The following is a 93,546-nucleotide window of genomic DNA, read 5'->3' as shown; positions in this document are numbered from 1 at the left end:
ACCTAACACCTAACACCTAACACCTAACACCTAACACCTAACACCTAACACCTAACACCTAACACCTAACACCTAACACCTAACACCTAACACCTAACACCTAACACCTAACACCTAACACCTAACACCTAACACTCGTAGATCTGATTTTTTCTGAAGGCCGATATCTTTCACTGGCTCACAAGGAAATATCCTGTAATGTCAGGCAGATATAAGTGGCTTGTTGATCCGGATGGGAGAGTAGTAAATGGATAAGCGACTCTATGAGATCGATCTCTATCGTTTTGTCGCCTCAGTGATGGTGTTGGTATTTCACTATACTTTTGTGGGGTATATGCTGGGCTACGCACCCGATATTCGCTTTGATAGCATAGGCGAGTACAGCCGCTATTTTTACCTGGGTATCAACTTCTTCTTTATTATCAGCGGTTTTGTGATCCTGATGAGTGCCAAAGATGGTGAACCAGGTAAGTTTTTTGTCTCTCGCTTTATCCGACTCTATCCAGCCTATTGGATTGGGGTGCTCCTAACAGGTAGCTGTATTTTATACTTCAATCAAAGCCAGTTTCAGGCATCGAGTGCTGAACTTGCCGCCAATGCCACTATGTTCCAGGCCGCTATAGGAATTAAACATATAGAATCTGCCTATTGGACCTTGTGGATAGAGATGCAGTTTTATCTGATTATGTTTGCCCTGGCTTGGTTCGGCTGGTTGCGTTTTATTCTGCCGTTGATTGGCGTGTCGCTGGTGTTGTGTACGGTTTCCCTTTTCACCAGTTGGGGGCAAGAATTCGATCTCTGGACTAACGCTTTTCCTCATTGGTGGGGATACTTCGCGACAGGTTGCCTGCTCTATCTCATTCACAGAGATGGGTTGAGTCTATTGAAGTCATTCATGTTAGTGCTGGCGTTAGTTTTTGTAGTCTGTCAAAACTGGCTATTTACCAGCATGATGGAAGGTTGGTATGGCACAGCGTTCAATGAATTTATTATCCTTGGGCTGAATCTATTCTTTCTTAGTCTGATGTTATTCAGCGCGCTGGCAAATAAGCATCCATTAAGAAAAGTCCGGTTTGTCGCTTGGGGCGCCTTAACCTATCCCCTGTATCTGATTCATCAAAACATAGGCTATATGTTGTTTAACGCCTATGGTCAGCATATAAACAAGTACCTGATGTTGTTTGCAGCGGCGTTACTGATGCTGGTATCCGCTTACGCTATTCACCGCTTTGTGGAACGTCCATTAGCCCCTTGGCTTAAGAAGCACTTAACGGCTTGGCTACAGAGAAGAAAAAGCAGGGAGAGCCCAGCCAAAGAAGCTTTGGAGTCGTAAAGACACCAAACATGCACTTTGATAAGACGGCATTCAATCTAATCTCAATGAGGCGATCATCTCTGACTTTTATCTGAATTATCTTGGTCAGGGTGTTACGCATGTTGACTTTGTCTGATGGAAAAGTATGTTGCGCATCTACAGGTGTTAAAAGGTTCCTCGGCTGTGGAAAGGCAAGTATTCAGCATGGACGGTTTGGATGTCGAGAACTGGCAATTTGCTCAGTTTCAGTTTATCTGCGGTCAGGATCTCTTGGTAGATACCCAAAGCGGTGAGCAACACAAGCTTGAGCCTCAGGTCAGTCGTTTGTTGCTGTTGTTCTGTCAGTCGCAAGGGCATTTGCTGACCCGTGAAGCGCTGGAAAAGTCACTTTGGCCTAGCACTATCGTTGACAACAACAGCCTTTATCAGTTGCTTACCAAGCTGAGGCGCTTGCTTAATGACTCGCCTCGTCAGCCCGTCTTTATAAAAACTATCCCCAAGCGGGGGTATCGTTTTTTGCCCAATGCAACCCTGATGGGTGCAAGGGTTGCGCCTGTTATTACTGCGCTGCCCAGATCTTCTTCCTTCTCCTGGGCCAAATGGCTGGGCTGGGGCGCCGTCAGTGTGGCTGGGTTCGCAGCTGTAGCAAGTTTAGGCAGCAGGTATGACGCGCCACCTCCTGTACAGTATGAATTGACGGATGTCAGCTATGCACTTGGATTGGAAGCTGAAGTCAGTGCCCATCGAAGCCAGGATTTAATTGCCTATGTGAAGGATATTAACCAACTTCAGGTAACCGACAAGAGTGGCAATTTGCTGCAAAGTCGGCAAGTGGATACCCGGATTAGTCTTCCCCAGTGGCATCCAGAGCGCTCGCTACTGGCATACTGGCAATATCAACAAGGTCAGTGTTTGCTGAATTTATCAGACGATAAATTGGACAGTATTCATGTTAGTCGTCCCTTACCTTGTACTTATGCAAAGCGTCCGGTCTGGAATAGCCAGGACGAACTGGTGGTGATCTTAAAACGAAACCACCAGAACTTACCTTATTTGTATCGGGTTAGTACAGGTCAGCTTATTCTCCTGCCATTGCATCTAGAGGCAGATGAAACGATACGGGGGGCAGTTCGGGCCTGGAATGACGAGATCTTTTACCTGATCAACCGATTAGGTCAGGGCAGCCGCTTAGTATCGCTCGCGGGTAAGACCATGATGGAATGGGAGCATCCGGTGTGGTTGTTATCCTATAATCCTAAACGCGAGACCCTGATAATTAACCATCCTAGCCAGATGGGTGGGGTGCTTGAGCAAGCCCTAGGCCATGAGCCGGTTGTCGTGGCCAATACGGCGCAGGGCGTGTTTACCTCTGTGTCCGCCGACCAGCATGGCCAGTTGTTTGTGGCCAGTGAGTCCTGGCAGGTAAATATTCGCAACAAGTTGAATATGCCATTGTTTTCTTCTTCATCCATCGATTATCTGCCAGCCACTAACCCATTGGGAGAAACGGCCTTTATGTCAAGGCGCAGTGGTGTGTGTGAGGTTTATTTACAGGCAGGCAGCAAGCTGACGAGGTTGTCCCAGTATAGCGGTAATGCTTATGCTGATTTTTTGCAGTGGAGCCCGGACAATAGTGCGTTATTGTCTAACCGGGATAAGCAAATTGTCTTATATGGTCGTCAGGGAGAAATTGCTGAGTTCAACGCAAAGCTTAGTGGTCCCTTGTTAAGTCTGGGCTGGGTGGATGAAGATCGGCTTTTTGCGTTCGATGGTAACAACCTGAGTTTGTACAATCGGCAAGGGGTTATCCTGCAACAATGGGCGATTGAGGCACTGACTGTGCATTACGACTGGCATGAAAAACGCTGGTTAGTATTTACACCGAGTGCACTGCAAAGCAAAAAATCTTTAGATGAGGCTGGCGAACAGATAGCAGGGTTGGATGGCCAGCATACCAATCAGTTAATCAATATTAAGCTGGTTAACGGTCGTCTTTACTGGCAATCAAAATGGGACAATGGGATCCAGATCTGGCAGTTAGCGTTAAATGAGCAAAGCGCCCCTTCGTTAATAACCTCAGGGCACTTTATCTGGCATTTTGATGTTGATCCAACCGGCGAACTGATGGTGGCGGCCAGGGAGAGGGTCGAGGGCGATATTAAAGTGCTTCGTCCAGTGCCACAATAACCCAGTCTCTTAGTTGCTCAGATAATTGACGTTTACCAGCCACATTATATTCGGCACAAATCGATGCGATACTCCATCCTTGCAACACATAGCGACAAGCGAGCTCTGCGCCAGGATGCACTTTGCATTTGGGTTGGCTAAGCAGTTTTCGCATGGCCAAGTGCAAGTTTTCAAGTGGTTGTGTGCCTGATGAAAAGGCTATCAACAAGCGACGATCATTGTGGCCAAGTATTTGTGGCTGACAAAGTATGCCGAATAGTTGTAAGAGCAAGGGAGCATGCAGCTGCGCAAAGGTACTGGGCAATAGATATTGAAATTCCTGACTGAAGTACGAGGTTAATTGTTGCTGGGCCTGTTTGGCCGGCTCGCTTAACGCTTGCAGCATCAGCAAGCTGTGTTCGCCACTGGCGGCATCTTGCTTGTGGCCAAGGCGGACGGGCATGAACCCGGCCTTTTGCCAGAATCTCAGTAGCTCATTAGATAATCCATAGCTGGTTCCCAAAGCATCAATGCCATTGGTCTTAGCCGCTGTTGCAAGCTCGTTTAACATCCACAGCCCTAAACCTTGCCGGCGCGAATTAGCCTGTAAGGCTATCCGCACAATGCGCCAGTAACTAAGGGCTGCCAGCGCCGGTTCGCCCAGGTAAGCACTGAGATTTTGTGCCAATAAATGGCCCTGAACCCGCCGTTGGCCTAGGCTGATGGCATCGACCAGAGAAGAGAGTGGGGAGCCGCCCTCAACCATGACCAGCATGGCTCCGAGCAATTGCCCCTGCTTTTGCAGGGAATAGATGTGCATATCCGGCGCATCCAGCATGCGCTGCAAATCGTCCGGGCTGGTTTGATAATGCGCATTGACCAATAATTCAAATATCTGATGTAGCAATACTGGGTTTGCCGCCAGTTGCGCTTTGCTATGTTGTTGCAAACACAAAGGCTGATCAGACATTGATGGGCGTGCAGGGGCATCCTGCATAAGCAAGGTATCAAACCAGAATTGTTCCAGCGGGTCGTCCTGATACCAGCGCAATGGTTCACTGATATGCAGGCTTTGCCACTGTGGACGATGCGCCTCTAAATAAGGTTTAAAGCGAATTTCAAAGCCGCGTCCACTGCCTTCATAGCCATGCACGGTGGAAGAAAACACCACGCGGCTGTATTGGTTCAGCAAGCTTTTCAACAGCGGTGCAGGGATAGCTGCGGCTTCATCGACTAGCAGCAAATCAGTGCGTGGTTTCTCCCGTATCAGCACATCCACCGGCACAAACTTCAGACATCCTTGTTGTGCCTTGAGATAACCTTTCTCCCGCTGTACATCGGTTAATTGTTGTTGGGCGTGGTTGAAGGCTTGGTCTGTGGCGTCCAAATGCGGCGCAGTGATTAGGATCTGTTTGTCTTGTGCCATCAACTGGGCGGCGGCAATGCCAAGCGCCGAGGTTTTTCCGCGGCCCCGGTCTGCGGTAAGCACCAATGGCCGGTGCCGGTGTCCGCTTGCCACCTTATGGATGGCCTGCACTGCCATGGCTTGTTCATGACTGGCATAAGGCGTGGGAACATCCTTAGGCCGAGTTAATACCGGCATATTCTCGCCACGAAAGCTTTGTTGGTTATATATCACCACACCAGAGGCGCTTTGCAGTTTCTCTAACAGCCATTGATTGAAAACGCCGGTACATTTTTCAGTGCCGAAGGACTGTTTGCCTGGTAACGATGGCAGGTCTTGTTGCCAATGCTCGATGGGGGGGGCTAAAAGCACCATCAATCCGCCGCGACGCACTGTGCCAGAGAGGGCCACTAATGCGTTGGCACTGACGCCAGAGCGCAAATCATAGACTAAACAATCCCACTCCCTGCCGAGCTGCTGTCGGTATGCCTTGCAAGGGACTTGCTCCTCACTAATCCATAGCGTCTCACTGCCGTGGGTTAGTGTTTGTGCCTGCTGGCAAACCCAGTCTGGTGTCCCCTGAATCAGCAGTAGCTGACGGTGGAATTGTCCTTGCTGGCGCTCATTTAGCCAGGATTGAAAAGCGTTTTGCACGACGGCCTTATGCTCAGATAACTGGTATACTTAGCCACTAGTTTATCCTATAGCTGTAGAGGAATTCGAATGCGCTTTTTATCTCGTCGTCTGGTTATGCCTAATGATCTTAACTATGCCAATGCTCTGTTTGGTGGCCGTGCGTTGGAATGGATTGATGAAGAGGCGGCGATTTATGCCATTTGTCAGTTGGAAAGCAATCATCTGGTGACCAAACACATTGGCGAAATCAGCTTTGAGTCTCCCGCGCTGCAAGGCGACGTAGTGGAATTTGGTCTGGCGACCAAAAAAGTCGGTCGCACCTCTATCACGGTTTCCTGCCTGGTGCGTAACAAAGCCACCAAGAAGACCATCTGCTTTGCCGATGATATTGTCTTCGTGCGGGTTGACCCCGATACTCGCTTGCCGGTTCCCCATGGTAAAACCATGGAAGAGCTGGAAGCGCAAACCAATCAGGAACTGAAAAGTCTGAATATGTTGGCCTAGCCCACCTGATGCGTTGCACCGGTATTAACTTCAGCGAGCTTATCAATATCCAGTTTATGGCTGATATTGAGATTGCTTGGGCGTAAGTGGCTAGCCAGGATAACGATTCTGTCCGTTGCTGCCAGGTTGATACTGTCGGCCATCAGCTTCTGCTGATGGCTGTCCAATCCCTCAAAAGGTTCATCCAGACACCAAAGCGGTGCATCGCTTAGCCAGGCTCTGGCCAGATTCAGACGTTTCAACTCGCCGCCGCTTAATCTACGTCCCGTGTCTCCTAACCACTCATCCAAAGCCCGCTCCAGGTGACTTAAGTTAGCTTTTTGTAATGCGTCACGTAATGCCGTATCTGTCGCGTCTGGTCTGGCAATCTGTAGATTGTCCCTGAGGCTACCTGCCAAGCAAGTCGGCTGTTGCTCGGCAAAATACCAGCTATCAACCAAGCCCTGGCTAAGTACCTGGTTATTGACCACACGTTCTCCCTGATAGGGAATAAACCCATATATGGCTTGCAGTAAACTGGTTTTTCCTGAGCCGGAACTACCTTGCAGCAGCAATAACTGGCCTTGTTTCATACTCAGGCTTACTGGTGGTAGTGGCCGGTTGTCCACTTTCAAGCGGCGGATATGCAGTTCTGTCAGCGGTATATCTAAGACCTGGCGCGTCAGCTTATGGATGGCGAGGTTAGCTAACTGTGACTTTCCATTCAGGCAATCCGCCAGGACGGGTTGAGAGCGTAAGGGGCTTGCTAACCAGTCCCGTGCGCTTAACAGCAGCATAATAGGGATGAGTATGGTGGCCTGGCCAAACAGCGCTTGGGGTACTTGTAGCAGTATGGTGGTGAGTAGAACCAGACTTAACAGATGTAAACGCCTTACGGCATTATCGCCCCGGGCCTGAACGGTCTGCTGTGCCTGCCACATTGCCGATGCATCTGCTAGCGCAAGGTTAGTTTGTAAATGCCATAAAGAACAACTCGTTAGCTGGCCATTGCTGTACTGCCTGAATGCTTGCTTTTGTTTTAATAGTTCCTCACTGTCGCGCAGCGCCTTTATGCATACCCAGCCAAAACTCAGCGCTCCGCCGATAAGTAACGCCCAGCCATACACTGCCATTGTGGGGAGGAGCCACAGCAGAGTGAGCTGACTAATCAGCATCATCAAGATCACACCGGCATGTTGTCCTATCCAGGCAACCCACAACGCTGCCACGGCTTCGGTATGCTGAACCAAGGCTTCGGTACTGGCATCTTGTTGCGGTAAACGACTGTCCTGCAGACGTTGGAATAAAGCTAAGCGTGTAACAGCCAGTCGGGTTAGGAGTTGTTTATGGCCAAGCCACATTTGGCCGTAGCCTGAGGCAATGCGGATCAACGCCAGTGCGCGGATAACCACTGCAGGTAACATGTAGTTAAAGCCGGGCGCCGCGATGGCACAGGCGGCGATAAACCAACTGGAGAAAATCAGTAAGATAAGGCCGGCAGAGACATGGACGGCCGCCAACAGCGTGGCCAGCAGGTTAGATTTCATCGGCTGACCACCTCGAGGTTATCCGTCTGCCAATGACGATTAAACCATGCTTCTGGCAAGGGTTTATGAGATGCCCACACCAGTGTGCGTTCGGCCAGTTGTTGCCTGAGCAGCAGGCAGAGTCGCTGATGTTGCTCGTCGGTCAGGTGGGCGGTGGGTTCATCCAATAAAACCAGTGAGGCGTCAGACAATAAAACCCGTGCTAAAGCGACGCGCTGAGCCTGGCCCCCGGATAATGGCGGGTGTTCCCCCATCAGTGTCTCCAGGCCCTGGGGGAGATTGCTGGCCCAATCATGCAGCTCAACTTGCGAGAGGATGTCCCAAAGCTTCTGGTCGTTGTGCGCATGCCCCAGGCACAGATTATCGCGCAGACTCTGCGGGGTAATAATAGCCTGTTGGGTTAACAATACTGCTTGCCCCTGCATTTTGTGGCTGCATGGCCGCTGTCCAAGTAAACATTCCAGCAACAGGGTTTTTCCACTACCTGAGGGACCTGAGAGTTGCACCCAATCTTTGCGGTGTAAGACCAGTCTTTTAGCATGTAGCCGAGGATGCTCCGATTGCACCGATAGCCAGTCCAGCCCCGTAAAATATCCCTGTGGAGAAGGGGGCAGCGGCATGTCTAAAATGGGTTTTAGTTCGGCGGCGCCGGCTTCGGCGGCGGCCTTTTGATGATAAAGACGGCCCAGCGTTTTCAGTTCACTGAAGCAAAGGGGAGCGACGAGTAATATAAACAGCCCTTGTTGCAGGCTCAGCACCGGACCAATTTGCACTTCGCCTAATAGATTGAAACCCACAAACACCGCCACCAAAGCCACGGCTAGGGTGGCAAAAAAATCCAGTACGCTGGAAGATAAAAACGCCAGGCTAACCACGTTCATGGTGCGCTGGTTTAAATCATCGCTGGCGTTTTTCAGCAGTTGTTGTTGGCTGGTATGTGCCTGATGCACCAGGAGCAGGTCGGCAGCTTTTAGACGGTCGGCAAATAAGCTGCCTAAGCGTGTCAGTGCAGCGAAATGTCGGCGATGCCGAGCCGCAGCGCCACTACCTACCAGATACATAAATAAAGGAACGACAGGTAAGGTAACGAACATTAGCAGGGCTATCAGCCAACTTGTTGGCCACAGGCACACAAGGGCCAGTAAAGGGGCTAAAACCGCCAGTTGCTTTTGCACTTGATAACGGGTGAGAAAATCTGCCGTGGCAGGAATATGCAGCGACCATAATTGCTGCCAGTAAAAATTAGGCTTTTGACGCACTAAGGCCAGTTGTCCTCGCAGGAGTTGCGTATGCAACTGCGCTTGTAAACGCTGGCATAGCTGTAAGTGTGTGCGTTGGGTAAGTTGCTGTTTCAGATAATCGAACACTAGCCATAAGGCGGCCGTCAGTACTACGCCCTGCATTGTAGTGGAGGCTGGCGGCTGTTGATTGACGATGAGATCGTCAACCGCAAGGCTAACAAACCAAAATAAACCGAGCTGGCAGGTGAAACCGGCCAAACCCAGAAGTGTCAGTAGATGCAGGGCGCCGCGCGAGGCGGCCCCCTGCTGATAAAGCCACTTCGACAAGCTGAGTCCGGCGGTATGCTCAGTCATTTCTGTCCATGTCTTCGGTGGACTCCAGCCACATGGCATTGATAATGCCAAAGGCACAGGCCAGCAATACGCCAAGTATCCAAGTGAAATACCACATATCAGGTCCTCCTAGTAAATCGCATGACTTTGGTTAAGTTCGGATTGCTTGATGCGCCCACGCATTACCCAGAAACCGTAGGCGGTATATGCCAATACTATTGGTACGAAAATGCAGGCAACCGCAAACATAATCTTCAGGGTCAGCAGACTGGATGTAGCGTCCCACATGGTTAGACTGGCATTAGGCATAGTGGAACTTGGCATCAAAAACGGGAACATGGAGAAACCCGCAGTAAGGATAATGCCGGTCATGCAAAGTGCACTGCTGACAAAAGCCCAGCCACCGCGCTTTTTCAGCGAGAACAAGGCACATGCCAGACCGGCTGCAATACCTAACAGCGGTGCGGCTATCATCCAGGGGTAATGAGCATAATTACTTAGCCAGGCACCACTTTGCTGTTCAACGGTTTTAGTTAATGGGTTAGAAGTGGCGTAAGGGTCAATGGCTGAGGTCACCACAAATCCGTCTACTCCATATGCAATCCAGATTCCAGCCAGAATAAACAGCACAACTGACGCAACTGACAACACGACTGAGACAGCTCGAGCGCGCGCCAGTAACTGGTCGGTAGTCTTTAACTGCAACCAGGTGGCACCATGGTTGAGCAACATGGCTACAGACACCAGACCACAGAGGATTGCAAAGGGGCTTAGCAGACCAAAGAAACTGCCGCTGTAAGTCGCGCGCAGGTTGTTGTCCAGCTCAAAGGGGACGCCTAGCAACAGATTCCCGAACGCCACGCCGAATATCAGTGCGGGAATAAGGCCGCCGGCAAACAAGGCCCAGTCCCAGGCTTTTCGCCAGGTTGTGTTGGGCAGTTTACTGCGGTAATCAAAACCAATGGGGCGCATCCATAAGGCGATCAGCGTTAAGGCCAGGGCCAGATAGAAGCCTGAAAAGGCGGTAGCATAAATCATCGGCCAGGCTGCAAAAATGGCGCCGCCGGCAGTAATAAACCAGACCTGATTGCCATCCCAATGTGGGCCAATGGTATTGATCATTACGCGTCTGTCCTGGTCGGTTTTTCCTACCAGGGTCAACAGTGCACCAACACCTAAGTCAAAGCCGTCGGTGATGGCGAAGCCAATTAGTAGTACGCCGACCAGCACCCACCAGATAACACGTAGTACTTCATAATCGATCATGCTTGTGCTCCTTTGATGCCGAGGTTTAATTTATCCTGCTCAGCTTGCTGGGCCAGAGCGCTTGGGCCTTGCTTGGCAAACTTTTGCATCAGGTAGAAACCAATAATAAACATCACCAGGTAGAAACTGCTGTATGCCACCAAGGTGATAATGACGTCGCTGACAGACAAGTTAGATACCGAAGCATGAACGGGCAGTACTTCAGCGATGGACCAGGGCTGGCGACCAAACTCTGCGACAAACCAACCCGCTTCGCAGGCAATCCAGGGCAAAGGTAAGCTGAAAAGCGAGGCCTTAAGTAACCAACGAGGCTTGGTGATCTGGTGCTTGGTGCTGTACCAGAAGGCTGCGCAAAACAAAGCCAGCATTAAAAAGCCGCACGCAACCATCAAACGGAAACTCCAGAACAGCGGGGCTACTGGCGGAATGCTGTAGTCAACCGCCCTTTGTATGGCTTCTTCGCTGGGATTGGCCACATCTTTGGTGAATGGCTCTAGCAGCATGGCATACCCGAGATTGGCTTTGTTTTGTTCAAAGATGGCCAACTCAGCCTTGCTCGCTTGTCCAGCTTTGACTTTCTCCAGCAGACCATAAGCTTTGGTGCCAGCAACGATCTTGTGTCTGTGCTCTTCCTTAAGCTCTCGGAGCCCCATCACTTCTTCATCCAATGACCGGGTGGCAATTAGTCCCATCAACCAGGGGATTTTTACCGCGTACTCGGTTTTCTCCAATTCGTCATTGGGAATACCAAACAGGGTAAATGAGGCTGGAGCGGGTTGGGTTTCATATTCTGCTTCAACAGCGGCCAGTTTAACTTTTTGCACATCGCCCAATTCATAACCGCTCTCATCCCCCAGTACAATGACTGACAATATTGAAGCCAAGCCAAAACTGGCAGCGATGGCGAATGAGCGTCGGGCAAAGGCAATCTCGCGACCCTTAAGCAGGTAGTAGCTGGAAATGGCCAGGATAAACATAGCGCCAGTTACATAACCGGCGGACACAGTGTGTACAAACTTTACCTGCGCAACGGGATTAAAGATAACCTCGGCAAAGCTGGTCATTTCCATACGCATAGATTCAATGTTGAATTCAGCGCCCACCGGGTATTGCATCCAGCCATTGGCGATCAGGATCCACAAGGCAGAGAAATTGGAACCAAGCGCAACCAACCAGGTGGTGGTTAAGTGCTTGACCTTGGACATTTTGTCCCAACCAAAGAAAAACAACCCTACAAAGGTGGATTCCAGAAAGAACGCCATTAAGCCTTCAATGGCTAGCGGTGCGCCAAAAATATCCCCTACATAGTGTGAGTAGTAGGCCCAGTTCATGCCAAACTGGAATTCCATGGTCAAACCGGTTGCCACACCCAGAGCGAAGTTAATGCCAAATAGCTTGCCCCAGAACTTGGTCATCTGTTTGTAAATCTCCTTGCCTGTCATCACATAAACTGACTCCATAATGGCAAGCAAAAAGCTTAACCCCAGTGTCAGTGGCACGAAGATAAAGTGGAACATGGCCGTTAGGGCAAATTGCCAACGGGATAGTTCGATGAGTGTCTCATTCATAGCCGAACCCTCATAGCTGCACTCCTTGTGAAGGTGTTAATTGATTTTTGGGAAATGACTCTCTCATTGTGGGTATCAGCAAGTTTTGAACCATATCGCTAACTAGGTAGCAAATTGCTGTGAGAGCGTCTTGTTTTGGCGGGTGATGGTCGGGGCGGCGGTGAGTAGAGATTCGAAAGAAAAGCGCGTAACTGACAAATTTGTCAGTTACGCGCTAGGATCTAATGAACAAAACGTATGTTCAGGGTTCCAAGCGCTCAATGCCCAGTGCTTTCAGTACATACTTTTCATAAATTGGCTCACTGGTACCGGTTTTCATCTTACGCATAAAGTATTTTTCAAAGGCAATCTTGGCTAAATGCACCCACTTACCTTTTTTAAACCAGGTTACATTGCGAGGCGGTATTTGCGGCATGGCCACAAAAGCGGCTCCGGTATCCCCCATGTCCGCGAGGCAGATGGCGTGCCAGGTGCCTTTATAGTGCGGGGGATGGTTGTCTACTACTATGGCTTTTAGGTTGTGTGCGATGGCTGTCATCATGGTCTCAATCATATAACCGGTTTTGGGTGTACCGGTGGGCACAGGTGTAGATTCTACCGGCGGAATAGCCACGCACACACCGCCTGAGAAAATATTTGGGTACTTGGGACTGCGTTGGAACTCATCGGTGATAACAAAGCCTTTGGGATTACACAATCCCTCAACGTCAGCCACAGCTTTAACACCAGAGAAAGGGGGGATAAGCATGGCGTGCTGGAAAGGCAGTTGATGGCTAATATCCAATTCGCCCTTGCGGTTGAGTTCACTGACCTGCATTTGCCCGTCACTCACCTCATCAACCTGGGCATTGCAGATCCACTTAATGTCTCGCTGGCGTAACTCCGACTCCAATAAAGACTTGGAATCGCCAACGCCGCCTAAGCCTAGATGGCCAATATAAGGCTCACTGGTGACATATGTTATGGGCACCTTATGCCTGACTTTGGCATCACGCAACGCCTTGTCCAGAATAAAGGCATATTCATAGGCAGGACCAAAACAACTGGCTCCCTGAAATGCGCCTACAACTGCAGGGCCTGGTGTGGCGATCAATTTCTCGACATCCTTGTGACAGTTGATTGCGTGATCTAAGGTGCATATTGACTGGGTAAAATGTGCAGGGCCGGCCCCCGGAATGCTTTCAAAAGCCAGCTTAGGGCCAGTGGCAATCACCAGATAATCATAGTCGATGAGTTCGCCGTCGCGGCCTATCAGTTGCTGCTGCTCAGGATCAATTCTCTCTATACTGGCACAGACAAAATCAATGTGTTTTTTATTCAGATATTTTTCTATGGGGAAAGTGATGGCATTGGGCTCTCGCCACCCCACCGCCACCCAGGGATTGGAAGGGACAAAACGAAACACCGGATATTCATTTACTACCACGACCTGATGTTCGGCTCCCAGAGCCTGTTTAATCTCATAGGCCGCGGGCATGCCTCCGGTTCCTGCACCTAGTACTACTACTTTTGCCATTTTCTGCCTCTTTTTGCTGTGCATTAACTTGTGTAAATAAATTGTTAGCAAAAGGTTTGCCAGGTGTGTTTATTTCTTGCGCAGCCCTAAAAATAAGGGCTTCACACAACTGTGCAATTGGCAGCAGAAGATTCACTAGGCTCTTTTTGTCAAATGTGGCAGTATTTTCTCAGTCTTTCTGACAAAAGTGGCAATTATGAACTTGTCTGTTATCCAATCCATGATTGATGCGCTGGAGAAGCCTGCAATTTTTATTCGCCCGGATTATTCCATCCAGGCGGTAAATCGTGCCTATCTGGATACCTACAAACAACCGGTGAAGCTCGGACGCAGTCGCTGCCATGAAATATCTCATCACGCCGCAGAACCTTGTGATCGGCACGGCGAAGAGTGCCCGCTGCTTTATTGCCAGCAGCATGGCCGCAGCACCAGCGTGGTACATGTTCACCACACTCAGACAGGCCTACAGCACTGCGACATTCTTATGCGCCCGGTTCGTGATGAAGATGGCATGACCCTTGGATATCTGGAAATTTTAAACAAGGTAACGTTCGCAGCAGCAGGGACAGATGTGAATAAGATGGTTGGTGTGTCAGCCCCTTTTAATCGAATGCTGAATCTGCTCAATAGGGCGGCGTCGGCTGATATTAGTGTGTTGTTACAGGGGGAAACTGGCACCGGCAAAGAGCTGGCGGCCAGGGCGGTACACGATGCTAGTCTTCGACACGACAAACCCTTTGTGATAATTGAATGCACCGGACTGAGTGAAGCGCTGTTTGAAAGCGAACTTTTTGGTCATGAGAAGGGAGCCTTTACTGGTGCCTCTCAGGCTAAAAAAGGTTTAGTCGAGCTAGCTAATGGCGGCACATTATTTTTTGACGAGATTGGTGACGTACCCTTAAATATGCAGGTGAAGTTGCTGCGTCTTCTTGAGACCCGCAGTTTCAGAGCGGTGGGTGGATTGCACCCGAAGCGCAGTGACTTTCGCCTGGTCTGCGCCTCACATAAAGATTTACTGGCTATGGTGGAGGCTGGAGAGTTCCGGCAGGATCTTTACTACCGAATAGCCGGTTTCCCTATTCAGCTTCCGGCACTGCGTGAGCGACCTGTCGACATTCCCTTGCTGGTGGAACAATTTTTATTGGCATCAACTGAAGGTAAACACTTTTCTAATGCTGCTATGCAGAAGCTATGCACCTACAGCTATCCAGGTAATATACGCGAGCTTAAAAGCATTGTTGAGCAGGCCAGTCTGATTGCCAATGATAGTCAAATTCAAATTGAAGACCTACCGCAAGTGCTACAGAATCATAGTCAGGAGCAAGGGGCGTCGGGTCATGAGATCCGCAGTTTAGAAGCGCTCGAAGGTGATTACCTGGCACAACTTTGCCAGACGTTCCCCGGAAGCTTTGAGGCGCTGGCTGATGCTCTGGGGGTCAGTGACAGGACCCTATATCGAAAGCTGCACAAGTTCGGTTTACGCTTTCGCTAATGCGCAGATCAGGCTGGTAATTCCGGGCAGAACTTATCTTTGAGCAGTTGCATAAAACGTAAGGTATCGGGATCCTTAATACTGTAAAAGATGGTTTGCGCTTCTTTTCGGCATTGCACCAAACCTTGCTCCCGCAGGACCGCCAGGTGCTGGGAAAAAGCTGAGGCACTGAGGCTGAAAGTTTTATGTAATTCGCCAACGTTTAACTCACCGGTGGCGAGCCGACATAAGATCTGCAACCGATGCTCATTGCCCAGAGAGCGAAGGAAAGCTGCTGCCTTACTTGCTTCATCTTGATGCATTTCAATGTTGGTCATGGATACCCCTTTAAAACAAAATGCGGCACTTGCAGGTGCCGCACAATAGATTATTTACCAGCCCTGGCCAGTTCTGCTTCGGTTTTAAAACCGAATACTTTACGCAGTACTATGGTTGCCGGACAAAAACCGGTAAAAGACTGCTGAAATAAGTTGGCACCGATAAACACGGTAAACCAGACAAAGTTGGGATGTACCCAGACCGTCAGGGCCACGGATAATAACACCATAAAGCCAGCAAAGGCAGTCAGGGCTCGCTCAGCACTCATATTACGTCTCCTCATATTGAGCTAGCAGTGGTTGTCTATCAGTTGCCGATGCACTGCTACATGGCAACTGCTTTACTCAGAAACCGTACCTGACTCGCAGCCAGGCATTATTGTTGTCTTTAAACTGGCCAAAGAAGGTATGTTGCGTGTCGGCGAAAAACAGATTCAATCCCGCCGCCCAGGACCAGTTGTCATCCAGTCTATGATTCAAGCTGGGGCGCAGATAACCGTCCTGATCCGTCGGGGAATAAAAGCTGAACAGAGACAGGGTTAGGTCATCCGCAGCATTACGCCAGGTCAGCCGATTGGTCAGAACCAGGCGGTTCTGCTCTTTTTCCCATTGTGGAAAAGGTGAATGAGCGAGTAAGGCGCTATGGTCCAAAGTGTGTTCCAGATAAAACTGAAAGCCGCCGGTTAAGCGAGTGACCAACTCCTGCTCATAGCCTAGTAACACGCGCCACTGGCTGTTTGGCACTGTGGGGTTGCTGCCATCCTGGTCCTGGCGGCTGTCGTGGTAGGCCAATTCCGCGTTGAATAGACCCGCCCCCAGAGTTTGGCGAATGGATGCGCCTACTACCCGCAGGCGACTGAAAGTAGGGATGCCTTCAGGGCTCAGGCTTTCTGGACTTTTGCTATAGCCATCATAGGCATAGAAAGCCATCTCGCGACCATCTAAATTTTTAAACAGCCGTAAGGCCCATTCGTCAGAGCTGGGTGTGAGGGCATCAAAGCCAGGGGCGATGATGCCGCCTGCCCAAGGGTTAAAGAACGAAAAGTAGTCGCCGTTGATATAGTTGTCCGGGTCAAACTTTGGGGTCCACACCAAGTCAACATTAGCCAGATCAAAATAGCCCGATACCTTTACCGCGTCCGACGGGGCTTTGAGGTATTCATCATGGCGTCCGGCAAAGAAAGACTGCCAGTCTTTAGGAAATAGATCGTTTAGAAACAGATAGTCACCGGTTCCCCAGGTAAGAATCTGCCGTCCCGCTTTGACATCCAGATGCTGGCCTAAGCTAAAGCCTGCCGATAACTCGCGAAACTGACCACGCCATTGTTGTTGCACACCGTCATACCAGCCGTCTGCCTTAGCCGTTACAGAAACTTGCTGCCATTGGCTGCTTTTTTCCAGTCTGAGCCGGGCATCGGCCAGGCTCACCCGCGGATTCCATTGGCTGGAAGTCAGCCTGCTGCCAAGCGCCAATTCGGCAAAGCCTTGTACCGGCAGGGTGGTGCTTTCCTCCTGCCAGTCCACATCCCAGTCGTCTTCTGGCGGCTCTTGTGCCGCCACGCTGAGACTGACCATCAGGGTAAGTAGCGATATACGCGTCATAATTAGTCCTTCAGATTCAACCAATCCCTGGGGGGATTGCGCAGACTGCGCTCAGAGAAGATGTCCTCTGGCAGACCAAGATCATACTTGATGAAGCGAAATTGCATTTCGGTCTGACCGCCACTGAGCAAATCCTGCACTCTGGAATGGGTTACGGTAGGGTGCCCATCGATGTTTTCAACTTTCAAAGTTTCAACTTTGCGGTATTCACGATCCTGGTTGTCAAAAAAACGGATTTCCACCGGCAGCATGCTGGTCTTGTCTATTTTTACCTGGTAGCGGCTGAACTCCACTGAGGCCGGATCTTTGGGTTTACCTTCCAACAGATAGTGATCAGTGTTTTGTTCCAGCAGGGTGAAGTCGTCCAGTTCGGTGTTGCGGCCTGAAACATCTTCATAAAAGAAATGTGAACCGACAAAGGAAGTGCGTTTGTCACCGGCCGATATCCGCTTAACCAGATCCAGACCCGGCAGGTACAACCAACGGTCATCGTCACTGTCGGTGTGCTTGACTACTCTGAATACTGTATCGCGAACATCGGCAGGCTGGGAAAAGAACACCATCATGTCTTGCGAACCGCCATCGGCCTGGTCGCGGCGTAAAATGGTGAACTGGCGCATCTGTTTGCGTCCCTGATTGTCGGTGATGATCATGCGCGCCGCGCTACGGCCGTCATCACCAGCATAGTAAGCGGCCAGCTCGGCTTGTTTGACAATATCGCGAGCTTCCTGGGCGTGCAGGGGGCTGGTCAGTGATAGACCAGTCAGAAGTAAAAATACCGCGTTTTTCATGATCATTTCTCCTTATCAGGATTTAAACAGCCAGGGGCGTACCAGGCTGATCAGTGAGGGCAGCATAATCAAAGTGACCAGTGCCGAGATGGCCATAATGCTGGCCAGAAAGACACCCACTGTGATGTAAGGTACCAGCGGTGCAAACAGCAGCGGCGTGAATCCCATGGCAATAACAATAGCATTGCGACTGATGGCACGGGCGGGTTCCTCAAACATCAGTGACAGGGTGGTTGGCCAATCTTTATGTTCTGCCCAGGTGGCACGGAAGCGTTCGATAAAGTGAATGGCAAAGTCCACTGACAAACCCAGGGTTAGTGACGATAGCACGGCAATGGGCATGTCATAGTCTTTACCAATCCAGCCGATCAAGCCGTAGATCAGGCTGATAGTTAAGGTCAGCGGCAGCATGGCCAGAATGCCAAATGCCAGGGAGCGGAACAGCACCACCATCATCACCAGTACCATCACAAAGGCACCCAGCAGGCTGTCGAGCATGCCGGCGACCATTTCCTGTTGCCATACGACGTTAAGGTAAGCCTTTCCGGCCCAGTCCAGTTTCATATCGGACGGTAGTGGGTGGCTTTGTATATAGTCATTTACCAGCTGCACAACGGCGGTCATATCCTGATTGTCGCCACTGGTCAGTTGCAGCCAAATCAGGCTTTGGCGGTAATCAGGGGTGACGAAGTGCCACAAATCCTGTGGACGGTGTGAAGACTGATACTGCAAGAGTGTTTGTGCCACACCGTTGGCAGAGGAGGGCAGAACAAAGTCTGTCTCGGTGCCAGAGCGTAATTCACGGTTCACCGTTTTAACCACATCCGACAGGCTGTTGGATTTACCCACCAAGCCGCTGGCCTGCAGGTGCAACTGTAACTGGCTCATATAATCCAAAACAGAGGGGGATAAAAAGCGCTTGGACTGGCTGGACAGGTTCTCTAACTGCGATTGCAATGCAAATAGCAGGTCAGTTTCTGTAGCGTCGCTTAGTTCAAAAGATTTGTCATCCATGGCCATCAGTAGCGCCGGGAGGTTGTTGCTCTGTTCTAGAGCTTCTGCCTGTTTGCGCAGCCAGACCCGCAGGGCGTCAGACATCTGCTTGTCACCTGCGGCAGTGGCAATGGCCTGAATTGCTTCGTGATTGGTGTTGCTGGTGTCGGTCAGGACTAAGAAAGCATCGTAGGTACCGGCAAAATGTTCATTCAGTACCCGGTCGGCAACGCGCAGCTCATGCTCAGACTTAAACCAGCGAACCGGGTTGTCGTTGATATTGATTAGACTGATACCGTAAACAGATATTGCAAACAGCCCAGCAAAGCCCAGTAGCCAAAGCTTAGCGTGGCTGCCCGCCAGTTTGCCTAAAGTACGAAGCGCTGGTGTCAGTTTTGAATCGGCTTCTTTAGGCAACTTAGCAATCAGCTTGGCCAGAGATTTGTCACTTAGCCCTGACAGATAGGCAGGCACGAAAATCACAGTGAGTAAGAACGCCAGCATAATACCGCTGCCGACAAAGGCACCAAAGACCTGTACCGGTGGAATGGGGGTCAGCATCAGTGACAGGAAACCCACTGTTGAGGTGACTGAGGTAAATAACATAGGGGTAAACAGATGCCCCATCACCTGGCGAATGGTGTGACTGGCTGCTTGTCCGGGTTTATGCCGGTCGGCAAACTCAGAGAGTATATGTACTGAGTCCACTACGGCGATGGGCATCAGGAAAATGGCAATCATCGAGGACATGATATGTACAGTGAAACCCATGCCAATCAAGGCACCCATGGTGATCAGTACGGTGGCCATGGCCACTATCATGGCGGGCAGAATAAAGGGCACATTGCGGAAGAATACCCACAGCAGAATAAAGATGGTTAGCCCGGCTAAAGGCGCTGAAATGCCCATCTGCACAAACATTTCGTAGCCAAATCTGTCTTCTGCCACAGGCAGACCCGTGATGTGCCATTCATCCTGGCTGCCCAAGGTAGCAATATGGGCTTTCAGATCCCGGGCTATGGCGTAGCTTTGGTTTTTATCAACGATAGGCACGTACAACGCCGCCGCCTTACCGTCACCAGATACTAAGGTGTTACGCAGCAGTGGTAATCTCTCGGCTTGCTCGCGAATACGCTGTGCACCTGCTATATCGCTTGGGGCGGACTTCATCATCCACTCAAAGCGTATGGTACCTGGCTCTGCCTGGGTAATATTGTCCACATTAGCCAAAGACATCAGATCGGCCTGAACCACACCCTCTATGCCTGTTGCATACTCGGTCAGATCCACCAGAGCTGAGAGTGTTTGAGGATTGTAAATGCTCTGCGCATTGACGACCCCGACCACAATAGTGTCGTGCATGGCAAAAGTGGTTTTCGCCTGGTTGTGGAATAACCGCTCGGGATTGCTGGCATTGAGCATATTTTCCGGATCAGTATCAATCTGGATTTTGGGCAGCTGTGCAACAAACAGCAGCGTGAGTAGCAGCAAGCCCCAATATACCCACTTACGATAATGGATGGAGAAGTTCAAAAGTACGTTGACCATCTGGGCCTCAAATAACAGAATTTTCTAATTTAGAATAATGCGAAATATAGCGAACAAAAAAACATCTGTCATTATTTATTTCGCTTTTTGCTAAATTAAGCTTTGCGAGATGCGAGATGCGAGATGCGAGATGCGAGATGCGAGATGCGAGATGCGAGATGCGAGATGCGAGATGCGAGATGCGAGATGCGAGATAGGCGTTGCGCGTCCCTGGAATAGGGACACGCTTAGATTAATGGCTGAATGTATAGAGTAGCTATATTTGCACCCTAGGGCAGTTCGATACGCAAATCGGCTTTTTTCCAGGCTTCAAAGCCACCTTCAACCGAATAAACCTTAGTAAAGCCCATGCGCATCAGCGATTCGGCGGCCAATGCAGAGCGTGCGCCACTGCGGCAATAGAGGTAAATATCCTGTTCGGCCAGCTCTTCCAGCGGTGCTTCCGCACCTTTAGCCTGCGGTAGGTTAGTTAAACTGGTTTCTAAGATCCCTCTTGGCACATTGATGGCACCGGGCACAAAACCCTGGTGGTATTCATCTGGCTCTCGCACATCCAGCACAATGATAGGATGCGCCAACTGTTGTTCCAATGTGCTGATTGGTACTTCCTTGATTCGTTGTTTTGCTTCTGCAACCAACTGTGGGGCGGTTTTAATCATATGACCTCCAATAGACTATGTCCGACGATAAACAAAGCGATAATCAGTAATAACAGGGCAAAACCGCGACGCAGACGCTGTTGCGGCCAGTTTGCCGACCAGTAGCGACCAGTCAAACTACCGGCAATTCCCAGAGCGCTGATGGCCAGTAAGAGCGGCCAATCCAATTGCCAATCCGTTTGCATGGACAGGTTAGCCATCAGGGCAAGCGCTGCATTGCTGAAAATCAGCAGTAAGCTGGTGGCCCGGGCATGGAAAAAATCCAGTCCGGCAAAGCGAATCAGAATGGGCAGTAGCATAAAGCCGCCGCCGGCGCCGGTAAAGCTGGTTAGGGCACCAGCAAGCGTACCGGCAACCAGAGTAATGTAAGGGTTTGACTTAGGTGTCGTGACATCTTTGTGTCGCCACATTGCCCTGGCTGCAATGAGCATAAGCGTAGCGAAGATAATTAATTGCAGCATCGGATGGGCGAATTTGGCCGCTAGGGCACCAAGATACCCACCCAGGGCGCCGCTTATGCCAAGTTGCAACGCGGCGCGCCAGTTTATTTGCTGCTTGGCTGGGCTAAGCAGCAAAGTGGCAAGACTGATCAGCGCCACAATAAATAGTGAACCGGCAATGGCCTGCTTAACGTCCTGACCGGCAAGATAGACAAGCAGAGGTAACGCTAGCACAGAGCCCCCGGAACCTAATATTCCCAGGCTCAGACCAATTCCAGCGGCGGCAAGAAGGGCTAACTGCATCGTTATCTCTCTTTGGAATAAGTTTATAACATTGTGTTGTATGTTATTTCGTATTTTGCTAAAGTTCAAGGCGAAATCTTCATCGGGAGTGATATTTTATGGCACTGCATGTCGAGACCTTTTTTCATCAGGACAGCTCAACCTTAAGCTATGTGATTTACGATCCACATAGCGGCGAGGCGGCTATCATCGATCCTGCCCTGGACTTTGACTATGCGTCCGGACGCAGCCACACCGCCTTTGCCGACAGCCTAATCAGCTACGTTGAAACGCAAGGCTTACAGCTGAAGTGGATTTTGGAAACCCATGCCCATGCGGATCATTTAACCGCCGCCCAGTATCTGAAGAGCAAGTTGGGTGGGGTGATTGCCATAGGTAAGGGCATTGCCAAAGTACAACATACCTTTCAGGGCATCTTTAACCTGCACGACAGTTTGCAAACCGACGGTAGCGATTTTGATCATCTGTTTGATGAAGGTGATAACTTTTGCCTTGGGGATATTCAGGGAAAGGTATTGGCTACCCCCGGTCATACCAATGACAGCCTGAGTTACGTCATTGACGGCAACGCCTTTGTTGGCGACAGCCTGTTTATGCCGGACGCCGGCACCGCGCGTTGTGATTTTCCGGGCGGAAGTGCCGCGCTACTTTATCAATCGGTGCAAAAACTCTATGCACTGGGGGATGATATGCGTATTTATGTTGGACATGACTATCAGCCCGAAGGTCGGGCTCTGGCCTACATGGCCACGGTCGCTGAGCATAAGGCGCACAATGTCCATATCAGTAGCGATACCAGTGAAGCGACCTTTGTTCACAGGCGCCAGTCTCGTGACGCCACGCTGGCCGTGCCTCGCCTGATTGTGCCCAGTATTCAGGTCAATATCCGGGCTGGAAAATGGCCTGAGGCGGAGGACAATGGGCAGGTTTACCTGAAAGTGCCGGTGAATCTACTGGGTCATTCATGAACCTGAATTCTATGTAGAACAAAGCCTCTCCGCTTTTGCACAGTCAGTGCTGCGCAGCCAATGTCAAAGCATGCTGCATAGCTTGGTCTGCATTGATTTTGATATCCGGCTCTATACCTCGACCTTCTATACGCCCAAAGTTGCTGCTGAAGTAATCGGCGATTGGGAGGAAAAGTTGTGAGTCGTCATTTAGGTCAAACAGGGTTTGTGACAGCATCTCGCCCGCGGTGTTTTCTCCAACTAAGGTAACATTGGGTAATGTGGCCAAGGCTGTGGCTGCCAATTCTGCGGCACTGGCGGTTTTTCCGCTTACCAGTAGATATACCGGACCCGCATAATAGGGTGCTTCTGGACTAAATTCGATCTTAGTCAGGGGCTGCGCTTGTACATCCTGCCAGAACGAACGAATTGACCAACCGTGCCATGGGGGCAACGCTTGCCAGTCCGAAGAGATTGGTCGACGGTGATGAGCGTTAAACCACAGACGGCTGGCAAAAGCTCCTGCTGTCAGAGGATGGTTCAGTAAATGAGCAACCAGCGGACGCACTGCAAAGGCCCCACCTTCATTAAGGCGTAAGTCGATGACTAACGCCTTGGCATTGGTCAATTGTTGATAAGCCGAATTTATCTGTTCGATGGTGTCCAGGCCCATCATGGTAGTTACTGTTAATACTGCAATCCGGCCCTGCCAGGTAAGGGTTGCGCCTTGTTCACCGACATTCATTGTATCCAGATAAGCTGCTATTTCTTCCACACTTTGCTGACGTTTAGCCAATCTAACATGGGAAAACGGACCGTCTTGCCAAAGAGTATTAAAGGCCTTGGCAAATTCTGCCGGGTCGGGGGTGCTGGCATCCAGTAACTCGATTTGTTGCTTGATGGATTGATAAGCGCTGTGGTTTAGCTCGGCAGGATGGTAGTGATACTGTTGCAATAATTGATGAATTTTCTGTGCCCTTTGTATATCAGGTTGGGGCAAGTCGGTGTTGGCACTAAGTGTGCCTGTAAATAAGCAGAGAATAAGGCTTAGCTGGAAGCGTGATAGCATGTTGTTCTCCATAAAAGCGCATGAGATGGCTCATCTGCTTATGCATAGCGTAGGCCAAAATAATTTTTATAAAAATCAATAGAATGGTTACATGTGGGGTGGGTATTTTCACCAAAATACGGTGTAATTCGTCATCCTTTGACGCATAGCTAAAGTGTAATCAGCCTTTGTATTGAAGCGCCAATTTGCAAGCACGTGAAACTTGGCGGCAGAAAATCGTTCTGCTGTTTGATGTCCTTTTGCTCATTTACAGAAGGGATTCGATGGGTAATACACCAGCCAGCCAGGCGCCAAAGCGACGAAATATCGAGGCGTCGGGTTCACTGCTAAAGCATTGATTATTGGCATGATCGATCCAAATCAGTTGTTCCTTTTCGGTTAGTTGTACCTGATAAGCCAATGCGGGTAACAGAGGGCCAATGTTGTGTCCGACCAGTGCGGCAAGTGTCGGCTGGTGAATAAAGATGCCCATTTCAGAATTGAGGCGGGCAGAGCGGGGATCGAAATTAAACGAGCCGACAAAGACTTCCTGGTTGTCTATGACAAAGGTTTTAGCGTGTAAGCTGGTACGACTGCTACCAGATAAACGGGCTTTGGGTTTAGCGATAGGATTCACACGGGTTTCCCACAAGGTTACTCCTGCCTTGAGGAGGGCTTTTCGATAATGTGCATACCAGCCATGTACGGCAAATACATCGGTAGAGGCGAGGGAATTGGTGACTATAGTGATATCAATGCCTTGCTGTGCCGCTTTGATCAGAGCCTGGGTTCCGCCTTTTGAGGGAATAAAATAGGGCGATACAATTAGCAAGCTGTTACGGGTTTTGCTGATAACCGCGCCAATCTGATGAAGCATCTGAGAAGCTGGTGAATCCCGGTTAATTTTGCCGGGTTGGTCAAAGAATAATTCTGCCTCACCAAAGTGCCAGGCTGATGTGTCTTGCAACAGCTTTCCCCACTCGGCTTCAAAGGGAGCATCAGGCTGGTCAAGGCTTTGCTGCAACATGCCCTGCCAGCCAAGTAGGGTTTGGGTATGACGAGCGTGGCGACTGGCCAAGGCGGCAATATTGACGCTAAGTGGGGAGTTCCAATACATGTCGAATTGCTGACTGATTTGTTGCACTACAGGGCCGATGGCAGTCAAATCTAAGTCACCAAAAGTAACAGCTGCGCTATTAAGCAAATATTCGTCGCCGATATTTCTTCCCCCAACAATGGAAATAAGGCCATCGACCGTAAGGGATTTGTTGTGCATGCGCCGGTTTTGCTGGTCCAGGTTGAACAAAATGGCCAGGTTACGAAAGGCTCGGTTTCGAATCGGATTGAATAGCCTGACATGAATATTAGGGTGGCTGTCCAGGCTAAGCAGGTTATGGTCACTGCGTTTTTGCCAGTCATCCAGCAACATGCGTACTCGTACCCCTCGCTCGGCGGCTTTTAGCAGTGCCGCTGCAATCATTTTACTGGTCTTGTCATCGCGGAAAATGTAGTACTGCAAGTCGATGCTGACTGTTGCTTTATTTATAATCGCTAACCTCTCGTCCAAGGCGCTCTGGCTGGTGCTTAGCGGTGCTACGCCTGTTAAACTGGGTGACGGATGCCTGAGGTTTTTTATGGCGTCAACTAATGGCCCTTCGCTGGCTGTCATGCTGGTACTTGGTGGTGATGGGGGATGTATGGGCGGAGACTGGCACGCTGCCAGGGGAGTCATACAAATCAACAACATCAGTCTGTTCATCAATTAAAACCGGCTATGCGGGTCACTGTTATCTGGTCTAACAGTTAAATGCTTCAGGGTCAATGTCTGGTCATCAGCGATGGCTATAAGGGCGCTTTGCAGATGGATTTGTTACCCGGCCTGTTGATTTGTCACAGACCAGTGTTACATTGCCTGCCTTTGGCCTTGCATTGGGTTGTTTATGAAGTCGTCTCTGTCTCAGATCTTTGCCCGGGGTATGTTGTTCAGCTTACCGCTAGTGATTACCTTTGGTGCCCTGTATTGGTTCTTTAATTGGTCAGAGTCTTTACTAAGCGTCCCCTTGAGTTACTTGCTGCCACAAGGCTGGTATGTGCCAGGTATGGGGGTGGTGTCGGGCCTGGTGATTATTTTCCTGCTGGGGATCCTGGTTCAGCTTTATCTGGTTAAGCATCTGTTTCACTGGTTTGAGTCGGTGCTTGAACGCATTCCTTTGGTCAAGACCTTGTACGGAAGTGCCAAGGACATTATGAAATTGTTTTCCGGCTCCAGTCAGGATGAACTGCAAAAAGTCGTGTTGGTGACCATGCACGAAGATATTCGCATGATTGGCTTTGTCACCAATGAACAAATCGACTTTGCTGGCGATGACGACATTATTGCCGTGTATGTGCCCTTAAGCTATCAGGTTGGCGGGCATCTATTGTATTTGCCTCGTAGTCGTTGTGAGCCGCTGGATATGCCAGTACAAAAAGCCATGCAACAGGTGCTGACGGCACACATCAGTCAGGCTAAAAGCAAGAAGCCATAACCAAAATGCTATAGGCGCGGGCGCTTTCTTGCCTAGGCAAAGGTCCGCCCGCCCTGTTACAATTCACTCTGGTTCCGCTTAAGAACCAAAGCCAAGGGGTGCCCACCTCCATATCTGGAGAGACGGCTGAGATGCCGCTGAATATCAGCGCAAACCCTTACACCTGATCCGGATAATACCGGCGTAGGAATGGTTACGAGGTTTTCCTCCAGATTTTGTCCCATTGACCTGCCGTTACCCCGGATCTTTTCCAGCTGTGATGAGAAGATCCAATGCAAACTAAATACCGTTATCTTTCTGTTGCCGTGGCGCTAGCATGTCAGCCTGTATGGGCTGACGAAACCAATGCCGAGCTGCAGGCCGTTGAACATATTGTGGTGACCTCGGATTTTGCCGTGCGCAATCTGCAAAATGTACCGGCCAGTATTTCGGTGGTGGGCCAGAATGAAATTATTGCTCGTCAGGCACAGCACTTAGAGCAAATCCTGAATGTCGCCCCTAATGTCAACTTTGCCAGTGGCGCGTCCCGTGGCCGCTTTGTGCAGATCCGCGGTATCGGCGAGCGCAGCCAGTTTGCCGAGCCGATTAATCCATCGGTGGGCTTTGTCATTGATGATATGGATTTTTCCGGCATTGCCGCAGTAGGCACACTGTTTGACGTTCAGCAGGTTGAAGTGCTCAAAGGCCCTCAAGCCACTGAGTTCGGTGCCGCAGCCCTGGCCGGCGTGGTGAAAATTCAAACCGTGGAAGCAGGTAATGACAGTCCCAGCCGCGTCAGTCTGAGCCTGGCGGAGAACAACAGCTGGTCGGCCGGATTTGCCCATGGCGGTGAACTGAGCGACAAGCTGTTGTACCGTGTGGCCGCCCAGCAATACCAAAGTGATGGTTTTATTGAAAACCAATACCTGGGGCGGGACGATACCGGTAATCGCGATGAGCTAACCAGCAGACTTAAGCTCAAATATCTGGCCAGTGACAACCTGACTCTGGCCCTTAATTATCAGTATTTTGATATCGACAACGGCTACGACGCCTTTACCCAGACTAACGACGGTAAAACCCGCTCAGACCAGCCAGGTTATGACCGCCAGCAAACCCATGCACTGAGCCTCAAAGCGGACTGGCGTCATGACTGGGCAACCTTAAGTGCCATTGGTAGTTGGTCTGACTCCGAGATGCAATACGGCTACGACGATGACTGGTTGTATGACGGCTATCCTGGTGGCTACACCGCGTTTGATGCTTACGCACGTGAGCGCGATACACACAGCTTGGAACTGCGTCTGGCATCTTCTGCGACATCCAAGTGGTTCAATGACAGCACCGAATGGGTGGTGGGTGCCTACAGTAAGAAAGTGGACGAAGTACTAACCCGTGAATATGACTATCTGGATGGCATCTTCCGCAGCGATTATCAGCCGGATAATCAGGCAGTGTATGGTCAAACCATCAGCCAACTGAATGATAAAATCCGCCTGACGGTAGGGCTGAGATACGACCATTTTGACATCGACTATCTCGACTCGGACGGTTTTGTCGCCAATGTCAGCGACGACATGCTGGGCGGTAAGTTGGTACTTGACCATCAGGTTAACGAGCAGACCATGGTGTACGGTGGCATCAGCCGCGGCTACAAAGCCGGTGGATTTAATATTGACGATCAGGTGAGCAATTCTCGTCGTAACTATGCACCTGAGTACAACTGGAACTACGAGCTGGGGGTGAAAGGCGCCAATGCCGAGGGCGATCTGACTTTGCGTGTAGCGGGCTTCTATATGCAGCGTAAAGATACCCAGGTCAGTGACTATGAGTTAGTGGCCTCCAGTGGCCAGGCCGCTGACTTTATCGACATTATCGCTAATGCGGATATTGGTACTAACTATGGCCTGGAAGTAGAAAGTCGCTGGCAGGTGAATAACAGCCTGGGGCTTTATGCCAACCTGGGGTGGCTGCGTGCCAGCTTCAAGGAATATACCAATGCCAAAGGGGAGTTTGTTGATAAGCGAGATCAGGCACAATCCCCACGTTACACCTTTAATGTCGGTATGGACTGGCAACTGGCGGATGATTGGCACTGGCATGTGGAAGCCGACGGCAAGGACGGCTTCTACTTCTCGGACGGACATAATCAACAAGCCCATTCCGAAGTGCTGGTGCATAGCCGTTTGAGTTGGCAGCAGGGGGATTGGAGTTTGTCCTTGTGGGGGCAGAACCTGTTTGACCGTGAATATCATGTGCGTGGTTTCTACTTTAACAATGAACCCGAAGATGGCTATGACCAGAATAAATCCAAGCTTTATACCCAGTTGGGCGATGGCCGCATGCTGGGCATAAGCCTCGATTACTTGTTTTAATCTAACGTGCCCGGCAGGGAAGCCGGGATGTTGCCAAGCTGGCGTTCAGGAGGTCTAAACCCCTCCTTTTATTGGAGTGATTCTATGAAACTGGTTGCTGAAATTTCCCTGTATCCTCTGGCCGATAAATACATTGCGCCAATTCAGACCTTTATTGACCGTATTAACCAATACCCTGAGCTGGAAATTGATACCAGTGCCACCAGCACCCGTATTTGTGGTGACTACCTGCCGACCATGGAGATCCTGGCTAAAGAAATGCAGCGCAGCCATCAGGAAATCGGTCAGGCTATTTTTGTGTGTAAGTTTCTAAACGGCGATGCCATGGGCAGCGGCCGTTAATGGACTTGTTGCAAACTCTGTCAGAGCAATGGGCGGCTCAGTCTTACTGGGAGTTGCTGGCAGTGGTGCTGGCCATTGGTTATGTGTGGCTGGCGGCCCGGCAAAATATCTGGTGCTGGCCTTGTGCCTTGGTCAGCACCGGTATTTACAGCTGGCTGTTTTGGGCCCATACGCTGCCACTGCAAACTCTGCTAAATGTGTATTATCTGGGTATGGCGGTATATGGCTGGTGGCACTGGCGAGCCATGGCTGACCACGAACCGGGCAGGGTGCAAACCCGCAGTAATACTTATCATCTATTGGCGGTGCTGCTGTTGTTGCCGTTGTCTTTGGTGATTGGCTGGAGCCTGCAGAGCTATTTCAACAATGAGCATCTGTATGTGGATGCGCTGGTGACGGTATTCAGCTTGTTTACCACTTATCTGGTGACGCAAAAGGTACTGGAAAACTGGCTGTACTGGCTGGCGATCAACAGCCTTGCCGCATGGCTATACTGGCAGACGGGTTTGTACCTTACCGCACTGTTGTTTGTCGGCTATCTGGGTTTTGCCTTGTATGGCTATCTGAAGTGGCGCAGCAGCTACCTGGCGCAGGATGCCCATGCTATCGGCTAAGCAGCACCAGGAGCTACAAGAACTCGCGTTTATTGGCGCAGACTTTGAACTGGACGCCTTGTCCGGCGGTACGGTAAATCAAAGCTATTGTTTGCGTAGTGTGTCGGGCCGCTACTTTCTAAAACTCTTTTGCCAAAACGGTGGGGATCGTCAGGATCGCCACCGCCAGTTCACATTGCAGCAACAGATCGCCGGTTTTGGCATGGCGCCAGCGCCTTTGTATTTGTCTGCCGCGGGCGATTTTATGCTGGAAACCTGGCTGGATATTCAAGATCTCGCCACCAGTAAATTAGTGATGCAGGACAAGCTTATCTGCCTGGCACAGCGCCTGGCCGCTATTCATGCATTGCCTATTCAATGCGCCGATTTACCTCTGGTTGAGGACTGGCAGCACTATATCAAGGTGGGCAATATTCAAACGCCAGCCTTGCTTGACGATGTCGCAAGGGCAAGTCGACTCTGGCAGGCATTGCCTAAGCCGGTATTCAGTCATCATGATCTTAGTTTTGCCCATGTCTGCCTGAGTCCGGATGCTATGTGCTTGGATTGGGAGTATGCGGCTATGTCGACACCGGCTTATGACCTGGCGTCCAGTATCCTGGCCCAAGGGCTGAACGATGCGCAGAGCAGGGTACTGTGCGACGAATATGCCAGAATTTGCGCGCTGTCTGTCGAGCTACTTTGGCAGGATATTCAGCGAATGTTACCTATCGCCAGATTGACCAATCAGCTCTGGCATTTGGCACAAAATCCCGTTAAGCAAAGTCCTGTCGCTTAACATTTGTGCAAACAGTTCAAATGTGACAGAAATTTGCTTTACCTTTAAAGGTCGATGGGTATAATTCTGCCTCCATTGCAGGGGCGTAGTTCCAATTGGTAGAACAGCGGTCTCCAAAACCGATGGTTGGGGGTTCGAGTCCCTCCGCCCCTGCCAGCATTCAAAAAAGCCTGTCCTAGTGACGGGCTTTTTGCTTTTCTGCATCGAAGAAACGTGGCGGTGGGGCGAGAACCCCCATTGGGGTTTGACTTCTTTGCCGAGTATGACCTCCGATAACACCAGACGATGAGATACGGTATTTGCCTGGAATTTCCGCTGTCACCCGACTTTTAAGGCAAACAAGCCAATCCACCAAAGCACCAGCGTGGCCAGTAAAGCAATCAGTAACAGGATATCGAGGCGCTTGGCACTGCGGCTTTTACTGTGCCTGAGGCCCATGCCGTATTGTGGACTTTTCAGGTCACGGAAGCTTTCTTCAATCTGCATGCGCTTGGCGTACAGGTTAACGACTTGTTTGGCGCTGAAATAAGAAGGCGGCAAATTAGTCGCCAGCAACCAAGGCTCTTTGCTACCGGATTGGTAACTAAGCTGGGCGGTGTGAGAGCGACCTGCCTTAGATGAACGCCGGTCTTTTCGCCCCTTAGGCTTGGCTCTATATAAGTGCAGTTACCAGTGAATAGGGCTTTTGCGTCCAAGGCGCACCGGGCCAATATATTCAGCATGGTGGCAAGCTTGGGGATAGAGGGATTTATTGCTGTACCACAGGGATTCGCCCACTGGTTCGAATCGTTACCCGATGCTAAATTGAAAATCGAAGCTTGGCGGGATGACTATAACAAGAGTCGACCTCACCGGGCTTTAAATAACCTGCCACCCTCTCTGTTTGTGGCATCCATCGAAAATTGAACAGCTCGATTCATTCTCTAAGTGGTTCTAATAATGGGGAAAGGTCAAAAGTAAGATTATCAGGAAATTCGTTAGTTACTAGCGCTATAAAGTGGAAAGGCCGCAGACTTTAACGATGAAAATCATATTGTTATATATCTAAAAAAGAAAAACACTGACCATTACGATCAGTGTTTTCGTTAAATATGAGTATTGAGATTATGCTTTTTTTATTAAATTTCGATAAGCAAATCCCATTAAACTTATTAGAAATATTGCTAATGTTGATGGCTCAGGTATAGAAGTGGAAACATTGGTACTAGATGCCGTGAGTAAAACACTTTCATACTCACCTTCAATATGCGAAGGAATAAAACCATTGCCAATACTGTAACCGTAACCCAAACCAAAATGAGTCATGACTCCGCTACCATTATTATTCGGATTTGTATGCCAACTTAGTCCTTTTTTTCCGATTGTCCAATTGACATCTGCGGAAGTTTGATTAATTAATGTGCCAATGTCTGCAAACCCCCATGAACTAGCATTTGAATACCACGAAACACCATTTTCAATATTAGTTGATGCTGCGTTTTGCAATAAAGAAGTATTCATTGTAACTATATCAAAAGAAGCCGCTGCTAAAATTGAAAACGTGTCGCTACCAGTTAACCTTGTTGCCATCATCAAAAGATCTCCATCGCAACTTGATAGCGCTGAACTCGCCATATGCCACGAGCGGCTATTACCACTGAAGCACTCTGTCCACCCCCACGTGTTTTTTACAGTACTTTCATTAATGCTAGTCTGAATACCCTCAGGAATAATTAATCCAGCATTAGCAATTCCACTAACAGTCAAAGCAAAGCTAGCGACTAAGCCTTGTAGAAATTTATTCTTCATTTGAGTTTTCCTTTTAATCCCTTTCCATCAAGGTTGGAAGGTATTTAATTAAGCTAATAGTAAATACTTATTGGGCGAAATGCAGGAACCACGCCAGTTTAATTTCTCTTAAAAAACAATGCCATAGCGTGCGCCGGGGTTTCAGATTTGCATGTTTGTAAAATAACTTGACACAGAAAGTCGGGGGAAGGTCAGTACACTTCGTCAATTTGCACTTTATCTCGGCTAAATGACAATAATTTTATCGCGGTGCAAGGCTTCTTGTTAATCCAAGTCGCATGACTTTTCTGCACCGAAGAAACGCGGCGGTGAGGCGAGAGTCGCCATTATATTTCTAATAATTCCCTTTAAACTTAAGATCACGCTCTCACTGGCGGTCTTTCATCGTGCATCAAGTGTCGACGCTGCTTTGACTCTGATGGTAAGCTTGCACTCCTATGACGACACTGACTCCTTATCAACAAGCGGTACTCACTGAACTGGGCATTATTCAGTGGCAACTGCGTGACAAGTCTGCATCTGATCAGGCCGCAGACGTTACGCCTAGTACTGCTGCAATGATTCCGCCCGCAGATTCTGCACCAAGAGCTAACGCCCAGTCTGCCATTGCCAGATTGAAACTGGCTATGCAGGACAGTACCGCCATACAAAGTCAGCCCGAGCCTGCGCAGGCAAGCGGGGAAGGGCCAGTGTCTGCGCTCGGTACAGAGCCCGCGCCCAAGACTGAGGCTTTGTGGGTGGCTGATAGTGAGCCAATGCTCAGCGATGTGCTGCTGGCACTAAATTGGCCCGATGGGCAACAGTCACTTCGCTGGCAACAAGCCGATGAGTTAAAGCTGGCGGATGGGATTCTTTATTGTCCTGAGCCAGCCGCTCTAGCCGCCGATAGCCGTCTTAAACGCCGCTTATGGCTGCTTTTGCAAGCATGCTGAACTTCCTCTCATTAAACTGCGAAAACTACCTACCGGCCTTTGCTTTGCAAGTGGCCTGCCATAGCCATCCCTGGTCTGAAGCGACCTTCGCCAGTTGCCTGGATGGTCAGTATTTTGCCTGGCAAATGGAACAGAGCGGTGAGCTGGCCGGTTTTTATGTGGGCCTGCAGGTCTTGCAGGAAGCTACATTGATGGATATCGGCATTGCCAGTTCATATCGCGGAAAAGGCTTGTCTAAGCCTTTGCTGGAACATTTTTTCAGCCAATGTCGCCACAAAGGCATTAATGAGGTGTGGCTGGAGGTACGAGCTTCCAATCAAGCGGCTATTGGTTTGTACGAACACTATGGTTTTGTGCTGATTGAGCGGCGTAAAAACTATTATCCCACCCATGAAGGGCGTGAAGACGCCCTGATCATGAAACTTAGCTGGGAAAATAGCTGATGACGACAGTGGCCAGTCATTTCTGCGACTGATACCCATTGGCTTAAATTCCTCTCTCTCATGGGCGACTTTACAAGCGCTTTAGGCTACAATCCGCGCCTTGTTTTTAAACTGTTTCTGTCCGGCTACAACGCGCTGCCGGTAACAGAAAACGGTCTGATATCAGCCAAACAGCAGCAGAGAGTCCCGTGGCCAGCAAAGCTTATCTAGAACAACTGAACAAACGACGCACCTTTGCGATCATTTCGCACCCGGATGCCGGTAAAACCACTATCACCGAAAAGGTCCTCTTGTTCGGAAACGCCATTCAAAAAGCCGGTACTGTGAAAGGGCGTGGCTCTAACCAGCATGCCAAATCTGACTGGATGGAAATGGAAAAAGAGCGGGGCATCTCGGTTACCACCTCGGTGATGCAGTTCCCTTATGCTGATTGCCTGGTAAACCTGCTGGATACCCCAGGACACGAAGACTTCTCAGAAGATACCTATCGTACCCTTACCGCAGTGGATGCTTGTCTGATGGTGATCGATGCGGCCAAAGGTGTAGAAGACCGGACCCGCAAACTGATGGAAGTTACCCGTCTGCGTGATACGCCTATCCTTACCTTTATGAACAAGCTGGATCGCGATATCCGTGACCCCATGGAATTGCTGGATGAAGTGGAAACCGAACTGAAGATCGCCTGTGCGCCTATTACCTGGCCCATTGGTTGTGGTAAGGAGTTTAAAGGGGTTTACCATATCCACCGTGATGAAAGCATTCTGTATCAAACCGGTCAGGGTCATACCATTCAGGCCGTGCGCGTTGTAAAAGGTCTGGATAACCCCGAGCTGGACAGTGCCGTGGGCAGCTCACTGGCCGGGCAGTTGCGCGATGAACTGGAATTGGTGGTGGGAGCCTCCCATGAATTTGATCAGGAGGCCTTCCTGGCCGGTGAACTGACCCCAGTCTTTTTCGGTACGGCGTTAGGTAACTTTGGCGTAGATCATATGTTGGATGGTCTGGTGAAGTGGGCACCACGTCCGCAAAGCCGTCAAACCGATGTGCGCGAAGTGAGCGTGGAAGAAGAAAAATTCAGCGGTTTTGTGTTTAAGATCCAGGCCAATATGGATCCTAAACACCGCGACCGTATTGCTTTTTGCCGTATTGTGTCGGGCCGCTATGAAAAAGGCATGAAGTTGCATCAGACCCGTATAGGTAAAGATGTTCGTATTTCCGATGCACTGACCTTTATGGCCGGTGACCGTGAAGCAGTAGAAGAGGCCTTTGCCGGCGATATTATAGGCTTACACAACCACGGTTCGATTCAAATTGGTGATACCTTCACGGAAGGTGAAAAGCTTAAATTCAGCGGTATCCCGAACTTCGCTCCGGAACTGTTTAAACGTATCCGCTTAAGAGATCCGCTTAAGCAAAAGCAATTGCAGAAAGGTTTGATCCAGTTGTCTGAAGAAGGTGCGGTGCAGGTCTTCAGGCCGCTAATCAATAACGATCTTATCGTTGGTGCTGTTGGGGTACTGCAGTTTGATGTGGTGGTTGCCAGGTTGAAAGCCGAATACAACGTGGATGCCATTTATGAGCCGGTCAATGTGTCAACGGCGCGCTGGGTATATTGTGATGATGCCAAAAAGCTGGACGAGTTTCGTCGTAAGGCCGAGGTGAATCTGGCCTTGGATGGCGGCGATAACCTGACTTATATCGCACCGACTATGGTGAATCTGTCGCTGGCGCAAGAGCGTCATCCGGATATTAAGTTCCATAAAACCCGTGAACACTCTTAAGCCGCCGCGATACAGGATGATAAAGACGATGAACATATACGAACTACTACTGGACAAATTCAAGCAAGCGCTGGCAAAAGTAGGCGCACCAGAAGGTGCTCAGGCGCCATTGACGCGCAGTACCCGTCCTGAATTTGGTGACTATCAGTTTAACGGTGCCATGGCGCTAGCAAAAGTTCTGGGCCAAAAGCCACGGGATATCGCTGACAAAATTATTCAAGCGGTGGAACTGGATGGCATTGCCAGCAAACTTGAAGTGGCGGGCCCGGGCTTTATTAATATTCACCTTTGCAGCCAGTGGCTGGCGGCTCAATTGGATAGTGCCGCCCAGGACCCGCGTTTGGGCATTGAAAAGGAATCCGCCAAAACTGTGGTGGTGGACTACTCCTCGCCCAATTTGGCCAAAGAGATGCATGTTGGCCACTTAAGAACCACCATCATCGGTGATGCCGTGGTGCGTATTCTGGAATTTATGGGCCATAAGGTGATCCGCCAGAACCATATGGGGGATTGGGGAACACAGTTCGGTATGTTGCTGGCCCACTTTAGTGACCAGCTTCAGGATCAAGTCGCCGAGACGGCCTTGTCGGATCTGGAAGAATTCTACCGTGCCGCCAAAGTACGTTTCGATGAAGAACAGGGCTTTGCTGACCGTGCCAGAGACTATGTGGTTAAACTGCAAGGCGGCGACAGCCAGTGTCTGAAACTCTGGCAACAGTTTGTGGATATCTCCATCGCCCATTCAGAAGAGGTTTACCAGAAGTTGAATGTGACCCTCAAGCGCGAAGATATTATGGGTGAAAGTGCCTATAACGCGCGCTTGCCCGGCATTGTCAGTGCCTTAAAAGAGCAGGGGCTGGCCGTAGAAGATCAGGGTGCGCAGGTGGTCTTTATCCAGGAACTGGCGGACAAGGAAGGCAACCCGGCGGTGTATATCGTGCAAAAATCCGGTGGTGGCTATTTGTACTCCACAACCGATTTGGCCGCCATGCAATACCGTTCTTTTGAACTGGGGGCTGATCGTATCCTGATCCTAACCGATGCACGTCAGGCGCTGCACTTTAAACAGACTGAAATTGTTGGCCGTAAAGCGGGTTTTATCCGCGAGCAGACCAGCTATGAACATTGCCCTTTCGGCATGATGTTGGGCAGTGACGGTAAACCTTTTAAAACCCGTACCGGCGGCACAGTAAAACTCGCAGAACTGCTGGATGAAGCGGTGGAACGTGCCTGTGCGCTGATTACCGCCAGAGACAGCGATCTTAGTGCTGACGAGGTAAACCAGGTTGCCCAAACGGTCGGGATTGGTGCGGTGAAGTACGCTGATCTCAGCAAGAACCGTACGACAGACTATATGTTCAATTGGGATAGTATGCTGGCCTTTGAAGGTAACACTGCCCCTTACTTGCAGTACGCCTACACCCGAGTGCAGAGCGTTTTTCGCAAAGCCGGCGTGGATGCAGCAAGTCTGACGGCAAAGATTCAGCTACTGGAACCTCAGGAGCGCGCACTGGCTTTGCAACTTAGTCAGTTTGTAGAAGCCATAGTGCAGGTGGAACGCGATGCCACGCCTCATGTATTGTGTGCTTACTTATATGACCTTGCCAGCCAGTTTATGAGCTTCTATGAAGCCTGCCCAATCCTTAAAGAGGGCGTGGCAGAGGATGTGCGTAACAGCCGCCTGCAACTGGCAGCCCTGACTGCCAAAACCTTGCACACAGGCTTGGACCTGCTGGGTATTGATACCCTGGAAAAAATGTAAAAGACCTTTTCACTGTGTAAAACGCCGGCTTTAGCCGGCGTTTTTGTTTATTTTCCTTGGTTATATTTATTTGGCCAGAAGCCACTGCCTGTTTGTACTGAGTGAGCCTTATTTGCAAATCCTCCACTATTGACTATTTCTTTATAACTCAAGGGATTAACTGGAGGGCTTTTGTGGTTTCAACGCAGCCATGCTGACGATATTGTTCGTGCTATTCACCAAACTCAGGCAGTCATCGAGTTTTCCTTGGATGGAACCATTGAGACGGCCAATCAAAACTTTCTGACCCTAATGGGTTATCAGTTACGTGAAGTGCAGGGCAAACACCATCAGATATTTGTGGATAGCCAAGAAGCCAACAGTCAGGCATATCAACGTTTTTGGGATGAATTACGCGCAGGTCAGCCGCAAACAGCCCAGTTCAGGCGTATTACCAAATCCGGGCAAGCTGTTTGGATCCAGGCGTCTTACACCCCCATCCTTAGAAAAGGCAAGGTAGAACGCATCATCAAGTTTGCTTCCGATGTGACGGCACAGGTGCTGGAGCGGGCGAGCTATGAGTCGCAGATACAGGCTATTCAGCGTGCCCAGGCAGTTATCGAGTTTGACCTGGAGGGCCATATTCTTACCGCAAATGACAATTTCCTGAACCTGATGGGCTACCAATTAGAAGAAGTAAAGGGTAAGCATCACGCGATTTTCGTTGAACCTGGAGAAGCATCATCCAGCGCTTATCGGCAGTTCTGGCAAAGTTTGCGAAACGGTACTTACCAGACCGCTGAATATAAGAGAATCACTAAAGAGGGGCGGGCTGTATGGATCCACGCGACCTACAATCCGGTTTATGGACCCGATAAATCCCTGCAGAAAATAGTGAAGTTCGCCAGTGATATCACTGCTGAAGTGGAAAAGCGAGATGAGTTCAAGCTGTTGTCATTAGTGGCCAATGAGACCGACAATGCGGTAATTATTACCGATGTTGAACGTCGTATTAAATACGTTAATAACGGTTTTTGTCGCATGACTGGCTACCGTCAAAGCGAAGCGGTAGGCGAGCTTACCCGGGACATTCTGGTGGGCCCAAGAACCGATGAGCAAACGCGCCAGCGTATCGTGGATGAGTTGTCCAAGCCGGCGGCATTCTATGATGAACTTGAGATACATAAGCGCGACGGTTGTTCATTGTGGGTATCGGTAACCAGTAACCCGGTCACCGATGAGATTGGGCAACACGCCGGCTTTATTGCCATTTTGGCCGATATCAGTGTGGTGAAAACAGCCGCCTTGGAATATCAGACAAGATTTCAGGTGATAAGTCGCTCCAACTTGCTGGTGGAATGGGATAACGCGGGTAACTTGCTGGAGGTTAACAACTATCCCAGCAGCCACTTTAATATTGATAACCAGATATTTGCCAAGACGATACAGCCCTGGAGCGAGTATCTGAGTATGGAGCAACGTCAATACTTCGCTGAAAAAGATAATATATCTGCCGATGTGGTTATTCATGTCGCCGGACGTAGCTTTGTGATTGCTGCTACGTTTGGCCAAATAAGGACAGTGACCGGAGAACCACACAAGGTCATTATGTTTGGTACGGATGTGAGTGAGCATCAAACTGTGGTACAAAACAGTGACACAGTAATGGAACAACTGATTCAATCTGGCCAGCGTATCAACCATATGGTGGCAAGCATCAATGCCATTGCCGATCAGACTAACTTGCTGGCACTCAATGCCGCTATTGAGGCTGCCAGGGCGGGTGATGCCGGGCGAGGATTTTCTGTGGTGGCTGATGAGGTGCGTAACCTGGCCGCCAAGGCAGGTGAGTCTGCCAGTGAAATTAATCAGGTGGTCAGTACCAATCAAAGCTTGCTTAATAGCTTGTCAGATACCCTGAAAGTGTTAAATCGAAGAGAATAGTCAGGTGATAAGGGTTGTTACAGCTAAGTTACTGGTGAAAATTAAGCAACACGGGGGAGGGTAAACCTCCCCTTGTTTATTCTGCCCCGCTATTGATAAGCTGCAGTAGTTCCTTGGTTTTTTCTTCCATCAGAGCAATGTTACGCCTGGACTCAACATTTAGGCGAATAACTGGCTCGGTATTAGACTTACGCAGGTTAAAGCGCCACCCGGGAAACTCAAGGCCGACACCATCCGTGTGATCCAGCGCGACGGCATCAGCCTGATAATGGCTCAGCACCTTTTGCAAGGTTGCATCGGCATCTTTCACCACGCTGTTGATTTCACCGGATGAAGGAAAAGCCTGGATCCGCTCTTCCACCAATTGCGATAAGGGTTTTCCACTAGTACAGATAAGCTCTGCCACTAGTAGCCAGGGCAGCATACCTGAGTCGCAGTAAGCAAAATCACGGAAATAGTGATGCGCACTCATTTCACCGCCATATACCGCATCTTCCTTACGCATTCTCTCTTTGATAAAGGCATGCCCGGTTTTACTTTTTACCGGCCGCCCCCCAGCCTGCTTGATAATGTCTTCGGTATTCCAATACACCCTGGGGTCAAAAATAATCGCGGCGCCAGGGTCTTTGTCTAAAAAGGCTTGGGCCAACAGTCCAACAATGTAATAGCCCTCGATAAATTGGCCTTTTTCATCAAACAAAAAACAGCGGTCAAAATCACCATCCCAGGCTATCCCCATATCTGCTTGATGTTGGGTAACGGCATAGGCCGTTTGTTGTCGACACTCTGGTAGCAAAGGATTAGGGATACCGTGAGGAAAGGTACCATCCGGCTGATGGTTAATTTTAATAAACTCAATCTGGCATCCGGTCTGCTGTAGTGCTTTTTCCAAATAATCCAGAGTTGGGCCTGCTGCACCATTACCAGCGTTGACCACCAATTTCAGTGGTCGCAGTTTGTTGGCATCAATATAGCCCAGTACATGCGCGGTAAAGTTGGCTTTATTAGATTGCTGGCTGTAGTGGCCGCTGGCGGCCAGCTTTGCCGGATCTATCCGGCCTTGGCCTGCTTCAAAGTCGTAAGTTTGAGTCTGCTTAGCATAGTGTATAAGAGCTCTCTCAACCCTGCTGTTATCGTATTGTTCCGCCATGGCTTGAATGGTAAATAAACCGGTATCGCCACTGATGGGGCGAGAGCCTTCTTTGACCAGCTTCATGCCATTGTAATCAATGGGGTTATGGCTGGCGGTAACGACTATGCCGCCATCCTGGTCAAGGTCGCTGGTGGCAAAATAGATTTCCTCAGTACCCACCATACCAATATCCGTGACCGCGGCCCCTCCATCAATCAAACCTGCACTTAGTGCCAACTTGAGTGGCTCAGAGGTGAGACGTGCATCGCCACCCACCACTACAGTTTTTGCTTGCAGATGTTCGGCGAACGCGCGACCGATACGATAGGCAATGGCTTCATCCAATTGCTCACCCAGTTTGCCGCGGATATCGTAGGCCTTAAAACAACTTAATTGCATGGCTTACCCTTAGCTTTGCTTAGTGCGGCCGTAACGGTCTGAAAAGCGTACGATATCGTCTTCACCCACATAGGAGCCTGACTGTACCTCGATTAATTCCAACGGGATCTTGCCGGGATTCTCGAGACTATGTACAGCGCCAATGGGAATATAGGTGGATTCATTCTCCGTGAGCAGGAAGGTTTCATCGTCACAGGTCACCTGCGCGGTACCGGCCACCACAATCCAATGTTCGGCTCTGTGGTGATGCATTTGCACTGAGAGCTTTTCACCGGGTTTGACACAAATACGTTTAACCTGGAAGCGACTGCCTTGATCCAGAGAATCATAGCTACCCCAAGGGCGGAAAACCTCACGATGGAATTCGAATTCTGGTCGCTGCTGCGTTTTGAGGGTATCGACGACCTTTTTGATGTCTTGTACCTTGTCTTTGTGAGCGACCAAAATGGCGTCTTTAGTTTCTACCACCACCACATCGTCTATGCCCACCAATGCAATTAAGCGCTGCTCGGCGTTGACATAGCTATTATGCACATTCTCCAATATCGCATCGCCGCGCACGACATTGCCATTAGCATCTTTGGGCTGAACTTCCCACAGCGAAGACCAGCTACCCACATCGCTCCAGCCTGCATTCAGGGGAATGACAGCCGCGTCACTGGTTTTTTCCATCACTGCATAATCGATGGAATCAGAAGGACAGCCTGAGAAAATATCACTGTCTACCCGGACAAAGTCGAGATCCAGGCTCTCGCTGGCAATAGCCTGGCGGCAAATAGTCAAAATGTCTGGGGCGTGTTTTTCAAGTTCCTGCAGATAACGGCTGGCTTTAAACATAAACATACCGCTGTTCCACAGATAAGCGCCGGAGGAGATATATTTTTCTGCGGTACTGAGGTCAGGTTTTTCCACAAATTCGGCTACGTTAAAGCCGTGACTGTCCTTGATGGCATCGCCCTGGCGAATATAGCCATAGCCGATATGGGCGCAGGTAGGCACTATCCCAAAGGTGACCAATTTATCTTGCTTGGCCAGTGATTCCGCATGCTGGATAGCAGTATGAAAAGCTTCAATATTTTCGATCAGGTGATCGGCCGCTAGCACCAGCAGAATGGGATCTTCACCATTTTGAGTCGCATGTAGCGCAGCTAGAGCGATGGCCGGCGCGGTGTTTCTACCGACAGGTTCAAGTAATATGCCGTCATGGCGAATTCCAGCCTGAAGTAATTGCTCGGCAACAATAAAACGGTGTGCATCATTACAAACAAACACTGGTGCTTCATGCTCAATCCCTGTTAATCGAGCCAAGGTGTCTTGCAACATACTGTGTGTTGAAGTCAGGGTTAAAAACTGCTTTGGAAAGGCAGCCCTGGACTTGGGCCAAAGTCGGCTACCGGTGCCGCCTGCCATCACTATGGGTTTCATTCGCTATCTTCCGGATTGATTTTTTACAAGCATAACATCGGCTTGCGTGAAGGGGTATAAGGGAGAAGGCGATATACTTGTGTGCGCGGCACGTCCCTGTGCCTGACAACAGGGCCGTTACCTCACGCTGGCTTTTCCTGCCAGGGCCTTGACGGTTTGTTTGCCAATACCCTGGATCTTGGCGAGATCCTCTACGGATTGAAAGTTTCCATTGTCCTGACGGTACTTCACAATGGCTTCAGCTTTACTTTTGCCTATTCCTGGCAGTTTCATCAACTCCTTGGCCGAGGCGGTGTTAATGTTGATACTGGTAACACCTGCCTCTACCTGTTGCCCTTTTTCCTTATTTACATCCTTATCTGATGCCTGAGCAGGGGCACTAAGCCCGAGCATCATCGCTAGTAAAAGAGAGAGTTTTCTCATAGTCCTTCTCCTTATGCATCCTTGTCTTGACGCTGAGCGTCGAATAGAAGTGTAGACCTTAAACCGTCAGGTGCTAGGTCGGTATCCAGGGAAATTTAACATCGCCGATAAGGGCGGCCTGCAACATCGGTATACCGTCCTTCACTGGACATCGCCACTCGTTCGCTTCCATGCGATCGTGGCATACGCCCACCATGGATGGTGGAAGTACAGAAAATGTAAGGAACAGATTTTCTGCCCATTCATCCCTGGACATCGCCGATGAGTGCTCCCTGCAACATCGGCATACCGTCCATCCCTGGACATAAAAAAGCCGGTCAGGTGACCGGCTATTATTAGAAGTGCTTTTAAACTTTACAGGCGTTCAAGTACTGCCTGAGTGAAGTCGGTGGTACCGTGCGAGCCGCCTAAATCGCGAGTCGTGCGGTCACCGGATTCAATAACATCCTTCACGGCGTTACGGATCTTCTCGGCCTTATCGGCCATGCCCAGGTATTCCAGCATTTGAATAGAAGCCAGGATAACCGATGTGGGGTTAGCCAGGTTCTTTCCTGCGATATCAGGAGCAGAGCCGTGTACGGCTTCGAAAATGGCACAGTCTTTACCTATGTTGGCACCAGGTGCCATACCCAGACCACCTACCAGACCTGCACAAAGGTCAGACAGAATGTCACCGAACAGGTTAGTGGTGACAATGACGTCAAATTGGTGGGGATTCATCACCAACTGCATACAGCAGTTGTCCACAATCATCTCGGTGGACTCAATTTGCGGATAACGCTGCGCTACTTCACGAGCCACTTTAAGGAACAAGCCGCTGGTGGATTTCAGAATGTTGGCTTTGTGTACGGCTGTCACTTTTTTGCGACCTTCACGAACGGCCAGTTCGTAGGCGAAAGTAACGATACGTTCGGCCCCTTCACGGGTAATTTTGCTCATGGCTTCGGCTTCTGAACCATCGGCAGAAACTACCTGACCCAAGCCGGAATACATACCTTCGGTATTCTCACGTACAGTAATAATATCTATGTCTTCGTATCTGGCCTTGGTGCCTTTGAAAGACAATACCGGGCGAACGTTTGCGTATAGTTGGAACTTCTTGCGCAGGCTGACGTTAATGGAAGTAAAACCTTCACCGACCGGCGTTGTTAACGGGCCTTTCAGTGTCACTTTGTTCTTAGCGATCAGATCGAGGGTTTCCTGCGGCAGCAATTCACCGTGGTTCTCCAATGCAACCAAACCCGCATCGGCGTAATCATAGGCAAAATCGCATCCGACTTTATCCAGAATTTGAATAGCTGCGTCAACGATGTCCGGACCAATGCCGTCACCACGAATAACCGTAATACGTTGTTGAGTCATGAAGAATTCCTATGTCTGTCGTCAGGCTGGCCTATGGAAGATCTCCACAGGCAATATGCTCTGGTCGCAAAAGGCGCCAGATTTCTGGGCGCGTTTTATAGCACTTTAGCCGATGATTTTCTACCCGCTACCGATGAACCTTAGCTTATCTAGGACAATAACAGTGTGTTACTTCCACTGTCTGCCACTTGAGGTATTGCCAGCGCGCCGGAGATAGCCTCAGATAGGCCATCGCTTCCTGATAATAGTCCATTTCTGTCGTTTCGGACTCGCCAAACCAAATTTGTCGGGTCATAAGCAATCCCAGCCCCAGCAAGCATCCTAAGCGTCGCGCGGGACGAGGGATTTGAGTTACTGGTGATGCGTGATGCCTCAGAGCCTGAATGAGCTGTGAGTCTTGTTTCCATCCCTGAGCCAGCGCAATAGCGTGCTTGATTAATTCATCGGCCTGGGGTATCGCCAATAGGCCTGTCAGCGAATAATTTGGGGAGGCGCTTTGCGGCAGTTTTACTCTGCTTTTCAGCCAGGTGTTGGTAAATAAGCCTGCACAGGCAAAATAACCTAATGTCTTAACTTCGCCATGTTCTGAAGTACCGTTTTGATTGGCAAGAACCTCCATGCTATTTACCAGTATTTGTGTCATCTGTAATAGGCTTTCCTGCAATGGAAAGTAATGTTGGTTCACTCTGCTAAGCAGTGCTTGTTGGATCAGTAAGTGACGGGTACGTGCCAATCCTTGGAATAACAAGGCATGTTTTACCTCCACAAACTGGAGCTTCAGTCTCGTTCTGCGGCTGGCATCTTCACTAAGTTGATGGGCAAGGAAACCTTCGTCAGCAATGTGTCGGGCCAGCTTGTCGAGATCCGGTTCTGCATGTCCTAACAGATCCTGAATCACGATGAGTTTGGCCGGTGGCTGCGCAATGGGGTAGCTGGACTTGCTGCAGGCTGAAATAGCTTCAGTTTGCGATTGCATGTTATGCCACTGGGTATCCCAGCGTAGACCTAGCTCTTCTATATTCTCAACTACCTGAGTGGCGAGTACTTCTTGTACCTCGTCTTGTTGAAGTTGCCACACCGGACTGGTTTTGAGTTGCTCTTGCGAGGAAATATGCCTGACAAGGTAACCATCAGCTGTTAACGAAAGAATCAATGCTGATGTTTGATCTGGTAGCCTGACGGCGGTTCCTGGCGGAAGCAGTCCCGGAAAGGGAAACAGGCTATCCAATAGGGGAACAAAGCTGGTTGGAAGTTTTGGCGCCCAATATTTTAGCTGGCCCCTTAATCCATTTGGATGCGATTTATTTTCACTAAGCAGTGCAGCCAGGATCATTAAACGTTGCAGCGCTTGCAGTCTGCTAAGCGCTGATTGCACGCGCCGTTTGTGCATATGTGGAAGAATACGTGTCAGGGCAATCAGGGAACTGTACCACAGGGAATGATTACGTTGTTTTAACCAGTCCAATAGAGCCTGATGCTGTTGAACTGGGCAAAACACAGAGCAGACCGCTGCGCTCAGCAGGGTATGCGAAGTATGTTCGTTAACTGACATTCGCTGGCAAAGCAGCTGTGTGGCAACCAGATAGTTAAGGGCATGTTGTGCTTTGTCAGATAAACAATGCACTCGCAGTACTAGCAGGGCATAAAACGGCTCAGACTGTTTGCTGGCCGCCTTAGTTAGGCTGGCAATCTGTTGGCAGTGTTGCAAGAAGGTGGTGCTGAACCCTTCACGCTCGGCTAAAGATTCCGTTTGTGTTAGGGCCTGGGTTAACTCTACCAATACACTGAGCTCAAGGCTCACTGCCAATCCAGATACTGCTGATAAGCCCCTTCACCCCAAGCGACTAACTGATCATTTTTAAACAGAAGGGGGGTGCATTCATTCATAGTCGTGATGCCATCAGACTCCATATGCTGAGTGCGATAAAACATCACTTGTAGTTTGTCATCGTTACTGCGTTTGGCTTCGCTGATATCCGGGGAGCCCATTAATTCAATAATGGCTTGACGACCTGTGCCAAGCTCAAGTTTGCCTACTTGTACTTTGTTGTACTGCTCGCGATCCTTCCAATCCATGGAATTAGGATCATCAGGATAAAACAGCAATACCAAGGCGGCAAATAGCAGATAAATGACCAGACCCAGGCCAATTCGTTTTGCGATGGTTTTGTTCATAAATGCAAGAATTTAGTTTTTGTAATGGTGACAGCAAGAGTCTACACAAATTAGCGCGCCAGAACAGGGGGCTCTGGCGCTGATATTATTCTACTGAGCTTTATTTAAGCTCTAACGACCTTATAGCAAGGTAAATACTTGCTACCTGGCAGTTTCATGCGATGTTGTACCACAAAAGACTGCAATAATTCGTCCAACATGCTCATCAGGCTTTGGTCCCCATTTATTTCAAATGGCCCCTGCTCGCGAATCTGTTTTACACCTTCAGCTTTTACATTGCCAGCCACAATGCCAGAGAATGCACGTCGCAATGAGGCAGCCAGTTGTGCCTTAGGCTGATCAAAGTGCAAATTCAGGGCTTTCATGTTGGCGTGGGTTGGCATGAATGGCTGCTGGAACTCAGGATCGATTTTCAACGACCAATTAAACTGGTAGGCATCTCCGCGCATCTTGCGATACTCGGTGATATCAGACTGGTTTTGTTTTATTGTTTTGGCAACCAAAGCCGGATCATCAACGATAATAGTGTATAAGTTCTGTGCTTCCTTACCCAAGGTTGCTCCAACGAACTGATCAATACTGGCAAAATAATCTTCACACTCTTTGGGGCCCGTCAGCACAATGGGCACAACCTGATCGCGATTCTGCTCATGCAGCATGATGCCCAGTAAATACAGCAGCTCTTCTGCGGTACCCACGCCGCCGGGGAAGATAACTATGGCATGAGCAATCCGCACAAAGGCCTCAAGACGTTTCTCGATATCTGGCATGATCACCAGCTCGTTGACTATGGGGTTGGGGGGCTCTGCGGCGATAATACTCGGCTCGGTAATGCCCAGATAACGACCATGTCTGACTCGTTGTTTGGCATGACCAATGGTGGCGCCTTTCATAGGCCCTTTCATGGCGCCAGGGCCACAGCCGGTACAAATATTCAGCTCGCGCAGGCCAAGTTGGTAGCCAACTTCTTTAGTGTACTTATATTCGTGTTCGCTGATGGAGTGGCCACCCCAACATACCACCATATTCGCTTCGCCACTGGGTCGGATGACCTCTGCATTACGCAGCATATCAAAGACCATATGCGTGGTATGTACGGACTCGGGTGCATTCACACACAGGTTGTATTCATAACGAGCCCCCATATGCAGCAGGTCGCGCAGCACCGCAAAAAGGTGTTCATGCACGCCTTTTATCAGCTTGTCGTCAACAAATGCCAGGGCAGGGGGATTTATCAGTTCAATCTTCACGCCTCGTTCGCGGCGCAGCAGATTAATCTCAAAGTCTTCGTAGGGTGAGAAGATATTCTCAAAGTTATCTTCGTGGGCGCCACTATTTAAAACCGCCAGACTGCAGTTGCGAAAGAGTTGATACAGTTCACTGGAGGTTGAGCGTTTCAGACGGTCGACTTCCAGTTGGGAAAGCAGGCTCATTGCCCCAATAGGGTTAAGCTGTACGGTTCGTTTCATTATGATCCTTTATTGATAACGCAGCGATTCCGCCCTTGATTCTTAGCATCATATAATGCGCGGTCTGCCCGCTCAAAAACCGCCTCTACATCATCTTCACGGTTAAAACCTGCGGCGCCGATTGAGACGGTGATGGTGACTGCCTGTTCTTTGAATCTAAATGGGATTTTCTCAATCTGCAGACGAACTTTCTCCAATACCGCATCCAGTTCGTTGACAGCGGTTTGAGGGAACAGGATAACAAACTCTTCCCCTCCCCAGCGGGCAAGGAAATCGGTGGAACGCAGACATTTGCTAATATTCTGTGCAATGACCTGCAGGGTTTTATCGCCACCGGCATGACCATACCTGTCATTAATACTTTTAAAGTAGTCGACATCAACCAAGGCCATGCTCAGATTCGTGCCATAGCGGCGCCAACGCCTATACTCCAGCTCAACCCTGTCGTTGTAAGCGTAACGATTGGGAATTTGGGTCAGCGGATCGTGATGGCTATGGTACTTCTGTTGTAGCAATTTCTGCTTATACTCAGATGCTTCTTTTTCCAGAGCGCTTAGTTGGTCTTTCATTTCTCTGAGTAAGTTCATCAGGACAAGTTGTTCTTCCTTGTCCGCACGTTCCCGGCTATCCAATGTGGATGCCATCTTATTCAAATACTCACAGGCCTGTTGCTTGAGCAAAGCGATGTCCTGAGCTTCATCAACTGCCAGTTCAATGCCTTTAAGCTGCTGTCTGAGTTGTTGATTATTCTGTACTTTTAATTGGTACGCAGCCTGGCTATCTTTTAAAGAACGTCCCACCGCCTGACTGACATTGCCCAGAGTATTATGCAGGCTGGAAATAAAACGTTCAGCCTGCTTGCGGTCTTTTAGGACTTCTTTTGAAAGTGCGCGTACCAACAATAAACAGCACTCTAACAATTGGTTATGCGTCAGTCCTTGCTCTAGTCGTTGACGAATCTCATGCAGTTCTTGTTCTTTGCTGGCACTGGAAAGCTGCAGGACTAAATCCCTGAGCTCCCAAACCAATTGCTGATGAAAACTTTCCTCTTCTGCTTCAGGCTGCTCAGCTTGGTCTTTGGTAACGCTACTTTGCAAAGCGCGTTGGTAGAGAGAGAGCGCTTGGTCAAAGTATGGATAACTGGAAAAAAGCGACGTGTGACTTTGTTGCAGGGTTAGCAGAAACTGCTGGGTATCTTCCTTCAGCTCTTTGGGTAGCGATTTATTACGTTGCAATTCGCTGACGGCATTCTCAAGTAAACCATGTACTTTTGCATTTTGCTGTTTGCTGAAGTCGGCATTTTCTATCAGCAATCCGGTCAGTTTACTAATACAGACTTCGGCCATGGCAAAGTTCATTTTGCCAACCAAATGCCCTCTTAGCGCATGTAACTCTCTATCCAGTAAGGGATTGAAACCATCGTAAAATTTGCTGAGTCGGAGAATAAACTGCGACAGAGTATCAATTTGATGTTTGAAATTGCGCAGCACTTTCTGCTGATTCTGGGGAGACATATCTGCTCGCAGAGTATTGGATTGTGACTCATTATCCATGCCGATGGGTCCTTTAAAGCGGCTCAGGGTCAGATAGACTTGCTCGGTGCCTGCTTGTTCAAGCGCTTATGCTTGTCAGTATAATGGGAATTTGTCTGGATATAATCAATTTTTTCAAGAATGGCGGGGAGTTGCAGTACTTTCGTTGACTGTTAACTGTGAAAATTGCGCTTATCTCGCTTCTGGAACCTGAAAAACAAAGGGATGGCAATGCCATCCCTTTGTTTCAGTCGTCGTTCAATGGACGTTTGACCAGATAGTAGGGTAACCGGTCGTTTTTATTATTGTTAAGAGGCATGTGTGTTCCAGTCCTGTATTCAACAACTGCGGATATTCTACTCAGCCAATCTTAAAATGAAAGTCTTTTTGTAATTAATCTTTTTCGATTACAGCTTTACTGTCTGACTAAGCGGTGGTTTGGATAGTTCGTCTCAAAGTTACTTCTGAATGGATTGATGTCTAAACCCCCGCGGCGCGTGTATCTGGCGTAGACTGTCAGCTTTTTAGGTTGGCATTGATGCAGAATGTCACAGAAAATTCGTTCCACACACTGTTCATGAAATTCGTTATGTTGTCTGAATGATATCAAGTAACGCAACAAACTCTCTGGGCAGATCTCATTACCCTGATAACGAATGATCACGCTAGCCCAATCCGGCTGACTGGTGATCAAGCAGTTGGACTTAAGTAAATGGCTGATGTGTGTCCGCTGTACCTGCGTGTCTGTGCATTTGAGTACATTAGGTGTAGGTTGGTAGTGATCAACCTCAATATCCAAATCATCTAGTGACTCTGCGTCGTATTGATGAATGGCAAAATCGCTAGCGGCATTCAAATCAAATAACTTTACGTCAACCTCTGCACCTGCGCATACAGACAAATCACGGCGTAAGACATCGGTCAGCGCTTGTGAATTGGTCAGACGCCACTGATTAAAGCTATTCAGATATAGTTTGAATGATTTTGACTCGATAAGGTTCGGACTGTCGGCGGGCACGGTCACCTGTAGTAGTGCCACACAAGGCTTCCCTTTTTTGTTCAACCAGGATAATTCATAGCCGTTCCATATATCGCACCCGTGGAAAGGTTGCTGTTCCACAATGCCGAGATCCTCGCGGTTGAGGCTGCGTGGCACAGCCTGTAAGAGGTTCGGACTATAGTGGTCAATATACTCAGACACTTTACCCAGGCTGAGGTGCGCCAGGGGATTGCTCGGCTTCTTCTCTGTCATCGTTTTTCTAAGCAGGTTAAACTGCCGCTATTCTATCTTCTTTAGCGGTGAAGCCATAGTTATGGACGTGATTACCAGCATGCAGGCCTTTGTTCAGCGATATCTGGAGCACCATCAAAATGCACAGTCCCCTTTAATTACGCAGTGGGATGCCGATTGGTTGTCACCTTGCCAACAAAGTGAGCCGGATGCGCAAGGGATGATTCGTTGGTTGCCGGTTGCCAGACATGAAATCAGTGACTTCAGGGACACGGAGCGGGCGCTGGAAATCGATTTTCACCCAGATATCAAAGCATTTTTTAGCGCCTATTGGAGTGAAAACCTCACTGCCATGACACCGCGTGGTCAGTTGCAATTACTTTTGCCATGGAATGAGGATGACTTTGCCCGCTTACAGCAAAATCTCATTGGCCATGTGTTAATGAAGAAGCGTTTGAAGCAACCGATCACCTTGTTTTTTGCCGTAACCGATGATGACGACTTTATCCTGAGCATAGACAATCAAAACGGTCAGGTGATGTTGGAGCGGGTGGGGTTGCCTGCCAAGGAAGTGCTGGCTGAAAATCTCGCCAGTTTCCTTGAAAGTTTGACGCCTCAATAGATTCGGGTCACTTTTCCAGTAAATGCTTATTCAGCTGTTTTACCAGGCTGGTTAGTTCGGCGAGCTGCTTTTCCAGTTTGTCGACCCGTTGCTCAAGTGACGGAACCAGCACTTCCGTTGCCTTACTGGGAAGTGCCTGCGCAGCCATTTGTGCTGGTGCCTGTTTCCATTTTTGCAGCACAGACAAAATATCAGCCAGAGGTATGGGTTTTTGCGCTTTAGCTTTAACTAAGGCCACTGAGGGGGCCTTTCCTGCTGCTGCCAACTCCTGGCAAAGGGACAGAATGTAGTCTGCATTATTCATAAATGTGGTCAATCTAACTATCTATTAGCGAATCACGCATTCTATCATTGACCATCAATCATGTTGATGGTTAATAAATTTATATTTATCAATGTTTTATATTGTTGGCCTGTTGTTTGCTTTTCCATGAGCTGACACATATCAACCTTGGAGATAACTATATGAATAAACCCATTGCCGTCGTTTTGCTGAGCTTATCCTTGATGGGGCTATCCGGTTGCATTATTTCAGTTAAGCCCGATCAACATGGGCAAGCAGACTGGCAGCAAAGAGAAGATATGAACCGCAAAACCATTGCCAGCCTGGCACCAGGGATGTCAATTGAAGCGGTTACTGCACGTTTAGGTGTGCCTGATTTCAGTGAACTTTATCATCAGAATCAAGAAGACATTCAAGTACTGTTTTATCGTACGCACCGTAATCATGGTGATGGCACTACCAGTAAAGATGAATGCACCCCGCTGGTGTTTAAACAATCCCAACTGGTAGGTTGGGGAGAAACAGCCTATCTGCAAAGGTAAAGCATAGCTAAAATTCAGCGTAGCCTGGCGTTTAGTTGGTCGATGATTTCCGCCCACTCGGCGTCTTCCGCCAGCGCACGCTGAATAAATTGTGCCTGTGATGGGTTCCAAAATGGCGCATTTTCCAATTTTACTTTGTCGTTCAGCCCTTTGTGGCGTTCGATAAAGCCATTAATGCCATTGTCGGTATTTTCCAGTCCTAATTGTTCAAACAGATCGTGAATACTTGGCGTTAACGTCATGACATCCCCCGCAATGAATTCGATAACAAAGTGTTAACAAAGATCTCGTGCTGATGTATTGTCTACAACTATAGACAACTTTGTTGGGATCAACATGAGTCAGGCACAACTCACAAGAGATAGCGTTAAAGCCATTTATCTGTCCGCAGAAGATCTGAAAGTTGCAGCGTCTATTTTATATCTTGCCTACCACGATGACCCCTTGTTTATGAGTATCTTTCAATCAGAGAAAGAAGGGTATGAAGAGCGATTGCGGGCTGCAATCCGAGAAGAACTTAATTCCTTTTGGATGGCTAAGCAGCCAATGATAGGTTTGTTTGAAGATGAACGTTTGTTGGCCGTTGCTTGCCTGATACAGCCTGATGCCAGTATTGGACCCAACCGTTTCTGGCATTGGCGCTTGAAAATGCTGTTAACCGCGGGATTCCTCGGTACCAAGCAAATGATGGACAAGGAGCAAAAGGTCAAAGAGCAAGTGCCAGCCAAGCATTATCATATGTTGTCCTTTATTGGTGTGCATCCCGACCATCAGCATCGTGGACTTGGGCATGTATTGATGGGCGCCATTGATACGCTGATGCGTGAAAACGTGCAAAGCGAAGGCGTAGCGGTATTCGTTACTTTACCCAAGTGCCTTGGCTTTTTTGAAGATGGTGACTACGACTTAGTTAAAGAATTACAGGTAGGGAGATTGTCTGGACACCTAATGTTCCACTCAAAAACTATTTAGTCCAGATAGTTTTTAACAGCATTCACGCAGCTTCTTGTTAGCTAGCCAAAATCCTCTGTACGACAATGGCGATTCATTTTGTAAGACATTTCTCACAATGTTGTAGGAGAAACTGCTTTTATTAGCGTCTCTAAACTCCTACGAAAATTCACAAAGCATTGATATTTATAAGTTAATTGTTTAAAGCTGGTTGCGATTTCGACACTTAGTGCGTGTAGGACACTGGCGGGTAGATAGCAAATATTTGTCGATGCTATATCTTTATCCCTGTCACAAGGAAACACGATGGGTCAAGGAAGGAAGACGGACAACTTTCAGGATGAAAGTAAAGGACTGGCTTCAGGAAGAAGTGAAACGGATGCGCTTTAAGGATGAAGCATAAGGAACGCATCAAGATGATGCAAAAGGACAACTCCAGGATGGAGAATCGCGCCACAAGGGAGGCATTGTTGAAGGACTAAGGAGCGGGATCCACTCAGGATGAGTGTCTTACTCAGGGAGAGTAAGGGCAAATGGACTGGATTCCAGAAGGAGCTGGAACATGGATGGAAGTGGCAATGGTATGCCGTAAAGGGAATTAGTTATTGGTAGGGGCGTGGTCTTTTGACCACGCCTTTATTCTTTTTAATGCCGCTAAACTCGATAAGGCGGCAGGTTGGTCTCAGTAACTTGCATTCCTTGCATCACTAAACTTCCTTGGTAAGCATCTTCACCATTACCAGAAAATTCAAAATTAAATTCACAATACCAATCCAGTTTGCCCCGGTATGGCCGGATACGGGTTTTGTACCTCGATAATGACAATAACTGTAAGCCTTGCTTGTTGCAGTAATTATCCATATAGCGGTAAGCCTGTTCCGTCATAGCTCGAATGCGCCAGAACTGCCAACCCAGCGCAATAATTACCAGGATGAGGGTTAATTCTCCTAGGCTCATGCTTGCGTCTCGCTAAACAGTCGCCCTATGGCCTGGGTTAATGCATCACTTTTATCTGGGCTACGCAGCAAACTCAGCATGTCCGCTCTGAGTTCAGGCAATCTGACTAAATCGGCAAAAACCGGGGCAAACAGAGAGGGAGTTTGCATTGCCAAACGGTCCATAAAGGTGCCCAGCAAATCCTTGTGCATCAGTCTTTGCCAGTGACGCCCGGAGATGATGATCATTAGATTCGTATCGATTTCTGTTGGGGCCCTGAGTAACGCTGCTAATCTTTCGGTGACTAAGCCCTCTGCCTGACTCTGACTTAACGCCCGTAAACAAGCAATTTGCCAGGCTGGCTGTTGTCTATGGGTATCCATTTGCTGCAGCACAAACTCGCTAAGATTGACATCAATTTTGTGGTTTTCCAGTGAGTTCAACAAACTAAGCTGTACCGCTTCGTTTAACTGCTCAAATCGGCTTAAAAAAAGTGACCTTAGCTCATCCTCACCAAGTTTGACGACAATATCCGCCAGCCCCTGTAGGGGGATGTCCTGCCAGTTAAAATCTTCAGGCTTTTTTAGGTAAGCCAGGGCAACTTTCTGATACTCGGTTTCAGGTAGCTTAAGGGCATGTCTCACCAGGCTGTTAAAGTCAGCCATTTGTTGTGCACCTGGAACAAAACCATAGGGATGTTCGGGCAGTTCATCCGGTGATTTGTTGTCCATCTGCCGCCCCAGTGCTTCCAGCACTATACCCAAAAAATGGTTACGGGCCGCGCTAACCAGCATACCTTGTTCGTCCAACGGTAGCTTTAAAAACCAGATGTAATGTTGGCCGGAAAGCTGCTTGTTCCAAAACAGTACGGCCATCCAGGCAAAGCCTAAACGTGGGTATGGATGGGACTGTTTGTTGTTTTCGATATCCAGAAACTGCTGTGTACTGAGTTTGCGGATACCCCGGCCTAAATCATAGACCCGGTACTGACAGCCGGATTGCAGCAGGAATTCGCTAAGTGTGCTGATGCTGGTCATGTTACTCTTGCACGTCAGGTTGTCGGTGCCTAATGCTTGTGGCCCGACATTATTAAGATGAAATTGGCCGGCAAGTATAACCCGATAGAAATAGCATGTCAGACTTTGTAAAACGCAAGTTAAGTAACAAATTGCTAGGCAAACTTATTACTGCCTTGCAGCAAACCAATATGTGGCGTGCTGAGCCGCCGTCGACACAAGCACTGGCCAGCCAGGCTCCTTTCTGTGTCGATACCATGGCATTTGAGCAGTGGCTGCAGTTCGTTTTCCTACCCAGAATGACGACACTTATTGGTCAGGAGGTGCCATTGCCTCAGACCATGAGTTTGATGCCCATGGCTGAGCAAAGTTGGGGAGCTCGAGCTGAACTTGTCCCGTTGCTTGATGTATTAAAGGCCTTTGATGATTTGTATGCACCTATGCCAGTGTTACCTGTTCTTTATCAGGACGAGCACTTAGTTGCTGTGCACAAACCGGCAGGATTATTGGTTCATCGCAGTTTAATCGATAAATATGAAACCCGATTTGCCATGCAAGCGGTGCGTGATCAACTGGGAAAGACCGTATACACCATACATAGATTGGATAAGCCGACCTCAGGAGTTTTGTTATTCGCCCTCAGCCAGGATGTGGCGCGCAAAATGACCGAGCAATTTACCTTAGGGAAAGTGACGAAAACCTACCGGGCGATTGTACGGGGATTTACCCCGGCCGAAGGGCTGATCGATTATCCGCTGAAGGAAAAACTAGACAAGATTGCTGACAAACAAGCACGTATGGATAAACCTGCGCAGCCAGCTGTCACTGCCTATCGGACTTTGGCGCAATATGAGCTGCCTTATCCGGTAAGGCCATATAAGACGGCTCGCTATTCAGTGCTCGAATTGTACCCACAGACCGGCAGAAAGCATCAAATTCGCCGTCATATGGCTCACATCCGCCACCCTATTGTTGGTGATGTTAATCACGGTGATGGTAAGCACAATGCCTTGCTGCGAGAGCAGTTTGATTTTAAAGGCTTGGGGTTGTGTGCCTGGCGGGTTGACCTTATTCATCCGGTAAGTGAAAAAACCTTGAGCATTGAGGTTGAGACAGAGCCCCGCTTCGATGCACTATGGGAACAATGGCATTCTTATCAAATTAAAGGCTAGTTGAGGCGTTATGGCAGATATCAGTATTTTTTACGGCAGTGTTTACGGTAATGCACAGCAGTTGGCCGAAGATGCCAAACAGCAGTTAATTGCAGCCGGGCATAAAGCACAAGTGTTGGAAGAGCCCGGTATTGCGGACTTTCAGCAAGCCGAGCAGTTGCTGTTTATCAGTTCGACCACAGGACAAGGGGATATACCGCCTAATCTGGAAGGTTTTATTCTCGATCTGGAGTCCCGATTCCCACTGCTAAACGGTAAAGGTTTTGCCGTAGTGGGGTTGGGCGATAGTAGCTATGGCGACACATATTGTGGCGCTGGACGAAAAATTTTTGCTTTGCTTGAGGAATTAAGAGGGGAGGCGCTGGCGCCGCTATTTGAAGTGGACGCTTGTGAGACGCTGGATCCACAGGATGAGGTACTCCCCTGGCTTAAGCAGGTGTTTGGCTGAGTGTTCAAGGTATTTATACACCAGAGCCGTTAATAGAAAAGGCGGGGAGTCCCGCCTTTATGCATTAGCTTGATAAAGTAATTACTCAGCGCCGCGCAGTAGAGCGTTAATGCCCACTTTGGCACGGGTTTTGGCATCCACTTTCTTTACAATGATGGCGGCGTACAGGCTGTACTTTCCGTCGGCAGAGGGCAGATTGCCTGGCACTACCACTGAGCCTGCAGGCACGCGACCGTAGTGAATTTCACCGGTTTCACGATCATAAATTCGGGTGCTTTGGCCAATAAATACGCCCATGGAAATAACTGCGCCTTCTTCAACCACCACGCCTTCGACGATTTCAGAGCGTGCGCCAATAAAGCAGTTGTCTTCAATGATAGTGGGGTTAGCTTGCAGTGGCTCTAATACACCGCCGATACCAACACCACCGGACAGGTGTACGTTTTTACCAATTTGCGCGCAAGAGCCAACCGTAGCCCAGGTGTCTACCATGGTGCCTTCGTCCACATAGGCGCCGATATTCACATAAGATGGCATCAATACTACGTTTTTACCTATGTAGCTTCCGGTACGCACTGTGGCTGGGGGCACGACGCGAACACCTTCGGCAGCAAACTGCTCTGCACTGTAGTCTGCATATTTAAGTGGAACCTTGTCGAAGAAGCGGCTTTCCGCACCATCCATAACCTTGTTGTCATGCAAGCGGAAATACAACAGAACCGCCTTTTTCAACCATTGGTGAACCACCCACTCGCCGGCAATTTTTTCTGCCACTCGGGCTTTACCGCTGTTCAGTAAGGCCATGGCCTGGGCGACAGCGTCATGAATACTGGCGTCAGCCGTGGCAGCATTCAGTTCGTTACGTTGTTCAAAAGCTTGTTCAATTATGGATTTCAGTTCTGACATGTTTCACCGTGGTTTTGTTGATCTAATGTTTCGATCAGTTGTTTTTTAAGAGAAAGCTGTTCTTCCTGACTCAATGCCTGGCCTTGGGCATTGGTCAGAATAAAAAGATCTTCAGCGCGTTCGCCGATAGTGGTTATCTTGGCCATATGCAGTGACAGGCCGAAGGCCACAAACTGCTGACTGACTTTGGCCAACAGGCCCGGAGCATCAAGGGCTTCCAGCTCCAGCAAGGTCATGTTGGCCTGGTTAGTAAAAAAGCGCATTTTTGTCGGTACGCTTAATTGCTTCATGCGCCTTGGCATCTTGCGATTATTGATATGCTGGTGGCCAGGTTTGGCCAATTGGGTCTGAATAGCATTCTTGAGGCTTTGACGGCGTGAAGCCGAGTCAATCCGGCCACCATCCTGCTCAAGGATAATAAAACTATCCAGCACATAACCATCCTGGGTACCCATAATTTGAGCATCGTGAATCGAGCAGTTTCGGCTATCCAATACGGAGGCTACTTGTGCGAATAAACTGGCCCGATCACGCCCATACAAGATCAGTTCGGTCCCGGCTTTGGAGGTATCATCTGATAACGCCACCAATACCTGCTGTTCGTCCAGCTCTTCATGTCCCAAAATCACACTGGTGTGCCAAACCAGTTGACTGGCTTTAAAGCGCACAAAGTAATCCCAGTCGAGGCGACGCCAGAGACGGGTGACCTGCTCCAGATCGTGACCCTGCTCGCGTAATAAGGTGAGGGCTTCCTGCTTATGCTCATTGACCAGCGATTGCAGATCTATCTGGCATTCCAGGCCATTTTCCAATGCCTTGCGAGTCATCTGATAGAGTTCGCGTAACAGCGACGATTTCCAGTCGTTCCAGAGGTTATCGTTGGTGGCCCGAATGTCAGCCAGTGTAAGGGCATAAAGGTGGTTTAAATATGCCTTGTTGCGCACTTTACCGGCGAAATCGTGGATAACCTCGGGATCGTAAATATCCCGGCGCTGTGCGGTAACAGACATAAGTAAATGCTGCTCTACCAACCATACGGCCAGCTCAGTATCCTTGCTCGACAACTCATGTTGTTGACAGAATTCCTGGAGATCTGCCGCGCCCAGCTTGGAGTGGTCGCCGTTTCGCCCTTTGCCGATATCGTGGAAAAGAGCAGCAATATAGAGCAACTCTGGTTTATCCAGGTTCTGCATTATACGGTGGCAACGGGGGAAACTCTTGGCACCTTGAGGCTGTGAGTAGCTGTAGATATTTTTGATCAGTCTGTGAGTATGCTCATCCACGGTATAGGCGTGGAAAAGATCAAACTGCATCATGCCGACAATCTGATTCCACTGTGGCAGGTAGGCTTGCATAATGCCGTGCTTGTGGGCCAAGTCCCAGGCCAGACCGAAAAAGTCAGGGTGGCGAACCAACTGCATAAAGATCTGCCGACATCCTTCATGCTCACAAAAATAATGTTCACGGAAGCGCCGTCTGGCATTGCGTAGCAACCGCAAGGTAGCCGAGTGCAACCCTTGTGCCTGTGGCGTATCGGCAACCAACAACAAAAAGCCCAGCAGCTTTTCCGGGCTGTCAAAAACTGCTTCATGGCGAGCTTGCAACAATCCATCCGCCAAGGCAAAGTCTTGGTTTATCACCTGATGGTTACGCACTTTGAGAGCAAGGATATCGTGGCGGAAATGCTGTAACAGCATTTCGTTCAGTTCACTGATGCGCCGCACTGTACGAAAAAAGGCTTTCATCATGGTTTCTACGGAGGCTTTTCCTTCGTCCCCGTAACCAAGGCGCTTGGCAACTTGTGGCTGGTAGTCAAATAGCAGGCGATTTTCACTGCGCCCAGCCACCAAATGCAGACTGTAGCGTATGCGCCACAAGTGATTACGACATTCTATGAGCTCTTCAAATTCACGGGCAGTAAAATACCCGTGTTCTACTAACTCGCGACCTTTGAGCACCTTAAAATGCTTTTTGGCGACCCAACCTATGCTTTGGATATCTCTCAGGCAACCCGGATTTTCTTTAACGTTAGGCTCTAGATTATAAGAGGTGCCGTTAAACTTGGCGTGACGCTGTACCTGCTCTTCATATTTGGCCAGGAAGAAGTCCTGGCTACTCCAAAATTCCCGACTCTGTACTTTCTTTTGTAATTGTTCAAAGGTTGACAGGCTGCCACTGAGTAGCCTGGCTTCGACCAGGTTGGTGGCAATGGTTATGTCCTGATTGGCGAGTTTTATGGTGTCTTTTACTGTGCGTACAGACTGGCCAACATCCAGACCGATATCCCAAAGTAGGGTGATAAAGCGTCCCAGCTTTTCTTTAATCTCATCATTGGGCGTTTTGACGCTAAGCAGCAGTAAATCCACATCAGAGTAAGGCTGCAGTTGGCCTCTGCCATATCCGCCAACAGCAACAAGAGACAAGTCACTGTAGGTATCCAGTTGCAGTAACTGCCATGCCTGGCGCAGCAGTGCATCAACAAATACCGCGCGCCCGGTGACCAGATGGTCAACATCCACCTGCGACGACTCGCTGTTCAGCCAGCGGTAGCTGCTTTCAACGCAGGCTTTGAAAGCGCCCACGTTGTTCACATCGTCTAACTGATTAATGTCGCCAAGCAGATTTTGCAGCGCCAAGACAAACCCCTTGATTAGTGATTGATAATACGAGCCAGCGTATCGTCATTGCGCAGTGTCAGAATCTCGCAGCCTGTTGCTGTTACTAAGATGGTATGTTCCCACTGGGCACTCAGGCTGCGGTCTTTGGTCACGACAGTCCAGCCGTCTTTAAGCAGCTTAGACTGGCGTTTACCGGCATTAATCATAGGTTCGATGGTCAGGCACATACCTTCCTGCAGAATTTCACCTGTGCCCGGGCGCCCATAATGCAGCACCTGCGGCTCTTCATGGAAATCGGCACCTATGCCGTGGCCGCAATATTCGCGTACCACTGAGTAGCCGTGCTGCTCGGCGTGAACCTGGATAACATGGCCGATATCGCCTAAATGCACCCCGGGGCGCACTAATTCGATACCTTTATACATACATTCCTGGGTTACACGGATTAAGCGTTCCGCCAGAATTGAAGGCTGGCCGACAACAAACATCTTTGACGTGTCACCGTGATAGCCGTCTTTGATAACCGTGACATCGATATTGATAATGTCACCGTCTTTCAGGGCTTTGTCAGAGGGGATGCCATGACAAATGACATGGTTGACCGACGTACAGATGGACTTGGGAAAACCGTGATAATTAAGAGGTGCCGGAATGGCCTGCTGCTGATTGACGATATAGTCATGACAAATGGCGTTAAGCTCATCTGTGGTTACACCCTTCTTTACATAAGGGCCGATCATTTCCAGAACCTCAGCAGCCAATTGGCCGGCGGTTCTCATTTTGGCGATTTCTTCAGGGGTTTTGATTATGGCTGTCAAAAGGATTCCAACGTCATATCAGTAATAAACAACAGGCCGCATTCTAGCGGCTAGGCTGCACACTGTATAGGTTCGATTGGCTCGGATAAAATAACCCATGGTTGTAAGTTATAGCTGCTTTATGGTATAAAGCGCGCGCATTTTGTCCGCCTCAGTTATGAGGGGGGCGATGTAAATACTAAATAACACACATGCATCGACACGGTTTTCGGGGTGTCCGGCGGGGTTTTCCCTTAAGGATCGAAGACTGGGATGCATGGAGGCCTAACCCCATTTGAGGAAAATCTAATGGCAAACGTATCTATGCGTGACATGCTGCAAGCCGGCGTGCACTTCGGTCACCAGACCCGTTACTGGAACCCGAAAATGAAACCTTTCATCTTCGGCGCACGTAACAAGGTTCATATCATCAACCTGGAAAAAACCGTTCCTTTGTTCAACAACGCATTGAGCTTCCTGTCTGGCGTTTCTGCCCGTAAAGGTAAGATCCTGTTCGTTGGTACCAAGCGCGCGGCTTCTGAAGCTGTTAAAGAAGCAGCACAGAGCTGTGACCAGTTCTATGTGAACAAACGCTGGTTGGGCGGTATGCTGACTAACTGGAAAACCGTTCGTCAATCTATCAAGCGTCTGAAAGATCTGGAACAGCAAGCTCAGGACGGTACGTTCGAGAAGCTGACCAAGAAAGAAGCGCTGATGCTGACTCGCGAGATGGAAAAGTTGGAATCCAGCCTGGGTGGTATCAAAGACATGGGCGGTTTGCCTGATGTTCTGTTTGTGATCGATGCCGACCATGAGCACATTGCCATCACTGAAGCCAGAAACCTGGGTATCCCTGTTGTATCTGTAGTAGATACCAACTCTGATCCAGACGGCGTAGACTACATCATCCCAGGTAACGACGACGCCATCCGTGCGGTTCAGTTGTACCTGAATGCTGCCGCTGCTGCTGTTAACCAGGGTCGCGAACAGAACCTGGAAACTCAGGCTGAAAGCGACGACTTCGTAGAAGCTGAATAATCGTCATTCCTTTGTCACGACAGGCTGGAACACTGGCCTGTCCAGAGGATGTCATAACACAAGGGCGTTAAGCCCTTGTGTTCCATACGAACAAATCTACTGAGGAAAACAAAATGGCAGTGACTGCAGCCCTAGTAAAAGAACTTCGTGAGCGTACCGGTGCCGGTATGCTGGATTGTAAAAAAGCGCTGGAAGAAACCGCTGGTGATATCGAGCTGGCGATTGAGAACATGCGTAAATCTGGTCAGGCTAAAGCCGCCAAGAAAGCTGGCCGTATTGCCGCTGAAGGTGTGATCCTGACTGCCGTTGAAGGCAACACCGCAGTAATGATGGAACTGAACTGCGAAACTGACTTCGTTGCCCGTGACGAAAGCTTCCTGGCTTTCGGTGCTAAAGTTGTTGCTCTGGCTCTGGCCAATAAAGTTAACGACGTAGAAGTGCTGAATGGTCTGGAAATCGACGGCGCTAAAGTTTCTGACGTACGTGATACCCTGGTTGCTAAAATCGGTGAAAATATCAACGTTCGTCGCGTAGTAACCATTGAAGGTGACAACCTGGGTGCCTACGTTCACGGTGGCCGTATCGGTGTTCTGGCTATCCTGCAAGGTGGCGAGACCGATCTGGCTAAAGACGTTGCCATGCACGTTGCCGCCAGCAACCCGCAATTTGTTAAGCCTGAGCAAGTACCTGCCGATGTGGTAGAGAAAGAAAAGGCGATTCAAATTGATATCGCTATGCAAAGCGGCAAGCCTGCTGACATCGCTGAGAAGATGGTTGCCGGCCGCATGAGCAAATTCACTGGCGAAATCAGCCTGACTGGTCAGCCTTTCGTGAAAGATCCTTCACAAACTGTTGGCCAGTTGCTGAAAGCAGCTAACGCTGACGCTATCAACTTCGTACGCTTCGAAGTGGGTGAAGGTATCGAGAAGAAGACCGAAGACTTCGCCGCAGAAGTACAGGCTCAGATGGCTGCTGCCAAGAAATAAATAGAGTCTGTGACTTTTGCCTCAAGGCATTGTCATATAAACTACGGGCACCTCAATTGGGGTGCCTTTTACTATGTGGCGGATTTTCTGAGAGAATTTGCCACTAGCCCCCAAGACTTTACTGCCGTAGCGACTAATTTTAGGGCTGGGGCGCAGGTCAACCAGATATTACAGGAAGCATCTTTTCAATGAGCATCAATCCAAAATCCGCCTATCGACGCATATTATTGAAACTCAGCGGTGAAGCCCTGATGGGCGAAGAAGGTTTTGGCATCGATCCCAAAGTGCTGGATCGCATGGCTCAGGAAATCAAGGAGCTGGTTGAATTAGGTGTACAGGTAGGCTTGGTTATCGGTGGTGGTAACCTGTTCCGTGGTGAAGGTCTGGCAAAAGCCGGTATGAATCGTGTGGTAGGTGACCATATGGGCATGCTGGCAACTGTGATGAACGGCCTGGCCATGCGAGATGCCCTGCATCGCGCCTTTGTGAACGCTCGTCTGATGTCCGCGATTCCATTGAATGGCGTGTGCGATGCCTACAACTGGGCGGAAGCCATCAGCCTGCTTAAGTCCGGCCGTGTGGTTATTTTTGCCGCCGGTACCGGTAACCCGTTCTTTACTACCGATTCCGCTGCTTGTTTACGCGGTATTGAAATTGAAGCCGACGCCGTACTTAAAGGTACTAAAGTGGATGGCGTATACGACTCGGATCCGGCTAAGAATCCGAACGCCGTTATGTATGAGCAATTAAGTTATCAGGAAGTGCTTGAGAAAGAACTCAAGGTGATGGATCTGGCCGCCTTTACCCTGGCCCGCGACCACAATTTGCCTATTCGCGTGTTCAATATGAACAAGCCTGGCTGTTTGAAGGCTGTGGTAATGGGAGAGAATGAAGGTACTTTGATCGACCACCTGGATAACATCAACTAAGCACTGCAGACAGGATTGAAAGCATGATTAATGAAATTAAAAACGACGCCAAAGAGCGCATGAGCAAATCCATTAGTGCCCTTAAAAGCCAATTCAGTAAGATTCGTACTGGCCGTGCGCATCCGAGCCTACTGGACAGTATCATGGTGTCTTATTACGGCTCCGACACGCCTCTGCGTCAGATTGCTAACGTGGTAGCCGAGGACGCTCGCACCTTATCATTAACGGTGTTTGATAAAGCCGCCACTCAGGCCGTGGAAAAAGCCATTATGCAGTCTGACCTGGGTTTGAACCCCATGAGCACAGGTACGGTTATTCGCATTCCTTTGCCGCCATTGACCGAAGAGCGTCGTAAAGACCTTATCAAAGTGGTTCGAGGTGAAGCAGAGCAGGGCCGTGTGGGTATTCGTAACGTGCGCCGTGATGCCAATGCCGGTATCAAGGACCTGGTGAAAGAAAAAGAAATCAGTGAAGACGATGGCCGTCGCGCAGAAGATGATGTGCAGAAGCTGACTGATGATTTCATTAAGCAGATAGATCAACTGCTGGTGGAAAAAGAAAAAGAACTGATGGAAATCTGATCGATTTCAGATCGCTATCGGAGCAATTTTCAGTATGTCTTCACAAAGCATTCCAAGGCACGTAGCCATTATTATGGACGGCAACGGGCGTTGGGCTAAGCAACGTGGCAAGATTCGCACCTTCGGTCATAAGGCCGGGGTGGAGTCTGTGCGCAATGCGGTGGCCTATTCGCGTAAAAAAGGGATTGAAGTTCTTACCCTGTTTGCTTTTTCCAGTGAGAACTGGAATCGTCCTGCCGACGAGGTAGGTGTGTTAATGGAGCTGTTCAAGCTTGTCTTGAAAAGCGAAGTGAAACGCCTGCATAAAAATGATGTCAGGCTGAAGGTCGTGGGTGACCTCAGCCGTTTTGACCCTAAATTGGTCGAGCGCATCCGCGAAGCCGAAGCTCTGACCGCCGAAAACCGCTCTTTGGTACTTAACATCGCCGCTAACTACGGTGGACGTTGGGACATTGTTCAGGCTGCCAAACAACTGGCAGAGAAAGTCAGCGCCGGGCAGCTTGCCTGTGACCAGATTGACGAAGCCTGTTTCGATGCGCATACCTCATTGGCAGGTTTAGCCGATTTGGATTTGTTGATCCGAACCGGAGGCGAGAGCAGAGTGAGCAATTTTCTGCTCTGGCAGTTGGCTTACGCTGAACTCTACTTTACGTCAGCCCTGTGGCCGGATTTCAATGAAGAGGAATTCGAGCTGGCTGTTGCCGATTTTTCTGCGCGCCAACGGCGCTTCGGAAAGACAGGTGAACAGATAGAGGCATGACGTTCCGAGGATCAACCCTTTGCTAAAACAACGTATAATCACCGCTTTGGTGTTGGCCCCCCTGGCGCTTGGTGCCATCCTGTTCCTGCCCTTAACCGGCTTCGAGCTTTGTATCGGCTTGATTGTTGGTTTAGGGGCCTGGGAATGGGCCAATTTAATGAGTCTTGCCAGTCGAAAAGCCAAAGGGCTGTATACGCTGCTGGTTATGGGTATCTGTGTTGCTTTGACCTGGTCTATTCCTACTGAGGAAATCTGGGTGCAGGGGCAATTGAGCCCGATTTACTTCTGGATTCTATCGGTTGCTGCAGCGTGGTGGGCGTTGGCGCTGGCGATGATTATCGCTTACCCTCGTTACACCAGCATGTGGCGCAATAGCGTACCTATTCGCGGCTTGTTTGGCCTGCTTACCTTAATTCCCACCTGGGTCGCAATCGTCACGCTGCGTACCAAACTCTACGACATTGATCCCTTCTATGGGGCATCGTTGATTTTCTACGTGTTGGGTATTGTTTGGGCTGCTGATATTGGTGCGTTTTTTGTCGGTGTTAAATTTGGCCGCCATAAGCTTCGCCCTAATGTTTCTCCAGGCAAAACCCTGGAAGGTTTGTTGGGGGGGATCGCGGCGTCTTCGGCCATCATAGGTTTTGCCGCTCTGCATTATCAGGTCAATGCCAGCATGATCTGGACGCATATCCTGATTGGCGGTTTGACAGTCGGTGTGTCAGCCCTTGGCGATTTAAATGAAAGTATGTTTAAGCGCTGTGTCGGCTGTAAGGACAGCGGCACTTTACTACCTGGCCATGGTGGCATTTTAGACCGAATTGACAGCCTGACGGCGGCTTTCCCTGTATTTGCCCTCTGCTACGTTATTTGGATGACCTGATGCAACGGCTTTGTGTGCTCGGTGCTACTGGTTCCATAGGGCAAAGTACCCTGGATGTGGTAGCACGTCATCCTGAACGCTACGAGGTGGTGGCATTAACTGGCCATCGCAATTTAACCCTGCTGGTTGAACAGGCCCAATTGCATAAACCTCGCTATTTAGTCGCGGCAGACAAGCAAGATTATTCAGCATTGGCAAAGCTCGCTGCTGACGCCGGCCTTGCCTGTGAGGTGTTAGCCGGTGAGGAAGCTTTAGCCTTTGTCAGCGGGCATGACGATATTGACGTGGTAATGGCCGCAATAGTGGGCGCGGCCGGGCTGTTACCAACCTTAGCAGCGGTTCAAGCAGGTAAACGTGTTTTACTGGCCAATAAAGAAGCCTTAGTTATGTCGGGGCGATTGTTTATGCAGGCAGTGCATGAACATCAGGCCACTTTGCTGCCCATCGACAGCGAACATAACGCGATATTTCAGTGTCTTCCTCATGATTACGTTTATGGTAGTCCGGCGTCTTCGGGCATCAGCAAGATTTTGCTCACCGGTTCAGGTGGCCCATTTTTAAACGCAGCCTTAAGCGAGTTGGATAGCGTAACGCCTGAGCAAGCCTGCAAGCATCCAAATTGGAGCATGGGACGCAAGATTTCGGTGGACTCGGCGACCATGATGAACAAGGGGTTGGAGTTTATTGAAGCGTGCTGGTTGTTTGGCTTAACGACTGAGCAGGTCCAAGTAGTTATCCATCCTCAAAGCGTTATCCATTCCATGGTGCAGTATCAGGATGGTTCTGTGCTGGCGCAGATGGGGAATCCGGATATGCGTACGCCTATTGCCCATGCTTTGGCTTACCCTGACCGTATCAATGCCGGAGTGGCAGCGCTGGATTTTGCCAGCTTGGCAGATTTCTCCTTTCAGTATCCAGACTATACGCGTTATCCTAACCTCAAGTTGGCTATTGATGCATGTCAGGCTGGGCAGTATGCCACCACCAGTTTGAATGCCGCCAATGAAGTTGCGGTAGACGCCTTCTTGCAGGGGCGTATTCGATTTACCCAAATTGCGGGCTTGAATGAACAAGTTCTGCAATCCATTAATGCCACAGAGTTAAACGATATCGACACTGTATTGAAAGTAGATAGCCAGGCCCGTGAATTAGCCAAATCTCTTGTTACCAGGTGGCAGGGGTGATGTGGTCTATCTTAAATAATCTGCTGTTTTTTGTTATTGCACTGGGCATTCTGGTCGCGGTACACGAGTGGGGGCACTTTATCGTCGCGCGTTGGTGTGGCGTTAAGGTTCAGCGTTTTTCGGTTGGATTTGGTAAGCCGTTGTGGCGTCGAGTTGACCGCCATGGCACCGAGTTTGTGTTAGCCGGTATCCCGCTGGGCGGCTATGTGAAAATGTTGGATGAAAGGGTGGAACCGGTATCGGATGCCGATTTGCCTCGCGCCTTTAATCGCCAGTCTGTTTACAAGCGCATCGCTATTATTGCTGCCGGTCCAATAACCAATTTTTTGTTCGCCATCCTTGCTCTGACATTTATGTATATGCTGGGCGTGGAAACTGTAAAACCTGTTGTCGGTGAAGTACCTAAAGAGTCCATTGCCGCGCGCGCTTATATGCAATCAGGTATGCAGATTACCCATGTAGGTGGCCGTGAGACTCCAGATTGGGAAGCGGTTAATCTGGAGTTAGTGTCACACATCGGTAAGGAACACATGACGGTGGAGGCTATCTGGCCAGATTCCGGGCAGAAATTGAGTCTGAATTTTGACCTTCGTCAGTGGCAGTTTGACCCCGACAAAGATTCTGCACTTATTAGCATGGGGCTGGTACCATACCGTCCGGCCATTACAACCGTTATTGCACAAGTCGCTGACGACTCGCCAGCAAAGGTCGCGGGATTGAAGGCCGGAGATAAAATTGTCCAGATAAAGGGAACTCCCGTGCAAAATTGGGAACAAATAGTGGACTTGATTGGTGCACATCCCAATCAGGTTTTACCTTTTGCACTGGAACGTGACGGTTACTTAACTCGTATTGATGTCCGGTTAGGTGAACGCGAAGGGCAAGATGGCTCGCAAGGCTATCTTGGCGTAGTGCCAACCATGGATGCATGGCCGGAATCCTATCGTTTCACACACCAATATGGGCCAGTCGGTGCCTTAGTCGAAGGCGCCGATAAGACCTGGCGTTGGATGGTGTTGAGTGTAGAAATGATAGGTAAACTGATTAGTGGCGATGTGTCGGTTAAAAACCTTAGTGGCCCGATTTCCATAGCCCAAGGGGCGGGGGCCAGTGCCGGATATGGACTGGTATATTTTCTGAGCTTTCTCGCGTTGATTAGTGTGAATCTCGGGATCATTAACCTTTTACCGTTGCCAGTACTTGATGGCGGACACCTACTCTATTATTTTATTGAGCTTTTAACGGGTAGGCCGGTACCGGAATCGGTTCAGGAAATAGGGTTTCGCATCGGTGGAGCATTGCTGTTGCTACTGATGACGATAGCCATCGTCAATGATATAGCTCGCTTGTAGGCTGCCTTGTAAGGCATTCAGCGAAACCCAGAAGTTTGGAAGAATAATAGTAAATGAAGTTAAAACCTCTAATTGCAGCCTTAATGCTGGCCACCGCATCACAAGCTTCCGCCAACAACGACAGTGAATTTATCGTTGAGGATATTAAGGTCGAAGGTCTGCAGCGAGTTGCGCTGGGTGCTGCACTGACCTATTTGCCGGTAAAAGTGGGCGATCGCTTAAATAGCTTCCGTGTGTCACAACTTATCCGTTCACTGTATTCCTCTACGCACTTTGAGAGCATTAAAGTACTGCGAGATGGCGGCACTTTGGTGGTTCAGGTGAAAGAGCGTCCGACCATCAGTAATATCACTTTTGAAGACAACAAAGATATTAAGGATGAGCAGTTACAGCAAAGTCTGGATGACAGTAAGGTCCGGGTAGGTGAGCCACTGGATAAGACGGTTCTTACCTCCATTGAGAATGGCTTAAAAGATTTCTATTACAGCATTGGTAAATACAATGCTGAGGTGAATGCCATTATCACGCCATTGCCACGTAATCGGGTCGATTTAAAACTGACCTTCGAAGAAGGTGATGCGGCGAAAATTCGTCAGATTAACGTGGTGGGTAACGACAAGTTCTCAGACGGCGAGCTGATGGATCAAATTGAGCTGAAATTTGATACACCTTGGTGGGACTTCCTTTCTGAAACGCGTTATCAGAAGCAAAAGCTGACCGGCGATATGGAAACCCTGCGCAGTTATTACATGGACAGGGGCTACCTGAGATACAACCTGGATTCTACTCAGGTATCTATGACGCCTGATAAATCGGGTATTTACATCACGCTGAATGTTACCGAAGGTGAACAGTACAAGGTTTCAGACGTGGAGCTGGTGGGCGATCTACTTGGCCAGGAAGACTTTGTTAAACAAATCCTGCCGCTACGTAGTGGGGAAATGTATAACCTGGCAGAAGTGACTTATACCGAAGAGTTCATCAGCAAGTACCTGGGGCGTTTTGGTTACGCTTTTCCAACCGTGACGACCATTCCAGAGATTAATGACGAGGATAAAACCGTTAAGCTGACCTTATCGGTTGATCCAGGCAAACGCATCTATGTGCGCCGTATCAACTTCCAGGGTAACGAGGTTACCGCAGATGAAGTGTTACGACGTGAAGTTCGACAGATGGAAGGGGCGTGGTTGTCTAACGTTGCCCTGGAGGCTTCTAAAGGCCATATGTCGCGCTTGACCTACGTGGAAGAAGTCGAGTTTGATACCATCAGGCTACCGGGCGAAGAGGACAAGGTGGATGTTGACTTTAAGGTCAAAGAGCAGCCATCAGGTTCATTTAACGCCGGTATCGGCTACGGTGACCGCACTAAGCTGAGTTTGCAGGCGGGCATTCAACAGGATAACTTCCTGGGTACAGGAAAACGCCTGGCACTTAATCTGAATACGGTTTCCTATCAGCGCAGCGCCACTATCTCTTATACCGATCCTTATTTCACCATCGATGGCATCAGCCTGGGCGGCACGATTTTCTATTCTGACTTTGATGCCGGCAGTGCCAACCTGGTGCAATATAAAAATAAATCCTGGGGAGTAGGGGCTAACTTTGGTTACCCGGTCAACGAATATAACCGCCTGAATTTCGGTTTTACCTACCGCTATAACGAGATCTCGCAGTTACAAACTTATGACCAGATTCGTAACTTCTATGATTTATTCTCAGATCCGGAAGATCCGGATGCGGGTATTGAGTTCAACAGCTATGAGTTCAGCGCCGGGTGGAGCCGCACAACATTGAATCGTGGGATATTCCCCACTGCCGGTTCTTCTCAGCGGGCAACCGCTAAAGTAACGGCACCGTTTTCTGATGTTGATTACTTCAAGCTGAATTTTGATACGCGTTTCTACTTCCCGCTGTCACGGGATCAACGTTGGTCAGTGTTAGCCAGATTAGAGCTGGGTTACGGTAATGGTTACGGCGACATTGACGGTAATGACCAGATTTTGCCGTTCTGGGATAACTTCCGTGCCGGTGGTAGTGACTCGTTGCGAGGCTTTGAGAGTAACACTGTTGGTCCACGCGCTATTTATCGTCGTCCAACCACAGTGACTGCACCGGATGGCACTTTAATTCCACTTGGACCGGATCAAGACAGCATAGTTGTCTCTGAGCGCTCTATCGGTGGTAATGCGCTGGCCTTGGCAGGCCTTGAGTTGATAGTCCCAACACCTTTTGTTGACGAAGAGTTTAATAACTCTGTGCGTACCAGCCTGTTTGTTGATGCGGGTAATGTGTGGGACACTGAGTTCCGACTATCTGATTACAATGGTCTTCGCGATAGCCAGCGAGCCAAGATTGCTGATTTTGAAGACCCAGGCCGTTTCCGTGCCTCTGCCGGTGTGTCTGTGCAGTGGCTGTCACCTATGGGTCCTATGATCTTTAGTTTCTCGCGGATTCTGCGTGAAGAAGATGGCGATGAAAGCCGTTTCTTCTCGTTCAATATTGGCCAGACATTCTAATAACAGCGCCGAAAGAGCGCATATAATGACGATTTAAAGGAGAACTTATTTTGAAATCCCTTAACAAAAGTGCACTGACCGCTGCAATTTTAGCGACTTCCATGATGAGTACTGCTGCTATGGCGGCTCAGAAGGTGGGGTTTGTCAATGTTCAGGGCGTATTCCAATCTCTTCCCCAAGCCGCCCAGATCCAAGAATCTATCCGTACTGAGTTTAAAGATCAGTTCGAGGAAGTGGCGCGTTTGGAAAAAGACATCAAGTATTATCTTGAGAAGCAGCAGCGCGACGCGGCAACCATGAGCGACAAAGAAAAGAAAGAGCTGGAAACTAAGTTGATCAGTCTGCGTGACGATTATCAAGCCAAAGTTCAGCCTTTGCAGCAAAACGCTCAGCGCCGTCAGATGGAAGAGCGTAACAAGATCCTGGGTCTGATTAAGCAATCCATCGACAGCATTGCTGCCAAAGAAAAATACGATCTGGTACTTAATGCTGAAGCAGTGCTCTATACTGCAGATGAGAAGAACGACCTGTCTCAACAGGTTATTGATCAGGTCAGCAAAATTAAGTAACGGACCATTGCATGAAGCCAGTTAGCTTGCGCGAGCTCGCGCAGCATTTAGGCGCCAAGCTGGTTGGGGATGGGGAGCTGATGATTCAGTCAGTGTCTACCCTTTCCCGGGCCGGCAAAGGTCAGATTTCCTTTTTATCTAACAGCAAGTATCGTAGCCAGCTTGCTGACACGTCGGCATCAGCCGTCATCCTAGGTGAAGACGACTTACCACATTGCCCATGTGCCGCTTTGGTATTGGATAACCCCTATGTCGGCTTTGCGCTGGTTGCCCAACTGATGGACACAACCCCGGCCGCTGCAGATAGTATTTCCCCTAACGCCGTTATCGCTGACGATGCCGTGTTAGGCGAAGGGGTGGTGATAGGTGCCAATGCCGTCATTGAAGCTGGTGTAGTGCTTGGTGATAAGGTGCAGATCGGCGCGGGTTGTGTGATTGGGCGTAACAGCCGGATTGGCGCACGTACCAAGCTGTGGGCCAATGTCACTCTTTATCATGACGTTGAAATTGGTGAAGATTGCTTGTTGCAATCAGGCGCAGTAATAGGTGCTGATGGATTTGGTTATGCTAATGATCGTGGCCGCTGGATAAAAATCCCGCAGCTCGGTCGTGTGATTCTTGGCAATCGTGTTGAAATCGGTGCCAGTACCACGGTAGACCGCGGTGCATTGGAAGATACTATCTTGCACGATGGGGTCATTATCGATAACCAGTGCCAGATCGCCCATAATGTCGTTATTGGTGAGAACACCGCGATGGCAGGATGCAGCGTTATTGGTGGCAGTACCCGAATTGGGCGTAACTGCACGATCGGTGGCCTGAGTGCGATTACCGGCCATGTGGAAATAGCCGATAATGTACATTTTACCGGTATGAGCATGGTCACAAAGGGCGTTACCGAGCCTGGGCTGTATTCATCTGGTTTACCGTCACAAAGCAGCAAGGAATGGCGCAAGGCGGTGGCGAACGTGCGTAACCTGGACAAACTTGGTCAACGTGTCAAAGTTTTAGAAAAGAAGTGTGCTGAGCGGGACTGACCCGCGCATTGGAGACAAGCTGTTGGCTAACGAACTGAATCTGATTGATATCGAAGAAATTATGGAGCTGCTGCCCCATCGCTATCCGTTTTTACTGATAGATAGGGTGACAGACTATACCTTAGGCGAGTCAATTCGTGCCTATAAGAACATTACCTTTAATGAACCTTGCTTTACCGGCCATTTCCCTGGTAAGCCTATTTTCCCTGGTGTGTTAATTCTCGAAGCAATGGCACAGGCTGCCGGCGTGCTGGGCTTTAAGACTGTTGGGAATTCTGATGAATTGTATTTGTACGCTGGTATCGACAACGCCCGCTTTAAGCGTCCTGTGGTGCCAGGGGACCGCCTAGACTTTGATGTAAAGTTGGTTAAGGAAAAGCGCGGCATTTGGAAATTTGCCGGTGTAGCCAGTGTGGATGGTGTGGAGGCCTGTAGTGCCGAGTTTATGTGTGCAATGAGGAAGATGTAACAGGTGATTCACCAGACTGCCATTGTCCATCCAAGCGCCAAACTGGGTAAGAATGTCCAGATAGGCCCTTATTCGGTTATTCAAGCTGATGTAGAGATCGGTGACGATACCCGCATTGAATCTCACGTCCTGATCAAAGGTCCAACCAAAATTGGTAAAGCGAATCACTTTTTCCAATTTAGCTCCATCGGTGAGGATTGTCAGGATAAGAAATATGCAGGTGAAGCTACTCGTCTGGAAATCGGTGACAACAACGTGTTTCGTGAATGCGTCACGGTACATAGAGGCACCATCCAGGACCAGGGACTGACTCGCATTGGCTCTAACAATCTGTTTATGAACTATGTGCATGTCGCTCATGACTGCATGATTGGCGACAATAATATTTTCGCCAACAATGCCAGTACTGCGGGTCATGTGCATGTTGGTGATTGGGTGATTCTGGGCGGCATGTCCGGAGTGCATCAGTTCTGCCATATCGGTTCCCACAGTTTTGTTGGGGCCGGTTCAATTATGGTCAAAGACCTGCCGCCTTACGTCATGGTTGGTGGGGTGAATGTCACGCCCCATGGCATTAACTCGGAAGGCTTACGTCGTCGCGGTTTCTCCAAAGAAGCCATTTTGCAGGTTCGCCGAGCTTATAAGGTACTGTACCGCAATGGTAATACCGTAGAGCAGGCTCTGGTAGAATTGAACGAAATGGCTAAAACAACCCCTGAGGTGCAGATACTGGCGGATTTCGTCGCTAACTCACCCAGAGGCATTGTTCGCTAACTGCCAAGCATTTATTTCATGTCTTCAACCCCTTTGCGAGTTGGTATTGTCGCCGGAGAAGCCTCCGGCGATATTCTTGGTGCCGGTCTAATTCAAGCGCTTAAGGCACGTCATCCCGATATTCAGTTTGAAGGCATTGCCGGTCCGCGCATGCAAGAGCAGGGCTGTCGGTCGCTGTTCGATATGGAAGAGCTGTCTGTTATGGGATTAGTGGAAGTGCTGTCCCGTATCCGGCGTTTATTACATATACGTAAGTCGGTCGCTGAGCACTTTATCGCCAATCCGCCGGACCTGTTTGTGGGTATAGACGCCCCGGATTTTAATCTGGGTTTAGAAACGCGTTTGAAAGCTGCCGGTATTCGAACTGTCCAGTATGTCAGCCCGACTATCTGGGCCTGGCGCGAAAAAAGAGTGTTTAAGGTAGCCAAGGCCACCAATCTGGTACTGAGCCTGCTGCCTTTTGAAAAGGCGTTTTATGACAAGCATCAGGTGCCTTGCACATTTGTTGGCCATACCCTCGCCGATGCGGTACCCCTTGAGCCTGATACGCAAGCTGCACGAGCACGATTGGGTGTAGAGCAGGGCGATAAGGTATTGGCGCTATTACCCGGCAGTCGTAGCGGCGAAGTTAATTTGCTACTGGCACCATTTGTGCAAACTGCGGCGCGTTTGCAACAGTCTTTGCCAGGTTTGATGGTGTTACTTCCTGCCGCCAATGCCAGACGACGTGAGCAGATTGAACGCTATTTGGCGCAAACCGACAGTCAGGTGGATATTCAGATTGTCGATGGCCAATCCCGCGATGTGATGACAGCGGCCGATGCCATTTTATTGGCCTCTGGCACCGCCACATTGGAAGCCATGCTGTGCAAAAAACCGATGTTGGTAGCGTATAAATTCAATTGGCTGACATATCAGATTGCCAAGCGGATGGTAAAGGCCAAATTCTTTTCACTGCCCAATTTGCTCGCCGGAGAAGCTCTGGTACCGGAATTGTTGCAGGATGAGGTGGAACCCGGCAGGATGGCAGATATTCTCGAACCGATGCTGAAAGATGGCGCCCCCGCCTTACAGGCGAAATTTACCGCCATTCACCAACAGCTTAAGTTAAATGCCGATGAACGTGCGGCTGATGCCATCATGAGTTTGATTGAGTCCCATGGAAAATAGATTAATTGCCGGGGTCGATGAAGTCGGCCGTGGCCCACTGGTGGGTGACGTAGTTACCGCCGCGGTAATATTAGATCCCGCTCGTCCCATTGCCGGGTTGGCTGATTCCAAAGCCATTTCAGAAAAAAAACGTTTGCGTCTAGTGGACGAAATCCGTGAGAAGGCACTGTGCTGGTGTATCGGCAGGGCAACCCCGGCTGAAATTGATCAGTTGAATATCTTGCATGCCACTATGCTGGCTATGACCCGTGCTGTAGAGGGGTTGGAAATCCAGCCTGAGCATGTGATGGTGGATGGTAACCGCTGCCCACCCTGGCGTTATTCCAGTGAAGCCGTGGTAAAAGGTGATGGGCTGATAGCGGCTATTTCCGCTGCGTCTATTCTGGCGAAGGTGACCCGTGATACCGAAATGCAGGAACTGGATGCCGCTTATCCCGATTATGGATTCGCCAAACACAAAGGTTATCCCACCGCCCTGCATTTAGAAAAGTTAGCTGAGCTTGGGCCTACGCCGCTGCACCGTATTAGTTTCAAACCGGTACAACTGGCGCTCGCTAGTCGGCAGGGAGTCTTGCATGGCTGATCCGCAATTTGTGCATCTGCGCGTACATAGTGATTTTTCTATGCGCGATGGCCTGAATAAGGTCAAACCTATTTTAGGGAAAGTCAAAGCCCTGAATATGCCAGCAGTGGCCATTACCGATCAGATGAATTTCTGCGGTCTGGTGCGCTTTTACAGTGAAGCCCATGCGCAAGGCATAAAGCCGATTGTGGGAGCCGATATTTGGGTTAAAAGCGACGAGCTTGAAGATCAGCTGTTTCGCCTGACCCTGCTGGCCAGCAATAATGCTGGATACCAGAATATCACTTTGCTGATTTCCCGAGCCTATCAGCGCGGCTTTCATCCGGATCGACCGGTTGTCGATAAAAGCTGGTTGGTGGAGCACCGCGAAGGGGTGCTGATCTTATCCGGAGGACGGGAAGGGGATCTGGGGATCGCGCTGACCAAGGGTAATCAGGATATGGCGCAACATATTCTGGATTTTTATCAGCAACATTTCTCTGACGCTTATTACCTTGAATTGATGCGCACAGGTCGTGCCGGTGAAGACGAATATCTGCATCGCGCCATCGATGTGGCAGAGCGCTATGGTCTGCCGGTGGTGGCCACCAACGAAGTCTGCTTTATTGAACCGCAAGCCTTCGACGCACATGAAGTGCGGGTGTGTATTCATGATGGTTTCACCCTCGAAGACAGCCGTCGCCCCAAGCGTTACAGCGAGCAGCAATACCTGCGCAGTGCTGAGGAAATGGCAGCGCTTTTTGCTGATATTCCCGAGGCATTGGAAAACACGGTAGAAATTGCTAAGCGTTGCAATGTAACCATACGTTTAGGCGAATATTTCCTACCGAATTTCCCCACCGGTGATTTAAGTATTGAAGACTTCCTGGTTAAAAAATCCGAGGAAGGTTTGGAAGAGCGTCTGGAGTTTTTGTTCCCGGACCCGCAGCTTAGAGCTGAGAAGCGCCCTGAGTATGACGAGCGCTTGGCCATTGAGCTGCAGGTCATCAACCAGATGGGTTTCCCTGGATACTTCCTGATCGTAATGGAGTTTATCCAGTGGAGTAAGGACAACGGTATTCCCGTTGGACCAGGGCGGGGCTCAGGTGCTGGTTCATTGGTGGCTTATGCACTGAAGATCACCGACTTGGATCCGCTGGAGTTTGACCTGCTTTTCGAACGTTTTCTTAACCCTGAGCGGGTGTCCATGCCCGACTTTGACGTCGACTTTTGTATGGACAGGCGAGATGAAGTTATTGACCACGTTGCTGAGTTGTATGGCCGTGAAGCGGTATCTCAGATTATCACTTTCGGTACTATGGCGGCCAAAGCCGTGGTGCGGGATGTGGGCAGGGTATTAGGGCACTCCTATGGCTTTGTGGACCGCATTTCCAAGTTGATTCCAGGCGACCCTGGCATGACCCTGGCTAAAGCCTTTGAAGTTGAGCCACGGTTGCCTGAGTTGTACGACCAGGATGAGGAAGTGCGGGATCTGATTGATATGGCCCGTACTCTCGAAGGTGTAACACGCAATGCTGGTAAACATGCCGGTGGGGTGGTGATTGCGCCAACCAAAATTACCGATTTTGCCGCGCTGTATTGTGATGATGAAGGCCGAAACCCGGTTACCCAGTTTGATAAAAACGACGTAGAAACGGCTGGACTGGTCAAATTTGACTTCTTGGGGCTTCGCACCCTGACCATTATTCAGTGGGCACTGGATATGGTCAAACAAACCAAGGGATTGGACATTGATATCACAGCCATTCCTTTGGATGACCTGCCTAGCTATAAGATGCTGCAAAACGCCGAAACTACCGCGGTGTTCCAACTTGAATCGCGCGGTATGAAGGATCTGATTAAGCGCTTAAAGCCGGATACCTTCGAAGATATTATCGCCTTGGTGGCCTTGTTCCGCCCTGGACCTTTGCAGTCAGGCATGGTGGACAACTTTATTGACCGTAAGCACGGTCGTGAAGAAATCTCTTATCCGGATGCAGAATATCAGCACGAGTGTTTGAAAGAAATTCTGGAGCCCACTTACGGCATTATCCTCTACCAAGAGCAGGTAATGCAGATTGCCCAGGTGATGGCAGGCTACAGCCTGGGCGGCGCCGACTTATTACGCCGGGCCATGGGTAAGAAAAAACCCGAGGAGATGGCCAAGCAGCGCTCCACTTTCGAAGGCGGTTCAAAAGATAACGGCATCGACGGCAACCTGGCGATGAAGATCTTTGACCTGGTGGAAAAATTTGCTGGCTACGGTTTTAACAAATCACACTCCGCCGCCTACGCTCTGGTGTCTTATCAAACACTGTGGATGAAGCGCCATCATCCCGCCGAGTTTATGGCTGCGGTGATGTCAGCGGATATGGACAACACCGACAAGATAGTGACCCTGGTGGACGAGTGCCAGCGCATGGAACTGACGGTGTTGCCACCGGATGTGAATACCGGCCTGTACAAGTTCACGGTAAATCCACAGAACCAGATTGTATATGGTATTGGTGCAGTTAAAGGTGTGGGTGAAGGTCCCATTGAGGCCATTATCGAAGCGCGTGAAGCAAATGGACCATTCAGTGATTTGTTTGACTTCTGCGCCCGGGTTGACCTGAAGAAGGTCAACAAACGCGTCTTGGAAAAGCTGGTTTATTCCGGCGCCATGGATAATCTTGGGCCGCACCGTGCATCCTTGATGGCAACCTTGCCGGAAGCCATTGCAGCTGCCGATCAACATGCCAAGGCTGAATCCTTTGGTCAGAGTGATATGTTCGGTTTACTCACCACCGAGCCTGAAGCGGTAGAGCAAGCCTTTGCCGATGTGCCCAAATGGGCGGAAAAAGTATGGCTGGAAGGTGAACGTGAAACGCTGGGGCTTTACCTGACCGGCCATCCTATCAATCAGTACCAAAAAGAGATTAAGCATTACACCAAAACCCGACTGGTGGATGTCAAGCCGACTCCGCGAGACGGCAGTGTTACCGCGGTGGGGCTGGTGATCGATATGCGGGTAATGGTGAACAAGAAAGGGCGCCGTTGGGCTATTGTTACTTTGGATGACAAGAGTGCCAGACTGGATGTGCGTTTCTTCCCGGATATGTTTGAGCAGTTTGAGGCCGTATTGGAGAAAGATCGGATCCTGGTTATCTCCGGACAGGTCAGCTTTGATGAATATTCCGGGGGCAATACAATGACGGCCCGCGATGTATTGGATATTGTCCAGGCGCGAGAAAAAAACGCCAGGGCTATTGTCCTTCAGTTGGAACAGGCATGGTGTAATGCCGACAATGTGGGCCGACTTAAGACGCTGCTCAGCCAATATCAGGGCGGAGCCTGTCCGATTCAGTTGTGCTATACCCACCCCGACGCAAGTGCCACGCTTATGGTGGGGGCGCAATGGTATGTGGTACCTCAAGATGAATTACTCTACGACTTGCGGGTAACACTGGGTGAAGAACAGGTAAGTTTGACCTTTCACTGATAGCAGCGCTTGAAAAACGACAAAAAATACCTATGAAGCTGGTCAAGGGCCGGTTTCATCCATAGAATTTAGGGCTGACCGGGAATGCCGGCAGCCAAATAACCATAAAAGGTAGTGGGATGAGTTTGAACTATCTGAGTTTTGAACAACCAATTGCAGAGCTGGAAGCCAAGATTGAAGAGCTGCGCCTGGTCAACAGGGGCGGTGAATTTGATGTGGGTCTGGAAGAGGAAATAACCAAGCTCAAGGAAAAGAGTGCAGATCTGACTCGCAAGATTTTTAGCGATCTGGGGGCCTGGCAAATTTCTCAATTGGCCCGTCATCCTTTGCGTCCTTATACCTTGGACTATATGCCGCGTATTTTCACTGAGTTTGACGAGCTGGCTGGTGATCGTGCATTTGCTGACGATAAGGCCATAGTCGGTGGTCTGGCTAAGCTGGACGACCAGCCTGTGATGGTTATCGGTCATCAAAAAGGCCGTGACACCGCTGAGAAGATCAAACGTAATTTTGGTATGCCAAAACCAGAAGGGTATCGTAAAGCGTTGCGTTTGATGGAAATGGCGGAGCGGTTTAATCTGCCGATAATTACTTTTATTGATACGCCAGGGGCTTACCCTGGTGTTGGCGCTGAAGAGCGTGGTCAAAGTGAAGCCATTGCCCGTAACCTGAAAGTGATGGCGGGATTGAAAGTGCCTGTTATCTGTACGGTTATCGGTGAAGGTGGTTCAGGCGGCGCACTGGCAATCGGTGTCGGCGATCGCGTTAACATGCTGCAGTACAGCACTTACTCGGTTATTTCTCCGGAAGGGTGTGCGTCTATCCTGTGGAAGAGTGCCGAGAAGGCACCACTGGCTGCTGAGGCAATGGGTGTTAGTGCGCAGCAGATCAAAAAGCTGGGTCTAATTAACAACATCATTGATGAGCCTTTAGGTGGTGCGCATCGTGACCACGATGGTATGGCGGCTAATCTTAAAGCCTGCCTTAAGCAGCAATTGGCACAGTTACAGAAATTGTCTAAAACGGATTTGCTTAATGAGCGTTACGAGCGCTTGATGTCGTTTGGCTATTGCTAAGTAAATCCCCTAGAATGGGCCGCTGATTAGCGGCCTTTTTTATGTCTGATAAGCTTTATATTCATTTCAAAAATTTTATCGATGCTTACACCGCTCAGCCTTTAGTGGTTGCCTACAGCGGTGGGCTTGACTCTACTGTGTTGTTGCATTTGGCCTGCCGGGTTCGACAAGCGTTGCCTGAGGTTCAAGTTCGGGCGGTGCATATCCATCACGGTTTAAGTCCAAATGCTGACCTTTGGTTAGCCCATTGCGAAACACAATGCCAAGCACTTGATGTGGCATTTTGCGCACAGCGCGTTGTCTTGACCTGTGACAGCAGGCAAAGTTTGGAAGCCGTTGCTCGGGAGGCTAGGTATCAGGCCATTCGGGATGTCACACCTGAGGATGCGCATATCCTGCTTGGTCAGCATCAGGATGACCAGTTGGAAACCTTCTTGCTACAGCTAAAACGCGGCGCTGGCCCCAAAGGGCTCTCGGCGATGGCTGCCAGGCAGGTACGAGCCGGTCGCTGCTATCTCAGGCCGTTACTTGTATATGACAGAGCCACCCTTGAACAATATGCTCGGCAGTATAACTTGCGCTGGATTGACGATGAGTCCAATCAGGATGAGCGTTTTGAGCGTAATTTTCTGCGCCACAGCATAACGCCGCTATTAAAATCGCGCTGGCCATCGGTCGGCACTACGGTATCGCGCAGTGCCAGGCTCTGCGCCGAACAGCAACTGTTATTGGAAGAGGTTAGCGATGAGCGCCTGGCACTGGTGGCAGTCGCGGACGATTGTCTGGACATCCGCAAACTACAGAGCTTTAGTTGGCTCTGGCAGCAGCAAATCATCCGTTTATGGTTGCAAAAACAGCAGGCCCAGGTGCCACCGGAGCAATTGTTGCAGCGTCTGCCCGGCGAGCTTTATGCAGCTAAGCCCGATGCACAGCCATGCTTGGCCTGGGGACGTTGGCAATTACGGCGTTTTCAGCAAGGTCTTTATTTGCTGGATAGCCGCTCGCTTGTTCAGAATGTCAGCCAGGACTGGGTGGGGCAAGCTCAGCTTCAGTTGGATGATGGCAGGCGATTATTGTTTACCCAGGCACAAGACGGGGATGCCGGTTGCTTGTATATCTTACCCTCGCAAAAAGTGCAGGTACGTTTTGGCGAGTTTTCTCATGCTTTTTGCCCGATGGGCCAGCAGCATCACAAGCCGTTAAAACAGTGGCTGAAGTTAGCCCAGATCCCTCCTTGGCAAAGAACGAAAATGCCGCTATTGATGGTGGAAGACCGGCTTGCGGCAGTGGCAGGTTGGCAGGTGGATCGTCGCTTTGCACTGCCAGTAGCCGGTAGCCAAGCCTGGCGGCTGGACATTGCCGGCTAGGGCAAGCTGCTGCCGCTTTTATGCAGTGCGGCTAAGCGGGTGATGACTGTGTTTGTCCTGATAAAGTTGACGGTCGGCACGCTCAAATAAACTCGCTGGTTCATCGCCACTGGTGTAGAGGCTACTACCAATGCTGCAACGCATTTGATGTCTGGAAAGGATAGCGTGATCTAACATAGTGCGACGGATCCGCTGGCCAATTCGACGCAGTGCTACTGTGTCGGCATCTTCAATGATGCAACAAAACTCATCACCGCCAAAGCGAAAGGCAAAATCGGTATCACGCAGACTTGCACCGATTGCCTGGGCCATGGCAACCAATACTTTGTCGCCTTCCTGGTGGCCAAATTGGTCATTGATGGCTTTAAACTTATCCATATCAATCATCAGTAAGCCAAAGGTTGCCCCGGTGCGGCGGCTAAGACTGAATTGACGAGCCAATACATCATTAAAGGCCGCTCTGTTACCAAGGCCGGTCAGGCTATCTTTGCTGGCCAAGCAGCGGATCTTTTCATGTTCAAGGACATTTTTGGCCAGTGGTTCGAGCAATTGATGAAGCTCATCAAGCAACTTGTTTTCAAGAGCATCAGGCACCTTAGTAAAGTAGTAGCTCACTGCGGCGTCATTCAACCCTTTGATACTGATACGTTTTCTGTACGTTGCATCGGTTCCCCATAGTGCTGTACCTGAGGGGCCGCTAATAGCAACGCCACTAATCTGGACTCTGGCACTGAGCTGCGAAAGTAGCGCATGACCGAACGCTTTTAACTCAAGCGTACCCATAAGGTGTTCGAGCACGGACAAACGTTCAGCGTCAGAGATCAGCTTGTCATGTTGGCTGAAACGGAAGAAGCTGTCATAACTGGCATTTTCGAGAATTGGCGTAAGCTGTTCCAATATTCGCTCCCGGTCGTATGTCAGCTCTGGCTGACAACCTGTGCTAAATTGATATCTGGGAAATGTTCAGCAAAATGCGTGCCGTTCGTTACGCCTGTAATCTGACGCTATCTCAGGAGATTGAATGGAAAACAGTTTTTCTCATTTGCTGTTGTTGATGGGGATTGCCATCAGCATGGTATGGAGTTTCCGACGCGTCAACTTACCGCCGATCCTGGCGTATCTTGCCTGTGGGTTAGTGGCGGGCCCTGAATTACTCGATCTCTTTCCTCATGAAGAAAGTATCCATTTTGTCGCTGAGTTAGGGATAGTTTTTTTGCTCTTTACCCTGGGACTGGAATTTTCTCTGCCGAAGATGATGGCCATGCGCCACTTGGTGTTTGGTTTGGGCTTTGGCCAAGTGCTATTGACGTTATTGTTGTTTATGGGGCTGAGCATGTTGGCGGGTCTGGACAGCAAAGCGGCTTTTGTGGTTGGCGCTATGTGCGCCTTGTCTTCAACCGCTATTGTTATCAAACAGCTGTCTGAGATGGGCAGCCTCAATACCTCTCGTGCACAAATGGCGGTGAGTGTGTTGTTGTTTCAAGATCTGGCGGTTGTCCCTTTTCTGATAGTCATTCCGCTGCTGGCCGACAGTAGCGATCAGAATCTCCCTTTGGCTATTTTCATTGCTGTGCTCAAAGGGGGACTGGTCATAGGTATTTTATTGTCGGTTGGAAAATGGCTTCTCCCTCGAATATTCAGCGAGGTGGCACGTACCCGTACCGATGAACTCTTTGTGTTAACTGCCGTGCTGGTCACTTTATTGGCCGGTGGATTAACCTATCTATTTGGTTTGTCCATGGCGTTAGGAGCATTTTTGGCAGGCATGATGCTCAGCGAAAGCCAATATCGCCACCAACTTGAAGCAGATATTCGCCCCTTTAGAGATATTCTGATGGGACTGTTCTTTATCACTATTGGTATGAAACTCGAACTGGGACCACTGCTGCAATATTGGTATTGGGTGTTGGCCGGGGTGGTACTGATGATGTTGGCTAAGATTCTGATTTTACGCAGTGTAGCCTGGCTTTTCAGAGCGCCAGCCAGTGACGCTTGGGCGGCCAGTATTAAATTATGCCAAATGGGTGAATTTAGTTTTGTACTCGCGTCCTTGGCTCTATCACAGCATCTGCTTGATGCGCGAATGGTCTCGCTCATGCTGTCGGTTGGGATCATTAGCATGGCATTAACCCCATATCTGATTAGCCGGGCTAAGCAACTTGCCAGTAATCTTACCCAGCCTCTTCCTGTAGAAGCTGAAGATATTCCAAAGGAGCTAACCGAAAAATCGGGGCATGTATTAATTTTCGGCTTTGGCCGGGTCGGACAGTCTGTAAGTCGGATGTTGAAAGTGGAGGGTATTGCCTATGTGGCAATTGATGCCGATCCCATCCGTGTTCAGGAGAGTCGTCATGCCGGAGAGCCTGTCACTTTCGGAGATGTCGCCAGTAAAGATATTCTGCTTGCCGTAGGCGTGAAGCGGGCAAAGCTGGCCATTATCACCTTCGATGAGCATAACAAGGCGATCAGTGTGCTTAGCACCGTTAATGCCCTGAATCCTGATTTATCTGTGGTGGTCAGAACGCGCAAAGACTATCGCATGGAAGAGCTGTATCTGGCCGGTGCCTCACAAGTGGTCCCCGAGATTCTGGAAGGCAGCCTGATGTTGGTTTCCCAGGTGCTGCATCTATCTGGCGTGCCTATGTCGCGCATTCTTAAACGAGTGCGGGCCGAGCGGAAGAATCATTATGGACATATGCATGGATTTTTCCCCGGTGAAACCACAGAAGTCACTTATGAGAAGCAGAGCAAACTGGAGTTTCTGCACGCTGTGGTATTAGGGCCGAATGCCTGGGCTATAGGTAAAACACTCAGCCAACTTGAATTGGAGGCAGTCAGAGTGTCATTAAAGGGGATTCGTCGCAATGAACGAGAGCTGGCAAGCCCGGATGCCTCCTGGCGTTTTGAAGCGCAGGACGTTTTGGTGATTGCCGGTAAACCGCGCAGAGTGGAACGCGCTGAACGTTATTTGTTGGAAGGACCCTGAACTTTCGAGGCGTAGCTTGTAATGGCAACTATATTGATAGAATAACAATAATCCATGTTGAGTGGACAAGGAGCTCTGATGGAACAGCAGGTTACTGACTTCTTTCGCACCGATTACATGCCCCACGGCCACTGCTATCTTTGGAAGCCCGATATTCTGTGGTTGAATGTGATATCGGATGCCGCCATTGCCGCTGCCTACTTTACTATTCCCTTTGTTCTTTATCTGTTTGTCCGACAACGCCAGGATATTCGTTTTGGCTGGATGTTGTACCTGTTTGCGGCATTTATCTTGTGCTGTGGAATCACCCATTTATTTGGTATCTACACTGTGTGGCAGGGCGCTTATGGATACCATGGTATTGCCAAGGCGGTAACAGCGATTGTGTCGCTGAGCACGGCTTATGTGTTGATTAAAATCTTACCTGACCTCATCAGTATTCCCAGTCTTAGTGAATATGCCAAACACAAGGACTTAGTCTACCGGGCTGAGCTAGATAGGTTGGAACTCATCAGAGAACAAGAGCGCCTTGCTACAGTGCGCTTAGCGGTAGAGGGTTCACCTTTTGGTATGTTGGTGACAGATGCGCTGGGACATATTCGTATGGTTAATACCGCGCTAACCCGCATGTTTGATTATGACGAGCAGGATTTACTTAACGAGCATGTTAATACCTTGCTACCACCAGAGCAGCGTAGCCATCATCGAAAATTGGTCGAGGAAATCAGTGTCGGTATACGCAGTTCTGGCTTGATGACCTCTCGCGTGGTGTATGGCCTGGGTAAAACAGGCAAGAAAATACCCGTAGAAGTTACTCTATATCGTAGCGAGTTGGATGGCGAAGTTAGAGTTTTTGCTACGGTAGTGGATATTAGCGAGCGCTTGTCCTATCAGGCAAAACTGGTGGAAGCCAATGACCGCTTCGAACGGGTTATTTCGGGGTCGCGCGATGCGCCCTGGGAGTGGTATCCAGCAGATAACAGCAACTGGTTTTCTCCACGTTTTTTGGAGTTGTTGGGTTGGCCGGCGAATGCGCCTGCGCATATTGACACCTGGAAGGAGCATATTCATCCGGATTATCTGGATAAGGTCATGACTCATCTGCGGGAGCACGTAGAGCTGGGGAATAAGTACGATATCAATTATTTGGGTCGGGCCGCAGATGGCACATATCACTGGTTTAATACCCGAGGTGACAGCCAACGCGACGAGCAAGGTAATCTTATTGTGATGTCGGGTATGGTGTCTGACGTGCAGGATGAAAAAGAGTTGGAAGCGGCTTTGATGCATAAAACTGCATTTTTGGAGTCAGTGTTCACCGGTGCTTCAAGTGGCTTATTGGTGTTGGACTGGCGGGAAGATGACGAAGTGTGGGTATCAGCCATCAACCATCGCTTTGCCGCCATGCTTGGTCTTGATGCATCACAGTTGGAGCAGCAACCTCTGAGCTTACTGGAAAAACTGGACCGCAGCGGCGTACTGTGCAGATTGCGTGACTATCTATCGGGCAATGTTCGGGAAGACGGTGAGTCAGGCACATTTGGCTTGGTTCATGCCGTGGAAGGTCGCTGGTTTCAAATTGACGTGCATCCCATTTCAGATGTGCTCGGTGACTGGTTTAGAGTGGTCGTATCAAGCAGTGATGTGACAGAGCTGAAGTATGCGGAGCAGCGGCTCGAAAGTGCACTTAAAGAAAAAGTGTCACTACTTAATGAAGTACACCATAGGGTGAAAAATAATCTGCAAATTGTCAGTAGCCTGATGGATATTCAAAGTCGCCAGGTCAAAAAGGAAGAGCAAGCGGCGCTCAGTGATCTGAAAAACCGTATACGGGCTATGGCCCTTATCCATGAGTTGTTGTATCAGAATGACAGTTTGGCTTCGATTAATTTGCAGAGTTATGTGAACCGGCTGGTAAATCTTATCGGAGACACTCTGAGCAAGTCGAGCAGAGAGCAGTTAAATCTGAATCTGATAGACGAAGGGAAGCCGTTGAATATTAACATTAATCAGATGGTGCCGCTGGGGCTACTGATTTGTGAAGCGGTCACCAATGCTTTTAAGTATGCGTTTCATGACCGACAGGGGACGCTGACGGTTAGAATGGAACGCCGCAATGGTTTGTTGCAGTTAGAAGTGTGTGACGATGGTCCTGGTTTTGACAACGCACTGTTTGAAAATGCCAGTTTATCCAGCCAACTTGGCTTTACTTTAATGAAGACCTTTGCCAAACAGGCCGGATTTAGTATTCAGGTCGATGGGCAAAAAGGAACCTGTGTGAAATTGTCTGAGTTGGCAATTGAGTAGTTAGCTGAACGTGTTGCCTTGCTGGTAGTTTGCCAGCTCAGACTCGCGATTCTCTTTAAAATAGATGCCGGGCGCTTTGGTGCCTATCGGGTAGGAATTTTAATAGTTCAGCCAGGGGCATAGGCCTGGCGAAGTAATAGCCCTGCATACTGTCGACGCCTTTGTCTCGTAAATACTCTAACTGCTCCTGAGTCTCAATACCCTCGGCAGTGATAGCCAGCCCCAAACTGCGCGCTAAGTTGATTATCGCCTCAATGATGATTTGATGGCGGCCATCTTGGCTAAGGTTGTCCACAAAGGATCTGTCTATTTTAAGTTTATTTACCGACATTTCTGCCAAGCGGGATAGTGAAGAATACCCTGTTCCAAAGTCATCAATTGCAATGTTAATGCCCAGCTTACGAATTTGCCAAAGTAATAAGGCGGCATTCTCAGATTGCAAAGTACTTTCTGTGACTTCTAACTCCAGGTCGGCTGGATTGACCTGGGAATCCTGAAGCATCTCAGTAAGGGCATCCAGTATTTCGGCATCTTTCAGTTGAATACCTGATACATTAACTGCTACGCGAATGCCGCCAAACCCTTGTTCTTCAAGAAGCTTTATAAGCATACAGGCTTCTCTTAGCATATGCAGACCTATGCTTTGAATGAGCCCTGTTTCTTCTGCAACCGGAATAAAAGCATCGGGGGATATCATGCCCACATCCTTGTCTATCCAGCGGCACAATGCTTCAACGGCCACCACGTTACCTGTTTGGGCATCTACTATGGGTTGCCAGAAGGCGGTGATGCTCTCTTCGGTCAGCGCTTTACGCAGCCCTTGCTCGATGAACAGTCGGTAGCGCACCACATCAACTAAATTGTCAGAATAGAAAGTATAAGTATATTTGCCTTTGCGCTTTGATTCGTACATCGCCGCATCGGCATGTTTAAGCAATGAGGCTGCGCAATCTACGGTTTCATCGGCAATGGCAACACCAATGCTGCAAGTCACCATGATTTCCCTGCCACTGATATTGAAAGGCTCATTACATATCTCGATGATCTTTTGTGCCAGGCGCTCGAAGTCCTCGTGTCGCTCTATCTGTTCAACAATAACCACAAATTCATCGCCGCCAAGGCGAATTAGAATATCTTCAGCCCGCATTGTTTGTTGTAAGCGCTGGGAGAACTCTACTAGCAGCTGGTCGCCCGGCTCATGTCCCATAGAATCATTGATCAATTTAAATGAGTCTATGTCTATGAAAAATAAACCAATATTGTTCTCTTCAGCACACTCCATATCGGCCAGCACCTGATTCATCAGGTTTCTATTACCCAAGCCGGTGAGGCTGTCACGATAGGCCATGCGATTGAGTTCACGCTCGGCTTTCTTGAGCGACGATATGTCGGTAAGAATCATAATGTAGAGTTCTGGATTATGATCCGTTGCTCGAATTCGGGTAATGGTTTGCAGGGCGTGAAAGTGACTATGGTCTTTGCGATGCACGACCACTTCATGTCGGGTATTCTTTTCATTATCGAAAAGCATCTCATCATGCCGTCGATTTCCTGAAAGTACCGTTGAAACTGGTGTGCCAACTACATCATTAGCCGAAAAATGGGTGTGTTTGTAGAAAGCCTTGTTAACTGAGCGAATGGTAAAGTCTGAATAAAGTACAATGACTGACTCGTCTATATTGGCGAGGATGTTGTAGGCGGTTCTCAGCTCGTTAACAAAGTTTTCCCGCTCAGAGACATCTTTGACTGCTCCTATACGGATCAAACCATTTTCCAGCGTCATGTCGCTAAGGTACAACTCAATCCAGCGGTCTTCATTGACTGCGCCATCTTTGCTTTTGAGTTTAATGGTGCGGCTTACGTTTTGTCCGCTTTTAAGAAGGGATTCGAGTTCTTCCAACTCTTCGACATTTTCCAGCGCCAGTTTAGTGAAAAAATCCAACGCTTGGAGCTCTACCATATCACCTTTGATGTTGACCTGGTCACCAAATAGTCCTTCAAACAATATGGTGCCACGCTGTACATTGTATTCCCACAGGCCAAGTTTGGCCGCATGTACCGCCGCTTTGAGGCGTTTTTCGGAACGCTCAGTGATTTTCTCGTACTTATGACGAGATAATGCGGTCTCGATACTGGCTTTTAACTCCCTGACATTATAAGGCTTTACTATGTAGCCATAGGGGGCGGTCAGGCCGGTACGACGAATAAGGTCATCACTGGTATAAGCCGTCAGATAAACAACCGGAATACGTAGCTCTGAGCCGATACGTTGCGCAGCATTGATGCCGTCGCCCCCTGCACCAAGATTGATGTCCATCATCACCAAGTCAGGCTTATGTTCAGAGGCCATGTTAAAGGCCTCTTTTTCTGAACTGGCAATACCGCAGACAAGATAGCCGCAATCCTGCAAATCTAAAGAGAGGTTAAGGGCGATAAGCTGTTCGTCCTCGACAATCAACAACGTGCTTCTTTCCATTACTCTTCCTTGCTGCACAACAATCGGTTGGATGTCTGTCTGGTTGTCTGAAATGGAAAACGCTCCCTTGCAGAGATCTTCCTTCATTCAGATTTAGTCGAAGACTGGTCAGATTTCCAGAAAGGCGCGAATTTCATCCAACCTTTGCAAGCCGTCACGCAGTCCCTGATCCATCACGGCCTGACAAAAATGCCCTTCAAACATGAGATAACTTAACAAACTTGACTGCGAATCAGGCTTGGCGCCCATGATGCGCATCAATGCACGTATTCCACTGGGCAGGCGCTTATAATGATCCATCGCCAGTTCGTTGATATTGGCATTTGGGTTGATGACCAAGCATTCAACGGGTTTCAGATGCGTAGCTTTGCGCTGTTTGTCATTTAGTAAGGACAGAGTATGGTTTATCCGGTACAGCCGCTCTAAGTCTGAATGCAGGGTGTCAGCAAATATAGTATCCAGCAGGTGACCGGCAATCATGGCACTGCTTGGATAATCCTGAAGTTGGTGGCGGCGATCCGGCCTGGGTTGTTCAACCCCAATCACCAATATTTTTTCTGCGCCCAGGTGAATAGGCGAACTTAAGGGCGAAAGTTGGTGAATAGAGCCATCGCCGAAATATTGGTCACTGATTTTAACCGGTGGAAACACCAATGGGATGGCTGAAGAAGCCATCAGATGTTCAACGTTGAGCTGTGTCTTCACTCCTTGGCGTTTTGAACGTTGCCAGGCAGATAGCTCAGGGATCCCCTGAAAAAAACTGATGGAATCATTAGTGCTGAAACTAGAAGCGGTAACACTGATGGCTTTGAGGTGACCGGTCAACACATTGCGGTCAATACGACTGAAATCCAAAGTCTTCTTCAGCAACTGCCGCAGTGGTTGATTATTCAAAAGGCTGGAAGGACGACCACCGTTATTTGACACGCGTAGCATCTGCAGTTGATTAGCCGCCAGGTAGCCAAACAAGGGCAGTATATCACTCTGATAAACTTGCTGAGGGTGGAAGCTTTTCCATACCCACTCAAGTTTGCGTACGCCGAGGTGATAGCAGGATGCGAAACAAGCCAGGGCGGTCGCATTAATGGCTCCGGCTGAGGTACCGCAGATGATCGGGAAGGGGAGGCTGTGATTGCGAGGCAGCAGTTGGGTAATAGCCTTCAGCACGCCAATCTGATAAGCCGCACGAGCCCCGCCACCGGTAAGTAAAAGCGCAAATCTATGCCGTTGTAACATCCAATTTACTCAACGCTGATCGAAGTCAATACACATACCTTCTGCGGCGGCGAAAACGCTGACAGACATTTGGCCGATATCAATAATGTCACGGCAATGTTGCTGGATTTGGTCAATTTCGTCATCCGTTCGCATATCGTCATGGCTATACAAGGCTAAAGACTTGGCTCTGCACGCCATGGCTAGTTTTACCGCCTCTTCAGCGACTGAATGTCCCCAACCAGCTTTCCTCGGCATATCCTGAATTTGATATTGAGCATCATGGATAAGTAAATCGGCGCCACTGGCAAAATTAACCCAGTCAAGAAAGCTGGTGGCCCGCTGGTAAGGCGGATAGAGTTCATTATCTGTGATATAGGCTATACGGACGCCGTCGGCGTCGATTAGATATGAGCTGCCACAACCAGGGTGATTCATTGCCATTCTCGACACAGTTGCGCTACCTATTTGCCAACTGTCTTTTTCATCTGGAACTGGAGTCAAAGTAATATGGGCTGGCAGATCCTGGTAGTGGACCGGGAAATAACTGCCGGTCATTTGCTGTAAAATCGCATCCTGCTCATTTAACTGGGTTTTCCCCGGTACAATGTGGATCCGGCGACCTGCTTGATAAATGGGGGCAAAGAAAGGGAAGCCTTGAATATGGTCCCAATGATTATGGGTAAGCAGCAAGTGAATATCATTCTGTTGCGCTACTAGTTTACCGCCAAGCGCTTTGATGCCGGTACCTGCATCTAGGATGATATCTGTGCCGTCGTTTAATGCAATATGCACACAGGCTGTATTCCCGCCGTAGCGGACAAAAGCTGCACCCGGCGCCGGGATTGACCCTCTGACACCATAAAATGTTAATTTCATGCCTCAACCTGCTGCATATTGTTCAGCAATCAGCACCAAGGTACTTGCTGCTCTCCCTTGATTTATAAGGAAATCCTTTGACTATTCATTACTCTAATTAAAGGCTGAGTATAAACCAAGGGGAATTTACTGTAAGTGTCAGCGGGTATGCTTATTTATCAAGAGGTATATGTCGGCTTTAAGCTATTTATAACGGTGCAAACAGGGCCAGGAGCTAATCGCGAGTAGCAAAAAGGGGCCCTTAGGCCCCTTTTAAGTTAGAGAATACAAGCTTACAGTGCCTGAATAAAACTCAGCACCTTATCCAGATCCAGAAGTTGTTTTTCACCACTGCGGCGGCACTTGTATTCAACCTGATTTTCATCCAGATTGCGCTCGCCCACCACGATATGATGGGGAATACCCATTAGTTCCATGTCTGCAAACATCACCCCAGGGCGCTCTTTGCGATCATCAAACAGCACTTCAATACCGGCTTGCTGCAATTGCTTGTAGAGGGCCTCAGCCGCTTCCTGAATACGATGCGACTTGTGCATATTCATAGGAATCAACGCCACCTTGAAAGGTGCGATAGCGTCTGGCCAGATAATGCCGTATTTATCGTGGTTCTGTTCAATAGCTGCAGCCACAATACGTGACACGCCGATACCGTAACAACCCATGGTCAGTACCTGGTGTTTACCTGATTCAGTTAAAACGCCGCAGTTCATCGCTTGTGAGTATTTCTCTCCTAACTGGAAGATGTGGCCCACTTCGATGCCGCGTTTTATCTCCAGGGTGCCACGGCCGTCAGGAGACGGATCCCCAGCCTGAACATTACGAATATCTGCCACTTTGGGTAGCGCGACATCACGCTCCCAGTTGATATTGAAATAATGTTTACCGTCTTGGTTGGCACCGGCACCAAAATCGCTACACAGGCTTACCGCGCGGTCAGCAATAACCGGCATATTCAGGTTGACCGGTCCCAACGAACCTGGACCTGCACCAATGGCAGCGCGAATTTCTTCTTCACTGGCAAAGGTCAGAGGAGAAGCGACTTCAGGCAGTTTATCCGCTTTGATCTCGTTAAGTTCGTGATCGCCGCGAACCAGCAAGGCTACCAGCTCGCTGCCAGCCTCTTCGCTACCTTTGACAATTAAGGTCTTAATGGTCTTTTCTACTGGCAGATTAAATTGCTCCACCAGTTCGTTAATGGTTTTCGCTTTGGGCGTATCCACCAGTTGCATGTCTGCACTTGGGGCGGCGCGCTCACCGGCAGGGGCCAATGCTTCGGCCATCTCGACGTTAGCGGCGAATTCAGAGGCATTGCTAAAGGCAATATCATCTTCACCCGAGGCCGCTAGCACATGGAATTCATGAGACATACTGCCACCAATGGAACCTGTGTCTGCAATAACCGGACGATACTCCAGGCCAATACGCTCAAATATATTGCAATAGGCTTGGTACATATCCTGGTAGGTTTTTTCCAGACAGTCCTGGCTCAGGTGGAATGAATACGCATCCTTCATGGTGAATTCACGACCACGCATAACACCAAAGCGAGGACGCACTTCATCGCGGAATTTGGTTTGGATCTGATACAGATTGATAGGCAACTGCTTGTAGCTGCTTACTTCCCGCTTAACCAGATCGGTAATCACTTCTTCATGGGTGGGGCCCAGCACAAAATCACGCTGGTGGCGGTCTTTGATACGCAGTAGCTCAGGGCCATACTCTTCCCAGCGACCCGATTCCTGCCACAAGTCAGCCGGTTGAACCACAGGCATAAGCACTTCAATAGCGCCGGCTTTATCCATCTCTTCACGTACGATGCCGGCAACTTTATTAAGTACCCGTAAACCACTTGGCAGCCAGGTATAGAGTCCGGAAGCCAGCTTACGGATAAGGCCTGCTCGCAGCATCAACTGATGGCTGATAACTTCGGCATCGGCTGGCGTTTCTTTTTGAGTCGCTAATAAATACTGACTACTACGCATAGTTCTATTTACCTGGTATCTAAAGTGCTCACCAATACGGGTAATGTTTGGCCATTTTACCGTCTTACGTGGAGCAGATTGTGGTTGCTGTCAGGTGCCTGACAGAAAAAAGTGGCGACATTCTAGCAGCGCTTTGAGAGGGGCTAAAGGCAAAACTGTATTGTCTGGTGGATTATCTGCCGCTATGAGTTTGTGGCGATGATTTGTGTCACCAGGCTTTGGCCTGATTTGACCTGCCAGCGGATGTTAAACTCTCCCAGATGCATGCCAAACTCTTGTATGTCCTGCTGTTTTTTCTTATATGCCGGTCTAGGGTCCTGTGCTAAAACTTGTTTTATCAAGTCGGTAATGCCTGGCTGTCGCTGTTCGGCTTGCAGCAGGTTGGGAATAACCTCAGCAGCGTATTGCACTTGCATGTCAGGCTCTGGTGCCTGATTGGCAAAACCACCGCTCGCTCCAGGTATCGCGTCCGCATAGGGCAGGTAAGGTTTGATGTCCAGTATCGGGGTGCCGTCCATCAAATCCATGCCGCCTACTTTTAGAAAGGTTTTACCTTGTTTTTGTGCGAGGCCTAGATTTTCAACCACAGACAGACCGATGCCATTGGGCCTGTGGGTGCTGCGCGTAGCAAAGACACCGAGTTTGGCATTGCCGCCCAAGCGAGGCG

81 protein-coding genes, 1 tRNA gene, 2 pseudogenes and 1 riboswitch (1 of these 85 cut by a window edge) are annotated in these 93,546 nt (G+C 49.4%); of the genes and pseudogenes, 44 read left to right on the top strand and 40 right to left on the bottom strand.

Translation table 11 applies throughout. The features are described 5' to 3' along the window. Nucleotides 1-247: 247 nt before the first annotated feature. Complete coding sequence (locus KJY73_RS19500) at nt 248-1,333, top strand: acyltransferase family protein (protein ID WP_214345291.1); 1,086 nt, start codon at nt 248-250, stop codon at nt 1,331-1,333. A gap of 165 nt (nt 1,334-1,498) precedes the next feature. Further along, entirely contained in the window at nt 1,499-3,502 is a 2,004-nt protein-coding gene (locus tag KJY73_RS19495; protein ID WP_214345290.1) for a winged helix-turn-helix domain-containing protein, read from the top strand. Here the strand turns inward: KJY73_RS19495 and KJY73_RS19490 are convergent. Further along, nucleotides 3,474-5,540, bottom strand: a complete 2,067-nt coding sequence (locus KJY73_RS19490; protein WP_214345289.1) for a tRNA(Met) cytidine acetyltransferase TmcA — start codon at nt 5,538-5,540, stop codon at nt 3,474-3,476. The two genes, KJY73_RS19495 and KJY73_RS19490, sit on opposite strands and share 29 nt — an antisense overlap. A 69-nt stretch (nt 5,541-5,609) precedes the next feature. Between KJY73_RS19490 and KJY73_RS19485 the strand changes: the two genes are divergently transcribed. Next, the gene (locus KJY73_RS19485; protein WP_214345288.1) at nt 5,610-6,026 is read left to right on the top strand and encodes an acyl-CoA thioesterase; all 417 of its coding nucleotides are present in this window, start codon (nt 5,610-5,612) and stop codon (nt 6,024-6,026) included. Here KJY73_RS19485 and KJY73_RS19480 read toward each other — a convergent pair. From KJY73_RS19480 to KJY73_RS19455, 6 genes are all read right to left on the bottom strand, one after another. Then, entirely contained in the window at nt 6,023-7,552 is a 1,530-nt protein-coding gene (locus tag KJY73_RS19480) for an ATP-binding cassette domain-containing protein (RefSeq protein ID WP_214345287.1), read from the bottom strand. The genes KJY73_RS19485 and KJY73_RS19480 overlap by 4 nt on opposite strands. Next, nucleotides 7,549-9,147: an ATP-binding cassette domain-containing protein gene (locus KJY73_RS19475; protein WP_214345286.1), complete on the bottom strand. Its 1,599-nt coding sequence runs from the start codon at nt 9,145-9,147 to the stop codon at nt 7,549-7,551. The genes KJY73_RS19480 and KJY73_RS19475 overlap by 4 nt, the downstream gene beginning before the upstream one ends. After that, complete coding sequence (gene cydX / locus KJY73_RS19470) at nt 9,140-9,244, bottom strand: cytochrome bd-I oxidase subunit CydX (protein WP_102796560.1); 105 nt, start codon at nt 9,242-9,244, stop codon at nt 9,140-9,142. The genes KJY73_RS19475 and cydX overlap by 8 nt, the downstream gene beginning before the upstream one ends. A gap of 11 nt (nt 9,245-9,255) precedes the next feature. Continuing rightward, a complete protein-coding gene (gene cydB, locus KJY73_RS19465) occupies nt 9,256-10,392 on the bottom strand; it encodes a cytochrome d ubiquinol oxidase subunit II (protein WP_214345285.1) in 1,137 nt (378 codons plus the stop codon). Further along, nucleotides 10,389-11,960, bottom strand: coding sequence for a cytochrome ubiquinol oxidase subunit I (locus KJY73_RS19460; RefSeq protein ID WP_214345284.1), 1,572 nt, complete (start codon nt 11,958-11,960; stop codon nt 10,389-10,391). Before KJY73_RS19460 ends, cydB begins: the two co-directional genes overlap by 4 nt. A gap of 241 nt (nt 11,961-12,201) precedes the next feature. Beyond that, nucleotides 12,202-13,476, bottom strand: a complete 1,275-nt coding sequence (locus tag KJY73_RS19455) for an NAD(P)/FAD-dependent oxidoreductase (RefSeq protein ID WP_214345283.1) — start codon at nt 13,474-13,476, stop codon at nt 12,202-12,204. Nucleotides 13,477-13,672: 196 nt separating this feature from the next. On the opposite strand from KJY73_RS19455, the gene KJY73_RS19450 reads away from it, so the two are divergent. Next, a complete protein-coding gene (locus KJY73_RS19450) occupies nt 13,673-14,968 on the top strand; it encodes a sigma-54 interaction domain-containing protein (protein ID WP_232848736.1) in 1,296 nt (431 codons plus the stop codon). Between the two features lie 8 nt (nt 14,969-14,976). Here the strand turns inward: KJY73_RS19450 and KJY73_RS19445 are convergent, their stop codons facing one another. From KJY73_RS19445 to KJY73_RS19415, 7 genes are all read right to left on the bottom strand, one after another. Beyond that, a complete protein-coding gene (locus KJY73_RS19445; RefSeq protein ID WP_232848735.1) occupies nt 14,977-15,285 on the bottom strand; it encodes an ArsR/SmtB family transcription factor in 309 nt (102 codons plus the stop codon). A 50-nt stretch (nt 15,286-15,335) separates the two neighbouring features. Then, on the bottom strand, nt 15,336-15,554 hold the full coding sequence (locus tag KJY73_RS19440) for a YgaP family membrane protein (RefSeq protein WP_188696665.1): 219 nt from the start codon (nt 15,552-15,554) through the stop codon (nt 15,336-15,338). A gap of 76 nt (nt 15,555-15,630) precedes the next feature. After that, entirely contained in the window at nt 15,631-16,887 is a 1,257-nt protein-coding gene (locus tag KJY73_RS19435) for a hypothetical protein (protein WP_232848734.1), read from the bottom strand. A gap of 2 nt (nt 16,888-16,889) precedes the next feature. Continuing rightward, the gene (locus KJY73_RS19430; RefSeq protein WP_232848733.1) at nt 16,890-17,678 is read right to left on the bottom strand and encodes an outer membrane lipoprotein-sorting protein; all 789 of its coding nucleotides are present in this window, start codon (nt 17,676-17,678) and stop codon (nt 16,890-16,892) included. A 15-nt stretch (nt 17,679-17,693) separates the two neighbouring features. After that, a complete protein-coding gene (locus KJY73_RS19425) occupies nt 17,694-20,219 on the bottom strand; it encodes an efflux RND transporter permease subunit (protein ID WP_214345281.1) in 2,526 nt (841 codons plus the stop codon). A 269-nt stretch (nt 20,220-20,488) separates the two neighbouring features. Beyond that, a complete protein-coding gene (locus tag KJY73_RS19420; RefSeq protein ID WP_232848732.1) occupies nt 20,489-20,878 on the bottom strand; it encodes a rhodanese-like domain-containing protein in 390 nt (129 codons plus the stop codon). Then, the gene (locus KJY73_RS19415) at nt 20,875-21,621 is read right to left on the bottom strand and encodes a sulfite exporter TauE/SafE family protein (RefSeq protein WP_214345280.1); all 747 of its coding nucleotides are present in this window, start codon (nt 21,619-21,621) and stop codon (nt 20,875-20,877) included. Before KJY73_RS19415 ends, KJY73_RS19420 begins: the two co-directional genes overlap by 4 nt. 98 nt (nt 21,622-21,719) lie before the next feature. On the opposite strand from KJY73_RS19415, the gene KJY73_RS19410 reads away from it, so the two are divergent. Next, nucleotides 21,720-22,589 (top strand): MBL fold metallo-hydrolase, encoded by an 870-nt coding sequence (locus KJY73_RS19410; protein WP_214345279.1) that lies wholly within the window; start codon nt 21,720-21,722, stop codon nt 22,587-22,589. A gap of 43 nt (nt 22,590-22,632) precedes the next feature. Here the strand turns inward: KJY73_RS19410 and KJY73_RS19405 are convergent, their stop codons facing one another. Beyond that, the gene (locus tag KJY73_RS19405; protein ID WP_214345278.1) at nt 22,633-23,637 is read right to left on the bottom strand and encodes a S41 family peptidase; all 1,005 of its coding nucleotides are present in this window, start codon (nt 23,635-23,637) and stop codon (nt 22,633-22,635) included. A gap of 247 nt (nt 23,638-23,884) precedes the next feature. Next, nucleotides 23,885-25,375, bottom strand: coding sequence for a phospholipase D family protein (locus KJY73_RS19400; protein WP_214345277.1), 1,491 nt, complete (start codon nt 25,373-25,375; stop codon nt 23,885-23,887). A gap of 181 nt (nt 25,376-25,556) precedes the next feature. Between KJY73_RS19400 and KJY73_RS19395 the strand changes: the two genes are divergently transcribed. The 6 genes from KJY73_RS19395 (at nt 25,557) to KJY73_RS19370 (ending at nt 30,388) form a co-directional block, all read left to right on the top strand. Next, on the top strand, nt 25,557-26,144 hold the full coding sequence (locus KJY73_RS19395) for a DUF502 domain-containing protein (protein ID WP_214345276.1): 588 nt from the start codon (nt 25,557-25,559) through the stop codon (nt 26,142-26,144). 84 nt (nt 26,145-26,228) lie between these two features. After that, nucleotides 26,229-26,351, top strand: a riboswitch (TPP riboswitch). 65 nt (nt 26,352-26,416) lie between these two features. Continuing rightward, the gene (locus KJY73_RS19390) at nt 26,417-28,498 is read left to right on the top strand and encodes a TonB-dependent receptor (protein WP_214345275.1); all 2,082 of its coding nucleotides are present in this window, start codon (nt 26,417-26,419) and stop codon (nt 28,496-28,498) included. Nucleotides 28,499-28,582: 84 nt separating this feature from the next. Then, nucleotides 28,583-28,840, top strand: coding sequence for a hypothetical protein (locus tag KJY73_RS19385; protein WP_214345274.1), 258 nt, complete (start codon nt 28,583-28,585; stop codon nt 28,838-28,840). Then, on the top strand, nt 28,840-29,454 hold the full coding sequence (gene pnuC, locus KJY73_RS19380; RefSeq protein ID WP_214345273.1) for a nicotinamide riboside transporter PnuC: 615 nt from the start codon (nt 28,840-28,842) through the stop codon (nt 29,452-29,454). The genes KJY73_RS19385 and pnuC overlap by 1 nt, the downstream gene beginning before the upstream one ends. Beyond that, a complete protein-coding gene (locus KJY73_RS19375; protein ID WP_214345272.1) occupies nt 29,441-30,232 on the top strand; it encodes a phosphotransferase in 792 nt (263 codons plus the stop codon). The genes pnuC and KJY73_RS19375 overlap by 14 nt, the downstream gene beginning before the upstream one ends. Nucleotides 30,233-30,311: 79 nt before the next feature. Beyond that, nucleotides 30,312-30,388, top strand: a tRNA-Trp gene (locus tag KJY73_RS19370). An 87-nt stretch (nt 30,389-30,475) separates the two neighbouring features. On the opposite strand, the pseudogene KJY73_RS19365 reads toward KJY73_RS19370, so the two are convergent. Beyond that, nucleotides 30,476-31,006, bottom strand: a pseudogene (locus KJY73_RS19365) (IS4 family transposase); the annotation flags it as partial. On the opposite strand from KJY73_RS19365, the gene KJY73_RS19360 reads away from it, so the two are divergent. Next, nucleotides 30,953-31,138 (top strand): integrase core domain-containing protein, encoded by a 186-nt coding sequence (locus tag KJY73_RS19360; RefSeq protein WP_408611404.1) that lies wholly within the window; start codon nt 30,953-30,955, stop codon nt 31,136-31,138. The pseudogene KJY73_RS19365 and the gene KJY73_RS19360 sit on opposite strands and share 54 nt — an antisense overlap. Before the next feature lie 198 nt (nt 31,139-31,336). Here KJY73_RS19360 and KJY73_RS19355 read toward each other — a convergent pair whose 3' ends face one another. Further along, nucleotides 31,337-32,020, bottom strand: a complete 684-nt coding sequence (locus KJY73_RS19355; protein ID WP_214345271.1) for a PEP-CTERM sorting domain-containing protein — start codon at nt 32,018-32,020, stop codon at nt 31,337-31,339. A gap of 437 nt (nt 32,021-32,457) precedes the next feature. Here KJY73_RS19355 and KJY73_RS19350 point away from each other — a divergent pair, with 437 nt between their 5' ends. From KJY73_RS19350 to KJY73_RS21960, 5 genes are all read left to right on the top strand, one after another. Then, nucleotides 32,458-32,952, top strand: a complete 495-nt coding sequence (locus KJY73_RS19350) for a hypothetical protein (protein ID WP_214345270.1) — start codon at nt 32,458-32,460, stop codon at nt 32,950-32,952. Then, nucleotides 32,946-33,395, top strand: coding sequence for a ribosomal protein S18-alanine N-acetyltransferase (gene rimI / locus KJY73_RS19345; RefSeq protein ID WP_214345269.1), 450 nt, complete (start codon nt 32,946-32,948; stop codon nt 33,393-33,395). Before KJY73_RS19350 ends, rimI begins: the two co-directional genes overlap by 7 nt. A gap of 188 nt (nt 33,396-33,583) precedes the next feature. After that, nucleotides 33,584-35,176 carry a peptide chain release factor 3 gene (gene prfC / locus KJY73_RS19340; RefSeq protein WP_214345268.1) on the top strand — a complete coding sequence of 531 codons (1,593 nt, stop codon included), beginning with the start codon at nt 33,584-33,586 and terminating at the stop codon, nt 35,174-35,176. A gap of 28 nt (nt 35,177-35,204) precedes the next feature. Then, nucleotides 35,205-36,938, top strand: a complete 1,734-nt coding sequence (argS, locus tag KJY73_RS19335; RefSeq protein ID WP_214345267.1) for an arginine--tRNA ligase — start codon at nt 35,205-35,207, stop codon at nt 36,936-36,938. 171 nt (nt 36,939-37,109) lie between these two features. Further along, nucleotides 37,110-38,861: a methyl-accepting chemotaxis protein gene (locus KJY73_RS21960; protein ID WP_214345266.1), complete on the top strand. Its 1,752-nt coding sequence runs from the start codon at nt 37,110-37,112 to the stop codon at nt 38,859-38,861. A 76-nt stretch (nt 38,862-38,937) separates the two neighbouring features. Here the strand turns inward: KJY73_RS21960 and KJY73_RS19325 are convergent, their stop codons facing one another. The 9 genes from KJY73_RS19325 to queF all read right to left on the bottom strand — a co-directional run bounded on the left by KJY73_RS19325 (nt 38,938) and on the right by queF (nt 50,030). After that, the gene (locus KJY73_RS19325; protein WP_214345265.1) at nt 38,938-40,392 is read right to left on the bottom strand and encodes a phosphohexomutase domain-containing protein; all 1,455 of its coding nucleotides are present in this window, start codon (nt 40,390-40,392) and stop codon (nt 38,938-38,940) included. 9 nt (nt 40,393-40,401) lie between these two features. Further along, nucleotides 40,402-41,817, bottom strand: coding sequence for a mannose-1-phosphate guanylyltransferase/mannose-6-phosphate isomerase (locus KJY73_RS19320; RefSeq protein ID WP_214345264.1), 1,416 nt, complete (start codon nt 41,815-41,817; stop codon nt 40,402-40,404). A 117-nt stretch (nt 41,818-41,934) separates the two neighbouring features. Continuing rightward, entirely contained in the window at nt 41,935-42,240 is a 306-nt protein-coding gene (locus KJY73_RS19315) for a ComEA family DNA-binding protein (RefSeq protein WP_214345263.1), read from the bottom strand. Between the two features lie 354 nt (nt 42,241-42,594). Continuing rightward, a complete protein-coding gene (locus KJY73_RS19310; RefSeq protein ID WP_214345262.1) occupies nt 42,595-43,602 on the bottom strand; it encodes an isocitrate dehydrogenase in 1,008 nt (335 codons plus the stop codon). Nucleotides 43,603-43,747: 145 nt separating this feature from the next. After that, on the bottom strand, nt 43,748-45,403 hold the full coding sequence (locus KJY73_RS19305; RefSeq protein ID WP_214345261.1) for a hypothetical protein: 1,656 nt from the start codon (nt 45,401-45,403) through the stop codon (nt 43,748-43,750). Continuing rightward, nucleotides 45,400-45,777, bottom strand: coding sequence for a DUF3192 domain-containing protein (locus KJY73_RS19300; protein ID WP_214345260.1), 378 nt, complete (start codon nt 45,775-45,777; stop codon nt 45,400-45,402). The genes KJY73_RS19305 and KJY73_RS19300 overlap by 4 nt, the downstream gene beginning before the upstream one ends. 104 nt (nt 45,778-45,881) lie before the next feature. Then, on the bottom strand, nt 45,882-47,246 hold the full coding sequence (ppnN, locus tag KJY73_RS19295) for a nucleotide 5'-monophosphate nucleosidase PpnN (protein ID WP_214345259.1): 1,365 nt from the start codon (nt 47,244-47,246) through the stop codon (nt 45,882-45,884). Beyond that, the gene (locus KJY73_RS19290; RefSeq protein ID WP_214345258.1) at nt 47,246-48,799 is read right to left on the bottom strand and encodes a GGDEF domain-containing protein; all 1,554 of its coding nucleotides are present in this window, start codon (nt 48,797-48,799) and stop codon (nt 47,246-47,248) included. Before KJY73_RS19290 ends, ppnN begins: the two co-directional genes overlap by 1 nt. A gap of 394 nt (nt 48,800-49,193) precedes the next feature. Then, nucleotides 49,194-50,030: an NADPH-dependent 7-cyano-7-deazaguanine reductase QueF gene (gene queF / locus KJY73_RS19285; RefSeq protein WP_214345257.1), complete on the bottom strand. Its 837-nt coding sequence runs from the start codon at nt 50,028-50,030 to the stop codon at nt 49,194-49,196. Nucleotides 50,031-50,091: 61 nt separating this feature from the next. Between queF and syd the strand changes: the two genes are divergently transcribed. Then, the gene (gene syd / locus KJY73_RS19280; RefSeq protein ID WP_214345256.1) at nt 50,092-50,631 is read left to right on the top strand and encodes a SecY-interacting protein; all 540 of its coding nucleotides are present in this window, start codon (nt 50,092-50,094) and stop codon (nt 50,629-50,631) included. A gap of 7 nt (nt 50,632-50,638) precedes the next feature. Here syd and KJY73_RS19275 read toward each other — a convergent pair whose 3' ends face one another. Beyond that, complete coding sequence (locus KJY73_RS19275; protein WP_206595363.1) at nt 50,639-50,935, bottom strand: hypothetical protein; 297 nt, start codon at nt 50,933-50,935, stop codon at nt 50,639-50,641. Nucleotides 50,936-51,096: 161 nt separating this feature from the next. Between KJY73_RS19275 and KJY73_RS19270 the strand changes: the two genes are divergently transcribed. Further along, nucleotides 51,097-51,456, top strand: coding sequence for a DUF3192 domain-containing protein (locus KJY73_RS19270; protein ID WP_214345255.1), 360 nt, complete (start codon nt 51,097-51,099; stop codon nt 51,454-51,456). Between the two features lie 14 nt (nt 51,457-51,470). On the opposite strand, the gene KJY73_RS19265 is transcribed toward KJY73_RS19270, so the two are convergent. Further along, nucleotides 51,471-51,698, bottom strand: a complete 228-nt coding sequence (locus KJY73_RS19265) for a DUF2789 domain-containing protein (protein WP_206595365.1) — start codon at nt 51,696-51,698, stop codon at nt 51,471-51,473. A 94-nt stretch (nt 51,699-51,792) separates the two neighbouring features. On the opposite strand from KJY73_RS19265, the gene KJY73_RS19260 reads away from it, so the two are divergent. After that, complete coding sequence (locus KJY73_RS19260; RefSeq protein WP_214345254.1) at nt 51,793-52,428, top strand: GNAT family N-acetyltransferase; 636 nt, start codon at nt 51,793-51,795, stop codon at nt 52,426-52,428. Between the two features lie 633 nt (nt 52,429-53,061). Here KJY73_RS19260 and KJY73_RS19255 read toward each other — a convergent pair. Both KJY73_RS19255 and KJY73_RS19250 read right to left on the bottom strand, forming a co-directional pair. Then, a complete protein-coding gene (locus tag KJY73_RS19255; RefSeq protein ID WP_206595367.1) occupies nt 53,062-53,364 on the bottom strand; it encodes a DUF3301 domain-containing protein in 303 nt (100 codons plus the stop codon). Continuing rightward, the gene (locus tag KJY73_RS19250; protein ID WP_214345253.1) at nt 53,361-54,380 is read right to left on the bottom strand and encodes a DUF3549 family protein; all 1,020 of its coding nucleotides are present in this window, start codon (nt 54,378-54,380) and stop codon (nt 53,361-53,363) included. The genes KJY73_RS19255 and KJY73_RS19250 overlap by 4 nt, the downstream gene beginning before the upstream one ends. A gap of 95 nt (nt 54,381-54,475) precedes the next feature. Between KJY73_RS19250 and KJY73_RS22075 the strand changes: the two are divergent. From KJY73_RS22075 to KJY73_RS19240, 3 genes and pseudogenes are all read left to right on the top strand, one after another. Further along, a pseudogene (locus tag KJY73_RS22075) lies at nt 54,476-54,778 on the top strand (YqcC family protein); the annotation flags it as partial. A gap of 21 nt (nt 54,779-54,799) precedes the next feature. Next, the gene (gene truC / locus KJY73_RS22025; protein ID WP_408611403.1) at nt 54,800-55,531 is read left to right on the top strand and encodes a tRNA pseudouridine(65) synthase TruC; all 732 of its coding nucleotides are present in this window, start codon (nt 54,800-54,802) and stop codon (nt 55,529-55,531) included. Nucleotides 55,532-55,541: 10 nt separating this feature from the next. After that, nucleotides 55,542-55,979 (top strand): flavodoxin domain-containing protein, encoded by a 438-nt coding sequence (locus KJY73_RS19240; RefSeq protein WP_206595370.1) that lies wholly within the window; start codon nt 55,542-55,544, stop codon nt 55,977-55,979. Nucleotides 55,980-56,060: 81 nt separating this feature from the next. On the opposite strand, the gene dapD is transcribed toward KJY73_RS19240, so the two are convergent. The 3 genes from dapD to map are packed head-to-tail and all read right to left on the bottom strand — an operon-like array spanning nt 56,061 to nt 60,321. Continuing rightward, entirely contained in the window at nt 56,061-56,885 is an 825-nt protein-coding gene (gene dapD / locus KJY73_RS19235) for a 2,3,4,5-tetrahydropyridine-2,6-dicarboxylate N-succinyltransferase (RefSeq protein ID WP_206595371.1), read from the bottom strand. Further along, a complete protein-coding gene (gene glnD / locus KJY73_RS19230) occupies nt 56,873-59,521 on the bottom strand; it encodes a [protein-PII] uridylyltransferase (RefSeq protein ID WP_214345251.1) in 2,649 nt (882 codons plus the stop codon). Before glnD ends, dapD begins: the two co-directional genes overlap by 13 nt. 14 nt (nt 59,522-59,535) lie before the next feature. Then, entirely contained in the window at nt 59,536-60,321 is a 786-nt protein-coding gene (gene map / locus KJY73_RS19225) for a type I methionyl aminopeptidase (protein WP_214345250.1), read from the bottom strand. Nucleotides 60,322-60,609: 288 nt separating this feature from the next. Here map and rpsB point away from each other — a divergent pair, with 288 nt between their 5' ends. The 19 genes from rpsB to tilS all read left to right on the top strand — a co-directional run bounded on the left by rpsB (nt 60,610) and on the right by tilS (nt 81,034). After that, nucleotides 60,610-61,338, top strand: coding sequence for a 30S ribosomal protein S2 (rpsB, locus tag KJY73_RS19220; protein WP_206595374.1), 729 nt, complete (start codon nt 60,610-60,612; stop codon nt 61,336-61,338). Nucleotides 61,339-61,451: 113 nt separating this feature from the next. Then, nucleotides 61,452-62,324 carry a translation elongation factor Ts gene (gene tsf / locus KJY73_RS19215; protein WP_214345249.1) on the top strand — a complete coding sequence of 291 codons (873 nt, stop codon included), beginning with the start codon at nt 61,452-61,454 and terminating at the stop codon, nt 62,322-62,324. A 9-nt stretch (nt 62,325-62,333) separates the two neighbouring features. Next, on the top strand, nt 62,334-62,516 hold the full coding sequence (locus KJY73_RS22070) for a hypothetical protein (RefSeq protein ID WP_408611399.1): 183 nt from the start codon (nt 62,334-62,336) through the stop codon (nt 62,514-62,516). Continuing rightward, nucleotides 62,513-63,253, top strand: a complete 741-nt coding sequence (gene pyrH, locus KJY73_RS19210) for a UMP kinase (RefSeq protein WP_206595376.1) — start codon at nt 62,513-62,515, stop codon at nt 63,251-63,253. Before KJY73_RS22070 ends, pyrH begins: the two co-directional genes overlap by 4 nt. A 23-nt stretch (nt 63,254-63,276) precedes the next feature. Next, entirely contained in the window at nt 63,277-63,834 is a 558-nt protein-coding gene (gene frr, locus KJY73_RS19205; protein ID WP_206595377.1) for a ribosome recycling factor, read from the top strand. Between the two features lie 34 nt (nt 63,835-63,868). Further along, entirely contained in the window at nt 63,869-64,594 is a 726-nt protein-coding gene (gene uppS, locus KJY73_RS19200; RefSeq protein WP_206595378.1) for a polyprenyl diphosphate synthase, read from the top strand. A 19-nt stretch (nt 64,595-64,613) separates the two neighbouring features. Continuing rightward, on the top strand, nt 64,614-65,477 hold the full coding sequence (locus KJY73_RS19195; RefSeq protein ID WP_206595379.1) for a phosphatidate cytidylyltransferase: 864 nt from the start codon (nt 64,614-64,616) through the stop codon (nt 65,475-65,477). Next, nucleotides 65,477-66,661 (top strand): 1-deoxy-D-xylulose-5-phosphate reductoisomerase, encoded by a 1,185-nt coding sequence (ispC, locus tag KJY73_RS19190; RefSeq protein WP_214345248.1) that lies wholly within the window; start codon nt 65,477-65,479, stop codon nt 66,659-66,661. Before KJY73_RS19195 ends, ispC begins: the two co-directional genes overlap by 1 nt. After that, nucleotides 66,661-68,013 carry a sigma E protease regulator RseP gene (gene rseP, locus KJY73_RS19185; protein ID WP_214345247.1) on the top strand — a complete coding sequence of 451 codons (1,353 nt, stop codon included), beginning with the start codon at nt 66,661-66,663 and terminating at the stop codon, nt 68,011-68,013. Before ispC ends, rseP begins: the two co-directional genes overlap by 1 nt. Before the next feature lie 53 nt (nt 68,014-68,066). Further along, nucleotides 68,067-70,529 (top strand): outer membrane protein assembly factor BamA, encoded by a 2,463-nt coding sequence (gene bamA / locus KJY73_RS19180; RefSeq protein ID WP_214345246.1) that lies wholly within the window; start codon nt 68,067-68,069, stop codon nt 70,527-70,529. A gap of 50 nt (nt 70,530-70,579) precedes the next feature. Continuing rightward, nucleotides 70,580-71,098: an OmpH family outer membrane protein gene (locus KJY73_RS19175; protein ID WP_214345245.1), complete on the top strand. Its 519-nt coding sequence runs from the start codon at nt 70,580-70,582 to the stop codon at nt 71,096-71,098. Between the two features lie 11 nt (nt 71,099-71,109). After that, the gene (gene lpxD / locus KJY73_RS19170) at nt 71,110-72,135 is read left to right on the top strand and encodes a UDP-3-O-(3-hydroxymyristoyl)glucosamine N-acyltransferase (RefSeq protein ID WP_214345244.1); all 1,026 of its coding nucleotides are present in this window, start codon (nt 71,110-71,112) and stop codon (nt 72,133-72,135) included. A 22-nt stretch (nt 72,136-72,157) separates the two neighbouring features. After that, on the top strand, nt 72,158-72,604 hold the full coding sequence (fabZ, locus tag KJY73_RS19165) for a 3-hydroxyacyl-ACP dehydratase FabZ (protein ID WP_188696786.1): 447 nt from the start codon (nt 72,158-72,160) through the stop codon (nt 72,602-72,604). Nucleotides 72,605-72,607: 3 nt separating this feature from the next. Then, nucleotides 72,608-73,378 (top strand): acyl-ACP--UDP-N-acetylglucosamine O-acyltransferase, encoded by a 771-nt coding sequence (lpxA, locus tag KJY73_RS19160; RefSeq protein ID WP_206595386.1) that lies wholly within the window; start codon nt 72,608-72,610, stop codon nt 73,376-73,378. 18 nt (nt 73,379-73,396) lie between these two features. Next, a complete protein-coding gene (gene lpxB, locus KJY73_RS19155) occupies nt 73,397-74,548 on the top strand; it encodes a lipid-A-disaccharide synthase (protein WP_214345243.1) in 1,152 nt (383 codons plus the stop codon). Next, nucleotides 74,538-75,131, top strand: coding sequence for a ribonuclease HII (gene rnhB / locus KJY73_RS19150; RefSeq protein WP_214345242.1), 594 nt, complete (start codon nt 74,538-74,540; stop codon nt 75,129-75,131). The genes lpxB and rnhB overlap by 11 nt, the downstream gene beginning before the upstream one ends. Beyond that, a complete protein-coding gene (gene dnaE / locus KJY73_RS19145) occupies nt 75,124-78,591 on the top strand; it encodes a DNA polymerase III subunit alpha (RefSeq protein WP_214345241.1) in 3,468 nt (1,155 codons plus the stop codon). The genes rnhB and dnaE overlap by 8 nt, the downstream gene beginning before the upstream one ends. A 119-nt stretch (nt 78,592-78,710) precedes the next feature. After that, nucleotides 78,711-79,667: an acetyl-CoA carboxylase carboxyl transferase subunit alpha gene (accA, locus tag KJY73_RS19140; RefSeq protein WP_206595389.1), complete on the top strand. Its 957-nt coding sequence runs from the start codon at nt 78,711-78,713 to the stop codon at nt 79,665-79,667. 41 nt (nt 79,668-79,708) lie between these two features. Next, nucleotides 79,709-81,034, top strand: coding sequence for a tRNA lysidine(34) synthetase TilS (tilS, locus tag KJY73_RS19135; protein WP_214345240.1), 1,326 nt, complete (start codon nt 79,709-79,711; stop codon nt 81,032-81,034). Nucleotides 81,035-81,052: 18 nt separating this feature from the next. Here the strand turns inward: tilS and KJY73_RS19130 are convergent, their stop codons facing one another. Next, nucleotides 81,053-81,931 (bottom strand): GGDEF domain-containing protein, encoded by an 879-nt coding sequence (locus tag KJY73_RS19130; protein WP_214345239.1) that lies wholly within the window; start codon nt 81,929-81,931, stop codon nt 81,053-81,055. A 124-nt stretch (nt 81,932-82,055) separates the two neighbouring features. On the opposite strand from KJY73_RS19130, the gene KJY73_RS19125 reads away from it, so the two are divergent. After that, complete coding sequence (locus tag KJY73_RS19125) at nt 82,056-84,020, top strand: cation:proton antiporter domain-containing protein (protein ID WP_214345238.1); 1,965 nt, start codon at nt 82,056-82,058, stop codon at nt 84,018-84,020. A gap of 78 nt (nt 84,021-84,098) precedes the next feature. Further along, nucleotides 84,099-86,327 (top strand): PAS domain S-box protein, encoded by a 2,229-nt coding sequence (locus KJY73_RS19120; RefSeq protein ID WP_214345237.1) that lies wholly within the window; start codon nt 84,099-84,101, stop codon nt 86,325-86,327. A gap of 55 nt (nt 86,328-86,382) precedes the next feature. Here KJY73_RS19120 and KJY73_RS19115 read toward each other — a convergent pair whose 3' ends face one another. From KJY73_RS19115 to tsaA, 5 genes are all read right to left on the bottom strand, one after another. Then, nucleotides 86,383-88,803 carry a two-component system response regulator gene (locus KJY73_RS19115; RefSeq protein WP_214345236.1) on the bottom strand — a complete coding sequence of 807 codons (2,421 nt, stop codon included), beginning with the start codon at nt 88,801-88,803 and terminating at the stop codon, nt 86,383-86,385. A 108-nt stretch (nt 88,804-88,911) separates the two neighbouring features. Continuing rightward, complete coding sequence (locus KJY73_RS19110) at nt 88,912-90,039, bottom strand: patatin-like phospholipase family protein (RefSeq protein ID WP_214345235.1); 1,128 nt, start codon at nt 90,037-90,039, stop codon at nt 88,912-88,914. A gap of 9 nt (nt 90,040-90,048) precedes the next feature. Beyond that, nucleotides 90,049-90,897, bottom strand: coding sequence for an MBL fold metallo-hydrolase (locus KJY73_RS19105; RefSeq protein ID WP_206595396.1), 849 nt, complete (start codon nt 90,895-90,897; stop codon nt 90,049-90,051). Nucleotides 90,898-91,169: 272 nt separating this feature from the next. Continuing rightward, on the bottom strand, nt 91,170-92,879 hold the full coding sequence (locus tag KJY73_RS19100) for a proline--tRNA ligase (RefSeq protein ID WP_214345234.1): 1,710 nt from the start codon (nt 92,877-92,879) through the stop codon (nt 91,170-91,172). A 182-nt stretch (nt 92,880-93,061) separates the two neighbouring features. Beyond that, nucleotides 93,062-93,546: the 3' portion of a tRNA (N6-threonylcarbamoyladenosine(37)-N6)-methyltransferase TrmO gene (tsaA, locus tag KJY73_RS19095; protein ID WP_232848731.1), read on the bottom strand. Its footprint extends 250 nt past the window's final position; the window shows 485 of its 735 coding nt (coding positions 251-735); the start codon falls outside the window, past its right edge; it ends in the stop codon at nt 93,062-93,064.

The organism is Bowmanella yangjiangensis, assembly GCF_018531185.1.
GTDB classification, from domain to species: Bacteria; Pseudomonadota; Gammaproteobacteria; order Enterobacterales; family Alteromonadaceae; genus Bowmanella; species Bowmanella yangjiangensis.
Note: the sequence above shows the minus strand (reverse complement) of the source record. Positions and strands in the feature narration are given on the sequence as shown.

What these genes read in the sequence shown, in the direction of transcription:
- pyrH (WP_206595376.1), top strand. Translation starts at nt 62,513, where the DNA reads ATGAGCATCAATCCAAAATCCGCCTATCGACGCATATTATTGAAACTC.
- syd (WP_214345256.1), top strand. Translation starts at nt 50,092, where the DNA reads ATGGACGTGATTACCAGCATGCAGGCCTTTGTTCAGCGATATCTGGAG.
- KJY73_RS19125 (WP_214345238.1), top strand. Translation starts at nt 82,056, where the DNA reads ATGGAAAACAGTTTTTCTCATTTGCTGTTGTTGATGGGGATTGCCATC.
- KJY73_RS19350 (WP_214345270.1), top strand. Translation starts at nt 32,458, where the DNA reads ATGACGACACTGACTCCTTATCAACAAGCGGTACTCACTGAACTGGGC.
- KJY73_RS19435 (WP_232848734.1), bottom strand. Translation starts at nt 16,887, where the DNA reads ATGACGCGTATATCGCTACTTACCCTGATGGTCAGTCTCAGCGTGGCG.
- KJY73_RS19105 (WP_206595396.1), bottom strand. Translation starts at nt 90,897, where the DNA reads ATGAAATTAACATTTTATGGTGTCAGAGGGTCAATCCCGGCGCCGGGT.
- lpxD (WP_214345244.1), top strand. Translation starts at nt 71,110, where the DNA reads ATGAAGCCAGTTAGCTTGCGCGAGCTCGCGCAGCATTTAGGCGCCAAG.
- pnuC (WP_214345273.1), top strand. Translation starts at nt 28,840, where the DNA reads ATGGACTTGTTGCAAACTCTGTCAGAGCAATGGGCGGCTCAGTCTTAC.
- cydX (WP_102796560.1), bottom strand. Translation starts at nt 9,244, where the DNA reads ATGTGGTATTTCACTTGGATACTTGGCGTATTGCTGGCCTGTGCCTTT.
- KJY73_RS19405 (WP_214345278.1), bottom strand. Translation starts at nt 23,637, where the DNA reads ATGCTATCACGCTTCCAGCTAAGCCTTATTCTCTGCTTATTTACAGGC.
- KJY73_RS19420 (WP_232848732.1), bottom strand. Translation starts at nt 20,878, where the DNA reads ATGATTAAAACCGCCCCACAGTTGGTTGCAGAAGCAAAACAACGAATC.
- KJY73_RS19325 (WP_214345265.1), bottom strand. Translation starts at nt 40,392, where the DNA reads ATGCAATTAAGTTGTTTTAAGGCCTACGATATCCGCGGCAAACTGGGT.
- KJY73_RS19315 (WP_214345263.1), bottom strand. Translation starts at nt 42,240, where the DNA reads ATGAGAAAACTCTCTCTTTTACTAGCGATGATGCTCGGGCTTAGTGCC.
- KJY73_RS19275 (WP_206595363.1), bottom strand. Translation starts at nt 50,935, where the DNA reads ATGAATAATGCAGACTACATTCTGTCCCTTTGCCAGGAGTTGGCAGCA.
- KJY73_RS19500 (WP_214345291.1), top strand. Translation starts at nt 248, where the DNA reads ATGGATAAGCGACTCTATGAGATCGATCTCTATCGTTTTGTCGCCTCA.
- rnhB (WP_214345242.1), top strand. Translation starts at nt 74,538, where the DNA reads ATGGAAAATAGATTAATTGCCGGGGTCGATGAAGTCGGCCGTGGCCCA.
- rpsB (WP_206595374.1), top strand. Translation starts at nt 60,610, where the DNA reads ATGGCAAACGTATCTATGCGTGACATGCTGCAAGCCGGCGTGCACTTC.
- KJY73_RS19260 (WP_214345254.1), top strand. Translation starts at nt 51,793, where the DNA reads ATGAGTCAGGCACAACTCACAAGAGATAGCGTTAAAGCCATTTATCTG.
- KJY73_RS19415 (WP_214345280.1), bottom strand. Translation starts at nt 21,621, where the DNA reads ATGCAGTTAGCCCTTCTTGCCGCCGCTGGAATTGGTCTGAGCCTGGGA.
- lpxB (WP_214345243.1), top strand. Translation starts at nt 73,397, where the DNA reads ATGTCTTCAACCCCTTTGCGAGTTGGTATTGTCGCCGGAGAAGCCTCC.
- KJY73_RS19440 (WP_188696665.1), bottom strand. Translation starts at nt 15,554, where the DNA reads ATGAGTGCTGAGCGAGCCCTGACTGCCTTTGCTGGCTTTATGGTGTTA.
- cydB (WP_214345285.1), bottom strand. Translation starts at nt 10,392, where the DNA reads ATGATCGATTATGAAGTACTACGTGTTATCTGGTGGGTGCTGGTCGGC.
- rimI (WP_214345269.1), top strand. Translation starts at nt 32,946, where the DNA reads ATGCTGAACTTCCTCTCATTAAACTGCGAAAACTACCTACCGGCCTTT.
- KJY73_RS19450 (WP_232848736.1), top strand. Translation starts at nt 13,673, where the DNA reads ATGAACTTGTCTGTTATCCAATCCATGATTGATGCGCTGGAGAAGCCT.
- KJY73_RS19265 (WP_206595365.1), bottom strand. Translation starts at nt 51,698, where the DNA reads ATGACGTTAACGCCAAGTATTCACGATCTGTTTGAACAATTAGGACTG.
- KJY73_RS19395 (WP_214345276.1), top strand. Translation starts at nt 25,557, where the DNA reads ATGAAGTCGTCTCTGTCTCAGATCTTTGCCCGGGGTATGTTGTTCAGC.
- tilS (WP_214345240.1), top strand. Translation starts at nt 79,709, where the DNA reads ATGTCTGATAAGCTTTATATTCATTTCAAAAATTTTATCGATGCTTAC.
- KJY73_RS19270 (WP_214345255.1), top strand. Translation starts at nt 51,097, where the DNA reads ATGAATAAACCCATTGCCGTCGTTTTGCTGAGCTTATCCTTGATGGGG.
- KJY73_RS19300 (WP_214345260.1), bottom strand. Translation starts at nt 45,777, where the DNA reads ATGAACAAAACCATCGCAAAACGAATTGGCCTGGGTCTGGTCATTTAT.
- KJY73_RS19355 (WP_214345271.1), bottom strand. Translation starts at nt 32,020, where the DNA reads ATGAAGAATAAATTTCTACAAGGCTTAGTCGCTAGCTTTGCTTTGACT.
- dnaE (WP_214345241.1), top strand. Translation starts at nt 75,124, where the DNA reads ATGGCTGATCCGCAATTTGTGCATCTGCGCGTACATAGTGATTTTTCT.
- KJY73_RS19480 (WP_214345287.1), bottom strand. Translation starts at nt 7,552, where the DNA reads ATGAAATCTAACCTGCTGGCCACGCTGTTGGCGGCCGTCCATGTCTCT.
- KJY73_RS19250 (WP_214345253.1), bottom strand. Translation starts at nt 54,380, where the DNA reads ATGACCAGCATCAGCACACTTAGCGAATTCCTGCTGCAATCCGGCTGT.
- accA (WP_206595389.1), top strand. Translation starts at nt 78,711, where the DNA reads ATGAGTTTGAACTATCTGAGTTTTGAACAACCAATTGCAGAGCTGGAA.
- argS (WP_214345267.1), top strand. Translation starts at nt 35,205, where the DNA reads ATGAACATATACGAACTACTACTGGACAAATTCAAGCAAGCGCTGGCA.
- dapD (WP_206595371.1), bottom strand. Translation starts at nt 56,885, where the DNA reads ATGTCAGAACTGAAATCCATAATTGAACAAGCTTTTGAACAACGTAAC.
- bamA (WP_214345246.1), top strand. Translation starts at nt 68,067, where the DNA reads ATGAAGTTAAAACCTCTAATTGCAGCCTTAATGCTGGCCACCGCATCA.
- KJY73_RS19120 (WP_214345237.1), top strand. Translation starts at nt 84,099, where the DNA reads ATGGAACAGCAGGTTACTGACTTCTTTCGCACCGATTACATGCCCCAC.
- KJY73_RS19410 (WP_214345279.1), top strand. Translation starts at nt 21,720, where the DNA reads ATGGCACTGCATGTCGAGACCTTTTTTCATCAGGACAGCTCAACCTTA.
- KJY73_RS19475 (WP_214345286.1), bottom strand. Translation starts at nt 9,147, where the DNA reads ATGACTGAGCATACCGCCGGACTCAGCTTGTCGAAGTGGCTTTATCAG.
- rseP (WP_214345247.1), top strand. Translation starts at nt 66,661, where the DNA reads ATGTGGTCTATCTTAAATAATCTGCTGTTTTTTGTTATTGCACTGGGC.
- queF (WP_214345257.1), bottom strand. Translation starts at nt 50,030, where the DNA reads ATGACAGAGAAGAAGCCGAGCAATCCCCTGGCGCACCTCAGCCTGGGT.
- ppnN (WP_214345259.1), bottom strand. Translation starts at nt 47,246, where the DNA reads ATGAAACGAACCGTACAGCTTAACCCTATTGGGGCAATGAGCCTGCTT.
- KJY73_RS19400 (WP_214345277.1), bottom strand. Translation starts at nt 25,375, where the DNA reads ATGAACAGACTGATGTTGTTGATTTGTATGACTCCCCTGGCAGCGTGC.
- KJY73_RS19375 (WP_214345272.1), top strand. Translation starts at nt 29,441, where the DNA reads ATGCTATCGGCTAAGCAGCACCAGGAGCTACAAGAACTCGCGTTTATT.
- ispC (WP_214345248.1), top strand. Translation starts at nt 65,477, where the DNA reads ATGCAACGGCTTTGTGTGCTCGGTGCTACTGGTTCCATAGGGCAAAGT.
- KJY73_RS19310 (WP_214345262.1), bottom strand. Translation starts at nt 43,602, where the DNA reads ATGACTCAACAACGTATTACGGTTATTCGTGGTGACGGCATTGGTCCG.
- KJY73_RS19430 (WP_232848733.1), bottom strand. Translation starts at nt 17,678, where the DNA reads ATGAAAAACGCGGTATTTTTACTTCTGACTGGTCTATCACTGACCAGC.
- KJY73_RS19360 (WP_408611404.1), top strand. Translation starts at nt 30,953, where the DNA reads ATGGTGGCAAGCTTGGGGATAGAGGGATTTATTGCTGTACCACAGGGA.
- KJY73_RS19290 (WP_214345258.1), bottom strand. Translation starts at nt 48,799, where the DNA reads ATGGATAATGAGTCACAATCCAATACTCTGCGAGCAGATATGTCTCCC.
- truC (WP_408611403.1), top strand. Translation starts at nt 54,800, where the DNA reads ATGCCAGTGTTACCTGTTCTTTATCAGGACGAGCACTTAGTTGCTGTG.
- KJY73_RS19425 (WP_214345281.1), bottom strand. Translation starts at nt 20,219, where the DNA reads ATGGTCAACGTACTTTTGAACTTCTCCATCCATTATCGTAAGTGGGTA.
- KJY73_RS19390 (WP_214345275.1), top strand. Translation starts at nt 26,417, where the DNA reads ATGCAAACTAAATACCGTTATCTTTCTGTTGCCGTGGCGCTAGCATGT.
- KJY73_RS19445 (WP_232848735.1), bottom strand. Translation starts at nt 15,285, where the DNA reads ATGACCAACATTGAAATGCATCAAGATGAAGCAAGTAAGGCAGCAGCT.
- tsf (WP_214345249.1), top strand. Translation starts at nt 61,452, where the DNA reads ATGGCAGTGACTGCAGCCCTAGTAAAAGAACTTCGTGAGCGTACCGGT.
- KJY73_RS19485 (WP_214345288.1), top strand. Translation starts at nt 5,610, where the DNA reads ATGCGCTTTTTATCTCGTCGTCTGGTTATGCCTAATGATCTTAACTAT.
- KJY73_RS19460 (WP_214345284.1), bottom strand. Translation starts at nt 11,960, where the DNA reads ATGAATGAGACACTCATCGAACTATCCCGTTGGCAATTTGCCCTAACG.
- KJY73_RS19115 (WP_214345236.1), bottom strand. Translation starts at nt 88,803, where the DNA reads ATGGAAAGAAGCACGTTGTTGATTGTCGAGGACGAACAGCTTATCGCC.
- KJY73_RS19385 (WP_214345274.1), top strand. Translation starts at nt 28,583, where the DNA reads ATGAAACTGGTTGCTGAAATTTCCCTGTATCCTCTGGCCGATAAATAC.
- uppS (WP_206595378.1), top strand. Translation starts at nt 63,869, where the DNA reads ATGTCTTCACAAAGCATTCCAAGGCACGTAGCCATTATTATGGACGGC.
- KJY73_RS19455 (WP_214345283.1), bottom strand. Translation starts at nt 13,476, where the DNA reads ATGGCAAAAGTAGTAGTACTAGGTGCAGGAACCGGAGGCATGCCCGCG.
- KJY73_RS19320 (WP_214345264.1), bottom strand. Translation starts at nt 41,817, where the DNA reads ATGAAACCCATAGTGATGGCAGGCGGCACCGGTAGCCGACTTTGGCCC.
- frr (WP_206595377.1), top strand. Translation starts at nt 63,277, where the DNA reads ATGATTAATGAAATTAAAAACGACGCCAAAGAGCGCATGAGCAAATCC.
- KJY73_RS19240 (WP_206595370.1), top strand. Translation starts at nt 55,542, where the DNA reads ATGGCAGATATCAGTATTTTTTACGGCAGTGTTTACGGTAATGCACAG.
- KJY73_RS19255 (WP_206595367.1), bottom strand. Translation starts at nt 53,364, where the DNA reads ATGAGCCTAGGAGAATTAACCCTCATCCTGGTAATTATTGCGCTGGGT.
- KJY73_RS19100 (WP_214345234.1), bottom strand. Translation starts at nt 92,879, where the DNA reads ATGCGTAGTAGTCAGTATTTATTAGCGACTCAAAAAGAAACGCCAGCC.
- KJY73_RS19110 (WP_214345235.1), bottom strand. Translation starts at nt 90,039, where the DNA reads ATGTTACAACGGCATAGATTTGCGCTTTTACTTACCGGTGGCGGGGCT.